This window comes from Pseudoalteromonas espejiana DSM 9414 (genome assembly GCF_002221525.1).
Taxonomy (GTDB): domain Bacteria; phylum Pseudomonadota; class Gammaproteobacteria; order Enterobacterales; family Alteromonadaceae; genus Pseudoalteromonas; species Pseudoalteromonas espejiana.
Map to the genome: position 1 here is coordinate 2,038,158 of NZ_CP011028.1, position 115,343 is coordinate 2,153,500.

Sequence of the window (115,343 nt, forward strand, 5' to 3'; positions counted from 1 at the left end):
AGGCATAATGCCTTTTTCAGCTAAATACTTTTGCGCATTTTGAAAACATTCACGCTGCCATGCAACACGCTGTTGCTCTGCTAATGCTTGCTCTTGTGCTGTTAACGGTTTTTTTTCTTGTTGAGTCATTTTTATTAACCTTTACTACTTTTTTTACACTCTAAGGGCATAACAATTAAGGTGCAAGCACTAAAGAGCAGCTTTACACCTTTAAAGTACCGTTTGCTGCGTTTTTAAGCACTATTGTGACTAGCACGCAGCAAATAAAGCCCTATTTAATATTGTGATCAAACGAGCCTACATCTCCAGGGAATACCACAGGTGATTCAATCCCCTCTTTATTAACCGCTGCTACACCAAAATAATAGTTATCAATAACCACATTTTTAAGGGTAGCCGTTGTTACTTTGCCAACATCTTGGCTAAACTGCCATTGTGGCTCACTTGTATAACGCCAATAAATTCGGTAACCCGCTATGTTTGCATCATCCGAACTTTGCCACGATAGCGTAGTACTTGCCTTAACTGCGCCTTCTATTTTAACTTGTTTAGGCGGTGCTGGCGCCCAGGCCATTGACGCCATAGTCACCGCATTTAATGAAGTCAATTTTGCAGTGTAATCAAAATCAACCCCATCGATAGTGTCACCATATACTACACCGTTTTCAGTCCGTAAGTCTTGATGCTGGCGATCGTAATGCTCATTTGTTTCCATAATTCGTACTGCTGCAAAGCCTGCATCGTTAAAAGGTCTATGGTGTCCACCTCGGCCAAATCTATCTAATCGATAAACGAGCATAGTATCTAAATTTGGAATGTACCTATCTGCAATTGTATCTATATAGCGGGCTAAATTACGGCTCGCTGAGTCTACTTCACCGCCAGTAAATCGTCTTGTACGCGCTTGCTCTTTAGTTTCAACAACACGGGTTCCTTCTGAAAAAATACGCGCGGTTGTATTATCAGTTACACCATTAATACCGGTAATGTTGCCAATCATATCGTTATTTAAAACACCATGAACTTGCCAATCATGCTTTTGTGCAAAAGCGGTAAGTATTTTTCCGCCAAATAACCCCTGCTCTTCACCCGAAAGCGCAGCATACACCACTGAGCCGTTAAATTTATATTGGCTTAGTACACGGGCCGATTCTAATACCCCTGCTACACCTGATGCATTATCGTTTGCACCTGGTGAATCACTAGTAAAATCCATAACATCACTCACTCGCGAGTCAATATCACCAGACATCATTACCATGCGATTAGGCTCTGTAACACCGCGTTGAATTGCTACAATATTTACAACTTCAACAGGGTTAGGAATACGTTTTTCGCCCGATATAGTATCTTTAACTTCGATTATTTCTAGGCAATTACCACATTGCGCTGATATTTTTTCAAACTCTTTTTTTATCCAGCGCCTTGCTGCGCCAATACCACGGGTATCTGATTTAGTATCAGAGAGCGTATGGCGAGTACCAAAATTAACCAGTGTTTGAATATCAGTTTCTATACGCTCTGGTGATACTTGAGCGGCAATATCGTGTAACTTTTGTTGATCACTATACTTTACGCTTGCATTAGCTTGAGCCATTAGCCCAATGCTACATGCGGCTGTAACAGCACTTAATTTAATTAGCTTTGTTGTTATTTTAAAAGGTGACTTACGCATTATTTGCTCCTTATTTTTTATAGCTTCACCATTACCTAACATACTTTTTTGTGCAACGTATTTGAGTTAAAGCTTTGAACAAGTAAGCTCAAACGCAGTAAATCTTAAAGCATTAATGTTGAGCGTAATTACATTGGGTTATATTCTTACAAACCTTGTTACACATTTAACCTGTAAACATGCAGCTCATTCATGGCAAACTATGCATCTCATTATTAGTATTTGTAAATTATGCGCCAGCTTAAAGCCAATACCACACCAAAATATTTGATAGCTAATAGCGAAAACCAATTCGGGCCTATTTGTGTCTATGAAAATGAGCAATATAGGTGGTTAACATTGGCACAAACTAACCATACCGATATTACTATTCAAGGTGTAATGAACCTAAACCACAATGAGCAACTGCTTATTGCCGTTAATCAGTGCATGCTGTTATTTTTATTAAAAAGCGCTCAGCCATTAAAAATTTTAAACCTTGGCTTAGGCACCGCTGGGATTGAACGTGCAATCACGCATTTATATAAAAACACCCCTTTTATAAATGAGTTAGCGTTATTCGAAAGCGTAGAAATTAATCCTGATATGCTAAGCATTGCAAAGCAATACTTTAAATTACCAAACAATCACCCTGTACATTTACAAAACGCAGAGCATTTTATTCAGCACTGTAATACTCAATACAATGTAATTACCATAGATATTTTCAGTGGCGACATACACCAAGGCTTTTTATCGAGTGATTCGTTTTGGCAAAATGTGTGTGCTTGCTGTAATGCACAGGCGCAAATACTGATTAACTTAAACCCCAAAACAGGCCAAGAACTACAAACTTTATTGGTTATGCTAAGGCAGTACTTTAAATGCATTGCCTTAATAGAATTTAACGAATACAAAAATATTGTTGTAATGCTTTCAAATCAAAGCTTAATACACGTCAATAAAGATGAAATTAAACATGCTGCGCTGTTTAAAACCATTGCACCTTCATTACACAGCGACATAAACAGTATTTATCATATAGAGTAATTACCGGCCTGGTTCGTGTTTTTCGTAACACGCAAGGCTGGTTTCTAGTTGTTCCCAGTTAGCCTTAGAGGTTACAAAATTATGCGATAATACTTGCTCGGTAATGTCGCTATCTATTAACCCTAAGCGAATCCGAATACGAGTTTTATCATCAGCGTTGGCACTATAAATTGGTGAACCACAACAAGAGCAAAAAAAACGTGAGCGCCCTATTTTAAAGTTGTATTAGCTGAGCTTGCTTGCTCTTTTAGTAACACTAAACTCATCTGTGTTTACAAACCCATTGGTAGCAAACGCAGTGCCACTGTTTTTCCTGCATAACGAGCAATGACAATGAATAATACTGCTAATAGCGCCTTTAATTTCAACCGCCACTTCTCCACATAAACAGCTTCCGGTGTACATATACGTCCTTTTTAAAGTCTTTTTATTAGTTTTGTTTAAAGTAATCATACCCTTTTAGCGCAAAAGCGAAAGTTCTCTTAGTCAGTGTAACAAGTCTAAGTTAAGTAAAGTTGGTCTTAATATAAACTCTCATATATTGGTTGACTAAACCAAAACAAATTGGTTATATAGATTTATTAATATGGAAACTTAAAAAGAAATATTGGTTTACCAATTTAAATTATAAATGAGTGATGAAGATCTATGCGTATTAAACAATGTTTAGTTTTAGCAAGTTGCTTTAGTGTAATGGCGTGCAGCCAAAACCAACAAAACGCCCCTTCTTCACCTTGGTTAATGGTCGATAACTTTGAACAACCACTAACAGGTTGGACAAAAGCCGATACCGATAATCAAACAAAACCTTATGTACCTAGCCCTCAAATAACTAAAATTGAACGTGAGCATACCACTAAAGGATTAAATCATTTTTTAATTAAGCAACCAGCTGAACACGGTATTGTTGGTAACCGAAAAGCCCTTAGCTATAAAAAACTACCCAAAACAGTGCCTGTTGGTGAAACCTACACTTTTTTTACGCGTATTAATGTTGCGTCATTTCCTAACAATCATGCCTTTGGCTTGAGTAATTTAGCCCCAGCACAAATAAATGAACACGGTTACGACGCGTTTGAGGCCACCTTAAGAGTAACCGATAAAACCGAATCAAACGGCTTGGTTAATACGGGCGCTTTAATGGTTAAAACACATAGCGGATACAGTGATATACAAAATTACGCCCTTGCTCAGCCAGCCCAACCATTAAACACTAATAGTTGGTATAACATTTGGTTTGTTGTGAATAATGCGTCGGTAAAAATGCAGGGCCAGCAATATAACGTGTATGTGCAAGGCGGTGAATTTAAAAACCAAACATTAGTGTATAAAAATGCCACCTTTAGAATGAAACGCGAGCTCCCTCTTACTTACTTTTTAGCTAACTGCAACACCGGCCCACTAAAAAAGCCTTATGGAAATGGCGGTTTACGTTATGACGATATTTATATGGTAAAAGGCGTAAATCTTACAAATCCTGTTCGCTAAAAATACTACGCTATATTTGATCACTAAAGATAAACAGCCTCGTACTTAAATGATATGATCGGGATCTATTATTTGTCATTTAAGTTTATAAAATGTATCGACTATTTGAAAAAATGACCAACGCATTTCCTGAGCAAAAACCAACTCAGCCGCCTTCTACTTTATTTGCGTTTTGTCGTCACTACACTAAAGGGATGGAACTATCTTTAGTTTTAATGTCTATTAGTGCTGCAATGCTTGCCATATTAGAGGTGTCACTTTTTAGTTATATGGGGCAATTGGTCGACTGGTTAGGAACGTATACACCTCAAACGTTGTTTGTTGAGCAAAAATCTGAACTCATAAAAATGGCAGTAATACTGCTAGTTGTGTTACCAATTGTGGTATTTTTTCACTCTGCAATTTTACATCAGGCTTTATTAGGTAATTACCCTATGTCGATAAGATGGTCGGCTCACAGGTATTTACTACGTCAAAGCGTAAGCTTTTATCAAAACGAGTTTGCAGGACGTATCGCCACAAAAGTAATGCAAACCTCACTCGCTGTGCGCGAAGCCGTTATGAAACTCCTTGATGTACTTATGTACATTGTGGTTTATTTTGGTGCCATGGTATTTTTAGTTGCAGAAGCTGACTGGCGTTTAATGCTTCCGCTATTAGTTTGGGTTGTTGTTTATGCTGGCATTCAAATGTACTTTGTACCTAAACTTAAAAAAATTGCTAGCTCGCAAGCAGATGCACGCTCTGAAATGACCGGCCGTATAGTCGATAGTTATACAAATATATCGACCATTAAACTTTTTTCGTACACACAGCGTGAAGAGCAATACGCAAAGCAAAGCATGGACGTTTTTTTACAGCCTGTGTATAAACAAATGCGTTTGGTAACCAGCCTCAATTTTGCCATTAATAGCCTTAATTACTTATTAGTATTTAGCGTTGCCGCTTTATCACTTTATTTGTGGTCATTAAGCGCGATTAGCGCAGGAGCCATAGCTGTAGCTGTAAGTTTATCGCTTAGGTTAAATGGTATGGCACAGTGGATAATGTGGGAAATAAGCAGCCTGTTTGAAAACATTGGCACCACAACAGATGGTATGAAAACACTCTCTACCCCTATTAAAGTTGATGATAAACCAGACGCTACAACGCTTGAAGTTACAAAAGGTGGCATTGAATTTACAAACGTGCACTTTAACTACGGTAAAGCTGCCAACGAAACAAATCGCAGCCCTGTAATGAATGGCCTAAATCTAAATATTAAACCCGGTGAAAAAATTGGTTTAGTGGGTCGCTCTGGCGCAGGTAAATCTACCTTAGTTAATTTATTACTGCGTTTTTACGATACTGACTCTGGCACCATTAAAATAGATAATCAAAATATTACTGATGTAAGCCAAGAAAGCCTGCGCCGCTATATTGCCATGGTAACGCAAGATACTTCACTACTTCATCGCTCAGTAAAAGATAACATTTTATATGGCCGCCCCGATGCGTCTGAAACAGAAATGCTTAGCGCTGCAAAACAAGCCAAAGCGCTCGATTTTATTAGCGATTTAGAAGACAGCAAAGGCAATAAAGGGTTTGATGCACAAGTTGGCGAACGAGGCGTTACACTCTCTGGTGGGCAACGCCAACGTATTGCCATAGCACGTGTGTTACTTAAAAATGCACCCATACTTATACTTGATGAAGCCACCAGCGCGCTCGACTCAGAAGTAGAAGCGGCTATTCAAGCAAGCCTTGATGACTTAATGACAGGTAAAACGGTTATAGCAATTGCGCATAGGCTATCAACCATTGCGCAAATGGACAGATTAATAGTCCTTGATCAAGGCGGTGTTGTAGAACAAGGCAGCCACGAAGAGCTTATCGCCCAGAATGGAATTTATGCAGGTCTTTGGGTACACCAAACTGGCGGATTTATTGGTGTAGATTAAACGCTTTAAAGCGAAACTTAACCTAAAAATAAAAAGCGAAGCGCTAAAATAACGCTTCGCTTTTTATTAGGTGCTAACACCAATTTACTCTAATATTTAAACGGTTTGAGGAATTGCCCCTAACGCCAAGTGCGTTAAAAACATGTAATTTAACCTCAATATAGTCCTCAGCTTAATCTGAGTAATATACCCCACCCATTATGCAATTAACCTAAGTCCAATTAAAATTAGCATAACAATGTTGGCAATAAAGCTAATTAAGAAAAAGTAAGTTCGCGGGCTTGGGTTTTGCTCTGTAGCAATAAAATAATAAAGTGCCATATGAATTAAACGCGCTATTACATACACCCACACACACATAGCAAATATAGGGCTTTGGTAATTAATAACAAACGCAAATAACACAGTACCTATAAACAACGCGCTATTTTCTAAGGTGTTATGAAATGTACGATGTGCTCTAAAAATAAAGCTGCCATGCGATAAGTTTTCGTCTATTTTACCAGGTACAGCATTAGGCTGTTTTGCTTTACTAAATGTGGCAACAGACCACTGCACAACCAACATAATTAAGTACGCGTAAAACGCTATATAAGCAGAAAGTGCTACTTCAGTCATCATTAAATCCTTAAAATTATTTTAACTGATTAGCTAAAGCAAATATTAGGCCTCAATTAATCTATTGATATTTAATAGATTTTTTACGCTTAGCTAATTTTATGTGTAATAACTGCAAATTAATTTATAAATGTTACCCAGTAAGCTAAAAGCACTCAAATATAAAACTATTAGCTTCTTAAGGTGAGTGTGATGAGAATAACACCGTGATCAGTCGTTAAATCATCGCGTTCATATTCTGGGTTTATTAAATGTCTGTCGTAGGTATGATGATTACTCACTTCAAAAAAGCTGTCGTCGTAACTTGGGTCAAATTCACAAGAAAGTAAAATATAATCAAGCACTGAACTGCTTGTACCATAATAATGGCTAGGTTTACGCGTTAAACAGGGTAACTGGTTTTGCTCTTCAACTGTTTGACTGTCACTAATATTACTAACTGCATCGCTAATATTTGCTTCATCAGTATAAGGAGCAAGCGTGTTTTCAGCCTCGTTAATCTTTGTTTTTACAGTAGCTGGCGATAAGCTGTGCTCAGCGAGCTGGCTTAGCTTTGCTTTTGTATATAAATCCCACGAATCATTTAAACAATATTTAGCAAGGTAGGCTTTAGCATCATTAGCAGGGGCAAAACGTAATGTGTTTGTGAGCAAGTGGCTAAGCACACCATCGGCAAGCTCGTTATTAAAATCTCCCATTAGCACCATAGGGAACTGCGTGGCTTCGCGCCGTGCTATCATTTCAATCATGAGTAATGTTGCTTCACTGCCGCGCTGCACGGTTGATCCCCACGAGCCTGCAACGTTAGCTTTTAATGTTTCTATTATGTTTTTCTCAGGTGTCAGCTCATTAGCAGAGGTAGCCAATGCATTCGTGTTTATCTCAGGCTCTATCATTGGGCGTTTAGACTTAAAGTGCACAACGTAGCAATCGGTACTACCTACATGGGGTAATGAGATAGTGGCTCTTACTATTTTACGACTAAACGTAAAGTCACTGCGCAGGCCGAGTTCACTTGCAAGAGCAGTATTGTGCTTAACCGCCTCTGTGGCAGTTATAGGGTATTTAGAGGCGATGGCAACTACAGGGCTTTTATAAATAAAGTCATCAATAACCTCTGGCGAGTCAACTACAGCAAAATACGCGTAACCTTGCTGCGCCATTAGCGCTTGTAGCGATTCAATGCTAAACACTTCTTGAAAACCAATTACATCTGGTGCGTGTTGTTTTAAATAATCGATAATCCAGCGTTGTTTGCGGGCCCACTGCTCTGCGGTATAAATTTTTTCAAATTCATAATATGCATTGGGCGGCTCAAGGTAATTAAACAGGTTAAATGTGGCTATTTTAAGTTGCGTATTTTTAACCGCGGGTACGTGTAAATCACTCGTAGCTGACACATTTTGATGTAAAGAAGATTCTAAATTACTAATAACACGAGTCCTGCTAATTTAAGTAGCTTAATTATACCTCATCGGCCCTAAAATCCTAAGCCGTGAATTATTCTCAACATGCAATTTAAAGCCGTAATTTACGCTATACTGCCTGCCCCGTTATTAACGTAATACAGGCATTATGAACTACTCAAACTTTGGTACTAAATTTACACAACCCAATGGTATAACGCAGCTTATGGAAGATTTAGGCAGCGCAAATAGCAGCAATAACCCAAATATTGTTATGCTTGGCGGTGGTAACCCCGCACAAGTACCAGAGGTTAATGCCGTATTTTTAGATGAATTACAAAAGTTAGTAGCCAGCAATAAAGTGTCGCAAGTGTTTGGCTTATACGATGGCCCAACCGGTAACGATGAATTTAGAGCAGCCCTTGCCAAACAACTTAATAGCGAGTTTAGCTGGGGGTTAACTGCCAATAACGTAGCACTGGGTAACGGCAGCCAAGCTAACTTTTTTGTATTATTTAATATGTTAGCAGGCAAAATGAGTGATGGCAGTACCAAGCGTATACTCTTCCCTCTTGCGCCTGAGTACGTAGGCTACGCCGACCAAGGTTTATCTGATGATATGTTTGTGGCTATAAAGCCCGACATTGAAATTTTAAATACTTCAAATGGCTCAAAACAATTTAAATACGTGATTGATTTTGACGCGGTTGAAAAAGTACTTGCTCAAGATAGCAGCATAAGCGCGCTGTGCGTATCACGCCCAACCAACCCAACCGGTAATGTCATAACCGATGAAGAAGTACGCCACCTAGATGCCCTTGCACACAAATATAATATTCCTCTTATTATTGATAATGCCTATGGCGACCCATTCCCAGGCTGTATTTACACCGATGCAAACCTCACTTGGAACTCAAACATTATATTGTGTATGTCGCTTTCAAAACTTGGCTTACCAGGTTTGCGCACCGGTATTGTGGTGGCAAATAACGAGATAATTAAAGCCATTGGCCGCGTTAATGGCTCTATGGTGTTATCGCCTAACGCCATTGGACCAAGCTTAGTCACGCGCTTAATTAACGATGGTGAGCTACTGCCTTTGTGTAAAAATACCGTGTTGCCTTTTTATAAAAACAAAGCACAAATTGCAATTAGTCTGTTTGATGAAATTTTTGCAGACTTACCCGTATATTTACATAAACTCGAAGGCGCATTTTTTATGTGGCTGTGGTTTAAAGACTCAAAAATAACCAGCGAAATGCTTTATCAAAAACTCAAAGAGCAAGACGTATATATAATTCCTGGCCATAACTTTTTTATCGGTATTGAAGATAGCTGGGAGCACAAGCACCAGTGCGTACGTATTAACTACGCCAACGATGAGGCAACACTTAAAAAAGGCCTTGAGGCAATTAAAGCGCTTATTATGTAGTACTGTTTAAAAATAGCTTAGCAAGGTGGCTAACACCTAAACGTTAGCTACCTTATTAATTTTTAACTCACTTTTTAGTGTTTAATACATTTGTTAACACTACAAACAGCAAACCACCTGTAGCACCTGCTAATAACTGCATATAAAAGCCCCAACCCCGCGCACCCGCTATAATATGAATATTCATAATAGATTCAATGGCAATGAGTACCACAGCAAAAGCAGTAATACCCGCTGCAATAAATAACGCCACACTGTATTGTTTAACTTTTTTAGTAAGTTTTGCAGTCACTAAAAACGCAATGGCAAGCGCTACGGCAATAATAGCGCCATAGGTAGGTAATAAACCCAACCAGTCATCTAGTGTTAAATTAATACGATCGCTTAAGCTGACGACTACGCCTACGCCTACATTAACTAATTGATTGACAACGTATTGGCTATGAAACAAGCTAGCAAGAGTAAAGGTAAGTAACCAAGAAACTAAAAATATAGGGAGTACACGTGTTAAAAATGGCATGGTTATCTCAACTTAAAATAAAGCTTTTTTCTTACAGTAGCAAAGGCTTGCAATCTAAACAACGACTCTGTCAATTCACGCTATGTTTGTTTATAGGGCTTTTTGCGTCCACGGCCAGTGCGGCTACATTACCTAAAGAGCAGTACAGCGCTCACACACTAGCAACACAATTAAATTCGCCGTGGAGTATGGTTAAACTGCCAAATGACACATGGCTAATTACAGAGCGCGACGGCCACGTTGTTATTGTAAAAAACAATCAGCAAACTAGAGTAAATTTAAACCTTGAAGGCTTATACGTTGCAGGCCAAGGCGGCTTACTTGATATAGTGCTCTCGCCTAATTTTAACACCACTAAAGAAATCATATTTACCTACGCGCAAGGTACTGCTGAAGCTAACCGCCTTGTAATTGCCAAAGCCACGTTTAATGGCGCTGACTTTTCAAAGCCTGTAATTATTTACAAAGTGGCCACTGATAAAAACACCCCACAGCACTACGCTGGCCGCGCCCTTATTTTACCCGACAACACCCTACTGTTTTCAACCGGTGATGGCTTTGATTTTAGAGAGCAAGCACAAGTGATAACCAGCCAACTGGGCAAACTATTACGTATAAACCTAGATGGCACTATCCCAAAAGATAACCCGTTTATTAATCACAAAAACCCTAATGCACACGCTGTTTACTCGCTCGGTCACCGTAACCCACAGGGCTTAGTATATGATTACGATACCGAGCAAATTGTCAGCCACGAGCACGGCCCCGCCGGTGGCGATGAGCTAAATTACTTAACGCCAGCTACCAACTACGGCTGGCCGGTGATCACCTACGGTGACGATTACTCGCAAGCGCGCATATCTCCTTTTAGAGATTACCCCGGCATGCAAAAGCCAAGCGTAGATTGGACGCCATCAATCGCCCCTTCGGGTATGGCGTATTATGGCTCTAAACACGCCGCATTCCCTTCACTTGCACAACATGTGCTCATCACTACACTTGTAGATAAAAAGCTCTACAGCGTTAATCTGGCTAATGGCGAATTCACCCAGTCACACATATTTCCAGAAGCAACAGGACGATTAAGGGATGTGTATGTAACCACTGAAGGTAATGTAGCAATATTAACCGATGGGAAAGATGCGAAGCTGATGTTGTTTAAAGCAAATTAATTCACAAAGAGAGTTAAGGCGCTTCGCTTTTAGAGGATAATAGCGACTAAGGGATCCGCTTTAATCACTCACAAACAGACTAGGGCTCACTAATTGTCAGTGTATTAGTAGCAAAATCTACTATCGCTTGGTATTTTATAAAAAATGAAGAGCCTAATAATCCATGTATTGTATTGCCACCACCAGCGGCCTGAACATGGTCTAGGTTGAGTGATACAAACTGCGTACTTTCATACAACTGGCCTGTCAATTCAAATTATTAAACGTCTATTAAGCCCATTTCGTGTTCGGCTGTACCTAAACCTGCGGCATTTTCTTCGCTTATTTCTTTTTTTATTCCAAGCTTTTTAATACATGTCCTATCTAAAACAGATGCACCCGCCGCTGTATCTAAAATTAAACGTACTTTATGCCAGTTTATTTTAGCCAGAATAATTTGATGACCTGTTTCTGTTACTTCAAATTTCAAGCTTGTGGTTTTTTATAAGCCTTTAAACCAATGTTACAATTGTTTCTCTATTCGAGCAACAATACGATCTCGCTTCCGCTCCCAAGTTGATGAGGAGAGTGTATTGCTTAGATAAAAGTCATTTTCAATTTTATCTTTTAAAGAATTAAGCTTCATAGTCTCATTAATTTTTAACCCTTGAGATAAAGGTATAACACCTTTGATATCAGAGTAATCTAGAGGAGGAATAATCATTGGTATATGCTCTTTCGCCAATACCCATGTCGCTCCCATTTCACATAAACAAACTGGGCTCTTGTAAAAATTTTCAGAGAGAATGAAAATTACAAGTGAATCAGCAGATAACTCTTCTTTGATTTTATCAAGAAAGTTAGCACCTAAATCTATTCCGTAGCCCTCAAATGAAGTACAAAATATTTGATTAGATTCAAGGCCTATTGTTTCTAGTATTTCTATTACTTCTTCCACTAAATCAGAATCAGCTGATGCGTGGCTGATAAACACTTTAGATAAAGGTTTATCTTGAGAATCTAATACCTCCATTGGACTATCAACCACTTGTTCTTCTAATTCTTCAATATACTGCTCAATTGAAGAATTCAACATAGTAAAACTTTCTCTGAATGTTCGTAAATGTTCTTGAGTATAATCAGTATAACTAGGGCCGATCATTATTGGTGTATAGGCACTAAACCTTAACTTACAAAAATGAATAAACTCTGGTGATTCGTTGCCAAAGACTTTGATAAACGTTCGTTCAACTAAATTTTTCCAACTTTTGAAGTTTATATCGCTACTATTTTCAACAGTCACGCTTTTCGATTTTTCGATTAGCTTCTTTAATAGCCTAACTTTTTCGTTGTCACTAAATGTATTCATGCTAATTCCCAGTGAGCCTTATAACAACCTGTATCCGGCATTTGTCGCTTTATAAACCGACAAATATTATAATTAATCCACTGTAACCAGCGAATAAGCACATGTAAACAATTAGTTAGCTCTCATCTATATTTACTGGATGTATAAAAACACAAAATGGTGGAGAACAGTAATATTGGACAAAAAGTGTTGTGCAAATAAACAATAGAGGCGGGTTTATTATTTTTACTGACAAAAAGCATAACTTAGACTTTCGCCATGAGCCTTTAACCCACAAAAAAGCCGCTGTTCGTTTAAAACAGCGGCTTTTCTACTTATAGCTAAAAACTAATAGCTAAGCCTTAGGCTTTACCAATCACTTCAAGTCCACCCATGTATGGACGTAAAACTTCTGGTACTACAACTGAGCCGTCGGCTTGTTGGTAGTTTTCTAGTATGGCTACGAGTGTGCGCCCTACCGCTAAACCTGAGCCGTTTAGTGTATGTAGTAACTCTGGCTTTTTAGCACCTTCACGGCGAAAACGTGCTTGCATACGGCGCGCTTGGAAATCGACCATATTTGAACAAGACGAAATTTCGCGGTAGGTATCTTGTGCCGGTAACCATACTTCTAAGTCGTATGTTTTAGCTGCGCCAAAGCCCATGTCGCCCATACATAAAATTACTTTACGGTAAGGAAGCTCAAGTGCTTGTAAAATTTGCTCTGCATGGCCTGTTAGCTCTTCAAGCGCTTGCATTGAATCTTCTGGTTTTACAAGTTGTACTAGTTCAACTTTATCAAACTGGTGTTGGCGAATTAAACCGCGTGTATCGCGCCCGTAGCTGCCTGCTTCGCTTCTAAAACATGGCGTGTGCGCAGTTAAGCGAATTGGTAAATCGCTTTCTTCGTAAATTTCGTCGCGTGCGCTGTTTGTAAGCGGTACTTCTGCTGTAGGGATTAAGCTAAAGCCAGCTTGTTGTTCACCGTCGTCGTTTACTAGGCCTAATGTATGGAATAAGTCGCCTGCGAACTTAGGTAATTGGCTCGTGCCGTAAAGGCTTGCGCTATTTACTAAGTACGGTACATACATTTCTGTGTAGCCGTTTGTATCTGTGTGGGTGTCTAGCATGTATTGCGTTAATGCACGGTGCATACGTGCTACTTGGCCGCGCATTACGGTAAAGCGTGCGCCACTAATTTTAACGCCCATTTCAAAGTCTAGGCCGTTTAGGTCTTGCCCTACATCTACGTGATCTTTAACTTCAAAGTCGTATTTTTTAGGCGTGCCCCAGGTAAGTATTTCAACGTTGTCGTCTTCGTCAGCGCCTTCTGGTACTGATTCGTCTGGCAAGTTTGGAATTGCTAAAGCAATGTCGTTAATGGCGTTTAATACTTCGTCTTGCGCTTTTTTTGTTGCGTCTAATTCGCTGCCTAAATTTGCCACTGCGTCTAGTAGTGGTTGTGCGTCTTCGCCTTTCGCTTTTGCTTGACCAATGGCTTTAGCACTGGCGTTACGTTGACTTTGAAGCTCTTGCGTTTTTACTTGTAATGTTTTGCGTTGCTCTTCAAGTTCTGTCACTTTTGCAACATCAAGCTCGTAGCCACGAGCCGCTAAGCGTGCTGCAGTTTGCTCAACATCTTGTCGTAAATATTTAGAATCTAACATGTTAGTTTTTTAACCTTTTTGCATTACCAGCTGAAGGCCCAGCCAAGCCATAAAAATACAGATCATCACATTTAAGATGATATTAAGGGCCATTTTAATAAAGTGACCTTGTTGTAACAACAACAACGAGTCCATTGAGAATGTTGAAAAGGTGGTTAACGCACCTAAAAAGCCAATACCAATAAGGGTTTTGGCGGGGCTTGCGGTGATAATTTCTTTATCTATCAAACCGTACAAAATGCCCATTAACAATGAACCAAGAATATTAACCGTCAACGTGCCAAAAGGGAATCCCCTACCAAGGAGTTTTAGCATGGTTTCGCTAATAAAAAACCGTAAACAGGCCCCTGAAGCGCCACCAAGGGCAATCATCATATAAAGTTTAATCATTTTCGTACCGTTTAAGTGGGCTTTGCGCATCGCGCTCTTTTAGGTAATCGAGTTTTTGTTTAATTTTTTGCTCAAGGCCGCGATCGCTCGGTAAGTAATATTTCTTAGTGTCCATTTCTGGTGGTAAGTACTTTTCACCTGCGGCAAAGGCACCCTCTTCGTTATGCGCATAGCGGTATTCGGCGCCATAACCTAAGTCTTTCATTAAGTTGGTTGGTGCATTGCGTAAATGCTCAGGCACCGGGTAACTTGGTTCGTTTTTGGCATCTGCCTTTGCTTGGTTAAATGCCATATAAACCGCATTACTTTTCGGTGCGCTGGCTAAATATAAGGTGGCTTGTGCAATGGCGCGCTCGCCCTCACTTGGGCCTACACGCTGAAATATATCCCATGCGTTTAACGCCACTTCCATCGCTCGGGGGTCGGCGTTGCCTATGTCTTCTGTTGCAATGGCAAGTAAACGCCTTGCTACATAAAGAGGGTCGCCACCGCCAGCTAAAATACGGCAGTACCAATAAAGCGCACCATCGGGTGAGCTTCCGCGTACTGACTTATGAAAAGCCGATATTAAATCGTAAAATTCATCGCCGCCTTTATCGTATTTAGCTAAATGCGTGGGAAGTACTTGGCTTAATACATGCTCATCTACATTGTATGTGCCGTTTTGCTCGGTGGTTAAATCAACCGCTTGTTCAAGCAGATTTAACACTTTACGGGCATCACCACCGCTTGCTTGGCACAGTGCCTGTTTGGCGTTATTAGCAATAACTATGTTTTTTTGGTTTAGTTGCTCATCTTGCAAAAGTGCACGCTCTATCACTGTGTAGAGGTCGCTCTCTTGTAATGACTTTAAAACATACACGCGTGCGCGCGATAAAATAGCGTTATTAAGTGCAAACGAGGGGTTTTCGGTTGTTGCGCCTACAAATATAAAGGTGCCATCTTCTATGTGAGGTAAAAATGCATCTTGCTGTGATTTGTTAAAGCGGTGCACTTCATCAACAAACATAAGGGTGCGTTGTCCGCGGCTTTGGAGGTTATCTTGCGCTTGCGTTACGCTGTCGCGAATATCTTTTACGCCTGCGGTAACAGCCGACATTTGTATAAGCTCGGCATCGGCATGGTTTGCAATAATTTGCGCAAGGGTTGTTTTACCCACCCCTGGCGGGCCCCACAAAATTAAGCTATGGCAACGCCCTGCGACAATGGCTTGGTGCAGGGGTTTATCGTCACTAAGTAAATGTTGCTGACCTATGTATTCGTCAAGCGTTGTTGGGCGCATTCGCGCCGCAAGTGGGCGTACATCGGGCCCAAAGTTAAACCCTAAATTATTCACCGTTACTCTGATCGTCTATTTCAACACCCTCTGGCGGGGTAAATTCAAAGGTACTTGTATCAAGCGCGGTATTTACTTTTGCATCGCTAAAGCTAAATGATGAAAGCTGACCAGAGTTATCGGTAACAACTAACTTAGCAAGGCCTTGCTCGTTACCTGCAAAGGTAATATCAAGCTGTTCTACTTGGCTCTCTACGCCTTTATTTGGCGTAACACTATAGCCAGAGTTAGTAGCTTGTACGCTATATTTTTCCCATTGTGCGGGATCTTTTGAGGTAAGCAATACAAACGGTGTTGAGTCTATAAGGCTGTGGGTATCCATTATGGTTACTTGCTCAGCAAAACTGTCGAAGTAATAGGTTTTGTCGCCATTTGATACAAATAAAGTATCGTCTGGGTTTGTTTGCTGCCAGCGGATCATCATAGGCTGTTTAAGGGCAATTGTGCCCTCGCCTTGCATAACTGCTTGGCCTTGCGAGTCGGTTACATTTTGTGAAAACTGCGCTTTAAAGCTTTTAAGTGTGGCTAGTTTGTCTTGCAGTGCTTGGCTGTCGTCAGCAAAGCTAGGCGTGGCAATTAAACTGCCAAGCACTAATAATAAACTGTTTAATTTTTTCATTAATTTGCTCCATTAGGTACTAATACATCACGAGCGCCGTTGTGACCTGGCGAACTCACGATACCCGATGTTTCCATTTGTTCTACTAGTCGTGCTGCACGGTTATAGCCAACACGCAATTTACGCTGTACTGACGATACCGATACTTTACCGGTTTCTATTACAAATGCGACCGCTTCGTCGTAAAGAGGGTCTGACTCTTCATCTGCGCTTTCGCTTGCTTCACCGGGTAATAAAATATCTTCCGTGGCTTCGCCATTTAAAATTTCGTCTACGTAGTTTGGTTTACCACGTGCTTTCCAATCATTTACAACGGCGTGTACTTCATGGTCGTCAACAAACGCGCCATGCACACGCTCTGGTACACTTGTTCCTGGCGGTAAATAAAGCATGTCACCCATACCTAATAGGTTTTCGGCGCCTTGCTGGTCAAGTATGGTACGCGAGTCTATTTTACTTGATACCTGAAACGCCATTCTCGTAGGTATATTGGCTTTAATTAAGCCGGTAATTACATCTACCGATGGGCGCTGTGTTGCAAGTACTAAGTGTATGCCTGCAGCACGTGCTTTTTGCGCAATACGTGCAATTAGCTCTTCAACTTTTTTACCTACAATCATCATCATGTCGGCAAATTCGTCAATAACTACCACTATGCTTGGTAGTTTATCTAGCTCATCTGGGCCTTCTTTCATGCCGTCGGTGTCTTTAAATAAGGGGTCAAGAATTGGGTAACCCGCCTCTTTGGCTTCCATTACTTTTTGGTTGTAACCTTTTAAGTTACGTACACCCAGCGCCGACATTAATTTATAGCGGCGCTCCATTTCGCCTACACACCAACGCAGCGCGTTAGCCGCTTCTTTCATATCGGTGACTACTTCACACAATAAATGCGGAATACCTTCGTATACCGAAAGCTCAAGCATTTTTGGGTCAATCATGATCATACGAACATCTTCAGGGCCCGATTTGTACAGTAAGCTTAATATCATCACATTAACGCCCACTGACTTACCAGAACCGGTGGTACCCGCTACCAGTAAGTGTGGCATTTTACCTAAATCGGCACATACAGGTTGCCCTGCAATATCTTTACCTAGCACCATGGTTAATGGTGATGGGTTTTGCTCAAATTTAGGAGCATTAATTACCTCAGATAAACGTACAATTTCGCGGTATTTGTTAGGCAGTTCTATGCCTATATATGTTTTCCCAGGTATAACTTCAACTACACGTACGCTAATAGCTGAAAGTGAACGGGCTAAATCTTTAGATAAGCCAGTGATTTTAGACACCTTTATGCCTGGTGCTAAATCAAGCTCAAAACGCGTTACTACAGGCCCCGGGTAAACCCCTACTACAGTGGCTTGTACGTTAAAGTCGAGTAATTTTGTTTCAACAAGGCGCGATACGGTATCGAGCTCTTCTTGAGAAATTGGGTTTTTAGCTTTGTCTGGTCTGTCGAGTAAATCAAGTGAAGGTAAAGGCCCCGGTGGCAGCTCTTTATCAAGTAACTCTTCAAATTTTTCTTTTGCTGTTGGCGGTGGCTGATACGCAGGTTTTGGCTTAGGCATAGGCCTTGCTGGCGATACAACCGTAGTAACTGGTTTTTCAGGTTCAACTACTTGGCTTTGATCAAGCGCGTTAAGTGCAGCCGCTGTATCTATTGGCTCATCGTCTATGGCGCTAAAGCCAATTTCTTGGTCGAGTATATCGTCAAGCTCATCAAATGGGCTGTAGTCATCACTAATTTGTGGCTCGCTAAACGTTGGTTGCTCTTTAGTAATGGCTTTTTGTTTATCTTGTTTTTTATTTTTAACAGGTGCTTGTTCAAATTCTGGCTCTTGCTCATCAAAGCTAATGTCGGCAAAATCTTCTTTATTAAACTCAGCATCAGCTGGGACGCTATTATTGGCAATTCGTTCTCTTTGCATCCAACCTTGTGCGTAATTAGCAATGTATCGGTATGCCCTTACCACTAAGTCACCCAGGTAATCTACAAATTCAACCCAAGATACGCCAGTTAATAAAGTAAGGCCTGCAAAAAAGAAACATAATAATAAAATAGAGGTGCCAGTAAAGTTGAATGCAGGCATCATCGCCGATGCAATTACATCGCCCACTACCCCGCCCGATGAAAAGTTATAAATATCATCAAAATTAATGCTGCTAATGGCGGTAGCTGACGTTATAAATAAGGCAAAGCCTATAACGCGAAGCGCAAGTGTTGTGTAATCAAGCTGTAAAATTCGGTGGGGTTGCTTAAATAATAAATAACCAAATAATTGAATAGCGGCCGGTACTAAATAAGCAAGCCAGCCAAATGTAAGTAATAGTATGTCGGCAATCCACGCACCTGCAGTGCCTGTGATATTTTTTACATTTCTAAATTCACCAGTTTGCGACCACGCAGGGTCAGCTGGATCAAAGCTGATTAAAGCACATAAAATGAATATTGCCGCAAAGGTGCTGATGATCAGCCCTGTTTCTAATAGTCTTTGCACACCGTTTAGGCGCATAACTTCCTATCCCTCTTTATTATTCTATTGGCACTTGCATAGCAGTCAAATACCTTAGCAGGAAATGCAATTTGATGCACTTTATCTTAGTTTGTATGGCCTGATTATGAACAAGTTTTTATAAATTAGGCGTAATAAAATATTTATTGGCTATGTCCTTAATAATTTAAGCAATATAAGGGCGAATAATAACGCCGTCTTCTCCTTTTACTTCTTCCATCACTACATAAGTGCGGCTTTCGCTTACGTTAGGTAATTTTAAAAGAATGTCGCCTAATACGCCGCGGTACTCCGACATATCGTTTACACGGGTTTTTAATAAAAAGTCAAAATTGCCTGATACTAAATGGCACTCTATTATTTCTTCGTGCTTTTTTACGGCTGCGCTAAATTCGTCAAATACATCGGGTGACGTTTTAGTAATGGTCACTTCAACATACACAGATAACCCCTGCCCAAGCTTTGCAGGATCGACCACCGCTTTATAGCCAAGTATGTAGCCTTCACGCTCTAATTTTTTAACACGCTCCAGACAGGGCGTGGCACTCAGGCCAACTCGTCGGGCCAGTTCAACATTTGAAAGGCGTCCATCGTGCTGTAATTCCATTAAAATTTTGCGGTCAATTCTGTCTAATAACTGATGCATAAGCCCAACTAGTTTATTATTCTGTTTATATTTATTATTTAGATAATAACACTGGTTTGGCATTTAAAAAAGGTGAGACACACTGCCTTATGATGAATATAATAGTGGAAAATGTTAATCCGTTCTTATTAAGGCAAATTTTATGATTATTGGTGTACCTAAAGAAATTAAAAACCATGAATACCGTGTAGGTATGGTTCCTGCGAGTGTTCGTGAACTAGTAAATCACGGCCACCAAGTGATTGTTGAAACTGATGCAGGTATGGGCATTGGTTTTACAAACGAAGATTACACACAAGCTGGCGCTGAAATTTTAGCAACTGCTGCTGATGTTTTTGCTAAAGCAGAGATGATCGTAAAAGTAAAAGAGCCTCAAGCTGTTGAACGTGCCATGTTACGTGAAGACCAAATTTTATTTACTTACCTTCACCTTGCACCTGATCTTCCACAAACTGAAGACCTTGTTAAGAGCAAAGCAGTTTGTATTGCATACGAAACCGTCACTGACGCACGTGGTGGTTTACCGCTTCTTGCACCTATGAGTGAAGTAGCTGGTCGTATGTCTATTCAGGCTGGTGCACAAGCGCTTGAAAAATCTAACCACGGCCGCGGCATGCTTCTTGGTGGCGTACCAGGTGTTGAAGCTGCTAAAGTTGTTGTAATTGGCGGCGGCATGGTTGGCCGTAGCGCAGCGCAAATGGCTGTTGGTATGGGCGCAGACGTTGTAGTACTTGACCGTAACATTGATGTACTTCGTGCATTAGACGCGCAATTTGGTAATAAAGTAAAAGCGATTTACTCAACTGCCGATGCACTTGAAAAACATGTACTAGAAGCAGACCTAGTAATTGGTGGCGTACTAATCCCTGGTGCAGCAGCACCTAAACTAGTAACAGCTGATCACATTAAAGCAATGAAGCCTGGCGCTGCAATTGTGGATGTTGCTATTGACCAAGGTGGTTGTATTGCTACTTCTAAAGCAACTACACACGCTGATCCAACATACATTGTTGATGAAGTTGTTCACTACTGTGTTGCTAACATGCCTGGCGCTGTTCCACGTACATCTACGTTTGCACTTAACAATGCAACATTGCCTTTCATTATTAACCTTGCAAACAAAGGTTACAAAAAGGCACTACTTGATGACGCTCACTTCTTAAAAGGCTTAAACGTAATTAAAGGCCAAGTTACATACAAAGAAGTAGCAGAAGCGTTCAACATGGAATATGTTGACCCACGCACTGCAGTAGAAAACGCATAAGTATGTGTTTTATAGTTAGGTAAATAGTTACCTAACTATAAGCAATAAAAAAAGCAGCTAGTTAGCTTAATGCCAGTCAGTTAACAACTGACTGGCGTTTTTTATTGGAATACTTACTGGGCTTTGGTTTCACACACCTTGGATACGCTCTCTCTCGTTTTATCGGTAAAATATGATGTTCAACTTGTGCTTGTAGTTGCTCAATAGATTTTGGGATACGTCCCGCATTCTCTATAAACATCGTGTGAATTAAGTTAATAATACTGATTGCGCACGTCGTAAAACTCAGGTGCTTGGCATAAAGTCCCGGCTTTTTCTGCGCCATTTTTACCATCTGATACCTGAGTAAGTTATAGCTAAGCATTATGCCCCATAGCTCTTGCGCTATCATATCTGGCTTTTTACTGCGTAACGTGAAGTGACTATTTAATAAGGTTTGTTTCATTTCTCGATAGCCAAGTTCTATTTCCCATCGGTCGCTGTATAAGTCAACGATTTCAGCCTTGGGAAAACGCATTGGGTCGCTCAATGACGTCAGAATATTTACTTCTTTCCCTTTAATTGTTTTCGTTACCAGCCTTACTTCAATGTCCATAGGTAAGTCTGCAAACTTTTTTCTCGCTTGCGCTGTTGTTTTTAGTTTGATGAGTTTGTCTTGACGTCCTAAAGAGCGAACGACTTCGTACTGGGTTCCTTTTCTCATGGGTTGGAGCCAATGGCGGTTTTTTCCTGCATGATGCCAGCGATTTAGTAAGCCCAAAGAATAAAAGCCTCTGTCAAATAACGTGAGTGAATTATCGGGTGTTACTTCGATTAAGTCTTCTGCAAGTACCATTTCGCTTGAGCGGCAGCTATCAAAGGCACTCCCCAATAATAAATGGCTAGTCAGCTCCATTAGGCATACCATACGAACTTGAGGAAAGGCCGTATCACCGTGCTGGTTTTTCCAAGCAGAAAATTCTTGATGATTTTCCTGGGTATCAGGTGTGCGCCAAATAACGCCATCAACGCCTAAGAGAGATAACCCGCACCATGTGGGATGGTTAGCATCCTTATTCCACATTTTTTGACTTTGTTCAAAGACTTCTTTCACTGCACCAGCGCCAAGGCGTTGTCTTGCTTGTACGACAGCACTAGGCGCAACAAGCTCTTTTTTACCGGGTAATGCTAAACCCAATTTACTGACAATGCTCCAGAGTGGGTCTTCACGATAAAGTGACATACAAATTACAGTCCAAACAGCCATTTCAACAGGCAGCCTTCTTCGTCTTATAGTCGCGACACCGGCTGTTTCAGCACATTGTTTGATAAAATCAGAGCATAAAAAATCACTCAGTTGACCTAAGCCTTCTGAGTTAGGGGCATAGCCATTGGCAAGAGAAAGTGCGGTAGTGAGTTGCAAAAGAAAAGACTCCTGAATAAATTCAGGAGTCTTTATATACTAGCCAGAAGATCGGTCAATGGATCATTAAATATTTCTTAACTGATCGGCATTAAGCTAGTTAGCTGCTTTTTTTGTGTCTAAATTTTATGGGTTGATTTATATAAAACGCTTAATTATAAAATCAACTTTTACACGTTTAGCTTGACCAAGCAGCTTTTTAACAGGCTGAGGGTAATCTTCCATCGTTTCTAGATCATTTGGTCCGGTTAAACGACGGCAATGCTTTAAAATTTCCTGCTTTTCGTTATCAATCGCTTGCATAATGCTTTGCTCAGGATCGTCGATTAAAATACCATTTTCTATATCAAGGCCCCATGCGCGTGGGTTTAAGTTATGCCCGCTTAGTAAGTGGCGTTGTCTGTCGGCGCAAATACCCTTTAAATGAAACGAGTTACTTTCGTCTTTCCACAAGTACACATTTAAATTGCCGTTATCTATGTGGCGTTTTTGCGACTTAACAAATTTGTGCAAAATGGTTTCGTATAAATACGGCAATGCACCAATTTTACTAAATGGCTCGCTTGGCGGTAAGTAAAAATCGTTAGCTGTTTTATCACCCACAACAATAGTGACTTGCTTACCTTGTTTTAATAACCGGCGTAGTGAGCGCATAAGTGGCGCCGGAAAATTAAAGTATGGCGTATAAAGCACAAGCTCTTGCTCTGTGGTATCAAACAAGTTTTTAATTAAACGATTTAGGCTGTTATTACGACGCCCTAGCCCTAAAAATAAACGAATACCCAAAGGGTCGGTGTTGGCTTTACTAGCGTTAGCATAACTTGCCGATTTTAAATCGCGCATTAATTGCTTTTGCTCAAACTTAAAGTCTATTAGGCGCTTAAGCGGGCGTGTATCAATACGTGGAACAGCCTGTGAACCAATAAGCTTAGTTTCTATAAAATCAACGACAGAGTCACACAGCTCGCTTTGCGTCACTAAAAAGTAACGGTCTAGCCTATAACGCTCGTTGTATTGTAAGTACACGTTATTTAAGCTGGCACCGCTGTATAACAACGTATCGTCTACAACAAAGCCTTTTAAATGTAATACTCCAAAAAGCTCTTTTGCTTTTACGGGTACACCGTAAACCTGTACGTTCGATTTAAACTTTTCTAAATAGTCACAATATAAACTTGCATTACCGTCTGACTTTGCCGCGCCAATAAGACCTCGTTGCGCACGGTGAAAATCTACCAACACTTTTATTTCAAGGTCGGGGTTTGCCAATGACACGCGATGAAGCGCTTCGAGTATTTCACGCCCTGCTTCATCATCTTGTAAATACAGTGCCGTAATGTAGATTCTTTTTTTTGCATTGCTAATTAAACGCAGCAATTGCGTACGGTACTCTTGTGCATTGGTTAAGACGTTAACGTCTTTTGAAGTCAACCCAAATGCGGGTTTTTCCTGCCAAAATAACATAGTTGCCTATTCACTAAGGTCACATAATCTATCAGTGACAAATAAAATTAGGTAAAACATATCAAAAAAATACTAACGGGTCATGAATTAACGAAGCTTTGTTGCTCATCTGTTTGTTTTTTAGCCTTTACAACGGCTTTTTTATAAATCAAAGTTAACTCAGTACATAATATTGCACAGCTTTTACATTTTTCAGAAAAAAATAATCACATAATTTGTTTACTTGTGCCTTGTTTTTCTTAGAATCGAAGCCATTAAGTTCAGTATTAAACGTTTAGGAAAAGATCATGACTGAAGCAAAACACTCTAAGTTACTAATTTTAGGCTCTGGCCCTGCAGGTTACACTGCCGCAGTGTACGCAGCACGCGCAAATTTAAACCCTGTTTTAATTACCGGTATTCAACAAGGTGGCCAATTAACAACGACAACTGAAGTTGAAAACTGGCCTGGTGATGCGCACGGCTTAACGGGCCCTGCACTAATGGATCGCATGAAAGAGCACGCTGAGCGCTTTGAAACTGAAATAGTGTTTGATCATATCAATAAAGTAGATGTGTCTAAACGCCCTTTCACGTTAACTGGCGACCAAGGTACTTACACGTGTGATGCCTTAATTATTGCAACGGGTGCGTCTGCTAAATACTTAGGTTTAGAATCTGAAACTAATTTTCAGGGCCGCGGTGTTTCTGCATGTGCTACCTGTGATGGTTTTTTCTACAAGGGCCGTAAGGTTGCAGTAGTTGGTGGTGGTAACACAGCCGTTGAAGAAGCACTTTACTTATCTAACATTGCCGATGAAGTACATGTTATTCACCGTCGTGATAGTTTTCGCAGTGAAAAAATTCTTGCCGATCGCCTGACTGAAAAAGCTGCAAACGGCAACGTGATAATGCACTATAACCGTACGCTTGACGAAGTACTTGGCGATGAAATGGGTGTAACGGGTGTGCGTATTAAAGATGCAAACTCTGACGCAAAAGAAACGCTTGACCTTGAAGGTGTATTTATTGCCATTGGCCATAAACCAAACACAGATATGTTTGAAGGCCAACTAGAAATGAAAGATGGCTATTTAGTGGTTGAGTCTGGCCTTAACGGTAACGCAACTCAAACAAGCGTACCAGGCGTTTTTGCTGCCGGTGATGTATCTGACCACATTTACCGCCAAGCAATCACATCAGCGGGTACAGGCTGTATGGCTGCCCTAGATGCAGAGCGTTTCTTAGATAATCTGTAATCGCGCTAAATAATTTAAAAGAGGCTGATAATTCAGCCTTTTTTTATGCCTAAAATATAGTTACACTTTTATGATAATTACTAAATTAAGCATTGTATGAGAAACCAGCTATACCAACTCAGCGATACCGATATAGCATTTCCTAATCCTGAATATGCGCTAACTTCCCCAGACGGCTTACTTGCAGTAGGCGGTGATTTATCTGTTGCTCGGTTAAGCCATGCTTATAAAAACGGTATTTTTCCGTGGTTTAGTGAAGATGAGCCAATAATGTGGTGGTCGCCGAGCGAGCGAGGTATTGTTGAGCTTAATGATTTTCATATAAGTAAAAGTCTGCGTAAACATTTAAAAAAGCACCCCGTTAAAGTAACTGTAAATAATGCCTTTGCAGAGGTGATTGAAGCGTGCTGTGAGCAACGTATTGATACCGAAGGCACGTGGATCACTAATGAGATGATTGACGCCTATATCAACGCACATGATTCAAACATAGCGCACAGTGTGGAAGTGTGGCAAAACGGTGAGCTTGCTGGTGGCCTATACGGTATTATGCAAAATGGTGTATTTTGTGGCGAGTCGATGTTTCATCATCAAACCAACTGCTCTAAGCTTGCAATGTGGGCGTTAGTAAATTGGCTAAAGCGCCATGGTGCCCATTTTATAGATTGCCAACTAGAAAACCCTTATTTAACCTCTTTAGGTGCAAAAGTGATCCCCCGCTCAGAATTTTTGACTAAACTTAATTTAGCAAATGCTTATATTCCAAACTCAACGATGTGGCAACCACAGGAGTTAACAGCAATTTATGAGTGAACATATTCCTGCACGCGTTGGCCTTAGCCAAGAGTTTGCTTGTAGCTATTTACCCGACAGGCAAGAGCAATTGCTCGTTATATTAGATCCTAGCTGCTACAGCACAGATAAATTTGAGTCACTTTTAACGTTAGGCTTTAGACGTAGCGGTAATCAAATTTATCGTCCGCATTGCCCTAGTTGCAGTGCATGTAACTCAGTTCGTGTGTTAGCGCAACAATTTGATCCTTCAAAATCTCAAAAAAGAAAATTAAATAAACTAAAAAGTGACTTTGAAATTAAATACTCAAACGTACATCGCGATGAGTACTACCCACTTTATAGTAAATATATTTCTTTACGTCACAGCGACGGCACTATGTACCCACCTAATTTAGAGCAGTTTCAAAGTTTTTTATTTTGTAGCTGGCTAAAAATTACCTTTATTGAGCTATGGCATAAACAAACCTTAGTGGCTGTTGCAGTGACCGATTGCATGCATAATTCAGTATCTGCTATTTATACTTTTTTTGACCCCGAATTTGAGCAGTACAGTTTAGGGACTGTCATGATTTTACAGCAGCTTGAATTTGCAAAACAACAAAACAAAGAATTTGTGTATTTAGGCTACCAAATAGACGAATGCGCTAAAATGAAGTACAAAACTCAGTTTTTGCCAGCGCAAAAACACGTTAATGACCAGTGGTTGGCTATTTAATTTGCAAAAATGCCCCCAGCACCTTTACTTATTGGCGTATTTTGGGCAAAATCTGCAGCGTTTAACTATTAAAGAGGTGTTACGCTAAACATGGCGAAAGAAGACGTAATCGAAATGCAAGGGACAGTCCTTGATACTTTACCAAATACAATGTTCCGAGTTGAGCTAGAAAATGGTCACGTAGTTGTGGCTCATATTTCAGGTAAAATGCGCAAAAACTATATCCGTATTTTAACCGGCGATAAAGTAACGGTAGAAATGACTCCTTACGATTTATCGAAAGGTCGTATCGTATTCCGTGCTCGCTAAGTGCGTAAACGAGATTTAGTTTTTGGCTAGTGTAAAACTAGCTTAAAGCGTTTATTAAATGTAATTGATGGTACTTACTAGCAATTACATTTAATAAACAAAAAACCCAGCTTTTGCTGGGTTTTTTGTTGCCTATAAAAAGGCAAAAAAAAAGCTCCATTAAGGAGCTATTTTATTTATATGAAACGCTATTACGCTGGTGTTAAATTACTTTCAAAATCAAAGTTAATTTTCTTATCTTTCACCGATACTTTAACAGTACCGCCATCAACAAGTTCACCAAACAATATTTCGTTAGCTAGCGGCTTTTTAAGCTCATCTTGAATTACACGCGCCATAGGACGGGCACCCATTGCTTTATCGTAGCCTTTATCAGCTAACCACTCACGCGCTTTAGAGGTAAGCTCAAGGTTAACTGACTTTTTATCTAGCTGAGCTTGAAGTTCCACCACAAATTTATCAACCACTTGCAAGATAACGTCTTTTTCAAGGTGATTAAACCAAATTATGTTATCTAAGCGGTTTCTAAATTCCGGAGAAAATACTTTATTAATTTCACCCATTGCGTCGTGTGTATGGTCTTGTTCACTAAAGCCTATAGATTTACGTGTGGTTTCTTGCACGCCAGCATTGGTAGTCATTACTACAACCACATTTCTAAAGTCAGCTTTACGACCATTATTATCGGTTAACGTACCGTGATCCATTACTTGTAGCAAAATATTGTAGATATCTGGATGCGCTTTTTCAATTTCATCCAGCAGTACAACCGCATGTGGGTTTTTAATTACCGCCTCTGTTAATAAGCCGCCTTGTTCAAAACCAACATAACCCGGTGGTGCACCAATTAAACGGCTCACCGCATGGCGCTCAACGTACTCAGACATATCAAAACGAATAAACTCTACACCCATACACTTAGCAAGCTGCTTAGTCACCTCTGTTTTACCAACACCTGTAGGTCCAGCAAATAAGAACGAACCGACTGGCTTGTCTTCGTTTGCAAGTCCAGAGCGCGATAAGCGAATAGCTGAGGTAAGCGCATCAATAGATTGATCTTGCCCAAACACCAACATTTTAAGATTACGATCAAGATTTTTGAGGGTTTCTTTATCGGTAGATGACACACTTTGCGCCGGAATACGGGCCATTTTAGCAATAATCAGCTCAATATCAGAAACACCAATAGTCTTTTTACGCTTAGAGCTAGGTTGCAAACGCTGGTTTGCACCTGCCTCGTCTATTACATCAATGGCTTTGTCAGGTAAGTGTCGCTCATTAATATACTTAGCGCTTAGCTCAGCAGCTGCTTTAAGGGCTTTTTGCGTATAACGAATTCCATGATGTTCTTCGTAACGCTCTTTTAAGCCATTTAATATTTTAGTGGTATCGGCAACACTTGGTTCGAGCACATCAATTTTTTGGAAACGACGTACTAATGCACGGTCTTTCTCAAAAATGTTTTTATACTCGTTGTAGGTGGTTGACCCCATACAACGCAACTTACCGCTAGACAGCAATGGTTTTAATAAGTTTGATGCATCCATTACACCGCCTGATGCAGCACCGGCACCAATAATGGTATGAATTTCATCAATAAATAAAATCGAACCAGGCTTTGCTTGTAACTCTTTTAGCAAGCTTTTAAAGCGTTTTTCAAAATCCCCACGGTATTTAGTACCGGCAAGCAATGCACCCATATCTAGTGAATAAACAACAGCATCGGCAATCACTTCTGGTACTTGCTCGTTAACAATACGATACGCAAGCCCTTCTGCAATTGCTGTTTTACCAACGCCTGCTTCACCTACAAGTAGCGGGTTATTCTTTTTACGACGACACAATACTTGTACCGTGCGCTCTACTTCGCTATCACGTCCAACTAGAGGGTCAATGTTGCCCTCTTTTGCTTGCGCGTTTAAGTTTGTTGTAAAGCTGTCTAATTTGCTTGCTTCTTCGTTTTGAACTTCTTGTACTTCCTCATGAATATCGTCGGTGTCATCACCTAACTCATCATCGGCTTTAGAAATACCATGAGAAATAAAGTTAACAATGTCTAAGCGCGAAATATCGCTCTTTTTAAGTAAGTACACTGCTTGGCTTTCTTGCTCTGAAAAAATAGCAACAAGTACGTTTACGCCCGTAACTTCGTTTTTACCAGATGATTGAACATGAAAAACTGCACGTTGTAATACGCGCTGAAAACCAAGTGTAGGCTGAGTTTCACGCTCTTCTTCTAAATCGGGAATGACCGGCGTGGTTTCGTCAATGAATTCGAGTAATTCTGTTTTTAAACCTGAAATATCAACGCCACAGGCGTTTAGCGCTTCGCCTGCTGAAGGGTTATCTAATAGCGCAAGTAAAAGGTGTTCTACCGTCATGAATTCATGGCGGCGTGTACGCGCTTCACGAAACGCGGCATTTAACGTTAGTTCTAAGTCTTTGTTTAGCATTGGCAACCCCTTACTGAGATAATAATTTTATACCACAACAATGAGATGAATGATCACCTTATTGGTATTTATTCCTGCTCACAACTACAAAGCAGTGGATGCTCGTTATCCCGCGCATAGCGGTTAACTTGTTCAGCCTTGGTTTGGGCTACGTCGGCGCTAAATACACCGCATATGCCTTTACCTTTTTCGTGAACTTGAAGCATCACGTCGGTTGCTCTATCGCTATCCATATTGAAGAACGTCATTAGAACTTCTATTACAAAGTCCATTGGCGTGTAGTCGTCGTTATTTAAAACAACTTTGTATTTTCGCGGCGGCTGCAGCTTTTGCTTTTCACTATCGCGAACTGTGTCTATGACACCTGAATCTTTCATACCACTCATAATTAAATATAGTCTTGTCTTTGGAACTCAAGCAAACTTGAATAAAAAATAAATTAAATGTTAAAAAAATATCTCAAAACACTTGACTGACTGGCCAAATAAACTACAGTCAGATATAGATTGATTAATCCTTAGTCAGTCTAGCAAATTATACGGTTTAGAATAACTAAATTAGTCAACTTATAGAAGGATGTAGAAGTATGGCTTGTGGTAAAGTCAAATGGTTCAACAACGCCAAAGGTTTTGGTTTCATCGTAGAAGACGGCTGCGAGAATGATATTTTCGCTCATTACTCAACGATTGTAATGGACGGTTATAAGACACTTAAAGCTGGTCAGGATGTAACATTCGAGCTAGAACAAGGCCCTAAGGGTCTTCATGCTAAAAACATTGCCCCTAATGGCGATATTTTAGAGTGATTAAAACCTTGTTCGACTAAAGCGAGTGACCTAATTTAGATCCTCGCTTAATTCCCCACACTACTTTTATCTCTTCCACCTCTTTTAATTGCTCCAGATACTTACAAATTCAACCCTTTTGCTTGAATTTATTTTATATACCCCAATGTTCTAACTGTTACCTGCTAATTAAGGCTGCATACACGCGCAAGCGCTAGCCCTTTTTAAACAAGCTTGTTACACTCTTGTTGCTAAATTACACGGTTACACTTTAGCTCATAGTTTTATGTGGCTATTTTATGTGTATTTTGCAACCTATAAAAATCAGTTAGTCAGGTGTGACTATTCTGCCGTTTGGCATATTAAGAGTACCGACACCTAACAAACTGCTTGTTAACGCAACCATGCGCTAATGAGTTTCTTTGCATTGTTGAATACGGCCACTGCGGCCTACTATCTAGGAATGATGATGACATCAAAAATTATCTACACTAAAACGGACGAAGCTCCGGCGCTAGCAACCTACTCGTTGCTACCAATTATCCAAGCCTATACAAATGCGGCAGGTGTTGAAGTTGAAACTCGCGATATCTCATTAGCAGGTCGTGTAATTGCAAACTTCGCTGATTACCTTACTGAAGAACAACGCATTGGCGATGCCCTTGCTGAGCTAGGTGAACTTGCAAAAACACCTGAAGCAAACATTATCAAATTACCAAATATTAGTGCGTCTGTTCCACAACTACGCGCTGTTATTAAAGAACTACAAGAAAAAGGTTATGCATTACCAGAGTACCCTGCTGAGCCTAAAAATGATGAAGAAGCTAAAGTAAAAGCGACTTACGATAAAATTAAAGGTAGTGCAGTAAACCCTGTATTACGTGAAGGTAACTCAGACCGTCGCGCACCAGGCTCTGTAAAAGAGTATGCACGTAATAACCCACATTCAATGGGTGCGTGGAGCAAAGATTCACAGTCTTACGTTGCAAGTATGAGCGAAGGCGATTTCTTTGGCTCTGAGCAATCAGTTACTATTGATGCTGCTACCGATGTACGTATTGAGCACGTTGCTTCAAATGGCGATGTAACAGTACTTAAACAAAGCACACCACTTATTGCGGGTGAAGTTATTGATGCATCGCGTATTAGCGCATCAAAGCTACAAGCATTTTTAGCAGCTGAAATCGACGCTGCAAAAGAAAAAGGCGTACTATTCTCGCTTCATATGAAAGCGACAATGATGAAAGTATCTGATCCAATTATTTTTGGTCATGCTGTTAAAGTATTCTACAAAGACGTTTTTGCTAAGCATGGCGAGCTTTTTGAAGAGCTAGGCGTTGATGTAAATAACGGTTTAGGCGACGTATATTCTAAAATTCAAACGTTAGATGATGCAAAGCGTGAAGAAATTGAAGCAGACATTCAAGCTGTATACGCACAGCGCCCAGCAATTGCTATGGTTGATTCTGACCGTGGTATTACAAATCTTCACGTACCAAGTGATGTGATCATTGATGCGTCTATGCCTGCTGCAATTCGTTCAAGCGGACAAATGTGGAATAACGATGGTAAATTACAAGACACAAGCTTTGTAATTCCAGATCGTAGCTACTCAAGCGTTTACCAAGCAACTATTGATTTCTGTAAAGAAAATGGCGCGTTTGATCCTACCACTATGGGTAGCGTACCAAACGTAGGCCTAATGGCTCAAAAAGCAGAAGAATACGGTTCACACGACAAAACATTTGAAGCAAAAGCAGACGGCTCTATCCGTGTTGTTGATGCAAATGGCACTACGTTACTTGAGCACACTGTTGAGCAAGGCGATATTTGGAGAATGTGTCAGGTTAAAGACGCGCCAATCCAAGATTGGGTTAAACTTGCTGTAAACCGTGCTCGTGCTACAGGTGTTCCTGCTATTTTTTGGTTAGACGAAAACCGTGCGCACGATGCACAGCTAATCAAAAAAGTGAACAAATACCTTCCAGATCACGACACAGCTGGCCTAGATATTCAAATTTTAGCACCGCTTGAAGCAACTCTTTTCTCTTTAGCGCGTATTAAAGAAGGTAAAGACACTATTTCTGTAACCGGTAACGTACTACGTGATTACCTTACAGATTTATTCCCAATTTTAGAGCTAGGTACTAGTGCTAAAATGCTTTCAATTGTGCCTCTTATGAACGGCGGTGGCTTATTTGAAACTGGTGCGGGTGGTTCTGCACCTAAGCACGTTCAGCAATTTGAAAAAGAAAACCACTTACGTTGGGATTCTTTAGGTGAGTTTTTAGCACTTGCTGCATCACTTGAACACCTAAGTGTGACTGCTGGTAACAAAAAAGCACAAGTACTTGCTGATACACTTGATAAAGCAACAGGTACATTCCTTGCTGAAAACAAGTCGCCTTCGCGTAAAGTAAAAGAAATTGATAACCGTGGTTCTCACTTCTTCTTATCTTTATTCTGGGCTCAAGAACTTGCTAAGCAAGACGATGACAGCGAACTTAAAGCGCAGTTCACACAAATTGCTAGCGATTTAGAAACGCAAAAAGATCAAATTGTAAGCGAACTTAACGATGCTCAAGGCCCCGCTGTAGACTTATCTGGTTACTTCCAACCAAATGATGATGCTGCATTTAAAGCAATGCGTCCAAGCGCTACATTTAATGAAATTTTGTCTAAATTAGTATAATTTTAGATTAAATTAAAAACCGCTTACTTTTTAAGTAAGCGGTTTTTTTGTGTCTTTATTTTATATAATACCAATTCGCAATAATACTTAATCATTTTGCGGGGCTAGATGTGTTGCCGCTTGCGTTAAAAAACTCTCTTTTAGAGCAACTAAATAGCGATTTTTCCTAGCAACTAATACGTTTTTCTAGCTTCAGATTAGAACATTTAATTAAGCGAATTGGTATAAAAAGGCCGCTATGTATAACATAGCGGCCTTTAAAAAATTAAAGCTATTTTAATTTAACTATTTTGTATAAGCGCGTGGCATAGTTGAATCTGTTGTGTAGCGCTCACGTAGTTTATCTTGGCGCGACTGTGTAGACACTTCTTCACCGTTGATAATCATTGTGCTTACGTGTGAGCTTAGTTCAAACGGGTCGTTGCTCCACATAACAACATCAGCGGCTTTACCTACCCTTAAGCTGCCTGCATTAATATTAAATACACTCGCTACGTTAGATGTAACCGCATTTAATGCGCCTTGCTGGCTCATTCCATACGATACAGCATTACCTGCATCAAAACGTAGCTGGTAAATATTATGACTGGCATCGCCACCCACGGTTAAAATAACTTTTACACCGGCTTTTTCAAGCACTGCTGCGTTATCTAAACTTGCGTGTAATGAATCAAAGCTTGAAGGTAAGCTGTCCATTGCACTCATAATTACCGGTACTTGCGCTTGTGCAATCTGCTCTTTAACAACAACGGCATCTTGTGCGCCATTGAGCACTAAATTAATACCAAACTCTTCTTTAACCTTAAGTAGCTCAATTATATCTGCCGCACGAGACACACCAACCACCAGCGGCATATCGCCACTAAGTACTTTAGCCATTACTTTGTCTTCAGTACTTGGCTTGCTGTCGTCGTCTTTTTTAGGCTTTTTAGCTGCTTTGCTTTGGTGCTCTTGAAGCTTATTAATAAGCGTTTGTAGTGTAAAGGCGCGAGAACCTTTACTTCGCTCGCCTAAATAAACCACTAACGCCGCTTGTTTTTGAATATTGCTTTGTAAATCACCACTTAAATCAACAACACTAGCAAGGCCCGAAAAAATACTATCGCCACCATGAGGGGTAATTACATCGCGCGTAACGCCGCCTTTACGCGCATAAGGCACTAAGCTTGAATGTGCGTTGTAAGCAAGGCTCACATCAAAATCAATACCTGCTTTTTCTTCGCCAGCATCACGAGAGCCTGCGACTGCACTTACTTCAACAAGGCCAAGCTGATTAATACTGGCAATAAAACCTGGTGTTACAATTTGGCCTTTAGCATCAATAACTTTATCGGCTGTTACTTGTGCAGGGTTAATTGCGGTAATTTTTCCGTTATCCATTACTATGCTAGCGTTTTGTAAAACGCCCTGCTCTGTTGCCGTATGCAGTGTTGCATTAATAATAGCAAGCGATTGTGCACTGGCTGCACCTGAGGCTAAAAGTCCGGCAGCAACCAGAGATAGCGAAAACGAACGTGATAAATTTTTCATTCTGGGCTCCTTATTGTTGACCTAACATAAAATCACTTTGTGCTTGATAAGCAGCATCGTCTCTATCGTAAACTTTTGCGCCATCAATAAATACTTGTTCTGCTTTTGCATAAACACTAAATGGGCTTTGATTCCAAATAACTACATCGCCTTGCTTACCAGCTTCAAGCGAGCCTGTTTTATCCTCAATACCTAGCGACTTAGCCGCGTTAGATGTGATCCATTTAATAGCGTGCTGCTCAGAAATATCAAAGCCATTTTCGTTTGCACGGAACATCACTTTGCCCGCTTCTTGGTTTAGACGTTGAATTGTTGTGTCTGAATCTGAATGCACCACCGCACATGAATTTTTAACCGCATCAACAATGGCTACGTTTTCTTGAACCATGTCGTACGCTTCCATTTTAAAGCCCCACCAATCTGGCCAAAGTGCAGCACACGAACCATTTTCAGCAAGTAGGTCGGCGATTTTATATGCTTCTACACCATGGTGGAATGTACCCGCGTGATAGCCAAATTCTTTAGAAAGGTCAATCATCATGGCCATTTCTTCAGCTTTATAACAGTGATTATGAATAAGCACTTCACCTTCAATAACCGCTCGAAGAGTATCGTGTTTTATGTCACGTACTGGTGCTTCTGGGTTTAAACCTGCTTCATAATCGGCGTCATATTTATCCCATGCACGCTTGTACTCTTGTGCTTCTGCCCAAGCCATTCTGTAGCCAGCCATGTTACCCATACGGGTAGAAGGTAATGTACCTTGGCGACCATATACGCGTTTTGGGTTTTCACCACAAGCCATTTTTAAGCCATTAGGCGCATCAGGGAATTTCATTGCTTGCATTGTATGCGCAGGAATGTTTTTAAGCGTTACACCGCGACCACCAAATAAGTTTGCCGAGCCTGGTAAAATTTGTAACGAGGTAATACCGCCTTCGCGCGCGCGGTTAAAACCAGGGTCTTGAGGCCACACAGAATGCTCTACCCATACCTCTGCGGTATTTGGACTGGTCATTTCGTTACCGTCTTGATGTGACTCAACCGATGGGCTTGGATAAGCACCTAAGTGAGAGTGAACATCAATAATACCTGGGGTAACCCATTTGCCCTGTGCATCAATGGTTGTATCTGCATTGGCTGATAAGTCTTTACCTACTTGCTGAACTTTACCATCAACAAGTAATACATCAGCATCATCTAAACGCTCGCCTGTACCGGTAAGTACCGTTGCGTTTGTAATTAATGTGCTTGTAGAAGCCATTGGCTTGTAAGTACTTGGATACGGGTTTTTGTTAATTGTAATTTTAGGATCTTGTGGGCCGTTTTCTTGGCAACCAACAAGCGCAGCAGCTAAACCAACTGCGAGTAATGAGGGTGCAAATTTTTGCATTTTGTTAGGTTCTCCTGTTTTTTTGCTACTTTAGCTAAAGCTAAGTAATTAAGCCAAAAAAACAGGTAAAAAAGCAATTAACCGAGTTGAAATACTGTAATTATTTTTTTATGTAATTGTTATATAACTTTTCCAGCGCACCTTCGGTAGTCAGCGACGGATCTTTGTTTATAAAGTGTTTAACTGTACGTGTTACAAAATCTGAGTTTTGCTTATGCTGCTTAGAAAAGTCTTTAATTAATGTGTTGCCATCGCTGGCTGCTGTCACTTTGTCGTGACGGTGACGATACTGGCTAAGCGCTCGATTAAAGTCGCCGTTGTAATCTTCCACTAGTATTTTATAAAAGTCACTTTTTTGTACTTTAAGCACATTAATGCAGTAATTTAATGCCTCTTTAAAGTCGGTAAAGGTAGTGCCTTCTACATCAAACTCTTTGGTTTTTTCACGCACGGTTACACGCGCTTCTTCTGCGGCATAACTAAAGCCCGTAAACGCTAGTCGCTCAGACGCTTCTTTTCCAAGCTTCATACCTGCTTGAATACTATGGGCAAATTCGTCGCTCATTTCGCTTAGTTCGTTTTCTTCCCACATGTTATAAACGCGCAGTGCTTTAGCATATTTATTAGAGAGCTTTTTTTTAAGCTTGGTAAAACGCTCATCTATACTCATAAGCCTTTCGTTGTGCAACAGCGCATGGCACTCATAACACGCAGCAATAGATACAAAGTCGGCTTCTTCACCTAAATCAATAATGCTTTGAAGCATATGTAGCGGCGGGCAATGGTCACGCTCTGTAGCTTCGCATCCACAGTAAAAACATTGATTAAAATGCTTGTGTTCACATGCATACGCTTGCTGATAATAGCTTGCTAACGTTTTGCTCACTGGTTCTCCTAGTAAAATACGCGCTAATAAAACATCACAAATAATGGAGGCGATAATAACAGCCTGAAAAAATAAGTTATACCAATTGCATAAAATTAGTGAATCATTATTTCGCTGATAAAATAACGCAGTGAGCGCGCTATTTAATGCGATAGAATGATTATGCTTTTAATAAAATAGGTATTGATAGCTGAAAAATAATTTAGCTAAAGTGTGTCAAAAAACACACTTATTACAGATGAATTTCATACACATAAAAACAAGTGTGTATTTTACACATACATGCTTACACCTTGTTGCGTTTGGTTAACAGCTTTTTAGTTTAAATAGCTCAATAATAAACCCGAACCACAAACAATGAGGAATAATTATGAATACTTTAAAAGTAACGTTATGTACCACTTTTGCATTTGGCGCAGTACTTATGGCATCACCAGCGTCAGCAGTTCAATTTGAAGCGGCAGACTCATCACCTGGTACACAAGCATGTATGGCGGTAGCGGCAAATAAAACGCATGTGTTGCGTAAAACATCTCGCAGCTTAAATATTAGCAAAGCTGTACTAAGTAAAAAGCTCGAATGTAACAACTTATCAATGGGCGACTTTGTAACCTTGTACAATTTAGATAAAAGCGCTAACTATTTAAATATGGATACCAGCACACGCACATCAATCAAAGATTTAGCTAAAACAATGACCTCTGAAAAAGTGATTATTACAGGGCCAAAATAGTATGACTTTTATAAATAACTAAGCAGGCCCAAAAGCCTGCTTAGTTTTATTATTTTAAATAACAGCCGCAATTAACCCAAATAAACCACCAAATACGCCGCCCCATACAACTAACCAGCCTAAGTGTTCATGGATCATGGTTTGAATAATATCTTTTACCATTTTAGGGGTTAGCTCATCTAAGCGCTCATCAACTAACTTTAATACCGTGCCATGTAAGCTTTGCGCGCTATTACCTTGCGCTAATGTATCACTAACAAGTGCTTTAAAGTCTTCGGTTTGGCTTATCTGAGCCAGTGACAATTGCATTTTTTCTATAAATTTTTCGCGCATTGGCTCTATAGCTGCTGTGCCACCAAACACGCCTAACATGCTGCCAAACTGCGACTGCTCTATTACTTCGAGTAAATTGTCGAATGCGGGGTTTAAATCTACATTGCTAATAATGGGCTCAAAGTCGATGTTTGGCTGGGCTTTATTAAGTAAGTTATTAATTTTTTGCTCAGAAAAAAACTCAGTCAAAATTAAATTACGTATAGCCACCTTAAAGCTTTCAAACTTAAGCGCTATTACACCAGAGCCGTATAATAAAGGGACTTTTTCAAATAGCATATGCACAGCTAATAAATTAGTAACCGCGCCCGAGAGTGCAAATAAACCAACCGACAATACTATTGCTTGATCATAAAAGTAGCCTACAACTACACAAATACCTGCTAGTAAATTGGTGATAAAACTCTTGTTCATTGGTACTCCGTTAGCATTTTTTATATCGTTAATTTTACAACGATTAGTTTGTGAAATTAATACTTTTTTGCCATAGTTTAAGTATCTGTTTAAAAGGCGAGCAATAACTATGTGGAAAACAGTAAACGAGCACATTAGCCAAGCCATTCACTATGACTTTAAACACACTTACAAACGCCAACTGCAAAGTACCAACACCGATAAACTCTTTCAATTAACCGATGGGTCGCACAACTATTTGGTTAAAATTGCTTTAAAAAGTGAGCTCGACCGCCTTGAAAGCGAAGCAGTAGGCCTTAAACTTCTTACACAAAATAGTATTTTTATGGTACCTGATTGCATAGTAACAGGCGCTAATATTGAATTTTCGTTTATTGTACTCGAATGGCTGGTACTTGATAAACAACCTCACAGCCATTGGGCCGATATGGGTAAACATTTAGCTATGCTACATCAAAAGCATGCCCAAGCGATGTTTGGCTTTGATGTAGATAACTACTTAGCAACAACAGTGCAACCAAACCGGTGGCATAAAAAATGGGATGTATTTTATGCAGAAGAACGCATTGGCTGGCAATTACAGCTTTTAGCCGAAAAAGGCATAAACTTAGTGGAGCCAGAGCTGCTAATAAATTTCGTTAAAGAGCAATTGCACAGCCACACTGTAGCGCCTTCGTTACTTCATGGGGATTTTTGGCGTGGAAATATGGGCTTTATAAAAAATATACCCACACTATTTAACCCTGCTTGCTATTACGGCGACCGTGAAGTAGATATCGCCATGAGCGAGCTTTTTGCGCCGCTTCCTGATGACTTTTATAACGCGTACAACATGCAATACCCACTCAGTGAAAACTATCAAAAACGCAAAGCAATTTATCAACTTTATCCAATTTTAAATCACGCGAATATTTTTGCGGGGCATTACCTTACACAAGCTAAACAGCATATAGATACGTTACTTAACACTCAGTAATTTATTAAGGCAATACACGTAAAATTATTGTCATAATCAGGGGTTCAGCACTATATTTATAATGAATGTAGCTAAATTTAAATTAGTAAATGCATTTATTATTGAGTTCAGTTTTGAGCCATTAAGTTGTTGGTAGTATACGTTCACAACTTAAATAATGTGTACCAACACGGTAACCTCGCCTTGGTACGTTTGGAGTGATTATGAAAGACTTTGTATCACAACGCATCACCTGTCCACACTGTGGCAACCACATTCATTTAGATATAGATGCCAGTATGGGCGACCAAGACTACGTAGAAGAATGTAGTGTTTGTTGTAACCCTATACATTTAAATATGCATATAGACCATGCTAATAAAAAGCTAGAGTTACACGTAGACAGCGACAACGAACAAATATTTTAGTTTTGATGGCGTAAGTAGTTTTCTACCGTTTTAATTATGGTATATGTTTGCTGATCTACTTCTATATTCAGTTCATCACCTACTTGAGCATTACCTAAATTAGTAATGGCAAGGGTTTCGGGGATCAGGTGCAGCCAAAAGCCCTGCTCATCTATTTCGCCTACGGTTAAACTTGCGCCATTTATTGCCACAAAGCCTTTATACAAAACGTATTTTTGCCATTTAGTCGGTAAGCTTAATTGAATTTTACAATTGTTTTGCTGCTTAACAATTTGTCCAATTTGCGCAGTACAATGAATGTGCCCCGACACAATATGCCCACCCAGTTCAGTGCCAAATGTGACCGAACGCTCGTAATTAACTAAGCTACCAAGATTAAGTTTACCTAAATTTGTGAGTGTGAGCGTTTCGTCAATCACATCAAAATGCACTTGCGCTACGACGTCGTGGTTACTTAATTCTACTTTTACCACCGTTAAACAGCAGCCATTTATAGCTATGCTGGCTCCTAAATCAAGGTGTTTAACGTATTCTTCACCTACCGACACCACTAAGCGTAAAACCCCATCAGTATGCGTACTAGATACAACTGTAGCTTGCGTTTGAACGATTCCTGTAAACATAAAATCACTTAAAATTATTACAAAGTGATAGTTTAACGTATCAACAAACAAAATCATTCACTACTATGATTTTTATTTGAAACACAATAGATTACAATTGCGCCCTGTTTTATCAAATAGCTGTTTTTATGACCTTTTGTAGCTGGGAAGCCAAACGTTTATTATCCCTTGCAGTACCTGTATTTTTAGCACAAGTTACGCTTGTTTTAATGTCGGTGGTCGACACCATTATGGCAGGCCAAGTGAGCCCTACAGATTTAGCGGCCCTATCAATTGCAACCGGTATATGGAACCCGTTATTACTCGCGTTGCAAGGTATTTTACTTGCGCTCACGGGTGTTATTGCCCAATTTGCAGGGGCAGAAGATAAAAAAGGAATTCGCCATTATTTTCAGCAGGCACTTTATTTAACTGCCATTTTAAGTTTAATAGGCTTTGGCATTGCCAACCTCGCTGATATTATTATTTTAAAACTCGATACCACCCCCGCTATTGCAAGCCTTGCTTATGACTACATTCATTTTGTTAAATGGGGCGCATTTGGCTTTTTAATTTTTACCACTTATCGCAACATGACCGAAGGCATGGGGATGACCAAGCCCGCCTTTTATATAAGCTTACTAGGCCTTGCAGTTAATATTCCGGCTAACTATATTTTTATAAATGGTTTATTTGGCTTACCAGCCTACGGCGGTGCGGGGTGTGGAATAGCAACAGCATTAGTACTGACTGTAATGGCTGTTGCACAAGTGACCTATTGCCAATTTAGTAAGAAAATTGATGCAAAAACCTTATTGGCAAATTTTGAAAAGCCTAACTTTAAAACCATAGGAATTATTACCAAATTAGGCATTCCGATTTCGTTGGCTACCTTTTTTGAAATAACCTTATTTGCTTGTATTCCGCTATTTATTGTACATTTAGGTGCGGTTGCGGTATCGGGTCATCAAATAGCAGGTAGCGTAACCGCCTTATTATTTATGATGCCGCTAAGCCTATCTATCGCTATAAGTATTCGTATTGGTAATTTGTTTGGGCAAAACCACTTAAGCCAACTTAAAACAGCTATTTCCACCAGCTATATTTTAGCCATTGCAATTGCCCTATTTTTAGCATTAATAACGTTTGTAGGGCGAAATGCCATAAGCCAACTTTATACCGATAGCCCTGCTGTAATTGCACTTGCTACTTCTATTATGATTTTGGCGTGTATTTATCAACTCCCCGACGCTTTACAGGTAGCAGCAAATGGTATTTTAAGAGGCTTAAAACACACTCAACCCATATCGTATATTACCTTTATATCTTATTGGTTAATCGGTTTTAGCTTGGGGTTCGTATTAGCTAGAACAGACTTAATAGTGCCTGCCATGGGGCCGCACGGTTTTTGGATAGGTATAATATTTGGATTAACCGTAGCCGCAGTATGGCTTATGTTCACTGTTAAAAAGCGATTAAAGCAGGCACCATTTGTTTAACTACACACTAAACAACAGTAAAAACATTAGGTTATTTAGTTTAATAGCCCTGTGTTTTTTTGCCCTTGCTGGGTGTACTAAAGCACCTAGCAACTCTAACAAAACATATATAGAGCGCTTAAGTAATACCTTACAAACAGCAAAGCCGCAATTAAATAAACCAACGACAATAAGTCCCCTGCTCCTGCCTGAAAAAGCGCTAAACAACACCACTATTAGCTTAATTGAACTTGCAGGGCTGAGCCATTGTAAACTCAGCATATTAATTAGTGAGCATAATAATCAATTAGGAAAAACCGCAGGCCATGCTGGTATTTTAAAATACCAAATTGATTTTATACAAAACGCACAGCAGTGTTTAGCAACATTAAAACCAAGCTCTAAAATATACAAAACGCTATTAAGTGCCAAAAATAATAAAGAGCAATCGTTAAACCATTACTTTAATTTAATTTTGTACAACGAAACTGAACTTAAACACAGCTGGCAAGCCAGCAGTGCTGAGCTTTCAAGCTCGCCAGCAGGCTTTAGCGACACGGTAGAGGCCATGCAACAACTAGTGGCAATAAAACACAACATTGAAACTAAACAGTATCTTAAAATTAGCTCAACCGATATTTTTAAAGCCCTAGAAATACTTAATAAATACCGGTTTAACCAGCAATTAATTAATACTGCTCGCCTACAAATTGCATTTAATAACTCTGCCACGCAGTTTGTTAATACCCAGCGCTTAGCCGATATATGCCCAGTAGGTAAAAACAAAAAAACAGCGAATATAGTCAGTAATGTTTTTCATAAATTTTATCTTGGGGAAGTACAGCCATACCAAGCTAATTTAGCCGGCTACCTAGGAACACTATTACCTTTATATCACCAGCTTTGGTTTAATCAGCCTGTAACCAACAAGCAAGTTAATGCCTTAATAGATTCAAGCTCAAAGACCAATTTATTAAACCAGCTTAAAAGATCAGCTAAGAGCCATGTAACCTGGTGGCAAAAGTTTTATAAAACGTGTGAAATCAGCCCAATATGAATAAAAAAACGGCAAATAAACTCAAAAGCAATAAACATGCTTGATTCACCACCCGCCACGCTATATATTAGCGGCCGCTGATAATTAAATTTATCGCAGCTTAAATAGGTAATACGACCGTAGCTCAGTTGGTTAGAGCGCTACCTTGACATGGTAGAGGTCGGTGGTTCGAATCCACTCGGTCGTACCAAATTTATTTCGCTTTGGAATAAATTAACTTAAGCATTCTAAAATTGTACGACTGTAGCTCAGTTGGTTAGAGCGCTACCTTGACATGGTAGAGGTCGGTGGTTCGAATCCACTCAGTCGTACCAATTAATCTCTATATTTCAAAAAGTTAAACAATCCTATTCAATCTACTCGTTTAATTTTTTGCTAAAAATTAAATTCTTATTTTTTTATTATTTTGTATTCAAAATTTTAAAATAATGAGAGGCAAGCCTCAAAAGATCATCCTAAAAATTCCAGTTTTTTTCGATTTGGGCCCAAACTTGTGCCCAAGCGCCCAAACCACTTTTTTAGCTATTTAATCTTCCTCAAGGTTAGACCCCTACCCTTGATGATTAAAAGTAAAATTATATGATTGTATAGCAATGTATAAACGAAGCACAACAGGGAATGACAGCTCTAAGTTATCTGCTCTACTTCTACTAGCGTAAAATATGGAAACACATCACCTACTATTGAACACAACTGGAAAGCTAAAGCTTTATGCCAGGTGAATTATAGCTATTATAAAAAGTTTCAAGTAAGTATCACCGGCTAACAAACGCTCCCAGCACATATACAAGTGGCGCATTCCAATTAATTGCCACTTCGTTCGTTGAATAACTGCACCAGCTATCGCTGTATGATTTTGCAGGTTCGTTGGTATCATAATTACACTCATCCTGCTGCCCAGCTTGTGGACCGCCAACTAACATGCCTGGTACTGGAGCTGTAATGCCATCACTTTGTGAAATCCGATGATGCGGGTGTTGTGGTGTTTTATCACCAAAACCAGTAACAAACGAATACCCTGTTGGGTTGCGTCCTAAAATGTAATCAACGAGCCCTTGCGCAGCCTTTAGGTACTGCGAATTATTATTTAACTGAGCGGCTTGTAGCAAAACTATCGCTTTATTTAATGCTGCTGAATTACTTCCCCACACAAAGTCAGACTTTTCCATCGCAACAATATATGGGCTATTTTTATGTTGTTTTAAATACACATCAGCTAAGTGCTTTTGCTTTATTTTAAGATCTTCGTATTGTTGTTCACTCAATAAATCTTTTGCCTTAAACAGTAAGCTGCTTAAAGAAAGATACGATACATTTCTCCATGAAGGAGCTGAATAATGAATATTTATCTCTTTGTAAAAATTATAAAAAATATTATCTTTAGTTGTTAAAAATAACTCTGCAGCAGCCCATGCAAACTCATCTTTTAGTTGGCTATCTCCATACTCGCCGCTTTTAACATCAGCGGGTTGCTCATAATATTGGGTTCGATTTTCAAGCGAGTACTTCCACGCCTTAATTGCAGCGCCTAAATACTGTTTACTTTTATTAGGGGAATACGGAGCAATTACTCGACTTGCTGCTGATAGCGTTGCGGCAAAATTAAGGCTAGCAGCTGTAGTTTTACCAATCAGGTAGCGCGTTCTTTTATCTTCATGCGGCATTTCATAACCTGGCCATTCTATCGTTGTGAGTTTGTGGTAAACACCCCCATCTTTGCTTTGCATAGTGATCAGCCATTCAAGATTCCATAGTGCTTCGTTTATAATATCAGGGACATTATCTGACGATTCTGGGATGTTTAATATTTGCTTTTGATACACTTCAGGGTAGTGCTCAAATGCCGCAAGTAATGTGTAAGTTGCAATGCCAGAATTAACAACATACTTGCCATAATCGCCCGCATCGTACCAGCCTTTTTGAGATTGCACCTCTTTCGCTTTAAAGTCATCACCTTGCTCTGCTGATGAATGATAAAGCACGTCGTCGTCTTTATGCCCTAAAGGCCGCGCATAAATACCTGCATACTTTTTCTCTATTTCAATACTTGAACGATTTAAGTAATAGTATTTTAACGCCGCTGTATGAACTGAGTCATATACATGATTATTAATCGAGAATACGGCAGAATCTCTCACTCCTTTTACACGTAAAAGGTAATTTCCTGGTGTTACAATATCTGTAAAATCAGCGTGTTTAAATGTGTCATTCCCTGCGTTATCCCACATTTTAGCGTGCGATAGATGGCCACTACGTATTACTTTATTGGTATTTACATCCACTAAATCATAAGTAGTTGCGGTTACATTTGGCACTATTGCTATTTTTTCGCTATTAACTAAATAACCAAGCTGATTAACTGCTATTTTTTGATTAGATGACTCTGTGCTCAGTTTACTAAAATCGCCTTTTACTACCGCCGAGCATGCGCTAAAAAAAAACACAGTGATTAACGTTAATTTTAAAACAACATTTTTCATAATGCCCTTTCCTTATGTGCTTAAATTTAAACGAAAATACAACAAGGGTGCACTTATATGCACCCTGCGACATTTATTCACCACATTTTATATTAGCTGTTTCTTTTGCTTTAGGCTCAAATTGAACATTAGCAACCCGTACTTTAGCTGCGCCTTCACTTGATAAAACAAATGGCGCACTAGAGCGTTCAAATTCAACTCCCTTATTAGCAAAACACAATAAATCTATCGATACTTTGTGCCATGTACTTAATTTAAATTCTTTAAGAATTGGCGCTATGTCAAACGAACCACACTTGCTTTTACCACAGCCCATTTGAACATTTAACGTTTTTTCTGGGTAGGCTTCTACACGCACATCGAATGTTAAGGCACTTTTATTGATTAAGTACTGCGATAAATCTTCTCTGTACCATGTTGAGCTAATTAATGCAGATGCATGATTACTGCCAGTCCAAGTGAATTCTTTAGCGTCTCCTTGAATTTCCTTGTCAGCTTCAATCATACTTAAGCCTTGAATTTTACCGACCGGAGTTTGGATATCCTTTGTTTCTTGCTCTGTTTGCAATTGATAGTTCCAATCACCTTTTGCCCTCCCCTGCATAATTACATAGGGTGTATTAGTGGGTACTTCAAATACAAAATCATTGTGAGTATTTAACTTACCAAGATTTACATTATCCTTGTAAGTTAAACCAAATCCATAAGCAAATAATGGGTCGTAAGGTTTATCGAATCTATTTAATACAACTTGCGACGCGTATTTAGGCCATGAAAAAGAAAGCTTACCTTTGAAGTCATACTCGATATTTCCTTTTTTATTGGTAAATAACACGTCAGCTACACCTACGCCTTCACTACCTGGAAGCCATGCAGCAACAAACGAATCAGATGCATTGATTTCTCTATTAACCCAAAGTGGCCGGCCAGATAAAAATACAGATACCACTTTTATGCCCTTTGATTTTAATGACTCGATTAATTTAGCGTCACGATGAGAGTGAGCCTGATAAGCTATTGATTTCAAGTCACCAATCCACTCTGCGTATGGGTTTTCACCAAATACAACAATAGCTACATCGGGTTTTTCATCAAAGCTTCCATCAGGGCTTAATACAGCCTTACCACCGGCTTTGTTTACCACCTGCTCAATACCATCAAAAATTGACGTTCCCCCAGGAAAATCAGACTTTACATTACCCTCACCAGTCCAATTAATCGTCCAACCGCCAGTTTGCTTACTCATATTATCAGCGCCGTCACCAGCAACTAAAACTTTACTATTTGGGCTAAGCGGTAACAAATTATTATTGTTTTTCAGCAGCACTAAAGACTCTCGTACAGCTTGCCTTGCAATCGCCTTGTGTTCAGGAGCACCTAATAATTGTTTTTGGTTTGCGTATTTACGCTTTGATGGAAGTCCTTTATTGAATAGCCCCGAACGTATTTTTACTCGTAAAATACGCCTAACTGCATCGTCAATACGTTCAATGGGAATAATGCCATTTTCAACTTGCTCTATAGTATTACCTATAAAAGCTTTCCAGTCTTCGACTACCATAAACATATCAAGCCCAGCATTTACAGCCTGTGGACAGCTATCATTAGTACAGCCAGGTATTTTACTATGCGAATTCCAATCGCCTACTATAAAGCCATCAAAACCGAGTCGAGTTTTTAACACATCCGTAAGCAGGTATTTACTGCCATGTAAACGCAGTCCATTCCACATATTATGCGAGGCCATAATACTTTGTACACCCGCTTTTATAGCCGGAAAATAAGCCGCAGCATGATTTTTAATTAAATCTTTTTCAGTTTCTCTATTATCGCCTTGATCAATCCCTTGATAAGTACCACCATCGCCTACCCAATGCTTAGCGGTAGAATAGATATGGTCGTCATCTAAAAAGTTAGGTGTGTTTACTTTACCTTGCAGTCCTTCAATCATTTCTTTTGAATACAAAGCAACTATCTCTGAGTCTTCAGAGTAGCTTTCATAGGTTCGCCCCCACCGATCATCTCTGGCAACTGCCAATGTAGGTGCAAAGGTCCAATCGATTCCTGCAAGGAGGACTTCTTTTGCTGTTGCTTCACCAATTTTATGAATTAACGCTGGGTTATGGGCTGCACCCAAACCAATATTATGAGGATATAAAGTAGCGCCAATAAATTTATTATTTCCATGTACGGCATCAATACCATACGTAACAGGAATAGCTAAACCACCAGCGGATGTATCCATTGAGGCTAAGTACAACTCATCCATAAACGACACCCAATCAGACACACTTGCATTGCGGTCATTATGCAAAAATGTACCCCCTCCATTTAAAACCGATCCTAAATGGTATTTTTTTACATCTTGCGGAGTGACCCATGTTATTTCTGCTTGAACCATTTGACCGACTTTTTGTTCAAGCGACATTTTATTTATTAAGCGTGTAATGTCAGCTTCTAGCGATGCATTTTTTTCTATTGCGGGTTTTTGTTTTGGCCATAGCGTAATATCATTTTTAGCAAATGCAGCTGAGCATGACATGCTCAAAAATGAGCCTAAAACAAATGAAGAATAAATATTTTTCATTAAATTGATAACCTGATACTTTGTTAGTGTGACGAATAGTTTTATTACAGATACACTATAATGTCGTTCAAATAGAGGTTCTAGGCGTTCTAATACACGTAATACACTTTATTTGAACGCTAAAACTGTTTTAAATATTTAAACTTGTTCGATAATACATACCCACACGAATGACACAGATGTGCCAAATAAGAATTTTAATAAAGGTGTATTAAATTGTGAAAGAAGTACTTTTTAACACTCACGATCTCGCTTTAATTTTTACCATGTTTATATGCTTATCGTTTAGCGTATTTTTAATCACATTGAAAAAAGGGAATAAATTAAGTAACTGCCTACTTGCCTGCTTTTTATTAGCTCAAGCCGCTATCCCTATGGATAATCTTATAAACTTTGGTGAAGCATTTAGACCTTTTGCATTAAATTTATCGCCAAATTTGTTTTATACATTCGGCTTAGCATTTTGGTTAGAAGTCCCGCTACTTTTGCTCTATATAAAATCGTTAGTTAATAAAAATTATGAAGTTAAAAAAATTGACGCACTGTATTTTATTCCTTTTATACTTTATGCCATCTATTTCACACTAGATTGGCTTATGCTCGACAACAGCGTTAAATTAGATGCACTCCAGAACGGTACCATTGAAACTACACCTATCGTTGATCGTATAATTTATTTTTCTCGGGAATGTTTTCGTTTTTCTATCAGTGTTTTATGCTTTTTAGAATTACAAAAATATCAAAAAAATATCAAAAATGAATTTGCAGAACTAGAAAGTGTCGATCTGACTTGGTTAAAAGTCTTAGTTATTGGCTTTTTAGTAGTTCATTTAAATGCAATATTTGTCTCGCTTGGCATTATTATGTCTTATGACATTGGGATAATTGTCGATCACGAACTATTAGGGCTTACCTCTAACTACGCGGTACTTTTATTAATAACGAGCCTAATATTTTTTAGTGCAGGTCATTCAAGAATATTCCAAGGTATTGACGACACACTCACTACCGAACAAAGTAAATTGCCAGAGGTTTTTGAACCCGAAAAAATACAAAAAATTGAAAGTTACTTGCTAAAAAACAAGCCTTATTTAAACCATTTACTCACACTAGATAACCTAGCAAGCCAATTAGGAATGGGGTCAAGAAGCCTTTCATCAATAATTAATAGGCACTTTGGTAAAAACTTTTTTGAGTTTATAAATCACTACAGAATTGAAGAAAGTAAACGGCTGCTACTTTTAGAAGAAAATAAAACAGTGACCATGTTGGACATTATGGATAAAGCAGGGTTTAACAGCAAAGCGACTTTTAATACATTTTTTAAAAAACTAGTGGGTATAACACCCACTCAATTTAGAAAAGAGCATTGGGAACGCCAAGCAAAAGCTTAGATTGTCCGCTTACAACTCTCTACAACAATGCATTATGGCGTATAATTTTTTAAAATATACGCCTGATGATCGGGCATTACATTTGCTGAGCGACTAATTACTAATTCAATATTTTTTAGTCTACGCTCTATTTCATCATGGCTTAGTCTATCAACTAGTGGGTGGTAGCTTTTAGGTTTAATGCCTTGTCCGTGCATAACAGCAAGCCAAGATGTTTCGTTAAATAACTCGTTGTCATGTCTAAAAATACGCCCGTTTTCACTAAACATATCTATTTTTTGTTTTAACGAATCTGGCATTTCTATGTTTTTACAATAACGCCAAAATTCACTATCATCGCGATTTGTTAACTTATAATGCAAAATAATAAAATCGCGAATACGATGATACTCTGTTTCAGTTTGCTGATTAAACAAGTCAATATCGCACTGCGTAAAAGCTTTACTTGGGAACAACGTCATCAGTTTTGCAATAGCCGACTGAATTAAATGTAACCCTGTAGATTCAAGTGGTTCAACAAAGCCTGCCGATAAACCAATAGCAATACAGTTTTTATTCCAACTTTTTTTACGCATACCTGTAACCCACTGTAAGCCATTTATATCATTTAGAGGGCTTGATTCCAGTGTGTTTAATAATAAACTCTGCGCTTTATCGTCATCCATAAACTCGCTTGAATACACAAACCCATTACCTACTCTGTTTTGCAGCGGTATTCGCCAAGTCCAGCCCACACTCTGCGCCGTAGACTGTGTATAAGGGTTTAGTGATTTTGTAGATAAACAAGGCGCTGCAACCGCTTTATTACAAGGAAGTAAATGGGTCCAATCTTCGTAGCCTGTTTTAAGTGCTTGCTCAATTAGCAATCCTTTAAAACCTGAGCAATCAATAAATAAATCACCGCTGAGTACCGTGTTATCGTTTAACACTAACGACTCTATCATTCCTGTTACAGGGTTGGTTTTTACTTCATCAACCTGACCTTCAATACGCTTAACACCTTTATTTATCGCGTATTTACTTAAAAATTTAGCATAAAGGGTTGCATCAAAGTGGTAGGCATAATTAATACCTGCTAGCGGTGTATTTTGCTGGGTAGACGGGTGCATAAATTTGTTGGCGTAAGCACCTACCGATGCCAGTGAGTAGTTAGATAAGTTAGAAGTTTTTTTAAATTTTGGGTCACCTTGCATTTTCAACCAAAAGTGATGAAAAGGCAGCGCCTCCATATTAGTACCGTAATTTCCAAAAGGATGAAAATAGCGATGCCCCTTTTCCTTCCAATCTATAAACTCAATACCTAGTTTAAACGTTGCATTTGTAGAGCGAATAAACTCAGATTCATCAATATCGAGTATTGTATTGAATAGCTGAATTTGCGGAATAGTAGCCTCACCTACCGACACAGTGCCTATCTCGCTAGATTCAACAAGTGTAATGCTATAATTATCACAGCCAATAACTTTAGCCAACGCCGAGGCACTCATCCATCCTGCTGACCCACCACCGACTATAACAATAGACTTAATTCTTGAATCACTCATTTTTCATTACCTTATATAACAAAACGCTATGACTGCTAAATAAGCAGTCATAGCGTTTATTTATGTACTAATGGTATTTATTAAAAGTTACCTTTTAAAATAATACTAAATCGACGTTCGCTGGCAAACCAAGACCGTGATATACGATTATTATCGTTGTCTATTTGCATAGAAGTACGCGCCACTTCGTTTGTTAGATTGGTACCTTGTAAGCCAATTTGAAATGAGTCCGTTAGATTATAAAATACAGAACCATCAAGCTGACCACCCGCCTCGTTATAGATAGGTAATTGAGTTATTACATCTTTACTGGTTAGCAAATATTCAGAGCGCCAGTTATAAGCTAAGCGTGCATTTATGCCATATTTTTCGTACATAGCTACAATGTTTATGTTGTCTTTAGAAAGCCCCTCAAGAGGCAATCCATCAAATGCAACATCGGCGCCTTCTGTTGAATCAGGCTTATCTGGTGATAACCCTGCATTTGGTGATCCTTCTTCTTCAATATAGGTATAGTTAAACTGCATCCCGATACCACTAAAGGAACCAGGTAAAAAGTCATAAAACTGCTGGTAAGCCAGCTCAAAACCTTGCACAGAACCTTCATCACCATTTGTAGCACCGTTTACTTGTACTACCTGAGTAGCACCATTATTAGCAAACTCTCTATCTACTGAGCCATTAATAAAATAATTACTCATATCTTTATAAAAGAATGATGATGTAAGTGAACCCACTCCTTCAGAGAAATACCATTCTAGCGCTAAATCGTAGTTGTACGACTCCATTGGTTTTAAAAATGGATTTCCCGAGTTAGCTGTATAGCGTGAATAGCGTGCGTCTTGAATTTGTCTTTCATCTGAGCTTTCATCGTAGGTGATCACTAAGTCTTCAGGCGTGATTTTTACAAAGTTTCTTAGGTTTCCTAAAGCCGGCAGTGCTATAGCTTCTGAAAAGCCAAAGCGTAAAATTAAATCATCTTTCAAGTTTAATTTTACATTTAAGCTAGGCAGTATATTTGTGTATTCGCTGTTTGCAGTTTGCTCTGTAAATCCTGCATTGCCAAAGGCCGCTTGATCCGAGGGTAAAAAATTATCGGGATCGGATGCATCGTTAATATCGCCAACGGTATCTGGGAATGTTAAAAAGCCATCTGTTTCGTTTTTTATTTTTACATAGCGTAGGCCCACGTTGCCGCTATAAAACATGTCACCTAATTCACCTTCAAAATTACCTTTAATATAAAACGCATTATTCACCTCAGACGTTTCATTAATTTCGTTATTTAAAAAATCTCCAATCGCGCCGTCTCTGCTCGACAAACGTTGCCAATTTGGTGATAAAGAAGCAAAGGCAGATTCTGCATTATTATAGTCTTTTACAAATGACTCTTTAGGAAACAAAAATGCTCCCTCTGAGGCAACATTTAATACCCCGCCTCTGGCGAAGTTATCAAAAGTTACTTCCTCATAACTATCGCCTAAACTAGCACCTAGCTCGTCGCCTTGCGCATCAAACCATGCACTGCCATTACCTGCCCACGCCTCAGACAGCCATCCCCAATTAAAAGTAGACTGACGTGTAGTTTGCTCTCGCTTAGCATAACGAGCACCAACTTTTACGCTAGTAAAAAAGCCACTATCAAATGTGTATTGTGTATCACCTGCAAAGGCAACTTCTTTACCATCATTATCAGATATGTGATCCATTGCACTGCGCCAAAAATAGTTATGAGGATCGGTAAAAAATCCTGCATCGCCTCTATTTGCTGGGTCAAGTAAAGTAATATCAGGTAACTCTGTGCCGTTTTGTTCAATACCAATTACAGCGCGAGTTGCGCCCATAACAGAAAAATCAAAAATCTCTGATGTAGACTCTACATATTGAGCGTCAAAATTAAACGACCATGTATCGTTAGGTCGATACTTAAGATTAAAACCGTAATCGTCCACTACGTTATCTTGATCTCTAAAACGTGTGATCATCGCATGTTGTGCACCAAATTCACCTGGTGGTTGACGCTGCGCATCATTACCACGCCAACCTGCATTTGATGTAATAAAACCCGACTCAAAAAGCCCTTGGTCAGTAATATCAAACTCAGTACCTTCAAGAGCCATTAAATCATTAATAACAGCATCATCGGCCATTTCTATAGCGTGTTCAGTCCACGCTAGTGACGAATCAGAGCGAATAAATTGGGCTGTAGCTAAAAGCGTTTTACTTTCATTTTCAAACTGTAGTGCTCCTGCAAAACCTTCTCTATTTCTGTCATCTTCTTTTCGGGTTAAACGCGTAGTACGAGGCACAAATACAGCTTGCCCATTAACAAGTTCATTTTGCTCTTCGTAACGTCCTATTTGTGTACCGTCTGACTGCGCTTTTAGTTTAGAGTTTGAATAATTTACTAATACGCCGAGTCTGCCATTATCTAAATCAAATATATCGCTATATAAACCAGAATATGACGGTGTTGTTTCATCTGCAAATTCGCTATATGTTCCATCTAAAGTAAAAGCGATTACTCGGCCGTCGGCATCAAAAGGTTTACGTGTAACCAAATTGACGGTACCAGCTATACCGCCTTCAATCATATCTGCCGATTGGTTTTTAAATAATTCAACTGACCCCATTAATTCTGGCGGTACATCTTGAAAACTTAATCCTCGCCCTGAATCTGCAGTAAAAGTGTCACGGCCGTTAAATTCACTGCGTGTATGTGTTAATCCACGAACAACAACACCGCTGCCTTCAACACCATAATGATCTGGATCATTTGCAGCTGCAAAGCGTTCAATAGACACTCCCGGTAAACGGGTAATTGCCTCAAGTACACTTCGATCTGGTAAAGACCCAATATCTTTTGCTGAGATAGCATCGAGTACTGTTTCGCCTTCTCGCTTCATATTTTGGGCATTAATTAGATTTGAGCGTGTCCCTTCTACAATCACAATTTCTATATTATCTTCATCAGGTTTTACTGCGGCTTCTTCTTGTGCTGCAAATACATTACAAGAAAATGGTGATGCAATAATTGCAGAGGCAATTATCGACAAATTAAATTTACGGCTCTGTTTTATGTTCTTCATTCTTATTTCCCCAATCAGAATTTAAAGACTACTCACGTAGCACTTAAAATTCTTATCCTGTCTTTTTTGTGTATGTGGTTATCGTGCAGGTATAGGTTTAATAAAATTAAAGGCAAAAATCGCCCAAATAACCACACATACCGCTATTTGAACGCTTTATTGAGCCACTTTGGTTATTTATACATATCTAGTTTTTATAAATGGATTAATACATCGGGACTGAAAATCATACTGTTAAATAGTAATTAACACGTATTTGCAGCGCAATACCTATTATTTAGGGAATGAAAGTATGAACTTACGTAAATACGTCCATTTAAACGTTCAAATTTATATTAATCTTACCCTTAGACGACTCTAATAATAACCTCTGCTAATTTATTTTTATCACACACCCATAAAGAGTTAATAACAATGGTTAACAGAGATATAAAAGGTTTTATTGCACTTACAGCAATCGCTACTTTAGTTAGTTGTGCGCCCCATAAACAATCAAATACAGGTACAGATACACCACTTTATTTAAATGAAGCGGCAACAACTGACGAGCGCGTAAATGACTTAGTAAATCGCTTAACATTAGAAGAGAAAGTAGCCCAACTATTTGATAAAACCCCCGCGATTGAGCGCTTAAATATTCCAAAATATAATTGGTGGAACGAAGCGCTTCACGGTGTAGCAAGAGCCGGTAAAGCAACTGTTTTTCCTCAGGCGATTGGTCTTGCTGCCACATTTGATGAAGATTTAATATTAAGAGTTGGTACGGCTATTTCTGACGAAGGCAGAGCAAAGCATCATGCCTTTTTAAATGAAAATAACCACTCAATGTATACAGGGCTGACATATTGGTCGCCAAACATAAATATTTTTAGAGATCCACGATGGGGCCGTGGTCAAGAAACCTACGGTGAAGACCCTTATTTAACAACCCGTATTGCGGTTAATTTTATTAACGGCTTACAAGGTGATAACTCTAAGTATTTAAAATCTGTAGCAACACTTAAGCATTATGCAGTACATAGCGGCCCGGAGGTTTCAAGGCACAGTGACGACTACACTGCATCTAAAAAAGATTTAGCAGAAACCTATTTACCCGCATTTAAAGATGTAATAGCACAAACGGATGTAGCATCAGTAATGTGTGCATATAACAGCGTAAATGGCACGCCGGCTTGTGGTAACAACGAGTTAATTCAAAATAAATTACGTGATGAATTTAATTTTAAGGGCTACATCGTGTCTGACTGTGGCGCTATTGCCGATTTTTACGACGTAAAATCACACAATATAGTCAGTACAGAAGCACAAGCTGCAGCGATGGCGCTTAAAACAGGAACCGATTTAAATTGCGGTGATCATCATGGTAATACCTATAGTTATTTAACTCAGGCCGTACAAGAAGGATTAGTTGAAGAAAGTGATATAGATCTAGCATTAAAACGCCTTATGTATGCGCGCTTTAAATTAGGAATGTTTGATGATGCTAACAATGTGCCTTTTTCTAAAAAACCGATGACGTTAGTTGGATCTGCAGAACATTTAAAACTCACCGAAGAAGCCGCTCAAAAATCATTAGTATTACTTAAAAATAAACAATTGCTGCCTTTAAAAGGTAACGAAAAAATTGCGTTAATTGGCCCGAATGCAAATAACACCGCTATTTTATTAGGAAATTACAACGGCACACCTATCAAACCTATTACTCCTAAATACGCATTAGAAAAACGCCTAGGTAAAAATAAACTTACGTATTCTGCAGGCTCAAGCATTACCGGTGAGGTTTATACACATTACCAACCTATTGAGGCAAAGCATTTTTTTCATCTAGATCATAATAATCAAATGCAGCCAGGATTAATTGCCCAGTATTACCCAGCGAGTAATTTTGACCGTCAACCAGCTAAACGACAAATAGATAAGAATATCGATTTTAGCTGGGAACGCTCCCCTATCGACAACTCTATTGAGCAAGAATTTGCTGTTAAATGGGACGGAATAATTAAACCTGAGCAAACTGCACAATACTATTTTAAAGCCACCAATATAAGTTTTACACTTAATGGTAAAACTGTTAATGGCGCTATAACGCTTAATAAAAATGAAGAATATATATTAACTGCACAAGCTAAATTCAATCATTTTTGGCATAGCAACGTTATTAACCCAACAGCGAGTTTAGGCTGGTTGAAAAACCCTCAAAACCTTACTCAACAAGCGCTGATCAATGCCAATGAAGCGGATGTTATTGTATTTGTAGGCGGTATTAGTGCCAATCTTGAAGGTGAAGAAATGCCACTGCAAATTGAAGGGTTTTCTCACGGAGATCGAACCAATATTAATTTACCTAAAAGCCAACTTAATTTACTTAAAAAGCTAAAGCAGACCGGTAAACCTATCGTACTTGTAAATATGAGCGGTAGTGCAATGGCATTAAATTGGGAGAACGAAAATATAGACGCTATTGTTCAGGGCTTCTATCCAGGTGAGGCAGCAGGAAGCGCGCTAGCTGGTTTACTTTACGGCGACTTTAGCCCATCAGGTAAATTGCCTATCACCTTTTATAAATCAGTTTCAGATTTACCTGACTTTAAAAACTACTCAATGCAAAACCGTACATACAAATATTATGAAGATGAAGTACTTTACCCATTTGGTTACGGCTTAAGTTACGCAGACTTTAAATACAAAAACACACGTCATTCAATAAACGCAGACACTGGCGATTTAAACCTAACAACAACAATCGCTAACCAAAGCAGTTTTACAGCTGACGATGTTGCTCAAGTTTATATTTCTATGCCCGACGCGCCAATTAGGACACCTAATAAACAATTAGTGAATTTTAAGCACGTTACTCTTAAAAACAAAGCACAAAACGACGTCCAATTTACAATTCCTAAAAATAAACTCACTTATATCAATGAGCAAGGTATTGCTGTTGCGTACAAAGGACGCTTAATTGTAACGGTGGGTTCTGGGCAAGGTATTAAAATACCAAAAGATAAATTTACAGTGTCTAACATTGTTTTATAAAAAATAATAAAAATCTAGGAATAATAAAATGGAAAATACAGCAACAGATCCCACACTTAGTGGTGAATCTATTGAATTAGAGAATAACGAAAGCGAGAACTTATTACGTATATTTTTTATCGCGTGCGTAGCTGCGATTGGTGGATTTTTATTTGGTTTTGATAGCGGTGTAATTAATGGCACAGTTGATGGACTTAAAGGTGCCTTTAACTCTGATAGTGTAGTAACCGGCTTTAATGTAGCGAGTATGCTGCTAGGCTGCGCTATTGGTGCATTAATAGCAGGTAAAAGCGCCGATCATTTTGGTCGTAAAAAGGTATTACTTGCAACTGCTGTTCTTTTTATCATCAGTGCCTGGGGCTCAGGCATTGCAGGATCGTCGGGGGAATTTATAATTTATCGCTTAATTGGCGGCTTGGCGGTAGGAGCAGCTTCAATACTAACGCCCGCTTATATAAGTGAAATAGCCCCGGCACGTTTACGTGGTACGCTTACTTCTATTCAGCAAATTGCTATTATTTTAGGATTATTTTGCTCTTTTTTAAGTAACTATTTACTCGTACAAATATCTGGGAACTCAACCGAAGTTCTTTGGTCAGGCTTTGATACGTGGCGATGGATGTTTTGGATAGAATTAATCCCTGCAACTATTTTTTTAGTCACTTTATTTTTTATTCCAGAAAGCCCGCGCTATTTAGCAATGAAAAATAAACAACAAGCAGGAATGAAAATTTTATCGCAGTTATTCGGTGCTAAAAACGCCAAATCAATGTGGGAAGAAATCAGGCAGTCATTAGGTAATAGCGAAAAAACAAAAATAAGTAACTTATTACAAACAAACACATTCAAGCTTAAACCAGTCGTTTATATTGCAATTGGGCTTGCAACATTACAGCAACTAGTCGGTATTAACGTGGTATTTTACTATGGCGCTATATTATGGCAAGCCGTTGGTTTCTCAGAATCAGATGCACTTTTAATCAATATTATTAGTGGCGTAATTAGCTTAATTGCCTGTTTTATTACTTTATCGCTTATTGATAAATTAGGCCGAAAGCCCTTTTTGCTGATTGGGTCAATGGGCATGACCTTCTCGCTCATTGGTTTAGTTGTCGCATTTTCTAACGGCACTATAGACCCTCAAGGACAATTACAACTTGGCGACTGGGGCTTTACTGCACTTGTACAAGCCAATTTGTATGTGTTCTTTTTTAACCTTTCATGGGGCCCTGTAATGTGGGTAATGCTCGGCGAGATATTTCCAAATAACATGAGAGGATTAGGTTTAGGGGTTGCAGGGCTTGCTCAATGGCTGGCTAACTTTTTAGTTACTATGACCTTTCCTATATTGCTAGCCGGTGGAGGGCTTGCTCTCGCGTATTCGCTCTATGCATTTTTTGCTTTTATATCAGTACTTTTTGTTATTTACTTATTAACAGAAACCAAAGGAACAAAGCTAGAAAACGTATAGCTTTATCGTCCTAAATAGCTAAATTTAGGGCGATAATTTTTTAGTGCCTACCCAACTAATCTATAACCTACCGCTGGCTCAGTTAAGATATGAATAGGGCTTGCAGGGTTTACCTCAAGTTTTTGTCTTAGTTGCGCTACATGTACACGTATATACTCAGGTCTGTTAATGTATTGCTCCCCCCATACCTGACTTAAAATAGCATTATGAGTAAGCACTTTATCTTTATTTTGAAACAACATAAGTAAAATTTTATATTCTTTATTAGTGAGCTTTACATCGCTGCTGTTAAGCGTAACTATGTGCTTATGCGGATCTATAATGATGTTTCCGCATTGCAGTGCCAAACTGGGCTGTGTATTTAATCTTAATAGCACACGCATTCTTGCCAGAAGTTCGTTCGCACTAAAAGGTTTTGTTATATAATCGTTTGCCCCATTATCAAGGGCTGTAACCTTTTCCACCTCGCCATCGCGAGCCGAAAGCACTAATATTGGTATTTGGCTCCATTGTCGTACTTCAAGTAACCAGGCCTGTCCATCCATATCAAGCAATCCCAAATCAAGTAACACTAAGTCAAAGCTTTGCTCACTCATTAATGAAAAACCATCAAGCCCTTTCGCACTAATTGATACGTTGTAGCCACTGGCACCTAGTAATGTTTTTAAAAAACTTTGCAGTGCAGGTGAGTCCTCTAGCACCAATACATTAATCATTCTTTGCACCCCAGCTAAGTATTGCTGTGGCTACTTGGGTCAGCTCATCAATAGCTAATACAAATTCACCTTGATGAAACTGCGCAACTACATCGCAAATTACGCTACCAAGCCCAACGCCTTCATCCGAACTGCTTGGATGAGCAACTATGAGGTTACCTACCACTATTTTATAATGCGTTATATTATCAATTCGCTCAGTATTAAAGCCCACTGTCGCCACTCCATCACCGAAACGAGCCGCGTTTTCGAATATATTCGCAAGCGCGATTTCTAAAAGTGTCATATCACCTATACAACAAGCAGCTTTATCAAAGACTAACGCTAAGTTAAAACCGCTTAATTGCTGCTGCCTGCGTGCTTTAGCCTCAGTAACAAGTGTATGTACGTTGATAGATTGCCATGCTAGCTGCTCTCCTATTTTATTTACTCGGCTAAGCTCCATCACTTTATTAAAATGCTGATTTAAGATTTTACTTTGCTCATAAATATTTTTTGCTTGTTCCGTAATTGATGCCTTACTCAGCTCAATATTTTCATCAGCTAACATGCTTGATGAGCCCATAATAGTAGCCAAAGGCGTGCGTAGATCATGAGATAAACTACGCAGCAATGCGTTTTTAGCACGTTCTAACTCTGCTTGTACTTTCATCGATGCCGACTGGTTTCTAAGATTTGAGTTTTCGTGGACCTGAAATAACAAAGACAGTGCCGTATCTATAAATGCACGGTTTTCAGGACTAAGTTCGGCATTTGAACTAAAGCCGCCCCATTGTGTGTTTTGTTCGATATTAAAGTACTCTCTATTATCCATTCTATTACTGTTCCAACGAAGTGTAATACCTAGATGGTCTTTAATCGAGGTTGTAAATACTTGGCGCTGAGCGTTTATATCATCAAGCCCATTAAGCGCCTTAGCTAACTCATATAAACATCGTGTATTGCTGGCATGTAACTGGGTATCACGAACGTTTTTACTTAGCTCACCCGCCAATTTGCTTATCATCAAGCCGACTATAAGCATGACAGTAAAAGTGACTAAGTATTCAATTTTTTCGATATGAAATGTAAAGTACGGCAGTACAAAAAACCAGTCGGTACATGCCACACTAACTAACGTTGTAATCCCCGCTAAGGCCGCATTTTGACGCACCGCAACCCATGCCACCCAAAGTAATTGCAGCATGACAATGTCGGTGGTCGTTAGCCACTCTCGAACTGGAAAAATAGCCAACACAATAGAAATAGGCGCAACTGTTGTTAATAAAAGCGGCTTAAGCCATCTATTAATACCCATTTGTGCACTCCCATAAAATTCTCTTTTTATAGGTTACTGCTTTTTAATATATTGTGTATAAAGTTTTTATAAAGATTTTTGGCTCTAGTGTTAAATGTTTATAAAGCTTAGTTGTTATGGGGTGACTATTTTTTAAAATCTCATAGTCTTTGCTATGTCGTATTTTTTCAATAGGAACACACATGGCACAGTTTGCAGTAATTGGATTAGGTAGTTTTGGTGTAACCGCCTCGCTTGAGCTTGCTAATCAGGGGCATCACGTTTGCGCAGCCGATATAAGCGAAGGCACCATTAACGCGTTTGCTAATCAGTTAAATTACACCGTCATTTTAGATGCTAGTGATGAAACACAACTTGCTCGACTCGACTTAACTAGCTGCCAAGCTGTATTAGTTGCAATTGGTGAAAATATAGAAGCGAGTATTCTATGCGTGCTGCATTTAAAAAACCTTGGTGTTAAACAAATATGGGTTAAAGCGTGCTCTAAAAGCCACCATCAAATTTTAAGCAAACTTGGCGTATCCCGTATTATTCACCCAGAAGAAGAAATGGGTGTAAGAGTCGCCCATGCACTTAACTACCCTATGGTTAGCCAGTACTTTGCGCTTACACAATCTACATTTATTGTTGAGCTTGCCATAGATTTACATTTATCAGGGCGCAATATTGGCTGGCTTTTAAAAGAGCGTAACTCAGACATAAAGCCACTTACCTTACGCCGAGATGACAACTTTAATACAGACCTAACACTCGACACCGAGTTACGCCATGGTGATAGCCTTGTATTACTAGGCTCCAAGCATTATTTAACAAAACTTACCAAACGGTTTAAAGCCTTATGATCAACTGGCAAGCAAACGTACTTCCAAAGCAATTTAATCGCCGTTTAAATAATTTCAAAAGGCCTGTTAATCCCCCTTTAATTTTAACTGCTGTTTTTTTTACACTCATTATTTTCGGCACTTGCTTATTACTATTACCTTTTGCAAGTGTTGAATCGCTTAGCTTTATTCAAGCTTTTTTTACTGCATCCTCTGCGGTTACAGTAACAGGCTTAGTTGTTATTGATACAGGTACTGCACTAACCACATTTGGGCAATGTGTTGTGATGGTGCTTATTCAAATTGGAGGAATCGGCTTTATGACCGTAGCCGTTATTTCGTTTTTAAGTATTGGTAAAAATTTAGGCTTAAAACAACGTCTACTTGCAAGCCAAGCATTCGATACAAGCGATTTAAATGGAGTGATCCATGTAGCTAAATGTGTAATAACTTACTCGCTAATAATTCAAACTATAGCATTTTGCTTATTTTTTATTAGCTGGATAGATGACTATGGTATTGCGGGTAGCGCCTACCAAAGTCTATTTTATACTATTTCGGCTTTTAATAATGCCGGGTTTGCGCTAGACAGTAATAGCTTAATGACTTTTAAAAGTGATATATCTGTTAATCTTATTATCAGTGCATTATTTATAATCGGTGGTTTAGGGTTTACCGTTTTAATAGATATATATCAACAACGTCGCTGGCATAAATTAGCAATCAATACACGTATTGTATTAATTGCGAGTGCTGTAATTAATTGCTGTGCATTTTTTCTTATTTTTTTATTTGAATATTCAAATCCAGCCACACTGGCCAACCTACCTTTTAACGAGCAAGTAATTGCAGCCTGGTTTCAAGCAGTAACACCGCGTACTGCAGGCTTTAATACTTTACCTATTAGCCAGCTAACTTCCGACTCAACATTACTTACATTGTTATTAATGGTAATAGGTGGTGGTTCGGTAAGTACAGCAAGCGGTATTAAAATTGGAACTTTTGTTATTTTGATACTTGCTATGTATAGCTATCTGCGCCAAAAACCACAGGTAACCGTACTTAACCGAGAGCTAAGCGACAAACTTGTGATAAAAGCACTAAGCGTTGTAATTTTGTATTTATTTACGGCTTTTTTGAGCATCATGATTATGAGTAAAATTGAGCAAGCGTCACTTTTAGATATTACTTTTGAAGTAATTTCGGCATTGAGCACTGTAGGTCTATCTCGTGATTTTACTAGTAATTTAAGTATACCAAGCCAGCTAATAATAATTTTACTTATGCTGATTGGCAGAGTAGGCCCACTGACATTTGCATATTGTTTTGCAAGACCTAAATTACAACCTCTTAAGTTTGCAAAAACAACCATACAAATAGGGTAACTATTATTAAACCAACTTAGCGGGCATAATTTATGTAAGGTTTTATTGCGGTGCAAGCTAGAAAATTAACGACTCCTAAATATGGCTTTATCTATTGGGAGTCTTTTATAGAAAAATAAAGATGAATATAAGCACTATTTTTCATTGTAGGTATGAAAACAAATAAAATAAGCGCCAAACCATTACAATAGTTTTAGCGCTTATTAAAGGAATAATATTTACCCTTTCATTTGTTCAAGCTCTTTGCCTTTAGTTTCGTTTAAAAACTTAAATACAAATATTACTGAAACACACGCGCAAAATGCGTAGAAACCATACGCACCTGCTAAACCTATACCGGTTAGCATTACAGGGAACGACCAGGTAATTAAAAAGTTAGCTATCCACTGGGCAAAACCGGTAACTGCAAGGCCTGAACCGCGAATTTGGTTAGGGAACATTTCGCCTAACATAACCCACATTACAGGGCCCCACGATAGGTTAAAAAAGAACACGTACGCGTTAGCGGCAATTAAAGCAACTATGCCCTGCTCTCCTAATTCTAAGTTACCGGTTGGGCCAATATCTGCATTTAAAAAGGCATAAACAATAACCGATAGCGTCACTGTCATACCTATAGAGCCGGTTAACAAAAAAGGTTTTCTGCCAATTTTGTCTATAAAATACATGGTAATAAACACCGCTAAAATACTTACAAAGCCGCTTATTATATTAATGAGTAGCGCATCAGACTCAGTAAAACCTGCGGCTTGCCAAAGTACCGCGCCGTAGTAAAAAACAACGTTAATGCCTACTAATTGCTGAAATGTCGCTAAGCCAATTCCTATCCAAACGATGGGGCGTAAACTTTTTTTAGGTTTATCAATAAGATCAGATAATTTAGGTTGGTGTCTATCGGCAGCAAGCGACTGTGCTATTTCACTTAATTTGTGAGCGGCAGTTTTATCACCATATAATGACGATAACACCCGTGTAGCAGCGTCTTTTTTACCAGCCATAATTAAGTATCGAGGGCTTTCGGGAATAAAAAATAAAGCGATTAAAAACAAGCATGCAGGTAATAACTCAACCCAAAACATCCAACGCCATGTTTCAAAGTCGAGCCAAAATATAGCCGTAGAACCACCAGCAGTATTGGCTAAAAAGTAGTTACTCACAAATGCGCTAAACAAACCAAAAATAATAGCCACTTGCTGAAGTGTAGAGAGCGTGCCCCTGTATCGAGCGGGTGCAATTTCGCTAATATAAGCTGGGGTCATAACCGAGGCAGCCCCTACCGCTAAGCCGCCTAAAATACGATAAATCACAAATTCAAGGGATGTGACTGATACACCCGAACCCCAAGCACTTATAATAAATAAAGCAGCAGCAAGAAGTAAGATTGGGCGTCGCCCAAATTTATCAGCCAACCGCCCGGCGCAAAATGCACCAATGGCACAACCAATCAGCATGCTCGATACGTTAAATCCCGTACCCGCACTACTGGAGCCAAACGCTATTTGTAACCCATCAACAGTGCCGTTAATTACGCCACTGTCAAAACCAAATAAAAACCCGCCAATGGTCGCAACAAAGCAAACCAGTACTATTAAAAGTACATTTTCTTTCTCGTTCATAAGTATCCATATTGTGTGTTGTTGTTATTTTATATAGATTTTGAAGCTCAAAAGGGTGTGCGTACTCGTTTATTTAGTTATTTTTATTGGCTGAGCTTGAGTCTCTTTCTATTAATTCAAAATCTAAAATATGTCTTAAGTCTAAGCTAGTTACCTTGCTCAAATCGTTGTATTGACCCGACGCAAGCATGGTAATCGCAAGCTCAGCCATTTCATTAATGGGTTGCTTTACGGTTGAAATATTTGGCCAAACTATGGTTGCAAGTTGCGTGTCATCAAAGCCAACAACCGAGAGTTCGCTTGGAATATTAATACCTTGCTTTTGAGCTATAGAGATAACAGCAGCCGCCATATCATCGTTAGCTGCGAAAATAGCTGTGGGCTTATCATCAAGCGAAAGTAATTTTATTGCTGCTTCCATTCCAGATTGATACGTAAAACTGCCCTGCTCTATATACTCAGGCGGCGTTATTATTTTATTAGAGCGCAACGCATCTAAATAACCTTGGTAACGCAAACGGCTTACACCTTGTTTAGTATCGCCAATAATATGTGCAATTTTGCTATGCCCTTGTTTTATTAAATGCTCGGTAACGTCAAACGCGGCTTGGTAATCGTCCATGCATATATAAGGTGAGCGATTTAATTTTGTATCTGGCGTTATTCTTACAAACGGAACATTTGCTTTTGTCAGTACATCTAAAACCTGTTCGTTGTCGCACATAGGAGGCAGTAAAATCATTCCATCAACCTGTGTAACATCAATAAGTTGTTTTACCGATTCAATTGTTTTGTCAATATCGGTATGCGCTTCGTCAACAACAAGGTGATAGCCCAACGCGCGGCATTTTTTAAGCGCTGCCAACAAAAATTGGCTTATGTAAGAATCACTTGGGTTATCGTACAACAGCCCTAAAAAGAATGACTTAGTGCTAGCAAGACGCCTCGCAGACACATTTGGTCTGTAGTTTAAATGTTCAACAACCGCCATTACTTTTTCACGGGTTTTGTCGCTTACTTTTTTGTCTTGATTAAGCACACGCGAAACGGTCATCATTGATACACCCGCCTGCTCGGCTACATCTTGTATTCTTGCTCTTTTAGGGTCGGCCATATTCTTATTACCTACTCACAATCAGTGGATTGTTATAATTAACTTTCTTAATTTTCATTATACATAATTGTAAAGCTTGATATTGTTTACAGCGCATTTTAAGTGATTACGTGTTGACAAAGTAATATACTACACTGAAAATGTTAGCGCTAACAACAACTTTATAATATTCACAAATAATAATATAAAAAACTTAATAAGGCCTATAGTATGAACATCCTGCAAAATCCAATTCTAAGAGGCTTTAACCCAGATCCCAACATTGTCAGAGTTAATAACGACTACTACATAGCTACCTCAACGTTTGAATGGTTTGGCGGTGTGCAAATTCACCACTCTACCGATTTAGTAAATTGGCGAGTCATAGGTCAAGCGCTTAACAGCGTAGAGCAACTCGATATGCGAGGAGTGCCCGACTCTTGTGGCGTTTGGGCACCGCAACTTAGCTACAGCAAAGGGTGTTTTTATTTGGTATACACCAATGTAAAAAGCTTTGACGGCCCGTACAAAGACACCCCTAACTATTTTGTATCAACCACTGATATTACCGGTAACTGGTCACAAGCGACTTACTTAAACTCTAGCGGTTTTGATCCGTCTATTTTTCACGATGATGACGGTAAAAGTTATTTGCTAAACATGCTGGTTGATCATCGCAACAATGCACTATTTGGTGGCATCGTAATGCAAGAGCTTTGCCTAAAAACCAATAAGCTAATAGGCGATGTGAAACCTATATTTACAGGCACAGAGCTTGGTTGCACTGAAGGCCCACATATTTTAAAACGCGGCGCTTACTACTATTTAATCACCGCTGAAGGCGGCACAGGGTATGAGCACTGCATTAGTGTTGCGCGCTCTAAAAGCGTGTTTGGCCCTTACCAAGTACACCCGTATAACCCCGTTATTACAGCAGCCCATGAGCCGGGTAATACGCTACAAAAATGTGGCCATGGGGATTTTTTTCAAACGCAAAATGGTGACTGGTATACAGTATTTTTAACATCAAGACCGCTGTCTGAGCGTGGTCGCTGTATTACAGGGCGTGAAACAGGCATTGAGCAAATAATCTGGTGTGATGATGGCTGGCCTTATGCAAAACAGACAAATAAAGCCCCTAGAGTCCACGTACCCGTTGAAGGCTTAACGCTAAACCCACAACTGCAAACTCCTACACATATTGATTTTAGCAAAGATACTCTGACTTTAGATTTTCAATCGCTGCGCATACCCATGTGCAAAAGCTGGGTGTATAAAAACACTCAAAAGTCATCGCTCACCCTAGTAGGTAAAGAGTCTTTAAGCTCATTCCATCAGCAAAGTTTTATTGCCAGGCGTGTACAGGCTCATCATACTGTTAGCACCACGTGCGTTGACTTTACGCCGAGCAGTTTTCAGCAAATGGCCGGGCTAGTATGTTATTACAACACCGCTCATTACTACTATTTGCATATAAGCGGCGGCGATGTAGGCGATGAAACCAAATCGCGTTATTTAAATATAATTAGCTGCGATAAATACCAAACAAGTACGCCTGTTGCACCGCTTTTGCTTAAAATAAACAAACCTGTTTACTTAAAAGCTGATTTTAATGGCGCTCAGCTACAGTTTTACTACGCCACTGAGGAGAACTGCTGGATAAAGTTTGGCCCAATGCTCGATGGCAGTATTTTATCTGATGATTACGTGCAGCAATCACCGCAAGGGTATCGCCCGTGTTTTACCGGTGCCTTTGTTGGTATGGCGTGCCAAGATTTATCGGGGCAAAATAAAGAAGCTCACTTTTCATTTTTTAATTATGATGAACCTAGCGGCGAATAAATCGCCGCCAGTTAAGTTTATTTGTTGATTGAAAGCTGGTTTAACAACCTTTTAATTAAGCTCATTTAAAATAATGCTTTAATACGTTCCATTTGCGATTGTAAGAGCAAACTTTGAGAGTGGCTCATAATGTCACTCTCTCGTTTATTTTCGCTCAGTAAGCGACCTACTTCTTGAGCTTCAAAGCTGTAACCTTGTGACTGCCTGCCATCTTCAAAATGCTCAATTAAATCATCAAGCTCATACAAAGAGCACTCGTATGCTCTAAACGCATCGGGTATTTTTATATAACCTTTATCGCCAATAATATACGCGCCATTCCCTAACCGGCATTGAAATGACGTTGTTAAACTCACCATTACATCACCACAATTAGCACTAATAAGCACATCGTCCTCTACGCCTTTGTAGCGAATATTCGCCCTTACGTGTAAATTTTCAAGGTCTTTATTTAAAAAAAAATTGGCAATAGCAAGCGGATAAATTCCCATATCAAGTAAGCAACCGCCCGCTAAGTCTGGATTGTATTCGCGTCCGTCGGGATTAAAAGGTACCGGGTACCCAAAGTCAGCTTTAACATGTTTAATAGTGCCTATTCGTCCTTGCTCTACCCATTTTTTTGCTTTTTGTATTGCGGGTAAAAAGTATGTCCACATGGCTTCCATTAAAAAGACGTCGTGCTTTTTAGCTAATAAAGACAACTGCTTACACTCATCAACCGACACCGTAATAGGCTTTTCACACAATACATGCTTGCCTGCTTTAATAGCGTCGCTGGCATTTTTAAAGTGAAAATTATGCGGCGTTGCAATGTAAACTACATCAACGTTTTTATCATCAAATAATGCTTGATACCCTTCGTAAGCATTTGCCGCGCCATACTTGCTCGCAAAAGCGGTTGCATCATCCCCACTTCTTGCTGCAACCGCATACGCAACCCCATTATTTGTATGTGCTAAGTCTTCACAAAATTGTGCCGCAATTCGTCCGCAGCCAACAATACCCCAATTTATTTTTTTCATCGTGTTTCCTTATGATCTTAAAAAGAAATTTAAGTTAATACACCTAACTCAGTAAATATAATGTTAAACATAGCTTAAAAACTAGCTTGACTTAACAATATCAAATCATTAATGTTAGCGCTAACACTAAAACAACATTTGAGCATAACATTTATGTTTCTTGGTATCGATTTAGGCACTTCAGGTGTAAAAGTAATTATTTTAGACGAACAAGACTCCTTACTTGCACAGGCTAGCGCTACTTTGAGCGTTTCACGCCCTGCACCGCTTTTTTCTGAACAAAACCCTACAGATTGGTGGCTTGCTACGTGTAGTGCAATCGAAGATCTTAAAAATACTCATCCAGGGCTCCTAAAAACAGTAAAAGCGATAGGCCTTTCTGGGCAAATGCATGGTGCTACACTGCTTGATAAAAATAATAATATTATTCGCCCCGCCATTTTATGGAACGACGGTCGCAGTGCAGCACAATGTATAGAGCTTGAAAACCGCGAACCTAACTCTCGTAGCATTACTGGCAACATAGCCATGCCTGGTTTTACTGCACCTAAATTGGTGTGGTTAAAAAAACATGAGCCAGCAAACTTTGCAAAAGTAGCCAAAGTATTGTTACCAAAAGACTACCTACGCTTTTTAATGACCGGCGATTTTGCATCAGACATGTCTGACTCAGCAGGTACATTATGGTTAGACGTACAAAAAAGAGCATGGTCGCAAAAAATGCTTAGTGCTTGTGACTTAACAGAGCAAAACATGCCTACTCTTTTTGAAGGCACACAAATTACGGGCAAATTAACTGCTGAAGTCGCTGCTAAATGGGGTATGGAGCAAGTACCTGTTGTTGCAGGCGGTGGCGATAATGCCGCAGGCGCTGCTGGTGTGGGCGTTGTAAAGCCAAAACAAGCATTTTTATCATTAGGTACTTCGGGCGTTTACTTTGTTGCCAACGAAAAATACCTGCCTAATCCAGAAGGTGCAGTACATACCTTTTGTCATTGCATTGAATACACCTGGCACCAAATGTCAGTAGTGTTAAGCGCAGCAAGCTGTTTAACCTGGGTCACTAAATTAACCGGCTTTGAAAACGAAGGTGCTTTGCTTGAACAAGTAAGCAAATGCGACTTTAGCAAACCAAGCTCAGTGATATTTTTACCTTATTTAACTGGCGAACGTACACCACACAATAACCCCGATGCCAAAGGTGTGTTTTTTGGTTTAGACAGTGATACCGATGCAGCAGCCCTTGGCCGCGCAGTACTCGAAGGCGTCGCTTTTGCCTTTGCCGATGGTCAAAAAGTACTGCTTGATGCCGGCGCGCAAATTGACGATGTAACCGTTATTGGTGGTGGAGCTAAAAGCCCACTGTGGGGAAAAATCATAGCAAGCGTACTCAATCGCCCCCTTATTTACCGAGAAGGCTCAGAAGTTGGCCCTGCATTTGGCGCCGCAAGACTTGCCCGAATAGGAGTAGAACAACTCCCTGCACAACAAGTGTGTGTAAACGGCAAAGTAACGCAAACAATTGAGCCAGACCCAGTTATGCAAGACTTTTACGCACAACAATACACAACATACAAAGCACTTTATCAAAGTGTAAAAACATACTTTTAAAACACTATTATAAAATTAATGGAGCACAATATGAGCGAGCAATTTTTTACAAACGTTGAAAAAATTAAATTTGAAGGTGAAAACTCTAAAAACCCATTTGCATTTCGTTACTACGACGAAAACAAAGTAGTGCTTGGCAAAACAATGAAAGAACATTTACGTTTTGCAGCCTGTTACTGGCATAACTTTTGTTCTACAGGGTTTGATATTTTCGGTGAAGGTACGTTTGACCGTCCTTGGATCCAACCTGTAGGCAACCAATTAGAACTAGCTGAACAAAAAGTAAAAGTAGCTTTTGAATTTTATGAAAAATTGGGCGTTCCTTACTTTTGTTTTCATGATGTTGATATTGCCCCTGAGGGTAAAACACTACAAGAAAGCCACGATAACGTAACGCATATTGCTAACATTATTGAAAAAGAAATGCAGCGCACAGGTGTAAAACTACTGTGGGGTACTGCTAACTTATTCTCAAATCAACGTTTTTGTGCCGGTGGTGCAACAAACCCTAATCCTAATACATACGCATATGCAGCAGCACAAGTTAAACATGCAATGGAAATTACGCATCGTTTAGGCGGCGAAAACTACGTACTTTGGGGTGGCCGTGAAGGGTACGATACGCTATTAAATACAGACCTCGCACAAGAAAGCGAACAGTACGCACGTTTTTTGAAAATGGTTGTAGAGCACAAGAAAAAAATAGGTTTTAAAGGCACATTATTAATTGAGCCAAAACCACAAGAGCCAACTAAGCACCAGTACGATTACGATACAGCAACAGTTGCAGGCTTTTTACACAAGCACGGCCTACAAGACGAAATTAAAGTAAACATTGAAGCAAACCACGCAACACTTGCAGGTCATAGCTTCCACCACGAGATTGCAGTTGCTTGCGCAGAAGGCATTATGGGCAGTATTGACGCTAACCGTGGCGACATGCAAAACGGTTGGGATACAGATCAATTCCCTAACGATGTAGCTGAGTGTACGCTTGTTGTTTACGAAATTTTAAAAATGGGTGGTTTTACAACGGGTGGCTTTAATTTTGACACTAAACTTCGTCGTCAATCGTGTGAGCGTGATGACTTATTCATTGGCCACATTGGCGGTATGGATACGATGGCTAGAGCATTACTCAATGCAGCAGCAATGATTGAAGGTGGCGAGCTTTCTGACTTTGTTGAAAAACGTTACGCCGGTTGGAAAGAAGACCTAGGCCAAAGCATTCTAAATGGTGAGCAATCACTTGAAAGTCTTGCCGAGCTAGTGCACGAAAACAACATCGATCCTAAGCAAGTTTCTGGTCGCCAAGAGCTGCTTGAGAATATTGTTAACCGCTACGTATAAGGACATCGCCCCGGTTTAAAAGCCGGGGCGTACATCATTATGAACTTGTTAGAACAACTTAAAAAAGTAACAACGGTCGTTGCTGATAGTGGCGATGTAGAGTCAATTAAAGCGCTACAACCCATTGATGCAACTACTAACCCTTCGTTAATTTTACAAGCTGCAAAATTACCTCAGTATAAACATTTAATTAGTGACGCTATAAGCAAAGCTGGCAATAATGTTGACGACATATGCGACCAACTTATTGTTAACTTTGGCTGTGAAATACTAAAAGTTATACCTGGGCGTATATCAAGTGAAGTAGATGCGCGATTATCATTTAATACGCAAGCAAGTATTGCTAAAGGCCGAAAACTCATTTCGCTTTACGAAGAAGCAGGTATTTCAAAAGACCGCGTGCTTATTAAACTTGCCTCTACATGGCAAGGTATTAAAGCTGCTGAGCAATTAGAAAAAGAAGGTATAAAGTGTAATTTAACCCTGCTTTTTTCGATGGCTCAAGCCATTGCCTGTGCACAAGCTAATGTAACGCTTATATCACCGTTTGTAGGTCGAATTCTTGATTGGTATAAAGCCGCTGAAAACAAAGAGTACACCCCAAGTGAAGACCCTGGTGTACGCTCAGTTACCGGCATTTACCAATATTATAAAAAGTATGACTATAAAACCGTGGTAATGGGCGCAAGCTTTAGAAACATAGAAGAAATAATTGAACTGGCTGGCTGTGATTTATTAACTATTTCACCCGCACTATTAAATAGCTTACAAAATCAGCAAGGTGAGCTAATTACTAAGCTTGACGCTTCAAGCATTGCCAAAGCGCCAAGAAATCAAATCACCAAACTCACCCACGAGCAATTTTTATGGCAGCATAACGAAGATGCAATGGCCAGCGAAAAGCTCAATGAAGGTATTCGTAACTTTGCCAAAGATCAGCGTACTTTAGCTAAATTGGTTGAAGACTTACTAAACTAATCTCCCTCAAGCCTGCCAATTATTAGCAGGCTTTTTTAATTATATTTGAGGTAATATATGACTCAGCTTTCTTCTCGTGCGCCTTTTGCAAATGCCATTCGCGCACTCAGTATGGATGCCGTACAACAAGCTAGTTCTGGCCACCCTGGCGCACCTATGGGCATGGCCGATATAGCAGAAGTACTATGGAACGACTTTTTAAATCACAACCCAAACGATCCAACATGGCCTAACCGAGACCGCTTTGTGCTAAGCAATGGTCACGGCTCTATGCTTATTTATTCTTTATTACATTTGAGCGGATACGATTTACCTATAGATGAACTTAAACACTTTAGGCAACTACATTCAAAAACCCCAGGCCACCCTGAATATGGCTACACACCAGGCGTAGAAACTACAACAGGCCCACTTGGTGCGGGTGTATCAAATGCGGTAGGAATGGCTATTGCCGAAAAAGCGCTCGCTACACAATTTAACAAAAACAATTTTGATATTGTAGATCATTACACATACTGCTTTATGGGTGATGGCTGTTTAATGGAAGGCATATCACATGAAGCATGCTCGCTTGCGGGTACATTGGGGTTAGGTAAACTTATTGCCTTTTGGGACGACAACGGTATATCTATTGACGGACACGTTGAGGGCTGGTTTACCGACGACACTGCTAAGCGCTTTGACGCATACGGCTGGCACGTAATCACAGATATTGACGGCCACGACCCAGAGCAAATTGCAAACGCCATTGCACAAGCAAAACGAGTGAGCGATAAGCCTACCCTACTTTGTTGTAAAACTGTGATTGGTTTTGGCTCACCAAATAAGTCTGGTTCTCACGATTGCCACGGTTCACCATTAGGTGATGACGAAATAACCGCTGCACGTAAATTTTTAAACCTACCAAATGAAGCATTTAGTATCTGCGATGATATTTACGCCCATTGGGACGCTAAACAAAGCGGTAACGAAAAACAAAAACAATGGCAGCAATTATTTAGCGATTACACAAACAGTTACCCAGAGCTTGCTAAAGAATTTGATCGTCGCGTCATTAATCGCACCCTGCCTGAAAACTTTGAAACGATTGCAAACGACTATATTGCAAAGTGCAACAAAGACGCCGCTAACATTGCCAGCCGAAAAGCTTCGCAAAATACCATTGAAGCCTTTGCACCGCATTTACCAGAGTTACTGGGTGGCTCTGCCGATTTAGCCGGTTCTAACTTAACGCTGTGGTCTGGCTCTAAAGGTATCTCCTCAGATGACGCCAGCGGTAATTACTTGTTTTATGGTGTTCGCGAGTTTGGTATGAGCGGCATAATGAATGGCATATCATTGCACAGTGGTTTTATTAATTACGGCGCAACATTTTTAATGTTTATGGAATATGCCCGTAATGCAGTAAGAATGTCGGCACTTATGGGCATTCAAAATATATTTGTGTATACCCACGACTCTATTGGCCAAGGTGAAGATGGCCCAACTCATCAACCTATTGAGCAGCTAGCTAACCTACGGATGACACCAAACCTAGTTACATGGCGCCCATGTGATGCAGTAGAAACCGCTGTTTCGTGGAAAAACGCAATACAAAATCAGCAGCAACCTACTGCGCTTGTATTTAGTCGCCAAGGGCTTAACCATCAGTCTCGTAGCCCGCAGCAAATTAACGACATAGAAAAAGGCGGCTATATTCTTAGCGATAGCACTAAAGCACCTGAGCTTATTTTAATAGCAACAGGCTCTGAGGTTGATTTAGCAATGCAAGCAGCCAAAGAGCTAACAGAACAAGGCGTTGCCGTGCGTGTGGTTTCAATGCCAAGCACTACACTGTTTGATTTGCAATCAGACGATTACAAGCAAAGTGTATTACCAAACTCAGTTGTAAAGCGCATTGCAATTGAAACCTCACACCAAGATTACTGGCTTAAATATGTTGGCTTACAGGGTAAAGTAATTGGTATGAGTACTTTTGGCGAATCGGCGCCGGGCAACGTGTTACTGGCCCATTTTGGATTCACTCCTGAAAATGTCATTAATACCGCGAAAGCTTTATTAAAAGTTAACGCTTAATACATTCAATTATCCAATTAATGCGCTAAGCCACCCAAAGCTTGGCGCATTTTTAAATGCGAGACTCAACCATGGCAAATTCAATTGTCGAATATACCCTTAGCAACCAAACAAACGAGAGCATATCAATTATTAACTACGGTGCTAGGCTAACCAGCTGGATTACTCAAATTGATAATGAAAAGTGCAATATTATACTTAGCTACCCAGATTTAAATGACTACTTAAGCGATCCATATTATTTAGGTGCTATAGCTGGGCCATACGCAAACAGAATTAGCAACGCACAAATACACATTGATAATAAAGTATGCATACTTGATCAAAACGAAGGCAGTAACCAACTGCACGGCGGTCAAAAAGCATTAAGCGATTTATTTTGGCAGCTCGATTACCATCAAAAAAATGCATTAAGTTTAAGTATTACCCTTCCCGATGGGTACAATGGTTACCCAGGTAAAACCACTTTTAATGTGTTGTATAGCTTCACAACAAGCAATAACGACCAAAGTAAGCTTGATATAAAATTTACGATTACCAGTAATAAAAAAACTATTGCTGGGCCTACCTCGCACCCGTATTTTAACTTAAATGGTAGTAATAACAGCGCATATGGGCATGTATTAAAATTAGCCGGTGCACATTATACGCCCATAAATACACACGCTATTCCTAGCGGTTTAATACTCCCTGTCGCCAATACACCTTTTGACTACACAAGTGCACGCGTACTCAATACAACCGATAAACTTGATCATAACTTTTTAATCGAGCAAACCCTTAACCTACATACGGTTAAACAACACGCGACACTTAAAAGTGCTGATGAGAAACTAGCGCTAAATGTACTTTCTAACTACCCTGCTATTCAGGTATACACGGGGCATCACTTAAAAAATCCATTTAAAGCATTCGACGGCATTTGCCTAGAGCCGCAATTTTGCCCCGACAGCCCTAACAACCCACACTTTCCATTTAGCTATATAACGCCACAAGTGCCTTTGCAAACACACATTAGTTACTGTTTAACTAACTTTAAATCTTAGTAATAAATCGATCTAAAGCAGCTATTCTAAGCACTTATAACCAAAAAAGGATCGCAGTTAGGCGATCCTCCACGGGGAAACAACATGTTTAAACTGACTTATAAATCGCTTACAAAGCTTTTAAGTTTTAGCTCACGGTCAATTAATAATGGGTAATCGGTGCGCCCTTGCATTGGCCAGTCATTACGCCAAGTACGTGCATCGCTTATACCCCAAAATGTCACGCGGCTTACTTTATCGTCATGCTTTTTAAGTATGTTAAATACGGCTTTATAACGCTCGCCCAACTGAGTATTTATTTCACTCGGTAGGCCATTCGGGTATGGGTTAAAACGCTCTTGCAGCGCTATATCTAACGAAATGTCAGCGCCTTGTTCTTCACCTTCAGGGAAGGGTAAAACCGAAATATCAAGCTCGGTAATCATTACATCAATACCCGTTGCCGCATATGCCACAATAGAGTCTTCCATTAACGAAAGCTCAGGGTTATCTAAAGAATAATGCGCTTGCATACCAATGCCATCTATTTGAATGCCTTTACTTTGTAAGTTTTTAATAAGCGCAATGGCACCGGCTCTTTTTTCTGGCTTATACAAATTGTAATCGTTGTAATATAGCTTGGCGTTAGGTGCTGCCTGTTTAGCATATTTAAACGCGTATTCTATAAAGTCGTCACCAATAATAGTGCTCCATTTAGATTCGCGTAGTGTGCCGTCTTCGTTTAATGCTTCGTTTACTACATCCCAAGCAAAAATACGGTTTTTATAACGCCCAGCAACAGCATTTATATGGTTTTGCATACGCTTAAGCAATGCGTCGCGAGTAAGTGGCTCGCCTTGCTCATCTTCAAAAACCCAATCAGGTGTTTGCGAATGCCACACTAATGTATGCCCAACTAACTCTTGGTTGTTCTCTTGTGCGTACTGAACTAGCGCATCAGCGGCTTCAAAATCATACGTTTGTGGCTCTGGGTGTATACGCTCCCACTTCATTGAGTTCTCTGGAGTAAAAGTATTAAATTGCGCTTTAGCTACGTTTAAATCTTCAGGCAAAGCCCCTAACACTTGGTCACGGCTAATCGCTGTACCAATTTTAAAATGGTCTTTAAATTGCGTTTTAAGCGTTAATTGCGCCGACGTTTTTTGTGCTTCTAGTGTCGGTTTACTTTGCTCTGCTGAGCCATTACAGCCAAGTGCAAGGCTCGACATTCCTAATAAAATAGCAATCGTTAGTTTATTTTTATGCATGATGTACCTGTTGTGTGTTTTTTAGTGTGCAAAGTAAATTTAACACCATATAGTCTTTTTGACAACAACGTTTTATTAAAATAGACTGAACAAAAATAATACGAACAAAGTTCCTTAATCACACGCTTAACAAGCAAAAATTTCATCAGGGTGATACATGAAAAATAAAACAATAAAACCGCTGCTGTTAATTTGCGCATTTTCCGCTTCATTAATTTTTAGCGCCTTCGTACGCGCCGAACAAGCCAGCGAGCTTGAACACCAGAAACTTTCTCTAGCTACAGCTAGTGGTATCTAATTAACCTAAGCGCTAATAATAAAAAGGATAATAACTATGAAAAATTTACCCATTAACTATGTGTTAGGTAAAAAAATACGACTAAATAAATTAGTAGCCGCTTTAACACTAACAGCTATAGTCACATCAACATTACCTGTAAACGCCGCAGATAAACCCACACAACTTACTTCGTCTATAGTGAGCCAAAAAGACGCACACATAACTCATTACGTTGGCGCTGATTTTTATACCTACTATCACGGCGATACTCAACTCACAAAAGGGGCTATTACCGGTGTGGCGGTTATTAAACCTAATAACGAAGTACATCCCGCCCACCAGCATCCCGATGAAGAATATTTAATGATTCTTGAGGGCTCTGGCACCTGGACGCTTAATGGCAAAAGCCAGCCAGCTCATACTGGAGATATTTTATTTGCAGCCCCTAATGACGTACACGGCATTTATAACAACGGCGATGTGCCGCTTAAGTTTGTGGTAGTGAGGTATCAGGCTAAGTAGGTTTTAGTGGATTTTTTAGTTTTTAGTGAAATAGATTAAGAGAATTATTCACAAAGAGGTTAAGAGACGCTTCGCTTTTAGAGTGGGAAAACAGCCTGATATTAGGTCAGGCTGTTTTAAGCTTTATTCATTTACAAATATTTATCAAAGTTATATTTCAATAAGGTACCTAGAATTAAACCAAGAGTTCGATTTGTCTCTTGCTTTACACTCCTAGCATTTTTATTACACACTTTATTATTTTATATCACCCAAATGAGACGCACATCTTATTTATAAGCTTCATCTGATGCATTTATACTGACAACCCTTTGCCAAACACCTACATTATTTCCACTTCCAGTGGTAATAGAGTGTAGATATTTGAATAAAACCACATTTAAAAAACAGACTTTTACTCTCAGTATTATCATCACGAATTGTACGTTGCACCACTTTTGCGCCATTTATTTTGGCATGCTCAAGTGCTTTATTAATGACTATTTTTCCAAGACCTTGCCTTCTAAAACCTGGAGAGACTGTTAGATGGCATAATTCAAGCTGGTACCATTGAACTTTTTTGCATTCAATAAATGCCTTAATGGAATTATCAGCTTCTTCATAAATATAATTAACTGATGAATCTAATACTTTTTCTTCTGTATACCTAACTACTAATTGATTCTCAGTATTTAGTAGATCTGCTATCTGCTTTGCAATTTAGCTCTTCATTTTTACTCACTAAAAGTTTACGAAAACACTTAATATACCCATTAAAACATGAGGCTAACTAGCATATTTTTAAGGTCAGTGAAACTCAATAAATCCAACTAAATTTTATTCAATTGAACATTATTTGGGAAATACTTTGTAAACATCTCTTCTTCATCTTGAGTTATCAACTTTAAGCAAATTAAATTACTCTTAGTTCTAGAACATGCGACATAAAATAATTTCTCTATTTTACTCTTCATTTCAAAAGTAGAAGAACCAATATCAAACAGAGAATTAAATTGGTATTTTGACCAAAAAAAATCTTCCAGAACAACTAAAACATTGTTTATACCCGTACCTTTGGTTTTATGCATTGTGATAAACTCAGTGTTTTCATTTGCATAATTATAAAAAGTTATAACTTCATCAAACCTCACTTTATTTGAAAATAAATCAATATAAAATCGTTCTTTTTTTAACTTCCTGCATAAGTAATCATAACTCGCCTCTCGACCTGTGTATTCCGTATCAGGAGTAAAAAAACCTGAATGGTTCTTATCGAATTTTGTAAAAGAATTACTATTGCTAAAATATGCTTTCTTAAATTTTTGGTATTCATTATCAGAATTTAGTCCATCAAGGAATTCGTTTTTAGATGCCACAAACAAATCATAGTTATCTTGTGAATTCACTAATTGATTTTTCAGAGCAAACTCTAATACCCTTACTACCCCTAACTTAGTTTTTGTAAGAGCGTTCAATAGCTTAGTGGCTTTTGATTTGTCCGATATCTTATTGATAACAAAGCCTGATTTTTTTAATTTTGATGTCAAATTTTTGTAGTTTTTTTCTTTAAACGCTATACAGATTTCTGCAAGATCTAATAACCCAAGTTTTTCTAATAAGTTTTCTATTTCTTTATTAACCTCGTTATAGCGATCGTTAAATAGATTAAATAAGTCTAAAAAACCAAGATTTTCGGCAATTGCTTTATTAGTTAACATTAGTTTTTTATAGTCAGGATTCTTTTCTTCAATTTTTTTTAAAGTATTCATAATAGATTGTAAGTAATCAGTTTTAGCTTCCGCAGTACTTCTTTGATGCGGTCTAGAATTTGGATAAATTGAATAATAAACAGCAACATTACCGCTTCTTTGTGCTATTGACTCTAATTGACCATTGTTTTTCTTATAGGCAATTTCTTGCTTAAGTCCATCAATTGGCACACGGATGTGGTTTAAAAAATCAATCACTGGTTCAGAACATCTATAGTTGTCTTTTTTGGGAATCATTATTAAAGTATTGTTATTAATATAAGGCTCTACTGTACCAATCCCGTCATCATAAATTCCTTGCATAGAGTCTCCAAATAACCCTATGGTGATTTTATCTTTTGGTATTAACTCTAAAAATATTTTCATAATATTGGGATGAGTATCTTGAAATTCATCGATGAAAATAAAATCAAACTTATCTATTAGGATTTTAGACAAGAGGGGATAGTTATCAAACAAGACTTTGGAAATTATAACTAATCCATCATGTCCAAAAGTTAAGTTTGAAAAGTTATCATATGGGCTGTCGTTATATTTTACCTTATGCCAACTTTTATCAGATATCTCGCGTTCAATATATTCATTTAGTTCGGTTATTTTATCATTAAGAACTGTATTATATTTAGTCGGATTTTTATCGTATATTACTTTCCCTATAACCTTAGGCATTGACTCTTTCTTTAATGAAAATAATTTCTTCCCTAACTGTTCGTATTTTTTCTTATACTTTGTATGTTCATCCAATTTATATTCCTTCTCACTAGAGAAATCACTCACATTTCCTGATACAAAGGGCGGCAATATAAATAATCGATGTAATTCTTGATGTAGATTTTTTTTAAACGGTTTTATTACATTATTGAGAAAAGAATGAATAGTCGATATTGTATAATCACCTTCAACACGGGATTTAATTTCATCAACAGCTAAATTTGTGTGTGTTATACAAGCAACTTTTTTAGTAGGATATTCTTTTGAAACAAAGGATAGCGTTTGTTTCAATGTTTCAGTTTTGCCACTACCAGCACCACCTTGGAGAACCAAATTCGTGTTATTACGAATACTTTCTTTGAGTAACTCAATTGGTGTTATTATTTTGCTATCCATAACAGACCCTCTTTTAAATATTTAGGGATTTTCCAAGTAACACCTTCTGTCAAAGCTAACCACAAAAGCGATGAAGCAAATTCAGACTTCCCCCCGAGTATGTCTTCTGTTAATTGGTAATAGTCAGGATTTTTATCAGCTAATTTACTTTTAAGTTTCAACCCATCAAGTTTATCCTTTTGTTTATTTATCTCATCTAAGTTTATAGCAATGAAAGCATCTTCAAAGCTTCTTGCATGATAGTTATTCTCTTCATTTTGATACACTACATTTATAAAGGAATTTAAATCATTCAGTTTATTTTCTTTTAGCTTTTTCATCCAATCACTATATGAAAGCTTATCTGAAATTACAGGAGCATTTAAATAATATTTAATACTAGCGTTACTTGTATGAGTGACCCTTTTACTGGAGCCGCAGGATAATTAGATCCATTTTTAATGGCGGTGTCAATATCAGTAATTACTAGTGTTTTAATTTGTAGAAAGTCGATGAAGTGCCTAAATGCTTTTGCATTTGCACCAACTTCTAATATTGAAATATTTTGAGAGCTAATTGGGTTGTAACTAGATGTGTCTTTATTATCTTTATCTAACTGATTGATGAATAGAGGTAATAACAGTTTTTCAGTCGTACCTTCAATAAATATGATTTTCTCAGAAAAAAATAGTTCAGAAGAGTGTACAGTTAGATATTGTTGCAAAAACTTAAAGTTTGCTTTTTCATCCTTATTTGCTTTCTCATCTTCAGCCGAGTACTTTTCATTTAAGTCACGATAAAAATCTTTAATCTTCGCAGTTCCTTCAGATTTTAAAAAATAACGAATACTTTTAAAATCTGAGCGATTTACTATATGTGATGAATGACTCGTTATTAACGTTTGAAGGTTAGGAATTGTACTAACTAAATTTTTTACTTTATCAATAAATACATATTGCATCTGTGGATGAGTATGAGCCTCAGGTTCCTCTATTATTAACAGGTTAATATCTTTGGGTGCGTCTTCAAAATCAAGCTTCCTAATTTCAATTTGGAGTATCAAGTATAAGATATTCATATATCCAAGACCGTTTAAATGTTCAGGTAGCTGCTCCTCTAATTTCCCGTATATCACCTTTGAAAAATTCTCAACTACTCCTTCTGACTCTAAAGCAGAGATAACTCCCAAATTATGGAGTCCTAAAAACTCCTTAGCTGTATCTAAGAACCCTTTGAATTGGCTTTTATACAGCTCATTTAGTGAAGCATCCATATCGATCATTGATTTATTAATTGCTGTAATATCGTCAAATGATAATTTATTTTTTTTATTATAATAAGCTGAAGTTAGTCGCGAAAGTACTGCTTTTTTATTACCCGACTCTGAGCTCGCTACATCTCTTTTAGCATGTATTACTTGAATATTTATCAGATTCTTAACTGTAGTCCAATCGCGAACTTGTTCTTCTAGCTTGACTTGATTAATCAGCTCTAAATCACTTTCATCTTCTAAAGCATAAACTTTAGTTTGTAAAAATTTATACAAATATTTTTTAATGTAATCATCATGTCTATCAGATATTTTATCTAACTCTTTCAATAAAGGATTCAATAATATCTTAGCCTCAAAGTAAATTTTAACTGACCTTTGTTTATCATCGAGATCTAAAATGAAGTCAGAAACATTAGCTAAATTATCTTTTACATCATACTTAATATCTAAAAGTAAACTAATTGCTAAATTTTCAACATTAGTGTTTCTATCGATACTCAGTAGTTTTTCTCTAAGGCTGAGAGGAAAGTCATCAAATTGAAATACGGGATTTTTACTTCCTAAAAATCGTTCTAGTAAGACTATAAATGAAGTTTTTCCTGTATTATTTCGTCCGATTAGTAAAGATAACTTGTCATCATCTTTCTTGAGCTCCTGCTCATCACCTTTTAAATTTAATACTGCATTTTTAATAAGCCGAAAATTTTTAACTTTTATTGAATTGATGTACACATTAGTCCCTTAATACTCGTGATTTTTTATTTCCTATATTAGTACCAAATAGCAATATATATTACTAGTTATAAACTTAAGGATTGGACTTCCCAGCTTTCACTAAACAGTTTTTAACTCAGAATAATACTGTACTTCTCATTCTTTTCTCTTTGTGAAAATTCAAAAAAAAGCCGAGTATTTAGAAATACTCGGCTTTGACTACACAATGCGATTTACTGAACTACTTCAGCAATGGTTTTAATAACTGGCTTAGGGTTTAAATTACGATCCCATAGTAATGGGTAGTTTGTTCAATTTGGGATTGGGTAGTCGTTATACTAAGGCATGCTATCAAACAACCCCGAAAAGTAACGTTGGCTACCCTACTGCGCTTTGCATAAAAAAATAAAGCCCACGAAAAAATAGTCTGTATAAAAATACAGACTATTTGATCTGGGGTTAATTACTTCTAAGTAGGCTTATTATTCAACCAAGGTTACCGATACCTCATCCACATAAAAGTCTGCAGTGAGTTCGTTTGATTCAACATAAAGTAAAGCGGCGCTTTCCTGCGTTGTAATTGAGTGGGTGTAAGTACCCGATAGTTTAACCCAGTCGCCTGCTGCAACGGTTGTAACAGGCGTCAACTCAAGGTATTCAGTGCTAGCATGTTCTATTTGTAGTGTTAGCTTTATACCTGGCGAAACGGTACTGGTATCGTCAGATAACTTAACCCATGCCGAGACGTTATAGGTTTTATCTGCTGTAAATAGGCCTTTTACATCTTTTTGTAACCCATTCCACGTTTCTGTTCGCCCTTGTACTAAAGCGCTATTATTGCCACTGTGGGCTTGGGTTGTCTCTAAGGTTATACTTGCACTGCCACGCGCTTGCCATGAATTAAGTCCGGATTCAAAGTCGCCATTAGTTAACAGCTCTGCTGAAGGTGCTGGCTCAACTACTTCAATTAACTCTTTTAATGCATTTGCAAATCCTTGTAAGGCAGGTTTTGCAGTAAAGTCATTAAAAAATAACAGTGGCCATTCTGTTGTCGGCTCTGGCCAGTTTTGTAACCAGCTATCCTCGTCAATTACGCCCCAAATTGTAATACCACCGCGTTGATCTTCAGGTACAGTTTCTAGGTATGTTTTAACAATATCGTAGTAGTACTGCTTTTGTTCATCTGCTCTTTCACTGGTTAGGTAAGTTAGAGGAATGCCACCTTCGTTGTTCATACGAACATCCAGCTCGGTAATTTTTACTTTAATTTTAGGGCGAATATCGACCGCTTTTTGAAGCTGAGCCTGTATGGTTGAAATATCAGGGCTGTTAAGCGATATATGCGATTGAAACCCTATACCATCAATGGGTATACCACTGTCCTGAAAGTTGTTAACCATAGATATAACAGCATCTAATTTATCTGCATTCCAAATCAGGTTGTAATCGTTGTAATATAAGTCGGCATCAGGATCCGCCGCTCTAGCTGCTTTATAAGCTAACGGTAAATATTCAGCACCTATATTTTCAAACCATACAGATTCGTCGGCGCTATCGTTTGTGGTTTTTTCACCTCTGTATTTGCCGTTTTCCATAAACGCTTCGTTAACTACATCCCAACTAACGACGGTATCGTTACTCCCCTCTTCTTCAAAGTGAGCAGCAATTTGAGTGATGTGATTTTTCATCATGGTTATCCACGCGGCTTTATCACCCTGAAAACTCTTCATCCACGGTGCTATTTGTGAGTGCCAAACAAAAACATGGCCATGTACTGTGAGTGAGTTTTGTTTAGCGTAGTTAACTAGCTCGTCTGAATCGTCATAAAAAAATTCGCCTTGGGTAGGTTGTAAATAGGTAGGTTTCATAATATTTTCAGCAGAGAGCTGATTAAAGTGTTGCTCAACAAGCGTTTTAATCTCTGGTCTGTCTATTATGCTATTGCTAAATCCACCAGCGGGTACTGCAACTCCAATGTTAAAATTAGGTGCCAATGCTTTTAAACTTTGTGCTGTTACTGCGCTGTATTGAACATCAGGTATTTCTTGTGCTGGGACATCGTCTAAAATAAAGCCTGAAAATTCGTCTAGGTATATAGACTTACCTATATTCTCTTCTTTTGAGAAGTGGATTGCCAGCCTCACTAAAGAGTCAGCTTCGGCTGTTGCGGCTGTTAATGTTATTTTTTGCCACTCGCCAGTGAATGTTTCTTTGACTAGGCTTAGCTGCCCATAATCTGGCGCAGGTGTTTGAATCCAAAAATCGGCACTGGTTCCCTCTTCACCTTTGGCCCATACACTAAACTCATAATTTTTTCCGCCAGTAATAGGGATGTCTTCGTAGGCTATTTCTATACCCCATGGATTATCGCCGAGTGTATTAACAACAACTTCAGCTGCTTTTGATCCTATATAGCTGTTAATTCCCTCTTGTGACTCAATGATTTCTATTGTTGCTGAGGCAGTTGACTCTTGATCAGGTCTGAATACCCAGTTGCCTACTGGCGCGGTTTGACCCGCACTGTCTTCTTCAAAACCACCATTGATTATATCAGCAGCTTCTGGTGTTTCGGTTTCTGATGTATCTGGTTCTACTATTTCAGCAACTTGAGGGACCTCAGGGTCATTATTACTCCCTCCGCAAGCAACTAAGAGTGACATTAAAGCCACAAAAGTACTGTTACGAACAGTCAATTTTTTCATCTTTTATTCCTTAAACTTAAGTAATAAATGAGTTGTTTTTAGCTAGTTAAAATAATGACAATTAGATCAACACCCTTTAATTCAAATTGACTACTAGGTTAACAGCAAAAAACTTGCATTTATTTTTATTATTTTTCTGGCTATTTAAGTATTAATATTGGCTATATAAGAGTAGTCATATAATTTAATATTAATGACTTACATTAAGTTTAAATTAAATTTTCACTGTCTTTTATTGTGCGTGTAAATACAGTGTTATTGATTTAACTTAAAACCAACAATGTTATAGTCTATTTAACAATAAGGATCAAGGTTAAAAACTGACCTATTACTGTAATGTGTATGCTAATTTGATCATAAAGGGATTTTTGACTAACCAGCCACAGTAACCTGAACCCTAATTAGCTAGTATTGAAAAATGTTGAATTGAAAGTAAAAACAGAGGATGTAAGTTTATTTAGTAAAGCGTTTTATTTCTCCAAAGCTATTGCTTCAAAAAAAGCCGAGTATTAATAATATACCCGGCTTTACACTTCACACATTGACTCTTTTATTCGACCACTTCACTAATTGTTTTAATAATCGGTTTAGGGTTTAAATTACGATCCCATAATAATGGGTAATTTGTTCTGTTTGGTATTGGGTAGTCGTTTTTCCACGACATGCCATCGTGCAACCCCCAAAAAGTAACGCGGTCTATTTTGTCCCGCTTTGCATAAAACAGTTCGAATAAGGCTTTATAACGTGCGTTTAACTGCGCTTTTACGTCGCTCGGTAGGCCATTTTTGTAAGGGTCAAGGTAGGTTTCAAACTCTTCTAGCTGAAATTGTCGATGCATCATCCCTGTGCCTATTACCTGTCCTTCCTTTGTTATTGGCAGTACGTCTATATCAAGCTCAGTGATCATCACTTTTACACCTTCGGCAGCATAGGCATCAATGGCTTGCTCAATGTATTGCATTTTAGGAAAATTAAGCCCCCAGTGCGCTTGTATGCCTATGCCGTCTATTCGGATCCCTTCCTTTTTTAGCATTTTTATCATGCGAATAATGCCGTCTCTTTTAGCTGGTCGCCATGCGTTAAAATCATTGTAGTAAAGCTCCGTATTTGGAGAGTACTGCTGAGCGTATTTAAACGCGGCTTTTACCATGGTATCGCCATCGCCCACGCGTTCAACCCACACAGTAGGACGATAAGAGCCATCATCATCAATAACTTCGTTAACTACATCCCACGCATCTACTTTGTTTTTATAGCGCCCTGCTACAAGCTCTATGTGTTTACGCATTTGTTCTAGCTGTTGCGTGGGTGTATTTGGTTTGTTTTTATGGTTTGTAAAAAACCATGCAGGTGTTTGGTTATGCCACACTAAAGTATGTCCTACGGTAAACATGTCGTTTTGCTTAGCAAAGCTTATAAATGCATCTGCGCCACTAAAATCAATGCTACCTTTACTCGGATATATTATTTCTGCCTTCATGGCGTTTTCAAGAGTAACGGTATTAAACTGCTTAGCAATAATTGACTGTGCAGCCATATTTTTGCCTGTCACTATGTCCTGATTTACTGCAACCCCCATTTTAAATGAGTCTGTAAAAATGTTTTTAAGTAGCTCGTCGGCCTTGGCTGTTGTGCAAAAAGGCAGCGAGAGGAAAAGCATAGCGAGTGTAATTTTTTTATGCATATGTGCTCCGTTGAGTCATTATTATTTTTTATGACAAATATCATACAACGAAATAAATAAATGATATAGTCAATTTGACTACTAAATATAAATTAATAGATTCGAGTAACTGCCCATGCTAAAAACTCACAAAAAAACACTAAGTTTAATTATATTAATGCTCTGTTTAAATAAAGCTGCGCTGGCGCAGCATCCTCAAAATGCCCCCTTGCTTAATAACAATGAAAACAATCAAACCTGTTCGATTAAACATGGCCAATCGCCTTTAATTAAAGGTATAAAACCAACCCTAGTTAGTGATAAGTTTTTGTTTTTAGAAGGCCCAACATGGTCAAGCCAAGACAATGCGTTTTACTTTTCAGAAATGAATTTTGCAAGTTCGCAAGCTCTCGGGCCCGACTCAACCATTTATAAATTAGTGCTGCCCAATACCCTTACCACTTATTTAAAACACAGTGGCACAAATGGTTTATATGCCAAAGGCGAAAGCCTCTATACGCTTAACCACAATACGCAGTCGCTTTCTAAAATTAATATAAAAAGTAAAACGACTACCGTACTAGTTGATAAATTTGATGGGCTAAGTTTTAGTTCGCCTAACGATATGACCATGCATAAAAATGGCGATATATTTTTTACCGATCCCAACTGGCAACTCGGCGAACGACCTCAACAGATGCCCTATACTGGGGTTTATAAGTTAAGTAATATCGGCACACTTAGCTTAATAGATGCCACTCTTGAAAAGCCAAACGGTATTGCGCTATCCCCAGATCAACGCACACTATACATTGGCGACTTTAGTAACCGCGTAAGCAAATATACTATTGATAAAAGTGGTGAAATTTCACCGCGTGAAGACTTTATTAAAGTAACCTCGCCCGATGGTATAAAAGTAGATTGTGCAGGCAACATTTATGTAAGTAGCCATAGTAAGGGAGTGATTAATATTTATACTTCTAGCGGCATACTCATAGATAAAATAAAACTTGGCGCTAATGTAACTAACCTTGCTTTTGGAGGAAAAGAGAAAAAAACATTATTAATAACAACCGCTAAGGGGTTATTTACGCTTAATGTTAAAGGAGCTGGTTTAGCTAATTAATCAAATACACCGGTGTAGAATGATACACCGGTATACTTATATCAATTTATGTATAACCTTAATTAAGGGTATTGTTGTAAAACTTAAAGTTACCCGATACATGTAACATAGCTAACATGTATAACGAGCCGTTATAGTAACGATAATTACCTGTTGGTTGCGATAAAGACCAAAAGTCATTAAAAAACTCATTTGCCTGTCCCGAACTTGTAGAAGCCAGTAATGCCACTGCATTCGCTGCTTTTTGGCCTTCTCCTGCACAACCTCTATTTTGGGCCCCACCATAAGCGTAAACTTGCTCATAACAATTTTGGCTGTTATTTGTTTTAGCATAACTTAAAAAGCCAAGTGCTTTATTAACTGCATTTTTATGCCACGCCTGGGCACCCATTAAGTGTGCGTCTAAGCCAACATTCATAATTACGCGCCATGCATCAAACTCGTACCAATGCCCAGGGTTTGCTTGGCCATTAAAAATATAGCCAATAACTGGGCTGCCATCTAAACGCGATAAAAATGTAGGTAAATTCCAATGCGGATTATCATTTACTTTTGTAAAATGGTTTTTAAGTAAGGCTCTACTTTTTGTAGCGACTGCTTTCCAATAGTTTTTGTCGGCTTGATTAGTCACGTTATTTGCAAAGTAGTCATAAAACGCAGGTATATGATAAGAGGGATCGGTAAGGTTATCGATGTATGGTGAAAATCGAATTATTTGGTTTTCCATTAACTTATTTTTAATCGTGTTGAGCATTGTTATGGCATCGGCATAATAGTTAAATTCGCCCGAATTTCCCCATCGAGCCGAAGCATTAAGTAGTGCAAATGCAAAATATTCTTCGCCGTCAGGTGCAGGGCCTTCATCAACTTTGTATACAAAGCCATTATTGTTTAGTTTTAATTGCCACGCATATACACCGCGTTTTTTTGGATCTGGGTGATTTTCTGGATTTTTTTGATATGCTTTTGCAAAACGCCATAAGTTATCAAATTGCTGCCGCTTATTTAACATGACAGCAGCCGTCATACCCCACGACTGCCCTTCTGTTCTAATATCGTCACCTGTGTCTGGGTTTATGGCTTTAATATAATGTGCTTTATAAACACCATTTTCTGAGTATGGGTAATACAATTGCTGGGTATTATTACTTCCAAACATATTGTTAAAAGTACTATTTACCTTTTGTTGTATATTTGTTTTGCCCATTTCTTGTGCGAGGTTTCGGTAAGCGCCCGAGCTGTCTGCGCCTACACTCGATGGGTTATTGTTAAATGCAGCAATTGTTTGGTAGCTTATTAACGATAACAATAAAGTTGTAATTTTAAAAAGTACTTTCATGCTTATCCTCTTTATTTGAATTATATCAGCGTGCAAACTCAATATAGTCTTTTAGACTATTTGATCAAGTAATTCTCAAAAATATTTGTTTGTTTTATAAACCAAATGAAATGTGTGAGGTGTTTAAGAAGTGTTTAAAAATACAAAAAGCCGCTTAATAAAGCGGCCTTGAACGATGTAAATAATACTAAAAAGTATATTTAGCGGTTATTCATTAATTATTGCTTTTTAATCCTTTACCCGTGGCAGCCCAATAAATACCGCCATAAATATGCTCGGTTAAAAACTCACTGTTATACACCGCATTAGTATGGCCAAGGGCAGTATAAAATGAGCGACCGCCATCGTAATTGTGATACCACGAAATAGGATGGAATACCCCCATGCCTGAGCCTGTTTTATTATTACCCCAATCAGCAGTTGGGTTGTAAGTTTGCTCATCCACCGTGAGTAAGTAGTTTAACTTAGTGAGCTCTGGCCCAAACTCGTACCACTCGTCAGTCCAAAGCATTTCCTGCGGCATATGGTTTAAGCCAATAAAGTTATTATTAGGTAATTTGCTTAATACAGCTGTTTGAATAACAGGATGAATACTAAAGGTACGCCCAACCAGCCTTTGATACCATGGCCAGTCGTATTCGGTGTCTGATGCGCTATGAATACCCACAAAGCCTTTACCTGCTTTTACAAATCGTTCAAGCGCGGCTTGCTCTTTTGGGTTTAAAATATCGCCTGTGGTTGATAAAAACACGACTACATCAACATTTTTTAAGTAGTCGTCGTTAAAATAATGGCTTTCTTCGTGCCAAATTATATTAAAAAAGTGCTTATCGGCTAAGCGTTCTAGCGCCTTAACGCCTTCGGTTTGCGACTTATGGTGCCACCCTGCTGTTTTTGTAAATAGCAGCACATTAAATTGCTTTTTAGGGAGAGTATCAAACCCTGTAGCATAACTTTTTTGCACTGTTGTGGCACTCAGCGCCAATACAAAAAAGCTTAATAACCAACCTTTATATGCGAATCTAGGTAAAGAAAAAAACATAGTATTCCTATTTAAAATGAACAAACATATTGGCCGTTAGCCGCCCTGTTTGTGGACACGGTGAAATATCGGTAGCCGTATTAAGCAAACTTGTATGCAGCAAATACCCAGGAAACACAATAAGCCTATTTGGCTTATATTCTATGTGCTTGGAGCACTCAAACTCACTGTGCTGTGGGGTGCAATAACTAGGTTTTGTGTTACTGCACTCAAGGATGTGTTGGGCATGCGTTAAATACGTGTTTTTGCGCTTTGTGCTTATTGTTTCAAACCCTGTTTTTTGATGCCTAAAAAACCCCGTTCCGCCATGCGGCCCCTCTCCAAGGTAATGAATAATAGCAATTAAGTTAGGATCGTTTGTATCAAAGTGTGGCAAGGTTTGTATTGGTGATAGCTGCCGCTCCGCTTTAGTAATTAACGATAAGGTATTATCTTTTGGGTATGGGGTAAGTGTTTGTTCAATATTAAATACATTATAAAACCCCTGTATAAGAGGTTTTAAATAATCAACCACACATTGCTTTGGAAGCGGCATGCGTAAACCCGGGTATTGAGTGAGTTTGTCGGGTTTAAACTCCCCTTGGTTTTTACCATAATTTTGCGCTAAATTTATCAGCTTTTGCGGCTCTCTTAGGTAGTCATCAATTATAATAATTGGCGTTTGCTCTTGCCCTATAAACTCATACTGCGGTTGTAAATTATTGCCAAGTGTTAGCATAGTGCTTAGTTAGCCTTGCAATAATGATTAATAAAATCGATGTGGCTCGGTAAACTATTTGCTTTTTTAGCCACATGATTTTTTATTGAATCTAAAAAACGCTTTAACTCATCATCGCTCATGCTATCTACAATGGGGTGATAATTTTGTGGTATTAGCCCTTGCCCTAACATCACTTGTAACCACGATGCTTCACCAAATAACTCTTGTTCTGCTTTATAAACATGCCCACTTTGCTTAAATAATTCGATGCGTTTGGCAAGCGACGCTGGTATTGGCATGTTTTTACAGTAGCGCCAAAAGTCGCTATCGGTGCGCTGCGTCACATAGTAATGAAGTACAATAAAGTCGCGAATGTTTTCGGCCTCAAAGCGCATTTTGTTATTAAAGTCATCCTGATAGCACGACTCAATTGCTTTGGTAGGCATGTTTTGCATTAACCTAATAATGCTTTGCTGAATTAAATGAATACTGGTTGATTCAAGCGGCTCTATAAAACCACTCGCTAAGCCAATAGCTACGCAGTTTTTGTTCCAATGTTTACGCCGTGTACCTGTACGGTATTTTATAACGCGAGGTTCATTAATGGGTTTGCCTTCTACGTTATTTAGGAGCGCTGCTTTAGCCTCATCATCGCTCATATATTTACTACAAAACACTAAGCCATTACCACGGCGGCTTTGCAGTGGTATTTGCCACTGCCAACCCCATTTATGTGCCATGGCACGCGTGTATGGCACTATTGGGCTTACTAATTCAGTTTGTACTGCCACAGCGCTATCGCAAGGGAGCCAATGGTTCCAATCTTCGTATCCGGTGTGTAGGGCTTGCTCTATTAATAAGCCTTTAAAGCCGGTGCAATCTATAAATAAATCGCCCTCAATAATTTGACCATCACCTAAAGTAAGCGATTTTATAAAGCCATTGGTAGGCTCTAGGTTTACTTTGCTTATCATGCCTTCTATGCGTTTTGCGCCGTTTTGCTGTGCAAAATTTCGTAAAAATTTAGCGTACAAGCCAGCATCTAATTGATAAGCATGATTACGGTCTTGATTCGGCACTACGGCAAATTTACCCAAACGACTTGCTACGTGCTCTGTGCAATAATCGCCAATATCGGCTGCAACGCCTTGTTGTATGCCTTTTAGCCAAAAGTGTTGAAAACCCGCAGCCCAACAGCCTTGCCCTATATAGCCAAATGAATGAAAGTAGCTTTGCTGATTTTGTTTCCATCCCTCAAACGATATGCCTAATTTAAAGGTGGCATTTGTGGCAGCCATGAATTCTGGTTCGCTAATTTTTAGTAAATCATGAAATATATGCAGCGTAGGAATAGTTGACTCCCCCACTCCTACAGTAGGTATTAAATCAGATTCAACCAAGCACACTTCAATATTTTTACCTAACAGCTTTGCTATTGCAGCGCTGCACATCCAACCAGCGGTGCCGCCTCCTGCTATTACTATTTTTTTAATTGCATTTTGATTCATATTTCAAACCTTACAAGTACGCTTAGCGTCTTAACTTATTTTGTAATTCGGCTCTTAATTTACGCGCAGTAAGCTCATCCATTGGCTTAGCTAAAATAGACTGTGCAAGCTCTGGGATATGATTAAATTCGTTATCGGCAAATATGTAGTAATTAAACAAACGTTGCCATGCAGCGCGCTCATGCTTTGGTAAATTACGTATATTTAAAATAGCAAGGTGCAGTGCATTAGTCGGTTGTCCATACACTGCGGGGGTATTTTTAAACCAATAATTAAACAGTATATTTAAACTGCCAAGCCCCTCTACTTGGTGCCACCACATACTGGGTAAAATAAGTGCATCGCCCGCTTCCAGATCTACAGATATTGCTGCTTTTAGGGCTTGTTTAAACTTAGGGTATTTTGTGAAGTTAGCCGCTGTAGTAGTGGTTAAACTTATAGGTTGACCACCGGGTGCTTTATCAAGCGGGCCTATATATAAATTATCTATTTGATCGGGGGCAAATAACGTAAAACGCCTTTTACCTGCAACGCAACATGCTAAATTTTGCGCTACGTCGTAATGTGCTGGCACAGTAACTTTTCCGCCTGCCCATACATTAAATAAACAGCCTTCGTTTAATGTGTTAACGCGACAGTGTTTAACCAAACCAGGTAAGCACTGTGCAATACTAGTAGAGCCAATGTATAAGGTGTCGGCTTGCGGGTTATTAGCACTTTGCGTTATTTGCTCAAGCGCGTTAATAAATGGCGCTTGTTGATTAGTAAAATTAAAACCACTCATATCGTAGTTATACCCTACAACCCCACTTTGACTGGCGGGTATTGTGCAAGTATTAACTAAAAATCCTTGGTAAAACGGCGTTAAATAATCAATTGCTGAAGCATCAGATTTTTTAGCGGCAATAACTAGGGGCCATTCGTCTACAAACCCTTTTAAAACAATAGGGACAGACGAGTTTAAAAGCTCCTTGGGTAGTGTACTGGGAGTTAAACCACTGAGTGTTTGAATTTTATTTACTAAATTTACCATAGTTAAGCACTTATACCGCGTGCTTTTGTAGCTTAAGTTGCTCATTTTTAAGCGCGATCAAATCGCGTACGTGTACTTGCGAGGCGATGATCATATATATACACGCTAAATAGCCTTGCGAATGCAATTGCTCAATTGTATCGGGGCTTAGCTTATTAAGCACATCTTCGTTTATAGTGTAAAAACCGAGTAAGTTATGCTTAACCCCATTTATTAAATCAAGCTCTAGCGATACAGATTCAAGTAAACCATATTTAATTAGTGCTTTAATAAAGGGTTGATTTTCTTGTAACCCATGATGAAGATTATCAAGTACATTTATTATATTTTCGAGGTATTCGCTGTTGCCTCCATGCTCCAAAAATAGATTAACACCCTGCTTTGTTGACACTTTTGGCGAGTCTAAATCAATACTAAGCATTCGCTCTTGCGTTGCCACACCGTTTTGAGTGGTATTTTGAGTCGCGATAGAAAAAGGCAGGCGCTGCATGCTAAGAGGTATGTAATGTGCTTGCCATTGCTGGTTTGCTAAAAATAAGTTTTCGTCTTTATTTATGCCATACAAACACACTGGTGAAAATGCGTTCGAGGTTTTATTTTTAGTAAAAAATATTGGGTAATGTGCCTGAGCAGCCCTAAATTCGCTCACAAAAGTTTCGCTGTACCAAACCCCATCTCCTAAATGTGTGCTGCGTGCGGGGTTTATTTTTAAATGCTGATGATCAACATTATTTAATAATGCATGATTAGCCATGGATTGTGTGCTCCAATTATTATTGTGTGTCTTTACTTATCCGTTAACGAATTTAATGTAACAAATAAGTTAAATTCATATTGACTATAACAGGTAGGTGTTACTATTACTAGCGTAAAAAGCGCAAAAAAAGCCGCAAAATGCGGCTTTAATTTAGTAACCTAAATACTTAATAAGTAAGTTACAAGTTTAATATTTACTAAAAATTATAACGTACACCTAAACCGTAACGAGAGCCTGTTTGAGTGATGTTATAAATGAGTTCTTCTTTACGTCCGTACGATGTTACGTACTCGTCAGTGATATTTATACCTTCAATAAATACGGTAAGTCCTTCTACTGCGGGTACCTCGTAACTTACGTTGAAATCTATTTGATGATATTCATCGGTGTAAATGGGGGCGGTTAAATCACCATTTACACGACGCTCATTTAAAAACGAATCACGCCAGTTATATGCAATACGAGCTTGTAAGCCTTCTTTATCGTAAAAGAACACTAAATTTGCTGTATCACTTAACCCTACAAGTGCTTCGGTATCATCAAGAGAGTCGTTGTCGTATTCAAGACCAGAGTCAACTAAGGTGTAGTTAAAAATACCACCAAAACCGGACTCGCCAAATAAGTGCTGAATATTAAATTCAAACCCATCTATTGTGTATTCTTGGTCACCATTTACAGGTACGTTAATTCTGAAATTAACTGTTTCGTCGGTTTCAGGGTCGCCAACAATAGTTCCTCCATCTAACTCACCGTTTTCATCAAAATTAGGCTGTACATTTGGATCATCTGCAAAGTTTTCAAAAATATATGTTCGAATAGCCAGGTTAGACGCATCAGCACCCAATGCACTTTGGGCTGCTCTAAATTTTTCACCGTTTAATGGATCGGCAAGATTAAAAATATCCGAATCTATTGTGCCAGTTGTGATCCAATTGGTTACGTCTTTCTTAAAGTAGCCAAACGATACATAACTGCCCTCAGCGTAATACCATTCACTTGATAAGTCGTAGTTTATTGATTCAAGTGGTTTAAGGCCTGGATTACCAGAGCCACCTGAGTAGCCACTTAGACTGCCTCCCGTGTTAATGGTTGTACCTCCTTGTAACTGACCATAACCTGCTCTTGAAATAGTTTTGCTGGCTGCTGCGCGGATCATAACATCCTCAACTACTTCAATATTAAAGTTGATATTAGGCAGTAGTTGACTGTAATCAGCCGATTGACTCAGTGTTTCGATTCCCGTTACGCCGGTAACTGATGTGGCTGTATCTTCGTTCCACTCTACACGGCTATACCCTGGCGCCGTCGCTTTAGAAAATACGTCTGTTTTTTCGTACCTCAAACCTACTTGTAGGTCGAAGAACATATCATTTAGCTCACCTTTGTAATTAACTTGGAAATAAGCAGACTGTGTTTCTTCCTCAGTGAACCTATTAGTGGCGGCATCCCAATTAGTTGAAGCACAAAATTGTCCTTCTCCATTTGGTCCTGCAGCCGCACCTACCGCTGCTTTACAATCACCATAAAGGCTATCGACGTTAGCAACAGGGTCGGCAAGCTCCGCAGCATTAACAATGGTGTCAAAATCGGCAAAGAAAATAGTATTAAATAAATCGTAATCAGCTTGCGTAGCTGTACCTTCAAAGTTACCTGCTTTGGCTTCAAACTTATCTAAAATTGTATCTTGTCGCCAATCAATATCAGAAAAATCGCCTTCAACGCCTACACCACCCCAGTCAGGACGCTGCACTTGGGTATGACGGTAATGATTATTTACTGTATTAACTGCTATACCAAAATCAATACTTAGGTTGTCGTCGATGTAGTAGTCACCTGATATTTGCGTCTGATCGATTTCTGAATCGTATTTATCGTTTGCAAACCAGCTACCCGATAAACGCATTGTGCTCGGGTTAAAGTTTTCAATGTTACCAATAGCAATACCTGGTAAGTCACCAGTTAAATCAAGCCCTGAGCGAGAACGAGTATACGAAGGTAGCTGAATATTGTTACGTGTACCGTGGCGCGGATCGGTCGCTTCCATTGACGCTTTTGAACTGTGATGATCAAACTCTAAAGTCAGTTTGTCAGATACAATCCATTCTAAGTTAAAACCAATTGAATCGGTTACTTCTTCACGTCCCCATGCGCCAACAGTTAATGACGTGTCACGGTAGTCAGCATCGCTGTTTATATCGTAAATTTCTGAGTATATAAGCGGGTATGAGTTAGGCTCACCAGCCCAAACCGACTCGCTTCTGTCGCCTGCATAATTAAACCATACTGATGCATCTGTATGCTGCTCTTCAATGGTGGTTCTAAATGTTGTGTAATCAAGGGTTGCGGTTATATTTTCAACCGGCTGGTACTGAAATACTAGCTGGCCGTTTACACGTTCGCGCTGACGTTCTTCAAATACATAACGTGGTTGTTGTGGATTTGAATATATACCCGAAGTTGGCCTATTTGTTCCGCCTTCAGCCCCGGCAGGTACACCGCCCCACCCTGTATTTGTATAATCAGATGCTCTGTAGCCTTGGTCTTGCAAAAACTGTTGCATACCACTTTCGCGTTCTTGGTAACTACCTGAAATAGATATACCAAATTTATCGTCACCAAATGTTTGCGAATACAAGCCGCTTAACTCTGGTGTAACGCTTCCTTCGTCTGTTGATTGATCGTCAACGGCTTTAACACCAAACGACGCTTTTATACCTGGACTATTTAGGGGTCTGTTGGTTGTTAAATTTATAGTTGCACCGATACCACCTGAGGTAACACTAGCGTCTGATGTTTTATAAACTTGTACACCTGATACGCTTTCAGATGCGACATTCGCAAAGTCGAATGTTCTATTACCAGTAGTGTTGGGAAGTTGTCGGCCATTTATTGTTATTAAATTATTTGCCGGGCCAAAACCACGAACAGTAACACGGCTACCTTCGCCTCCTGCTCTATCTATTGATACACCGGTAATACGTTGTAACGATTCAGCAAGGTTAGTATCAGGAAATTTCCCCATATCCTCAGCCGAAATTGCATCAACAATTCCTGAGGAGTCACGCTTAATATCCATTGAGCGCTGCAATGAACCTCTGATACCAGTTACCTGTATTATTTCTACATCTTCGTCTACAGCGGATTCAGCAGCATAGCTTTGGTGAGGAAGCGCAACCGATCCTATTGCAGCGAGAATGGCTGTTGAAATTATCTTTCTCTTAAACATCATAGTGTCCTTTTTCTTATTTAATTATTATTGACGTACTGCAAGATTTTTAAGATTTTCTCAAACCATAATTGTAAACGATTTGTTTCATCTTTTTCTGCCAATAAATAACTTTGTGTGTGTATGTTTTAAACGTTTTACAAAGACCACAACCAGTTTCAAGCTAATGTTATTTAAATAAAATCCTTAAATAACATCAGGTTCATGCTAATTCTTTGTGCTTTTTTACTTTAAAATATTTTCATTTCTTCATATTTCCTCATTTCCCTCATATATTGAATATTCAAGATAAATATAATGGTCATATTGACCATATCTTTTCACGACAAATAAAATCGCTATCTGTGTTTAACAGCAAATTTGAATTGTTTATGGATATTTATATTAAGCTTGTTCATACGGGCTAATCGTTTTTATTTTTCCACTTTCATCATGCTCAAGTTTGGCCATTTTTATACTGCGTAAATGGGTTTGCCCGCCAGATAAGGTGCTGTCATGATAAAATAAAAACCAACTACCATTGTGTTTTACAATTGAGTGATGAGTGGTCCATCCCAATACTGGGTTCAAAATAACGCCTTGATAAGTAAATGGACCATATGGGTTATCGCCTGTTGCATAAACAATTTTATGTGTATCACCCGTTGAATATGAAAAGTAATAAACCCCGTTATGTTTATGTACCCAAGGCCCTTCAAAAAAGCGGCGGTGGTTGTCGCACACTGTGATCGCAGCTCCGCTTTCATCTAAAACAACCACCTCTTTTACGTCTTCACTTAGGCTGATCATATTATCTGAGAGTTTGGCTACACGCGCAGGTATTGCGGGTTCTCCCGGTTTAGGGTAAATATTTTGTTCGTTAAAATTGCTCGTTTGCCAATTTTGTAATTGACCGCCCCACAACCCCCCAAAATATAAGTAATGGCTTGAATCTTCATCTTCAAACACCGCAGGGTCAATGCTAAATGTACCTTGAATATAATCATCTTCGGCTTTAAATGGACCTGTTGGGCTGTCACTTTTTGCAACACCAATTCTAAAAATGCCTTGCTGATCGCGTGCGGGAAAATAAAGATAATACTGCCCAAGCTTATGCGCGGCATCGGGAGCCCACATTTGCTTACTTGCCCATTTCACGTCGTCTACACAAAGTGCTACACCATGGTCTATGACTTTACCTGTACTTTCCTCCAGCGAAAGCACATGGTAGTCACGCATCGCAAAGTGGTCACCGTTATCATTAATTTCATTTTTTGATTCAATGTCGTGTGACGGGTAAATATACATTGTACCGTTAAACACATGTGCTGACGGGTCAGCGGTATACATGTGTTCAACCAATACATTGTGATTTTGTATTAGTGAGTTGGCGCGTTGTAAATCTTTTAATTGTTTAAGTTCAGCGTCACTTAATCCATTAGATGGGGGCGCTGCTTGCGCTGTATTTTGCATTTTAACTCCTAGTATTGTCTGCCCAATTTGTGCTTTTAAAACAAAAAATTGAGATGCTAAATTAGTCTATTGTTTTACTATCAGCCAATTGCGTTTGAATGCGTTTTACTTCGGGCTCGGTAAGTTTGTAACGCGTTATAAAAATTAAACATACCACGGTACAAATGACTGGAATGCCAGCAAAGGCGAGTAGAATTCCTGATAGCGTGTGTTCTGATTGTGCTTGATTAGGTACGTAGGCGTACCCTGATAATATCCAACCAGCAATGGCACCACCTATTGCAAAGCCTAGTTTGATAGCCAGTAAGTGGCCCGAAAAAGTTACTGCAGTTAATCTGCGCCCAACCTTTAATGCGCCATAGTCGACGGTATCTGCCACCATAGAAAACATGATTGGGGTAATAATCATATGGGCAAAGTTTGCAATAAAATAAACGATAAAAATGGTTACGATGGCGTCACTTTCTAATACATAAAACATACTATGAGAAATAATTACGACGACTAAAGCAACGATGAAAAGTGTTTTCTTTTCAATAAATTTGGTTAAAAAATTAGTAGATACAGCACCGAGTACTGAGCCTATTGCTGAAAGCGTTAAAAAATTTGATAGAAGTGATGCTTCACCAACATAATATTTGATGTAATGTGGTGCAACCGATGCTCTGACACCTATTAAAATTAATGTAGCTATGCTAATAGCAGCAATAACAACCCATTGATCATTTTTAAATAAGCTTAAAAACTCTATAAATGCATTACCTTTATTTTGTTTAGGTTCGACTTGAGTTGTTTCCTTTGTCATTGAAAAACATAATAAAAAGCATACAGCAGCTAAACCACCCAAAAACACCATAGCCAATGGATAGCCTACAACGTCATTTCCCTCGCCAAAAAAGGCAACCAGTTTTGGCAGTGCCCAAACAATAACCAGTAAAGCCGCCATTGCCATAGCAAAGCGATACGACTGAAGTGAAGCTCTTTCTGTTGGATCATTTGTCATTACAGCACCAAGCGCACCATAAGGTATATTAATTGCCGTATAACACGTCATTAATAATGCATAGGTAAAGTACGCATATATTAATTTACCTGTTGAATCAAAATCAGGTGTTATAAACGCTAAACACGCGAATACTCCATAGGGAATAGCTAAAAATAAAATATAAGGTCGATAAGAACCCCACCTAGTACGCGTTCTATCTGCAATACTTCCCATTATTGGATCAGTTACACCATCAAATAACCTTACAGCTAGAAGTAAGGTTCCTGCCGCTGCTGCAGATAAACCGTAGACATCGGTATAAAATATCAACATAAAGTTAGCAACCATCTGAAATACAATGTTGCTAGCTGTATCACCAAGGCCATACCCTATTTTTTCTTTAATTGTGAGTGTGTTTTTTTTATTGTTCATGTGTGCTCAATTTTCAATTCAAATCGATATAGTCAAAAATACTATATGCATTTTTTATGTATGTAAACATTTATGTTACATTTTTACTCAACTGGTAATTCATTTAATACTTGTCGCTAATTTTTAGTTGAATTTAGTAACATATAAAGGCATTAGTCGTTCAATAAAAAACCACTACCTCGAAAAAATAAAAAAATGCGCAGACGCATCAAATCAGGTACATCTCGAATAATGGGTAATTAAATAGATGTGGTTGTTTTAGATAGGGTTTATAAATGTTTTTTATTTGCGCTTTAAGCACCTTTTATATACTCTTAATAGTCTTTATAACAATATCTATGTATCGCTTTGGCTGAGTAATTTATGCACCATAAAACATCAAACATTCCAAATACTATTGGCGAAGAATCGATTCCTGATGACTGCATTAGCAATCTAACCGTAGATAATATTATATTTGCTATTCATGAAGGTAAGTTAAAGGTCTTGCTGGTTAAATATAATCGCGGCCTTGCAACCAGCCAGTGGGGTTTAATCGGTCATTGGGTTCGAAAAGACGAAAACTTAGACAGCGCAGCTTTGCGTGTTGTTAAAAGTACAACTGGTGTTGAAAACCTTTATTTAGACCAGTTAGGTGCATTTGGTAATGTAGACCGCTACCCAGCTAGGCGAATTATTACTATTGTTTACTACTCGCTAGTACGCTTTGAAGAAACGAATCTTGTAAGTGGCGATAACGCTTTAGAGTGTGAGTGGTTTGATGTAAACAACGCACCTGCTTTAATGTTTGACCACGCCGACATTTTAAAAAGTGGCCTTGATTACTTGCGCTATAAAGTAAGGCATGAGCCTATCGGTTTTAGTTTACTCCCTGAAAAATTCACTCTGCTTGAGCTACAAGGAATTTATGAGTCGATTTTAAATAAGTCACTCGATAAACCTAACTTTAGACGTAAGTTTCAAAAAATGAACTTGCTAATAAACTGCAAAGAAAAACAAACCAACGTCGCTCACCGAGCTGCTACTTTGTATCGTTTTGATATAAACGTCTATGAAAAATTAAGAGAGTTTGGTTTTACATTTGAGTTTTAAATACACAGATATAGTTACGGAATTATACCCTAGAGTTAATCAATCCAGAACAAAAGTAGAAAAACACTGTAAATTGAAAACTTTTAAATAGGCTGGACTTCACATCGTTATTTATTGTACTGGTATACCCTCACTAAACCTGTTTCAGCTTTTTGTTAATTAGATACAGTGTTCAGTCTATACGCTAGAGCTAATTTGCTATGATTACTTTTCCGTTTTCTAATGATACGTGTTCTGATCTGATATTGTAGTGGCACAACGATCAAACTATTAAGACAAGTAAATTTTTGTGATCTTTTCATTAGGTAAAAGCCAATATCTAAATTGTTAGTATCTTACCTATATCCAAAATTATAAATAATAACTTACATAATAATATAGCTTAACTACCTGAGAGAAGAGTTGAAGTTCACCTCTTTAAAGAATATAGTAAAATTTAACTTTAACTTTAGCTATAGAGATTTAGGGTTATGAGTGACTTAAAAAACTTTTTTAAGAGTTTAAATTTAGCTAGCTCTACTCCATCTACAAAAAAACAATCATATATTTATAAACGCGAAATCGATAAATTTCTAGAAAGATATTTTTTGTTATCAGTCATTGAAGTTATGGAACTTTTAAAAATAAAGGATCCAATTGAACTAAAAGCGATAGTAGCTGACAATAAGCTATTTACTGTAAGTAACATCTATTCTAAAGGACAGTTAGGCTTCCCTTCTTTTCAATTTGATTTTACAGATAAATCTGTTAGAACTATAAACATTAAAATACTAAAACTAGCCAGCTCATCCTACGAAAACTGGGATTTAGCTTTTTGGTTCAATAGTTTTAACAATAATTTAGAATGCAGCTATATAGAAGCAATGAATCAGCCTGAAATTTACGAAGAACTTCTTCACGCTGTAGAAAGTAATCTAAAAACAGACATTTTTTAAATTTACTATTTTTTGTGCGCAATTATCTCTTCAATTTTACAATCGAAATATTCGCACAACGCGTCTAATGTCCGCGTTGTTGTGGAGTAATTATTATTATTTGCCATTTTTGACATAGCGGCTTTATTTACTCCTGCGGCATTTGCAACTTCATCTAACGTAATTTTACGCCCTTCTTTCAATGACTTAGCTGCGATTAAGTCCTTTAAATTATAAACAATCATCTCAATACAACCAATTATTTAAAAAGTTTCTTTACAGGATACTTTTGATGTGATTTAATCAATTTAGTTTCTTGTGAGGATACTTTTATGATTAAAAATGAATTTACTCTACTATCAGCTAAAGAGCTCTCAGCTTTTATTAAGTTCAGCCCAGATTACATTAACCGTAAGTTGAAAGACAATGTTTTTTTTGAAGGCAAACACTACATCCGGCCTTTCGGCTCAAGAAAAATATTTTATCTTTTAGAAACTGTAATGGAAGAAATGTATGACACTGCAGCTAAAGCTAAACGTGAACTTATAATTCCTCTTGCAAATGGAGGTGTATGTTATGGCTAAAGTAAGAAGTAGAAATGATAAGTTGTTTTTTGATTTTTATTATCAAAATATACGATGTCGTGAGCAGACCTTACTCAAGGATACAAAAGCTAATCGTATCAAACTTGAGAAAGTTCTAGAAAGTATTGAAATTCAAATTATGCTCGATCGTTTTGTTTATCGAGAAATGTTTCCGAATAGTAACCGTTGCAAAGCTTTTAAACTGTTTGATGACCAGATAGAAGCTATAAAAGCTAATGAACCGAATAAAGCAGATGTTATTTTACACAATGTACCTAACTTTGAAGCATTTGCTTATGAGTGGCTAGAAGAAAGTAAAATTCATTGGAAAATTAGTCATTTTAAAAATGTGTCTATGATCTTTAAGCGTTATTTAATCCCTGAATTTGGCAAGTTTAATCTTGATGAAATAAGCCGTGCTCATATTATTAAATATCGCGCGAGTATATTAGAGCCTAAACGCAGTAGTAAAAAGCAATTGAGTAATGATTGGATCAATCATGTTATGACACCTCTTAGAGGTATACTTAAAGAAGCATCATTAAGATATGATTTTCAAACTCCTTTTAACAATATAAAACCACTAAAAGTAGTTAAAACTAAAATAGAACCTTTTTCACTCAATGAAGTTCAGCAGTTTCTTAAGTATGTAAGAAGTGATTTTCGCAATTATTATACCGTGCGCTTTTTTACTGCTATACGAACAGCAGAGATTGATGGCCTCAAGTGGGAATACGTTAACTTCGATCGAAATGAAATTATTATTCATGAAACCTTAGTTGATGGCAATGTTGAGACACCTAAAACAGCTACATCATATAGGAATATCCAACTTTCTAGAGTTGTTGTTGATGCGTTAAAAACACAATTCAAAATAACTGGTAAGAACACTTATGTTTTTTGTAATAAAAAAGGTAACCCTCTGGACCATCGAAATATAACTAAAAGGGTATGGTACCCAACGCTAGAAGAGCTTTCTTTAAAGATGAGACGCCCTTATCAAACGAGGCATACATGCGCAACTTTATGGCTTTCTGCTGGAGAAAATCCTGAATGGATAGCTAAACAAATGGGTCACAGCACGACTAAAATGCTATTTGAAGTTTATAGCCGTTATGTTCCTAACAATACTCGGCAAGATGGTAGTGCTTTTGACCGCCTACTCCTAAATGCCAACATTGAAGAAGAGGCTACTTATGAATAACTATATTTATGGTTGGTTAAAAAATTTACATATTTATGGAACTTTGCCAACAGCCAATTGTGAGCTCTTAATAAGTAAGCAAGTAATTTTCGCTATTACATCTGCTGATATTGCTAGAAAATCCCAAATAGTATCTGGCTTGGCTCAATTTCAGTTAACTCACGATATAATGGGTAACCATATTGTTTGTAATATAGAGCCAATACTTTCTCAATGTAACGAACAGCAGTATCTTAATTTAACGTCGATGATAAATAATACAAATGAGCATTTAATAGCACGATTTTTTAAGTTACTTAGCTTTGTCACATGTAGTGAGTTGCAGCCTTTTATTGATTTTATTTTGACTAAACAAAGTATTTTACAAAAATTTATACAAGCACCAGCTAGCTTAAACCACCATCACTCTTATACCCATGGGTTGTTTGAACACAGTATAGAGGTAGCTGAAATTGCATTTAATAACGCTAAACACTTAAAACATTCCAGTATAGAATGCCAAGCTGCATTAGTAGCTGGCTTATTCCATGATATTGGTAAAATATTTGTCATGCTACATCAAGCCAGCGATCGCTATATACCTGGACCACACGAAGGTTATAACTTTGCTATCTTAGCTGAACCCTTAGCGAAGCTAGGTAGTTGTAATAGGCAGTTGCTGGAGTTATTAAGCAGTTTATTAGCTGCCAAGCCATCTGGCTATAAAGCGAGATATGCAATTGAACATATTGTGCAACAAGCTGACCGATGCTCTTCTGAATCTGCTTTTATACATGCTAAATTTCAAGAACTTCCTGATTATTATCATTTTTGCAAAGTTGGCGACAAAGTACTTAAAAGAATAAGTTAAAGTTCATAAGGCTCTTCGTCAGTCCTATAACTTATAATGAGCAACAATTGAAGGAAGCTCATTAAACTATGGTGGCGCCTCGCCCTTTTATATGCCCCCTTACTGCCCTCTACTGTAATTAATAGCCCTATTTCTAAAAAGCCATTGCCATTATGTTTACCTAAAAACTTACCTTCCTGAATAGAAGCATTTTCAATACCGCTATCGCTCAAGCCATACGAAGATATTAATTGTTGCCAATAAGACTTTGCTTGAACAGCACTTTCATTTTTTAAATCTACTTGATGAAAACGAAATCTGAAATGCCTCGCTTTTAATTTAAAAGTTATACATAAATTAAAAAAGTTACATATAACTGCATCTTTAGGACAACGAAGAGCGAAATCTTTTCCTGCAGCAGCATATTTTAAAATTTGTAGAGAATCAAATGTTTCATTAAGTGTTATATTATTTTGACTTAATAAAGTATCGAATTTTTGACATAAGTAATAAAATGCTTTTTGTGAATAAACTCTTTTTAACTGCCCTTTAGTATCGTTTAAACTTGGGAAATTAGGAATTAAGGGTAGATTTTTGCCTTTCCTAGGATATTCCTTACTTACTTTAACAGCATTGCCATATAATTTTTTAACGAGATCTACAGGAAGTGAGTAATTTATTGCAGTGTCGTTTATTGAGTGAAATTCTAGCGATTTGAGTACGTTTGCATAATCTAATGTTTTTATTTTTTTATCAACTTTAAACTTATTTTTAAAACCATTAAACGACGGTATGATTAAGTTACTAACATTACCCGCATATTGGATAGAATAATCTTGCTCTTGTTTTTTACTATAAAATTCGATTCTTTCAATTAAACTTTCACCCGGCATCACTACTTTAGACTTAGCTCTTCCTACACATTCAGATAAAAAGCACTTAGATACAATATATGTTTGATTCATTTGAGAGCAATGCTGTATATCCTTCAAATGTAGATAACTATTTAACGTCGACACTGTGACTTTATGACCAAGTAAATGAGACAGAAAAAACATTTTTGAACGAGTATTTTCTTTAACTTTTAATCTTCTTTTGAAGTGATTAATAAAAACTTGATCAAATAAGTCATCTTCAAATATAGATAAAGACTGCCTTCCTGCTAACATCAAGTTTACATTTAACTTGTACCATGTCCAATTTGCAAAGCTATGTCTTAGATGATGAATCCTTAGAGTGTGGTCCTGAGTATAGTAATGCAGTAATTGCGTTAATAGATCGTATGCTTTATTTACGCTAACAGAGCAGTTAAATAACAATGAATTTGATGACTTATTTTCAGTATCTTTTTGAACGTTATAGAAGCTTCTGAGCTTGGCTAAATGCTCTTTTGGCCATAATGCATCAAGAGGAAGCTCTCTTCTTGCCGATGATGTTTTTAAAGCTCTTATTTTATTTGGTCTGATTGATAGTAGAACCCAATCATATTCGCCTTCATTTGGCTTGATAGGTGAAACCTGAATATCACCAAAGTACAGTTTAGCGGCTTCATTTCGACGTAGGCCACTATAAAAACAAAAACACATCAACAAATATGCATATAGTTCAACAAGACTATTATTAAGGTTGTTACTTAAATATTCCAGAATTGCGCTTGCATGACTCGCTGACAATAAATTAGCATCAACTTTGCTTTGAACAGGTGCTATATCAAGATCATCAATGCACAAATCTTTGACAATTTCTGATTCAATCAAAAATTCGGAAAGGTAGTATAAGTATTTTTTTCTTGGCGCTGAGGTAAAATATTCGGTCGCATCATTTAATTTTATTGCCCAATCAGATGCCGAAATTATTGCTAAATCAGTTTGAGTAAAAACCGTTAAAAAAGGTTTGCTAATACTTTTTACATAATCAATTACTGTTCCTATTTTTAATCTTCTTTTAGCTACCCCCCCCTCTTTCAAAAGATAATAAAGCCAGCCACATAAGATATAAAAATAAATACTATTTTTTTCATTTTTCAGTTCTTGTTCAACAAATCTAATGCACTGTACCCTTGAAGCCCTTTGGCTATTAAGTTCTTTTAGGCTTTTATAGATGTGCTCTAACTTAAGTATCACTAATTTAGGCTCAATATAATCAAAACTATCACTATCAAATGGTAATAGCTTATTAAACTTATTGAATTTATTATTTATTTTTGCTACTTCATCTGCAATCAATGCCTTATTACTGATTAATCTTACAAAGGCTGTTTGAGGTAGGCCGGTACAGGTACTAGGCCGTAAATACATCTGATAGTCGATAGGGCTGAGGTTGATTATTGCATCTATTTTTCTAAGTGTTCGTAATTTTAGAAGTGACAAACTTTGCCAATTCTTCCCTGATGTCTCAGTTAAGAATTTTGTTATATAGTCTTTTAATCTATTTTTATTTAGTAGTGCCTTCTCGCACTGCTTCACAGAGGCTTGATGCTGCAATAGTAGAAGAACAACAGCATCACATAGTACGTATCGTAGCTCCTCTTTTTCTATTTTTCTATACCAAAATACCAACCCATCTAGATACATTAAAGTATAGGGGGTATTTATAATAGTAATAAGCTCGTCAAAGTGAACACCTGTTGTCATATATAAAAATAAGGCCAGTCGGCCTAAGCGACCTTTCATTGATAAATTGGCTGTCGGTGTTTGTAGCTCTTTGTTTAATAATGACTTTACATGTAGTGCTACAGGTAACTTTATTAATTCGATTGGTGATAACATGGGTTTATCACGCTTTAATACGACAACTTGAGAAATTCTTGAAGATTCAATACCGTAATGCTTTAAGCCGTACTTTAATATTGCATCAATAATCATTAGTTGAAGTTGCTTAGCTGCTAAATCTTCTTTAAGCCGTGATTTTAAAACATCCATTTCAATTGCAAGTACATTTTCATCTGACTTTTGAAAACATCTAAGCATCATTATACATAGCTTTTTGTATTCTTTTAAAAAAGCCACATCACTCAATCTAATACCAAAATCATCATCTAATAAATTTTTATATGCATGTTCAATTTGTTGATAACATGGATGAAACTTATCTTCTTTTTTAAGTTTATTTAAATAAGATCGGACTTTAGAGTTTGCCATCCTACCTCCTTAAATAACTTATCTAAAATAGGTAGCAATTCATTTACAGCGTCAATGTAATTAAGTGCTGAGTAATCTGCTAAGGGAACTTCACCAGACTGCCAATGGCCCATTTGAAAGTTTACAAGCTCTGAATTAACTTTGTTATACAGCAAACTACTTTTAAGCCAATGCCTTCCTGCATTTGCAGGTATATCATGCTCTGCGTGTAACCTAAGAACTAATTCTGTAGGAGAAATACCCCTAGTCACAATCCCTGATCTTTGTCTCTGAAATATGAATAAAGGTCCATGATTTATACGTGAATTTCTAATTAGCTTAAACCATTGACAAGATTCTTTATAATCGAGGCCTAAAGTTTTAGAGGTAGCATCTAAATAACCATCTATTGACTGACATAACTTGGGTTCTAATACTCTTATTAACCCTCTCAAACAACTAAGATGCTCTTGATATGCGGTTACTTGCTCATTTAAAATAGAAGGTAAACAAACTAATCTGGAGTGAGTGAAATCACTATCATCTTTATCACTTATCCCCATCAGGTTTAGCGATGGAAAATATAGAGAAAAAGTTGGTAACGGGTTCCAAACAGCCCGATATCCAGTTCCAAACATTAGCATCCATGCCGTATAGACTGTGAACGCATTATGATATTTTAAAATTGCATCTAGTTGTTTAAAAGAGTTTAACTTGGCATTTTCAACTTCTAATGCCAAAGCTGCTATTAGCGCTTTAACTGTCATATCTTCTGGAGTAAATTTAGAACCAAACCTACGATTCTGCTTATCAAAACACTTTAATTCAAAAAGTTTAATAGGGAATTTTTCTTTACAATAATCATAGTAATCAGACTCAACTTCTTGCCAAAATTCAAAAATCCTTTCACATCGCGTAACGTCATCAATATTGCTGTAGCTCCTAGATACTCGAGTAGAATACATTTTTACATCGTAACTAAAGTCTATATAAATAGGGTCTATCACACCTGTTGCATTAATATAATTCCCAATAAAATTACTAATGCTACTAATGCTTAGCCTTCCGCTATAAGATTTATCTGATATTTTTTTTAGTTTTTTGGCTATACTGCTTTCAAGTGCTGCAAAATTGTCTACGTTAATAATTAAGCCTTCTTTCCTGCCGTTTAAGTATTTAATTATTAAATCTGTCAAAAATGTAGGACACGCAGTAAATACACCATTAGCTGTTTTTATAAGGCCAACTTTTTTAATCGATGGTTTAGCAGTTTGAGTTATTGGGAAATACCACCAGCCTCTGGCATTTTCATCTAAAAACAAACCTCGTGTTTTTTCATCTATTTTATTAAATACCTGTAAGCTTTTTATCTCATTAAAAGTCTTACCCAATAAAAACATTAGCCAACATAATATCGCTAACTCAATATTTTTATCGGAACGGCCGTACTTAGTTAATGTGTCAAATAATAAGCCCAACTCTGAAGCCTTTAATAATCGCGTATCTTGATAAGCGATATTATGGGCTCGATGTACATTGCGAGTTACATCTATCTGTTTTTTTTTCTTAGAAGCAGGACTAAAAACCATTTCAATGCTTTGATGATCAGTTTTGTCTCGTGCAGTATTACTTTCATTATTGTCAATCACAAAGGGCATCTGAACTTCAGAATCGTCAAGGTTTAGACCTTCTGTATCCGATAAGAAAGCTCTAGATGGAATTAAAACAGACAAATCATCGATCGCGCCAGTTATTGGTAATGTATTAGGTTTTTTATACCACTTAACAATAGAGTCTATTTGTCGACTACCATGTTTATACTGCCGGGCTGGCTGCCAGTCGTTCCTATAAAAATGAATTAAAGTATTTAAGTAGGCCCTATCAGAGACATTACTAGTATATATATCCTTATTAGTAATTGACTCTAATCGACTGGCAATTGACGAAGAAGGCTCAAGGTAATCTGTTAAAATTTTATCTTTATCAGGTTCAAAGGCAATATTAGATTTTCTCATTAATAATCGAAATTTATTACAAACCTCTGCTTCTCTTGTTGATGAGCTTGTAGCTAATTCAGGGTCTGTGAGTGTATCTATTACTTTAAAATAATTACCAATAAAATTAGCAAGCAGGTTTAATGATTTTGAATCTTGCTTATACTCATATGATTTAATAAGTAATACATAGAACGGTATCTCATTACACCATCCGTTTTTATAAGTACTCCGATTAAAACTCTCTTTTAATGTTGTATCTAGCTCAACACCATACTCATTAAAGGCAGAATAAATATACTCAGGAAGACATAATTCACTTTTAGTAAACTCCCTTAGATTTCGTGACGCATCATTCATCCTTTTTAACAATAAAAAAACTTGTGATAAGGCGCATAAATCTTCAGGAGCACTTATGCGGAGAGTAAAATCATCAAAGTCAGATTTTATATCCTCGTTACTAATTTCCAAGTTCAACTTTTTGCAATACAACTCAATATGCTCCAGAAGCTTAATTTTTAGCATACCTGTCATAATTTAATCACTTTTGTACTAATTTTAAGCCATTTACATAACTCTGTTTTTGTTTTGATAGCTGGAAATAAAGTGCGCCATTCTGCCGAATTAAGTACTGAATGCTCATCTTTAAATAAGCAAATAAGTAATTCAGATATTAAAGGACCGGATGCATTAAAGTATTGTTTAAGGAGGAGTCGCACAATATCATTAAGAAAAATTAAACGCCTCAGTTCGGGTGTCGGACGATAAGGAAGAACCAAGCATGGGGTAAGCTGATTTGATTGGTTTTGAAGTCGACAAACTTTATGAAATGTAAATAAGCCAGAAACTAGTTTTAACTTTTCGGTATCAGTTTTGTATCCAATTATTGGGGCTTGATAAGCATCCAGCTTCCAAGTGGTAATTGTATCAAAGCTATCGTTTGAACTTGGTTTTAAAAACGAAAATAAATTTGCTTTACTGATTAAATTATCAGTAGCTTTTTCAAGGGATATATTTTCAACGATAATATTCTCGAATGTAGCTCTATCTAATAATTCGCCAACCTTTTTTAGCTTTCCTTCGATGTTATCGTTAATCATATTAAGCACCAGAACAATAAGTAGTCAATTTTGACATTTTCATAATGTGCCTAAATAGTGCCTTAATCAACCTTTAAATGCTCAAAAAACACTCAAAACTCTATCGGCATATTAAAGAGGACGAAATAAATCTTTGTTATTAAAGCTAATTATATATATTTACAGAAGTTTATTTTTAGCGAAGGAGTTAAACTAACGTCTTGACATGGTATAGGTCGGTGGTTCGAATCCACTCAGTCGTACCAAATATATACCTTCCTAGCATACACTTATAAAAACAGCATAACTTTTATTTAATGAAGAATACTTAATAAAAATATTAATAAAGCGTGAGCGAGTAAGTGCTAGGGTCTGTTGTTCTTTCAAGGTTAAATTTCAGCAGCGTGTTGCGTTTTTTTAAGCAAGGCAGAGCTGATGAAGTGTGATTATTACCCATAAATAGGCAATAACGTATCGTAGATACCAAACATGCATTGCCGAACAAGTTCTTTCTAAGGACGATTTATTCTTTGTTTCTTACATGGATATAGGCGCCCAATATTGCATTACAGCAGCTCTAAAGTCGGTGGCAGGTTTATATAAAGTGACTGACCGTGTAGTTACCAACGATACATATGGTGTAGTACTTGACGGAAGAAGGCTTACGGTAAGTTTTAATTTAGACTTTTAATACTACCTAATCTCAAGAGCGCTTTAATAAGGCGCTCTTAGCTCAAAATAAGCGTGTTTTAACCCAACGTTATCAATGCCCTTTACTATTTTTTGCGACTTAAAAATAGCTCATCTACACATCTTTTTCGCTTTGCTACATAATTTCATACCATTTAAACATCAATACCCTATAATTTTAAAACTAGGTTTAATAATAAATGTATAAAGGTGGTTGAATGCGGGGCGTTTTTGTTTGGTTGTTATGCATTATAAACGTATATATTAGTTGTGAAGTAAGTGCCGCTGCGTTAAATGAAACTAAAACCGTAGTAGTTGATCATAATTTATGGCGACCTGTTACTGCCACTCGTTCTGATGCTGCGGTACAAGAGTTTATTAACGACTATTCAAAAAGTACCGCAAAAAATAACTTACTAGGTCAACAAGGAGCTGTTGTTGCAAGCATTCCTATAACCAACAATGTGGCTGGAAGTTGGTATGTTTTACCAATAGCTAACTTTATAGATACTGGCATTGCCTTTTGGCAGGATGAAGAAAATAATTTAACCCAAATTGCTGACTTTTCTCAAAGCCACACCCAACAAACTGCAATTTTAATGCATGGTCAAGCCTTTAAGCTTAACCTACCTAAAGCTGGCAAAGGTACATTATGGATTTACTTAAATGCTAAGCACTACCCTACTCCTGCCAATATTCATTTTATAAACGAGAGCACCTTTATACCTCAGCAATTTCACATAAACGCATTAACTTTAATTGGTATTTCAGTGATGCTTACGCTTGCTGCTATGGCGCTCATTATGTTTTTAAAAACAAAACAAAACGTTGCCTTTTTTTGTGCAGGGTATATAGGTTTACATGGTATAGGCTGGGCCTGCGCATCAGGTGCTTTAAGTGGCTTTTATGCAAGTAACATTATAAACCTACACTATTTGGGTATGTATATATTTTCGTTTGCAATTGGCTGTGCATCGGCTTACGCCTATTGCTTGTTTAATTTTAAAGAATTACCTAAAAACCGCATTGGTAATTTTTTAAAATATTTTTCGGTATGTGCCCTAGCAATTGGGGTTATTAACTTAGTTTTACCTTTTTACTATGTATTTTATTTGGCACATTTACTTGCTGCCATATGGGTAGTTTTAAGCTTGGTTGTTGGTTTTTCAATGCTTAAACTTAACGATTTTAGAGCTAAATACTTTTTTATTGGCAACTTAATTTACAGTGTATCGCTTATGCTTTACGTCGCGATTCATATTAACTTTTTACAGGCCAAATCAGCTGAGCTAGTGGTTGTGTTAGCCCTTGCTGTTGACTGCATATGCATTTTGCTGTCTTTATCAGAGTGGTTAAAACTAAAACAACATGAGTTTGTAAATATACTGCATCAATCTCGGTATGATCCGCTTACTAAAGTAGGTAACCGGTTACTATTAAACGACCACCTACTTGAGCTATCAGGTTCATATATTATTGTATTTATAGATTGTGATGGTGTTAAAACAATCAATGATCAATTAGGCCATGCCAAAGGGGATGAATTTTTAGTAAGTACTGCACAGTTAATGCAAAGTGCGCTTTCTAATAAAGGGGATGTTTACAGAACAGGCGGCGATGAGTTTATCTGGTTATGCAAAGTAAAAAACAATGAAGCGCTGAGCTCTCTTTCGCACGAAATAACACTAACTTTAAATACCTTACACGAAAATATAGTTGAGCAGTGGCCGCAATCTGGCATTAGTTTTGGTATTGCTACCAGTAACGAGTGCACTAACCACGCCGAGTGTTTAACACTTGCAGATGAGCGTATGTACATATTAAAGTCTGCGCATAAAAAGTGCGCTTAAATATGTTAAAAGGTTATTGTTTAAATTTACTTAAGCTAAATTCTGCTTTAAATTCATCAGGCTTACTTAATAATACATACACTCTGCATGAAATTTTTTAAACGTCCATACAGTACAAATCAATCGCTAACAAAGTTATACTAGTTAGAATTTGTCAGACGCAAATAGCTGTGAGATAAATTACTCGATTAAATTACACAAGATAGGAGTTGTTCATGGAACATATTATTTCGGGCGTCGCTAAGTTTCAAAAAGAAGTTTTTCCTGCTAAAAAAGCGGCATTTCAAAAGCTCGCAAATGGCCAAAACCCAGAAGTGTTATTTATTACCTGTGCCGACTCGCGTATTGACCCTAACTTAGTGACCCAAACTGAGCCTGGTGAATTATTTATTTGCCGTAATGCAGGCAACATTGTACCTCCGCACAGCAACCAAACCGGCGGCATGACCGCATCAATTGAATTTGCCGTTGCTGCTTTAGGTGTTTCTCACATTATTATTTGTGGCCACTCTGATTGTGGGGCAATGAAAGGCGCTATTAACACCGAAGGGCTTGCAAGCTTACCGCATGTAAAAGAGTGGTTAGGTCATAGCCGTGTAGCCACCGAAGTGGTAAAAGAAAAATGTGGTTGTACAGCGCTCACAAACGATGAACACTTAGGTCTGGTTACCGAAGAAAACGTTATTCAGCAATTACAGCACATTAAAACCCACCCTGCGGTAGCAGCAAAAATTGCAACAAACCAAATCAAATTACATGGTTGGGTGTACGATTTTGAATCGGCTGAAATTAAAACATACGATGAAGCAACACGCACATTCAAGCCTGTAGAAGATACCTACGTAGAAACTCTAGCTAGCCAAGATAAGTAACCTCAAGCAAGCAATGCAGGTTTAATACTAATCACTCTTACCTAACTTATACATTATTAGGTAAGAGTAATTCTTTAGTTATGTATTTATTTTGCTGTTTAACCATAAATGCATTTAAGCAGTACTTAAATTAGCTTTGTGTAAATTAGTTATATTAGTGACAAGTATGGCCTTACGGTATAAACATTTGTTTATAAGTTTGTTATTTGAAAACGGCTATTAAAGCAAACCATGTACAAACACAGCTCGTTTCACAGTGTTACTAAAAAAATTACTAATTAATCACCCTAGTATTTCAATGTTAAAGCAAAGGCTTTAAAAATCGGTTTTTGCGTGGAAGGTAGTTATCGTCGTAATCGAGTGAAACAATAATTCGCTCTGCTTTACCTAGCAATTCACTTCGCGGAATTAATCCTATTACGCGTGAATCTGCACTGTGGTCGCGGTTATCACCCATAGCTAAATAATAGTCATCAGGAATAGTGATTTTATTAAAACCCGAAAGCCGTGAAGGTGTGTTTGCTACTCGAATCGTGTGCTTATGGCCGTTTAAATCCTCTATTTTATCTAAAGAATCAACATTGCTTTGCAGGTTATTATATTTAAGTTTTACGCCATTTATAACCAGCTCATTATTATAAAGCGCCACCGTATCGCCGGGCACACCAATTACACGCTTTATTAATCGGTTATCTGCGGCTTGCGAGTCAAATACAATAATATCGCCTGTTTTGGGGTCGGCTAATTTTACTAAAGAAATGTGTGTAAAAGGAATGCGTAAATCGTAAGCCATTTTATCGGTTAAAATTCTGTCGCCTTCTAAAATTGTGGGCTTCATTGACCCCGTAGGCACTTCGTACCAATCAGCTACTGCACTTCTAAACACACTCATTAAGGCAATAAAAACAATTAACGAGCGGTTATTTTTCCAAAATTTATAAAGCGGCTTCATATCAAGTCCCTACATATTATAAGTAACAGTATGACTAGCTTAATACTGAGCAGTTCAATGAAGAATGTAACAAAAAGTGTGTGCGGGGTTTAAGGCATGATTACCAAGGCTTAAGCCTTGGTAATTAATAACGCTTGAAGCTTATTGCTGGTTTAGCTTGTCTTTCGCT

Annotated in this window: 91 protein-coding genes, 2 tRNA genes and 1 pseudogene (2 of these 94 cut by a window edge); 40 read left to right on the forward strand and 54 right to left on the reverse strand. The window is 38.3% G+C overall.

Annotated elements, in window-relative coordinates; all coding sequences use genetic code 11:
- Together PESP_RS09335 and PESP_RS09340 are read right to left on the reverse strand one after the other, a co-directional pair.
- Positions 1–129, reverse strand: the start of a protein-coding gene (locus PESP_RS09335) for a DUF4826 family protein (RefSeq protein ID WP_089347788.1). It extends 318 nt beyond the left edge of the window; 129 of the gene's 447 nt are visible here — the first part of the coding sequence; the start codon lies at positions 127–129; its stop codon lies beyond the left edge, outside the window.
- A gap of 142 nt (positions 130–271) precedes the next feature.
- Positions 272–1,675: a M28 family peptidase gene (locus tag PESP_RS09340; RefSeq protein ID WP_089349133.1), complete on the reverse strand. Its 1,404-nt coding sequence runs from the start codon at positions 1,673–1,675 to the stop codon at positions 272–274.
- A gap of 339 nt (positions 1,676–2,014) precedes the next feature.
- Between PESP_RS09340 and PESP_RS09345 the strand changes: the two genes are divergently transcribed.
- Complete coding sequence (locus PESP_RS09345) at positions 2,015–2,704, forward strand: polyamine aminopropyltransferase (protein ID WP_245852050.1); 690 nt, start codon at positions 2,015–2,017, stop codon at positions 2,702–2,704.
- On the opposite strand, the pseudogene PESP_RS09350 reads toward PESP_RS09345, so the two are convergent.
- Positions 2,705–3,109: pseudogene (locus PESP_RS09350) on the reverse strand (GFA family protein).
- 243 nt (positions 3,110–3,352) lie between these two features.
- Here PESP_RS09350 and PESP_RS09355 point away from each other — a divergent pair.
- Both PESP_RS09355 and PESP_RS09360 read left to right on the forward strand, forming a co-directional pair.
- A complete protein-coding gene (locus tag PESP_RS09355; protein WP_089347790.1) occupies positions 3,353–4,192 on the forward strand; it encodes a hypothetical protein in 840 nt (279 codons plus the stop codon).
- Positions 4,193–4,284: 92 nt separating this feature from the next.
- Complete coding sequence (locus PESP_RS09360; RefSeq protein WP_089347791.1) at positions 4,285–6,132, forward strand: ABC transporter ATP-binding protein; 1,848 nt, start codon at positions 4,285–4,287, stop codon at positions 6,130–6,132.
- 198 nt (positions 6,133–6,330) lie between these two features.
- On the opposite strand, the gene PESP_RS09365 is transcribed toward PESP_RS09360, so the two are convergent.
- The gene (locus PESP_RS09365; RefSeq protein WP_089347792.1) at positions 6,331–6,750 is read right to left on the reverse strand and encodes an MAPEG family protein; all 420 of its coding nucleotides are present in this window, start codon (positions 6,748–6,750) and stop codon (positions 6,331–6,333) included.
- 170 nt (positions 6,751–6,920) lie between these two features.
- Positions 6,921–8,081 carry an endonuclease/exonuclease/phosphatase family protein gene (locus PESP_RS09370; RefSeq protein WP_089349134.1) on the reverse strand — a complete coding sequence of 387 codons (1,161 nt, stop codon included), beginning with the start codon at positions 8,079–8,081 and terminating at the stop codon, positions 6,921–6,923.
- Between the two features lie 244 nt (positions 8,082–8,325).
- On the opposite strand from PESP_RS09370, the gene PESP_RS09375 reads away from it, so the two are divergent.
- Positions 8,326–9,588 carry a valine--pyruvate transaminase gene (locus PESP_RS09375; RefSeq protein ID WP_089347793.1) on the forward strand — a complete coding sequence of 421 codons (1,263 nt, stop codon included), beginning with the start codon at positions 8,326–8,328 and terminating at the stop codon, positions 9,586–9,588.
- A gap of 67 nt (positions 9,589–9,655) precedes the next feature.
- Here the strand turns inward: PESP_RS09375 and PESP_RS09380 are convergent, their stop codons facing one another.
- The gene (locus PESP_RS09380; RefSeq protein ID WP_089347794.1) at positions 9,656–10,108 is read right to left on the reverse strand and encodes a hypothetical protein; all 453 of its coding nucleotides are present in this window, start codon (positions 10,106–10,108) and stop codon (positions 9,656–9,658) included.
- Here PESP_RS09380 and PESP_RS09385 point away from each other — a divergent pair.
- Positions 10,093–11,280, forward strand: coding sequence for a PQQ-dependent sugar dehydrogenase (locus PESP_RS09385; protein WP_089347795.1), 1,188 nt, complete (start codon positions 10,093–10,095; stop codon positions 11,278–11,280). The genes PESP_RS09380 and PESP_RS09385 overlap by 16 nt on opposite strands.
- Before the next feature lie 259 nt (positions 11,281–11,539).
- Here the strand turns inward: PESP_RS09385 and PESP_RS20600 are convergent, their stop codons facing one another.
- The 8 genes from PESP_RS20600 to lrp form a co-directional block, all read right to left on the reverse strand.
- Positions 11,540–11,749 (reverse strand): pepsin/retropepsin-like aspartic protease family protein, encoded by a 210-nt coding sequence (locus PESP_RS20600; RefSeq protein ID WP_245852052.1) that lies wholly within the window; start codon positions 11,747–11,749, stop codon positions 11,540–11,542.
- A 33-nt stretch (positions 11,750–11,782) separates the two neighbouring features.
- The gene (locus PESP_RS09395; RefSeq protein WP_089347796.1) at positions 11,783–12,628 is read right to left on the reverse strand and encodes a toll/interleukin-1 receptor domain-containing protein; all 846 of its coding nucleotides are present in this window, start codon (positions 12,626–12,628) and stop codon (positions 11,783–11,785) included.
- Between the two features lie 341 nt (positions 12,629–12,969).
- Positions 12,970–14,274: a serine--tRNA ligase gene (gene serS, locus PESP_RS09400; protein ID WP_089347797.1), complete on the reverse strand. Its 1,305-nt coding sequence runs from the start codon at positions 14,272–14,274 to the stop codon at positions 12,970–12,972.
- A 9-nt stretch (positions 14,275–14,283) separates the two neighbouring features.
- Positions 14,284–14,664 carry a fluoride efflux transporter CrcB gene (gene crcB, locus PESP_RS09405; protein ID WP_089347798.1) on the reverse strand — a complete coding sequence of 127 codons (381 nt, stop codon included), beginning with the start codon at positions 14,662–14,664 and terminating at the stop codon, positions 14,284–14,286.
- The gene (locus PESP_RS09410) at positions 14,657–16,000 is read right to left on the reverse strand and encodes a replication-associated recombination protein A (protein WP_089347799.1); all 1,344 of its coding nucleotides are present in this window, start codon (positions 15,998–16,000) and stop codon (positions 14,657–14,659) included. Before PESP_RS09410 ends, crcB begins: the two co-directional genes overlap by 8 nt.
- Complete coding sequence (gene lolA, locus PESP_RS09415; RefSeq protein WP_089347800.1) at positions 15,993–16,619, reverse strand: outer membrane lipoprotein periplasmic chaperone LolA; 627 nt, start codon at positions 16,617–16,619, stop codon at positions 15,993–15,995. The genes PESP_RS09410 and lolA overlap by 8 nt, the downstream gene beginning before the upstream one ends.
- Complete coding sequence (locus PESP_RS09420) at positions 16,619–19,138, reverse strand: DNA translocase FtsK (protein ID WP_089347801.1); 2,520 nt, start codon at positions 19,136–19,138, stop codon at positions 16,619–16,621. Before PESP_RS09420 ends, lolA begins: the two co-directional genes overlap by 1 nt.
- Positions 19,139–19,304: 166 nt before the next feature.
- Positions 19,305–19,784: a leucine-responsive transcriptional regulator Lrp gene (gene lrp, locus PESP_RS09425; RefSeq protein WP_006792871.1), complete on the reverse strand. Its 480-nt coding sequence runs from the start codon at positions 19,782–19,784 to the stop codon at positions 19,305–19,307.
- 142 nt (positions 19,785–19,926) lie between these two features.
- Here lrp and ald point away from each other — a divergent pair, with 142 nt between their 5' ends.
- A complete protein-coding gene (gene ald, locus PESP_RS09430; protein ID WP_089347802.1) occupies positions 19,927–21,048 on the forward strand; it encodes an alanine dehydrogenase in 1,122 nt (373 codons plus the stop codon).
- A 76-nt stretch (positions 21,049–21,124) separates the two neighbouring features.
- Here the strand turns inward: ald and PESP_RS09435 are convergent, their stop codons facing one another.
- Positions 21,125–22,450 (reverse strand): IS4 family transposase, encoded by a 1,326-nt coding sequence (locus PESP_RS09435; protein WP_089346385.1) that lies wholly within the window; start codon positions 22,448–22,450, stop codon positions 21,125–21,127.
- Positions 22,451–22,588: 138 nt separating this feature from the next.
- Positions 22,589–23,914 (reverse strand): CDP-diacylglycerol--serine O-phosphatidyltransferase, encoded by a 1,326-nt coding sequence (pssA, locus tag PESP_RS09440; protein ID WP_089347803.1) that lies wholly within the window; start codon positions 23,912–23,914, stop codon positions 22,589–22,591.
- Positions 23,915–24,201: 287 nt separating this feature from the next.
- Between pssA and trxB the strand changes: the two genes are divergently transcribed.
- The 4 genes from trxB (at position 24,202) to infA (ending at position 26,971) form a co-directional block, all read left to right on the forward strand.
- Entirely contained in the window at positions 24,202–25,152 is a 951-nt protein-coding gene (trxB, locus tag PESP_RS09445; RefSeq protein WP_089347804.1) for a thioredoxin-disulfide reductase, read from the forward strand.
- 96 nt (positions 25,153–25,248) lie between these two features.
- On the forward strand, positions 25,249–25,965 hold the full coding sequence (gene aat, locus PESP_RS09450) for a leucyl/phenylalanyl-tRNA--protein transferase (protein ID WP_089347805.1): 717 nt from the start codon (positions 25,249–25,251) through the stop codon (positions 25,963–25,965).
- Positions 25,958–26,662, forward strand: coding sequence for an arginyltransferase (locus tag PESP_RS09455; protein WP_089347806.1), 705 nt, complete (start codon positions 25,958–25,960; stop codon positions 26,660–26,662). Before aat ends, PESP_RS09455 begins: the two co-directional genes overlap by 8 nt.
- Before the next feature lie 90 nt (positions 26,663–26,752).
- Positions 26,753–26,971, forward strand: coding sequence for a translation initiation factor IF-1 (infA, locus tag PESP_RS09460; RefSeq protein ID WP_002962494.1), 219 nt, complete (start codon positions 26,753–26,755; stop codon positions 26,969–26,971).
- A 191-nt stretch (positions 26,972–27,162) separates the two neighbouring features.
- On the opposite strand, the gene clpA is transcribed toward infA, so the two are convergent.
- Entirely contained in the window at positions 27,163–29,424 is a 2,262-nt protein-coding gene (gene clpA / locus PESP_RS09465; RefSeq protein ID WP_089347807.1) for an ATP-dependent Clp protease ATP-binding subunit ClpA, read from the reverse strand.
- Between the two features lie 68 nt (positions 29,425–29,492).
- Positions 29,493–29,801, reverse strand: coding sequence for an ATP-dependent Clp protease adapter ClpS (clpS, locus tag PESP_RS09470; RefSeq protein WP_089349135.1), 309 nt, complete (start codon positions 29,799–29,801; stop codon positions 29,493–29,495).
- 209 nt (positions 29,802–30,010) lie between these two features.
- Between clpS and cspD the strand changes: the two genes are divergently transcribed.
- Both cspD and PESP_RS09480 read left to right on the forward strand, forming a co-directional pair.
- The gene (gene cspD / locus PESP_RS09475; protein ID WP_004586755.1) at positions 30,011–30,229 is read left to right on the forward strand and encodes a cold shock domain-containing protein CspD; all 219 of its coding nucleotides are present in this window, start codon (positions 30,011–30,013) and stop codon (positions 30,227–30,229) included.
- Between the two features lie 448 nt (positions 30,230–30,677).
- Complete coding sequence (locus PESP_RS09480) at positions 30,678–32,900, forward strand: NADP-dependent isocitrate dehydrogenase (protein ID WP_089347808.1); 2,223 nt, start codon at positions 30,678–30,680, stop codon at positions 32,898–32,900.
- 285 nt (positions 32,901–33,185) lie between these two features.
- Here PESP_RS09480 and PESP_RS09485 read toward each other — a convergent pair whose 3' ends face one another.
- From PESP_RS09485 to PESP_RS09495, 3 genes are all read right to left on the reverse strand, one after another.
- A complete protein-coding gene (locus PESP_RS09485) occupies positions 33,186–34,430 on the reverse strand; it encodes an amidohydrolase family protein (RefSeq protein WP_089347809.1) in 1,245 nt (414 codons plus the stop codon).
- Positions 34,431–34,440: 10 nt separating this feature from the next.
- A complete protein-coding gene (locus tag PESP_RS09490) occupies positions 34,441–35,823 on the reverse strand; it encodes an amidohydrolase (protein WP_089347810.1) in 1,383 nt (460 codons plus the stop codon).
- 100 nt (positions 35,824–35,923) lie between these two features.
- Complete coding sequence (locus PESP_RS09495; RefSeq protein WP_089347811.1) at positions 35,924–36,709, reverse strand: hypothetical protein; 786 nt, start codon at positions 36,707–36,709, stop codon at positions 35,924–35,926.
- 370 nt (positions 36,710–37,079) lie between these two features.
- On the opposite strand from PESP_RS09495, the gene PESP_RS09500 reads away from it, so the two are divergent.
- Positions 37,080–37,442 carry a DUF3718 domain-containing protein gene (locus tag PESP_RS09500; protein ID WP_089347812.1) on the forward strand — a complete coding sequence of 121 codons (363 nt, stop codon included), beginning with the start codon at positions 37,080–37,082 and terminating at the stop codon, positions 37,440–37,442.
- 54 nt (positions 37,443–37,496) lie between these two features.
- On the opposite strand, the gene PESP_RS09505 is transcribed toward PESP_RS09500, so the two are convergent.
- Entirely contained in the window at positions 37,497–38,189 is a 693-nt protein-coding gene (locus PESP_RS09505) for a DUF445 domain-containing protein (RefSeq protein ID WP_089347813.1), read from the reverse strand.
- A 109-nt stretch (positions 38,190–38,298) separates the two neighbouring features.
- On the opposite strand from PESP_RS09505, the gene PESP_RS09510 reads away from it, so the two are divergent.
- Entirely contained in the window at positions 38,299–39,165 is an 867-nt protein-coding gene (locus PESP_RS09510; RefSeq protein WP_089347814.1) for a fructosamine kinase family protein, read from the forward strand.
- A 203-nt stretch (positions 39,166–39,368) separates the two neighbouring features.
- On the forward strand, positions 39,369–39,572 hold the full coding sequence (locus PESP_RS09515; RefSeq protein ID WP_089347815.1) for a CPXCG motif-containing cysteine-rich protein: 204 nt from the start codon (positions 39,369–39,371) through the stop codon (positions 39,570–39,572).
- Here the strand turns inward: PESP_RS09515 and PESP_RS09520 are convergent.
- Entirely contained in the window at positions 39,569–40,195 is a 627-nt protein-coding gene (locus PESP_RS09520) for a riboflavin synthase subunit alpha (protein WP_089349136.1), read from the reverse strand. The two genes, PESP_RS09515 and PESP_RS09520, sit on opposite strands and share 4 nt — an antisense overlap.
- 128 nt (positions 40,196–40,323) lie before the next feature.
- On the opposite strand from PESP_RS09520, the gene PESP_RS09525 reads away from it, so the two are divergent.
- The 4 genes from PESP_RS09525 (at position 40,324) to PESP_RS09540 (ending at position 43,023) form a co-directional block, all read left to right on the forward strand.
- The gene (locus PESP_RS09525; protein WP_089347816.1) at positions 40,324–41,673 is read left to right on the forward strand and encodes an MATE family efflux transporter; all 1,350 of its coding nucleotides are present in this window, start codon (positions 40,324–40,326) and stop codon (positions 41,671–41,673) included.
- A complete protein-coding gene (locus PESP_RS09530) occupies positions 41,666–42,709 on the forward strand; it encodes a DUF3080 family protein (protein WP_089347817.1) in 1,044 nt (347 codons plus the stop codon). The genes PESP_RS09525 and PESP_RS09530 overlap by 8 nt, the downstream gene beginning before the upstream one ends.
- A gap of 113 nt (positions 42,710–42,822) precedes the next feature.
- Positions 42,823–42,899, forward strand: a tRNA-Val gene (locus tag PESP_RS09535).
- 47 nt (positions 42,900–42,946) lie between these two features.
- Positions 42,947–43,023: transfer RNA gene (locus tag PESP_RS09540), tRNA-Val, on the forward strand.
- Positions 43,024–43,464: 441 nt separating this feature from the next.
- On the opposite strand, the gene PESP_RS09545 is transcribed toward PESP_RS09540, so the two are convergent.
- Both PESP_RS09545 and PESP_RS09550 read right to left on the reverse strand, forming a co-directional pair.
- Positions 43,465–45,189: a glycoside hydrolase family 9 protein gene (locus tag PESP_RS09545; protein WP_089347818.1), complete on the reverse strand. Its 1,725-nt coding sequence runs from the start codon at positions 45,187–45,189 to the stop codon at positions 43,465–43,467.
- 73 nt (positions 45,190–45,262) lie between these two features.
- Positions 45,263–47,776 (reverse strand): glycoside hydrolase family 3 protein, encoded by a 2,514-nt coding sequence (locus PESP_RS09550; protein ID WP_089347819.1) that lies wholly within the window; start codon positions 47,774–47,776, stop codon positions 45,263–45,265.
- A 218-nt stretch (positions 47,777–47,994) separates the two neighbouring features.
- On the opposite strand from PESP_RS09550, the gene PESP_RS09555 reads away from it, so the two are divergent.
- Positions 47,995–49,170, forward strand: a complete 1,176-nt coding sequence (locus tag PESP_RS09555; protein ID WP_089347820.1) for a helix-turn-helix domain-containing protein — start codon at positions 47,995–47,997, stop codon at positions 49,168–49,170.
- Positions 49,171–49,202: 32 nt separating this feature from the next.
- Here PESP_RS09555 and PESP_RS09560 read toward each other — a convergent pair whose 3' ends face one another.
- Both PESP_RS09560 and PESP_RS09565 read right to left on the reverse strand, forming a co-directional pair.
- Positions 49,203–50,714: a tryptophan halogenase family protein gene (locus tag PESP_RS09560; RefSeq protein WP_089347821.1), complete on the reverse strand. Its 1,512-nt coding sequence runs from the start codon at positions 50,712–50,714 to the stop codon at positions 49,203–49,205.
- A gap of 80 nt (positions 50,715–50,794) precedes the next feature.
- The gene (locus PESP_RS09565) at positions 50,795–53,803 is read right to left on the reverse strand and encodes a TonB-dependent receptor (protein WP_164504414.1); all 3,009 of its coding nucleotides are present in this window, start codon (positions 53,801–53,803) and stop codon (positions 50,795–50,797) included.
- A gap of 414 nt (positions 53,804–54,217) precedes the next feature.
- Between PESP_RS09565 and PESP_RS09570 the strand changes: the two genes are divergently transcribed.
- Both PESP_RS09570 and PESP_RS09575 read left to right on the forward strand, forming a co-directional pair.
- Positions 54,218–56,836 carry a glycoside hydrolase family 3 C-terminal domain-containing protein gene (locus tag PESP_RS09570; RefSeq protein ID WP_089347822.1) on the forward strand — a complete coding sequence of 873 codons (2,619 nt, stop codon included), beginning with the start codon at positions 54,218–54,220 and terminating at the stop codon, positions 56,834–56,836.
- Between the two features lie 28 nt (positions 56,837–56,864).
- Positions 56,865–58,307 (forward strand): sugar porter family MFS transporter, encoded by a 1,443-nt coding sequence (locus PESP_RS09575; protein WP_089347823.1) that lies wholly within the window; start codon positions 56,865–56,867, stop codon positions 58,305–58,307.
- A gap of 47 nt (positions 58,308–58,354) precedes the next feature.
- Here the strand turns inward: PESP_RS09575 and PESP_RS09580 are convergent, their stop codons facing one another.
- Together PESP_RS09580 and PESP_RS09585 are read right to left on the reverse strand one after the other, a co-directional pair.
- Entirely contained in the window at positions 58,355–59,023 is a 669-nt protein-coding gene (locus PESP_RS09580) for a response regulator (RefSeq protein WP_089347824.1), read from the reverse strand.
- Positions 59,016–60,320, reverse strand: a complete 1,305-nt coding sequence (locus tag PESP_RS09585; RefSeq protein ID WP_089347825.1) for a DUF4118 domain-containing protein — start codon at positions 60,318–60,320, stop codon at positions 59,016–59,018. The genes PESP_RS09580 and PESP_RS09585 overlap by 8 nt, the downstream gene beginning before the upstream one ends.
- 182 nt (positions 60,321–60,502) lie before the next feature.
- Between PESP_RS09585 and PESP_RS09590 the strand changes: the two genes are divergently transcribed.
- Both PESP_RS09590 and PESP_RS09595 read left to right on the forward strand, forming a co-directional pair.
- Positions 60,503–61,162, forward strand: a complete 660-nt coding sequence (locus PESP_RS09590; protein ID WP_089347826.1) for a potassium channel family protein — start codon at positions 60,503–60,505, stop codon at positions 61,160–61,162.
- Positions 61,159–62,526, forward strand: coding sequence for a TrkH family potassium uptake protein (locus PESP_RS09595; protein WP_089347827.1), 1,368 nt, complete (start codon positions 61,159–61,161; stop codon positions 62,524–62,526). Before PESP_RS09590 ends, PESP_RS09595 begins: the two co-directional genes overlap by 4 nt.
- 218 nt (positions 62,527–62,744) lie before the next feature.
- Here PESP_RS09595 and PESP_RS09600 read toward each other — a convergent pair whose 3' ends face one another.
- The gene (locus PESP_RS09600; protein ID WP_371862717.1) at positions 62,745–64,148 is read right to left on the reverse strand and encodes a sugar porter family MFS transporter; all 1,404 of its coding nucleotides are present in this window, start codon (positions 64,146–64,148) and stop codon (positions 62,745–62,747) included.
- Between the two features lie 67 nt (positions 64,149–64,215).
- On the reverse strand, positions 64,216–65,256 hold the full coding sequence (locus tag PESP_RS09605) for a LacI family DNA-binding transcriptional regulator (protein WP_089347829.1): 1,041 nt from the start codon (positions 65,254–65,256) through the stop codon (positions 64,216–64,218).
- Between the two features lie 210 nt (positions 65,257–65,466).
- Between PESP_RS09605 and PESP_RS09610 the strand changes: the two genes are divergently transcribed.
- Entirely contained in the window at positions 65,467–67,077 is a 1,611-nt protein-coding gene (locus tag PESP_RS09610; protein WP_089347830.1) for a glycoside hydrolase family 43 protein, read from the forward strand.
- 65 nt (positions 67,078–67,142) lie between these two features.
- Here the strand turns inward: PESP_RS09610 and PESP_RS09615 are convergent, their stop codons facing one another.
- Positions 67,143–68,099, reverse strand: a complete 957-nt coding sequence (locus PESP_RS09615) for a Gfo/Idh/MocA family protein (RefSeq protein ID WP_089347831.1) — start codon at positions 68,097–68,099, stop codon at positions 67,143–67,145.
- 153 nt (positions 68,100–68,252) lie between these two features.
- Here PESP_RS09615 and xylB point away from each other — a divergent pair, with 153 nt between their 5' ends.
- From xylB to PESP_RS09640, 5 genes are read left to right on the forward strand one after another with little or no spacing between them, the layout of a single operon-like run.
- Positions 68,253–69,710, forward strand: coding sequence for a xylulokinase (xylB, locus tag PESP_RS09620; RefSeq protein ID WP_089347832.1), 1,458 nt, complete (start codon positions 68,253–68,255; stop codon positions 69,708–69,710).
- Positions 69,711–69,740: 30 nt separating this feature from the next.
- The gene (xylA, locus tag PESP_RS09625) at positions 69,741–71,060 is read left to right on the forward strand and encodes a xylose isomerase (RefSeq protein ID WP_089347833.1); all 1,320 of its coding nucleotides are present in this window, start codon (positions 69,741–69,743) and stop codon (positions 71,058–71,060) included.
- Between the two features lie 39 nt (positions 71,061–71,099).
- Positions 71,100–72,038: a transaldolase gene (gene tal, locus PESP_RS09630; protein ID WP_089347834.1), complete on the forward strand. Its 939-nt coding sequence runs from the start codon at positions 71,100–71,102 to the stop codon at positions 72,036–72,038.
- 57 nt (positions 72,039–72,095) lie between these two features.
- A complete protein-coding gene (tkt, locus tag PESP_RS09635) occupies positions 72,096–74,114 on the forward strand; it encodes a transketolase (protein ID WP_089347835.1) in 2,019 nt (672 codons plus the stop codon).
- Between the two features lie 56 nt (positions 74,115–74,170).
- Entirely contained in the window at positions 74,171–75,160 is a 990-nt protein-coding gene (locus PESP_RS09640) for an aldose epimerase family protein (protein ID WP_245852055.1), read from the forward strand.
- 98 nt (positions 75,161–75,258) lie between these two features.
- On the opposite strand, the gene PESP_RS09645 is transcribed toward PESP_RS09640, so the two are convergent.
- The gene (locus PESP_RS09645; protein ID WP_089347836.1) at positions 75,259–76,407 is read right to left on the reverse strand and encodes an endo-1,4-beta-xylanase; all 1,149 of its coding nucleotides are present in this window, start codon (positions 76,405–76,407) and stop codon (positions 75,259–75,261) included.
- A 157-nt stretch (positions 76,408–76,564) separates the two neighbouring features.
- On the opposite strand from PESP_RS09645, the gene PESP_RS20435 reads away from it, so the two are divergent.
- Both PESP_RS20435 and PESP_RS09650 read left to right on the forward strand, forming a co-directional pair.
- Entirely contained in the window at positions 76,565–76,705 is a 141-nt protein-coding gene (locus PESP_RS20435) for a hypothetical protein (protein WP_164504415.1), read from the forward strand.
- 36 nt (positions 76,706–76,741) lie between these two features.
- The gene (locus PESP_RS09650; protein ID WP_089347837.1) at positions 76,742–77,209 is read left to right on the forward strand and encodes a cupin domain-containing protein; all 468 of its coding nucleotides are present in this window, start codon (positions 76,742–76,744) and stop codon (positions 77,207–77,209) included.
- A 327-nt stretch (positions 77,210–77,536) separates the two neighbouring features.
- Here the strand turns inward: PESP_RS09650 and PESP_RS20760 are convergent, their stop codons facing one another.
- The 6 genes from PESP_RS20760 to PESP_RS09675 form a co-directional block, all read right to left on the reverse strand.
- Positions 77,537–77,908 (reverse strand): GNAT family N-acetyltransferase, encoded by a 372-nt coding sequence (locus tag PESP_RS20760; RefSeq protein ID WP_089347838.1) that lies wholly within the window; start codon positions 77,906–77,908, stop codon positions 77,537–77,539.
- A 110-nt stretch (positions 77,909–78,018) separates the two neighbouring features.
- A complete protein-coding gene (locus PESP_RS09660) occupies positions 78,019–80,064 on the reverse strand; it encodes a UvrD-helicase domain-containing protein (RefSeq protein WP_089347839.1) in 2,046 nt (681 codons plus the stop codon).
- On the reverse strand, positions 80,049–80,384 hold the full coding sequence (locus PESP_RS20535; RefSeq protein ID WP_214631484.1) for a hypothetical protein: 336 nt from the start codon (positions 80,382–80,384) through the stop codon (positions 80,049–80,051). The genes PESP_RS09660 and PESP_RS20535 overlap by 16 nt, the downstream gene beginning before the upstream one ends.
- A 41-nt stretch (positions 80,385–80,425) precedes the next feature.
- Positions 80,426–82,048: an ATP-dependent nuclease gene (locus tag PESP_RS09665; protein WP_214631483.1), complete on the reverse strand. Its 1,623-nt coding sequence runs from the start codon at positions 82,046–82,048 to the stop codon at positions 80,426–80,428.
- Between the two features lie 464 nt (positions 82,049–82,512).
- On the reverse strand, positions 82,513–84,732 hold the full coding sequence (locus PESP_RS09670) for an endo-1,4-beta-xylanase (protein WP_089347840.1): 2,220 nt from the start codon (positions 84,730–84,732) through the stop codon (positions 82,513–82,515).
- Between the two features lie 550 nt (positions 84,733–85,282).
- Positions 85,283–86,416, reverse strand: a complete 1,134-nt coding sequence (locus PESP_RS09675; protein WP_089347841.1) for an endo-1,4-beta-xylanase — start codon at positions 86,414–86,416, stop codon at positions 85,283–85,285.
- Between the two features lie 115 nt (positions 86,417–86,531).
- Between PESP_RS09675 and PESP_RS09680 the strand changes: the two genes are divergently transcribed.
- The gene (locus tag PESP_RS09680) at positions 86,532–87,521 is read left to right on the forward strand and encodes an SMP-30/gluconolactonase/LRE family protein (protein ID WP_089347842.1); all 990 of its coding nucleotides are present in this window, start codon (positions 86,532–86,534) and stop codon (positions 87,519–87,521) included.
- A gap of 58 nt (positions 87,522–87,579) precedes the next feature.
- On the opposite strand, the gene PESP_RS09685 is transcribed toward PESP_RS09680, so the two are convergent.
- From PESP_RS09685 to PESP_RS09725, 9 genes are all read right to left on the reverse strand, one after another.
- Positions 87,580–88,860, reverse strand: coding sequence for a family 8 glycosyl hydrolase (locus tag PESP_RS09685; RefSeq protein WP_089347843.1), 1,281 nt, complete (start codon positions 88,858–88,860; stop codon positions 87,580–87,582).
- A 214-nt stretch (positions 88,861–89,074) separates the two neighbouring features.
- Positions 89,075–89,902, reverse strand: a complete 828-nt coding sequence (locus tag PESP_RS09690) for a ThuA domain-containing protein (RefSeq protein WP_089347844.1) — start codon at positions 89,900–89,902, stop codon at positions 89,075–89,077.
- 7 nt (positions 89,903–89,909) lie between these two features.
- Positions 89,910–90,620, reverse strand: coding sequence for a DUF6445 family protein (locus tag PESP_RS09695; RefSeq protein ID WP_089347845.1), 711 nt, complete (start codon positions 90,618–90,620; stop codon positions 89,910–89,912).
- Positions 90,621–90,625: 5 nt separating this feature from the next.
- Positions 90,626–92,110, reverse strand: coding sequence for a tryptophan halogenase family protein (locus PESP_RS09700; protein WP_089347846.1), 1,485 nt, complete (start codon positions 92,108–92,110; stop codon positions 90,626–90,628).
- A 22-nt stretch (positions 92,111–92,132) separates the two neighbouring features.
- Entirely contained in the window at positions 92,133–93,143 is a 1,011-nt protein-coding gene (locus PESP_RS09705; protein ID WP_089347847.1) for a cupin-like domain-containing protein, read from the reverse strand.
- 10 nt (positions 93,144–93,153) lie between these two features.
- Entirely contained in the window at positions 93,154–93,897 is a 744-nt protein-coding gene (locus tag PESP_RS09710; RefSeq protein WP_089347848.1) for a SapC family protein, read from the reverse strand.
- A gap of 199 nt (positions 93,898–94,096) precedes the next feature.
- Positions 94,097–97,126: a TonB-dependent receptor gene (locus PESP_RS09715; RefSeq protein WP_089347849.1), complete on the reverse strand. Its 3,030-nt coding sequence runs from the start codon at positions 97,124–97,126 to the stop codon at positions 94,097–94,099.
- A gap of 384 nt (positions 97,127–97,510) precedes the next feature.
- Positions 97,511–98,578: a glycoside hydrolase family 43 protein gene (locus tag PESP_RS09720; protein WP_089347850.1), complete on the reverse strand. Its 1,068-nt coding sequence runs from the start codon at positions 98,576–98,578 to the stop codon at positions 97,511–97,513.
- A 61-nt stretch (positions 98,579–98,639) separates the two neighbouring features.
- The gene (locus PESP_RS09725) at positions 98,640–99,995 is read right to left on the reverse strand and encodes an MFS transporter (protein WP_089347851.1); all 1,356 of its coding nucleotides are present in this window, start codon (positions 99,993–99,995) and stop codon (positions 98,640–98,642) included.
- Positions 99,996–100,358: 363 nt separating this feature from the next.
- Between PESP_RS09725 and PESP_RS09730 the strand changes: the two genes are divergently transcribed.
- Both PESP_RS09730 and PESP_RS09735 read left to right on the forward strand, forming a co-directional pair.
- Positions 100,359–101,087 (forward strand): NUDIX hydrolase, encoded by a 729-nt coding sequence (locus PESP_RS09730; protein ID WP_089347852.1) that lies wholly within the window; start codon positions 100,359–100,361, stop codon positions 101,085–101,087.
- A gap of 470 nt (positions 101,088–101,557) precedes the next feature.
- Positions 101,558–102,022, forward strand: a complete 465-nt coding sequence (locus tag PESP_RS09735; protein WP_089347853.1) for a hypothetical protein — start codon at positions 101,558–101,560, stop codon at positions 102,020–102,022.
- Between the two features lie 5 nt (positions 102,023–102,027).
- On the opposite strand, the gene PESP_RS09740 is transcribed toward PESP_RS09735, so the two are convergent.
- On the reverse strand, positions 102,028–102,246 hold the full coding sequence (locus tag PESP_RS09740; protein ID WP_089347854.1) for a helix-turn-helix domain-containing protein: 219 nt from the start codon (positions 102,244–102,246) through the stop codon (positions 102,028–102,030).
- A gap of 87 nt (positions 102,247–102,333) precedes the next feature.
- Here PESP_RS09740 and PESP_RS09745 point away from each other — a divergent pair, with 87 nt between their 5' ends.
- The 3 genes from PESP_RS09745 to PESP_RS09755 are packed head-to-tail and all read left to right on the forward strand — an operon-like array spanning position 102,334 to position 104,639.
- Entirely contained in the window at positions 102,334–102,585 is a 252-nt protein-coding gene (locus PESP_RS09745; RefSeq protein ID WP_089347855.1) for a hypothetical protein, read from the forward strand.
- On the forward strand, positions 102,578–103,789 hold the full coding sequence (locus tag PESP_RS09750) for a site-specific integrase (RefSeq protein ID WP_089347856.1): 1,212 nt from the start codon (positions 102,578–102,580) through the stop codon (positions 103,787–103,789). The genes PESP_RS09745 and PESP_RS09750 overlap by 8 nt, the downstream gene beginning before the upstream one ends.
- The gene (locus PESP_RS09755; protein WP_164504416.1) at positions 103,782–104,639 is read left to right on the forward strand and encodes a TraI domain-containing protein; all 858 of its coding nucleotides are present in this window, start codon (positions 103,782–103,784) and stop codon (positions 104,637–104,639) included. The genes PESP_RS09750 and PESP_RS09755 overlap by 8 nt, the downstream gene beginning before the upstream one ends.
- Here PESP_RS09755 and PESP_RS09760 read toward each other — a convergent pair.
- Genes PESP_RS09760 through PESP_RS09770 form a run of 3 tightly spaced genes read right to left on the reverse strand, consistent with a single transcriptional unit; the run spans position 104,636 to position 110,831 of the window.
- A complete protein-coding gene (locus PESP_RS09760) occupies positions 104,636–107,758 on the reverse strand; it encodes a site-specific integrase (RefSeq protein WP_089347858.1) in 3,123 nt (1,040 codons plus the stop codon). The two genes, PESP_RS09755 and PESP_RS09760, sit on opposite strands and share 4 nt — an antisense overlap.
- Complete coding sequence (locus PESP_RS09765) at positions 107,728–110,265, reverse strand: hypothetical protein (protein WP_089347859.1); 2,538 nt, start codon at positions 110,263–110,265, stop codon at positions 107,728–107,730. The genes PESP_RS09760 and PESP_RS09765 overlap by 31 nt, the downstream gene beginning before the upstream one ends.
- Positions 110,262–110,831, reverse strand: a complete 570-nt coding sequence (locus PESP_RS09770) for a hypothetical protein (RefSeq protein ID WP_089347860.1) — start codon at positions 110,829–110,831, stop codon at positions 110,262–110,264. The genes PESP_RS09765 and PESP_RS09770 overlap by 4 nt, the downstream gene beginning before the upstream one ends.
- Positions 110,832–111,718: 887 nt before the next feature.
- Here PESP_RS09770 and PESP_RS09775 point away from each other — a divergent pair.
- Together PESP_RS09775 and PESP_RS09780 are read left to right on the forward strand one after the other, a co-directional pair.
- The gene (locus PESP_RS09775; RefSeq protein WP_089347861.1) at positions 111,719–113,350 is read left to right on the forward strand and encodes a sensor domain-containing diguanylate cyclase; all 1,632 of its coding nucleotides are present in this window, start codon (positions 111,719–111,721) and stop codon (positions 113,348–113,350) included.
- Positions 113,351–113,565: 215 nt separating this feature from the next.
- Complete coding sequence (locus tag PESP_RS09780; RefSeq protein WP_089347862.1) at positions 113,566–114,222, forward strand: carbonic anhydrase; 657 nt, start codon at positions 113,566–113,568, stop codon at positions 114,220–114,222.
- A gap of 301 nt (positions 114,223–114,523) precedes the next feature.
- Here PESP_RS09780 and lepB read toward each other — a convergent pair whose 3' ends face one another.
- Entirely contained in the window at positions 114,524–115,174 is a 651-nt protein-coding gene (lepB, locus tag PESP_RS09785) for a signal peptidase I (protein ID WP_089347863.1), read from the reverse strand.
- Positions 115,175–115,315: 141 nt separating this feature from the next.
- A protein-coding gene (locus tag PESP_RS09790; RefSeq protein ID WP_004586776.1) for a DUF2999 family protein crosses the window boundary here: on the reverse strand, positions 115,316–115,343 show its 3' portion. Its footprint extends 227 nt past the window's final position; 28 of the gene's 255 nt are visible here — the last part of the coding sequence; the start codon falls outside the window, past its right edge; it ends in the stop codon at positions 115,316–115,318.

Coding starts and splice junctions, on each gene's coding strand:
- PESP_RS09340 (WP_089349133.1), bottom strand. CDS start 1,675: ATGCGTAAGTCACCTTTTAAAATAACAACAAAGCTAATTAAATTAAGT.
- PESP_RS09355 (WP_089347790.1), top strand. CDS start 3,353: ATGCGTATTAAACAATGTTTAGTTTTAGCAAGTTGCTTTAGTGTAATG.
- PESP_RS09360 (WP_089347791.1), top strand. CDS start 4,285: ATGTATCGACTATTTGAAAAAATGACCAACGCATTTCCTGAGCAAAAA.
- PESP_RS09365 (WP_089347792.1), bottom strand. CDS start 6,750: ATGACTGAAGTAGCACTTTCTGCTTATATAGCGTTTTACGCGTACTTA.
- PESP_RS09375 (WP_089347793.1), top strand. CDS start 8,326: ATGAACTACTCAAACTTTGGTACTAAATTTACACAACCCAATGGTATA.
- PESP_RS09380 (WP_089347794.1), bottom strand. CDS start 10,108: ATGCCATTTTTAACACGTGTACTCCCTATATTTTTAGTTTCTTGGTTA.
- PESP_RS09395 (WP_089347796.1), bottom strand. CDS start 12,628: ATGAATACATTTAGTGACAACGAAAAAGTTAGGCTATTAAAGAAGCTA.
- serS (WP_089347797.1), bottom strand. CDS start 14,274: ATGTTAGATTCTAAATATTTACGACAAGATGTTGAGCAAACTGCAGCA.
- crcB (WP_089347798.1), bottom strand. CDS start 14,664: ATGATTAAACTTTATATGATGATTGCCCTTGGTGGCGCTTCAGGGGCC.
- lolA (WP_089347800.1), bottom strand. CDS start 16,619: ATGAAAAAATTAAACAGTTTATTATTAGTGCTTGGCAGTTTAATTGCC.
- PESP_RS09420 (WP_089347801.1), bottom strand. CDS start 19,138: ATGCGCCTAAACGGTGTGCAAAGACTATTAGAAACAGGGCTGATCATC.
- lrp (WP_006792871.1), bottom strand. CDS start 19,784: ATGCATCAGTTATTAGACAGAATTGACCGCAAAATTTTAATGGAATTA.
- ald (WP_089347802.1), top strand. CDS start 19,927: ATGATTATTGGTGTACCTAAAGAAATTAAAAACCATGAATACCGTGTA.
- pssA (WP_089347803.1), bottom strand. CDS start 23,914: ATGTTATTTTGGCAGGAAAAACCCGCATTTGGGTTGACTTCAAAAGAC.
- trxB (WP_089347804.1), top strand. CDS start 24,202: ATGACTGAAGCAAAACACTCTAAGTTACTAATTTTAGGCTCTGGCCCT.
- aat (WP_089347805.1), top strand. CDS start 25,249: ATGAGAAACCAGCTATACCAACTCAGCGATACCGATATAGCATTTCCT.
- PESP_RS09455 (WP_089347806.1), top strand. CDS start 25,958: ATGAGTGAACATATTCCTGCACGCGTTGGCCTTAGCCAAGAGTTTGCT.
- infA (WP_002962494.1), top strand. CDS start 26,753: ATGGCGAAAGAAGACGTAATCGAAATGCAAGGGACAGTCCTTGATACT.
- clpA (WP_089347807.1), bottom strand. CDS start 29,424: ATGCTAAACAAAGACTTAGAACTAACGTTAAATGCCGCGTTTCGTGAA.
- clpS (WP_089349135.1), bottom strand. CDS start 29,801: ATGAAAGATTCAGGTGTCATAGACACAGTTCGCGATAGTGAAAAGCAA.
- cspD (WP_004586755.1), top strand. CDS start 30,011: ATGGCTTGTGGTAAAGTCAAATGGTTCAACAACGCCAAAGGTTTTGGT.
- PESP_RS09480 (WP_089347808.1), top strand. CDS start 30,678: ATGACATCAAAAATTATCTACACTAAAACGGACGAAGCTCCGGCGCTA.
- PESP_RS09485 (WP_089347809.1), bottom strand. CDS start 34,430: ATGAAAAATTTATCACGTTCGTTTTCGCTATCTCTGGTTGCTGCCGGA.
- PESP_RS09490 (WP_089347810.1), bottom strand. CDS start 35,823: ATGCAAAAATTTGCACCCTCATTACTCGCAGTTGGTTTAGCTGCTGCG.
- PESP_RS09500 (WP_089347812.1), top strand. CDS start 37,080: ATGAATACTTTAAAAGTAACGTTATGTACCACTTTTGCATTTGGCGCA.
- PESP_RS09505 (WP_089347813.1), bottom strand. CDS start 38,189: ATGAACAAGAGTTTTATCACCAATTTACTAGCAGGTATTTGTGTAGTT.
- PESP_RS09510 (WP_089347814.1), top strand. CDS start 38,299: ATGTGGAAAACAGTAAACGAGCACATTAGCCAAGCCATTCACTATGAC.
- PESP_RS09515 (WP_089347815.1), top strand. CDS start 39,369: ATGAAAGACTTTGTATCACAACGCATCACCTGTCCACACTGTGGCAAC.
- PESP_RS09520 (WP_089349136.1), bottom strand. CDS start 40,195: ATGTTTACAGGAATCGTTCAAACGCAAGCTACAGTTGTATCTAGTACG.
- PESP_RS09525 (WP_089347816.1), top strand. CDS start 40,324: ATGACCTTTTGTAGCTGGGAAGCCAAACGTTTATTATCCCTTGCAGTA.
- PESP_RS09545 (WP_089347818.1), bottom strand. CDS start 45,189: ATGAAAAATGTTGTTTTAAAATTAACGTTAATCACTGTGTTTTTTTTT.
- PESP_RS09550 (WP_089347819.1), bottom strand. CDS start 47,776: ATGAAAAATATTTATTCTTCATTTGTTTTAGGCTCATTTTTGAGCATG.
- PESP_RS09560 (WP_089347821.1), bottom strand. CDS start 50,714: ATGAGTGATTCAAGAATTAAGTCTATTGTTATAGTCGGTGGTGGGTCA.
- PESP_RS09565 (WP_164504414.1), bottom strand. CDS start 53,803: ATGAAGAACATAAAACAGAGCCGTAAATTTAATTTGTCGATAATTGCC.
- PESP_RS09570 (WP_089347822.1), top strand. CDS start 54,218: ATGGTTAACAGAGATATAAAAGGTTTTATTGCACTTACAGCAATCGCT.
- PESP_RS09575 (WP_089347823.1), top strand. CDS start 56,865: ATGGAAAATACAGCAACAGATCCCACACTTAGTGGTGAATCTATTGAA.
- PESP_RS09580 (WP_089347824.1), bottom strand. CDS start 59,023: ATGATTAATGTATTGGTGCTAGAGGACTCACCTGCACTGCAAAGTTTT.
- PESP_RS09585 (WP_089347825.1), bottom strand. CDS start 60,320: ATGGGTATTAATAGATGGCTTAAGCCGCTTTTATTAACAACAGTTGCG.
- PESP_RS09590 (WP_089347826.1), top strand. CDS start 60,503: ATGGCACAGTTTGCAGTAATTGGATTAGGTAGTTTTGGTGTAACCGCC.
- PESP_RS09595 (WP_089347827.1), top strand. CDS start 61,159: ATGATCAACTGGCAAGCAAACGTACTTCCAAAGCAATTTAATCGCCGT.
- PESP_RS09605 (WP_089347829.1), bottom strand. CDS start 65,256: ATGGCCGACCCTAAAAGAGCAAGAATACAAGATGTAGCCGAGCAGGCG.
- PESP_RS09610 (WP_089347830.1), top strand. CDS start 65,467: ATGAACATCCTGCAAAATCCAATTCTAAGAGGCTTTAACCCAGATCCC.
- PESP_RS09615 (WP_089347831.1), bottom strand. CDS start 68,099: ATGAAAAAAATAAATTGGGGTATTGTTGGCTGCGGACGAATTGCGGCA.
- xylB (WP_089347832.1), top strand. CDS start 68,253: ATGTTTCTTGGTATCGATTTAGGCACTTCAGGTGTAAAAGTAATTATT.
- xylA (WP_089347833.1), top strand. CDS start 69,741: ATGAGCGAGCAATTTTTTACAAACGTTGAAAAAATTAAATTTGAAGGT.
- tal (WP_089347834.1), top strand. CDS start 71,100: ATGAACTTGTTAGAACAACTTAAAAAAGTAACAACGGTCGTTGCTGAT.
- tkt (WP_089347835.1), top strand. CDS start 72,096: ATGACTCAGCTTTCTTCTCGTGCGCCTTTTGCAAATGCCATTCGCGCA.
- PESP_RS09640 (WP_245852055.1), top strand. CDS start 74,171: ATGCGAGACTCAACCATGGCAAATTCAATTGTCGAATATACCCTTAGC.
- PESP_RS09645 (WP_089347836.1), bottom strand. CDS start 76,407: ATGCATAAAAATAAACTAACGATTGCTATTTTATTAGGAATGTCGAGC.
- PESP_RS20435 (WP_164504415.1), top strand. CDS start 76,565: ATGAAAAATAAAACAATAAAACCGCTGCTGTTAATTTGCGCATTTTCC.
- PESP_RS09650 (WP_089347837.1), top strand. CDS start 76,742: ATGAAAAATTTACCCATTAACTATGTGTTAGGTAAAAAAATACGACTA.
- PESP_RS09660 (WP_089347839.1), bottom strand. CDS start 80,064: ATGGATAGCAAAATAATAACACCAATTGAGTTACTCAAAGAAAGTATT.
- PESP_RS20535 (WP_214631484.1), bottom strand. CDS start 80,384: ATGAAAAAGCTAAAAGAAAATAAACTGAATGATTTAAATTCCTTTATA.
- PESP_RS09670 (WP_089347840.1), bottom strand. CDS start 84,732: ATGAAAAAATTGACTGTTCGTAACAGTACTTTTGTGGCTTTAATGTCA.
- PESP_RS09675 (WP_089347841.1), bottom strand. CDS start 86,416: ATGCATAAAAAAATTACACTCGCTATGCTTTTCCTCTCGCTGCCTTTT.
- PESP_RS09680 (WP_089347842.1), top strand. CDS start 86,532: ATGCTAAAAACTCACAAAAAAACACTAAGTTTAATTATATTAATGCTC.
- PESP_RS09685 (WP_089347843.1), bottom strand. CDS start 88,860: ATGAAAGTACTTTTTAAAATTACAACTTTATTGTTATCGTTAATAAGC.
- PESP_RS09690 (WP_089347844.1), bottom strand. CDS start 89,902: ATGTTTTTTTCTTTACCTAGATTCGCATATAAAGGTTGGTTATTAAGC.
- PESP_RS09695 (WP_089347845.1), bottom strand. CDS start 90,620: ATGCTAACACTTGGCAATAATTTACAACCGCAGTATGAGTTTATAGGG.
- PESP_RS09700 (WP_089347846.1), bottom strand. CDS start 92,110: ATGAATCAAAATGCAATTAAAAAAATAGTAATAGCAGGAGGCGGCACC.
- PESP_RS09705 (WP_089347847.1), bottom strand. CDS start 93,143: ATGGTAAATTTAGTAAATAAAATTCAAACACTCAGTGGTTTAACTCCC.
- PESP_RS09710 (WP_089347848.1), bottom strand. CDS start 93,897: ATGGCTAATCATGCATTATTAAATAATGTTGATCATCAGCATTTAAAA.
- PESP_RS09715 (WP_089347849.1), bottom strand. CDS start 97,126: ATGTTTAAGAGAAAGATAATTTCAACAGCCATTCTCGCTGCAATAGGA.
- PESP_RS09720 (WP_089347850.1), bottom strand. CDS start 98,578: ATGCAAAATACAGCGCAAGCAGCGCCCCCATCTAATGGATTAAGTGAC.
- PESP_RS09725 (WP_089347851.1), bottom strand. CDS start 99,995: ATGAACAATAAAAAAAACACACTCACAATTAAAGAAAAAATAGGGTAT.
- PESP_RS09730 (WP_089347852.1), top strand. CDS start 100,359: ATGCACCATAAAACATCAAACATTCCAAATACTATTGGCGAAGAATCG.
- PESP_RS09735 (WP_089347853.1), top strand. CDS start 101,558: ATGAGTGACTTAAAAAACTTTTTTAAGAGTTTAAATTTAGCTAGCTCT.
- PESP_RS09740 (WP_089347854.1), bottom strand. CDS start 102,246: ATGATTGTTTATAATTTAAAGGACTTAATCGCAGCTAAGTCATTGAAA.
- PESP_RS09745 (WP_089347855.1), top strand. CDS start 102,334: ATGATTAAAAATGAATTTACTCTACTATCAGCTAAAGAGCTCTCAGCT.
- PESP_RS09750 (WP_089347856.1), top strand. CDS start 102,578: ATGGCTAAAGTAAGAAGTAGAAATGATAAGTTGTTTTTTGATTTTTAT.
- PESP_RS09755 (WP_164504416.1), top strand. CDS start 103,782: ATGAATAACTATATTTATGGTTGGTTAAAAAATTTACATATTTATGGA.
- PESP_RS09760 (WP_089347858.1), bottom strand. CDS start 107,758: ATGGCAAACTCTAAAGTCCGATCTTATTTAAATAAACTTAAAAAAGAA.
- PESP_RS09765 (WP_089347859.1), bottom strand. CDS start 110,265: ATGACAGGTATGCTAAAAATTAAGCTTCTGGAGCATATTGAGTTGTAT.
- PESP_RS09770 (WP_089347860.1), bottom strand. CDS start 110,831: ATGATTAACGATAACATCGAAGGAAAGCTAAAAAAGGTTGGCGAATTA.
- PESP_RS09775 (WP_089347861.1), top strand. CDS start 111,719: ATGCGGGGCGTTTTTGTTTGGTTGTTATGCATTATAAACGTATATATT.
- PESP_RS09780 (WP_089347862.1), top strand. CDS start 113,566: ATGGAACATATTATTTCGGGCGTCGCTAAGTTTCAAAAAGAAGTTTTT.
- lepB (WP_089347863.1), bottom strand. CDS start 115,174: ATGAAGCCGCTTTATAAATTTTGGAAAAATAACCGCTCGTTAATTGTT.